Source organism: Sphingomonas sp. PR090111-T3T-6A (genome assembly GCF_000383095.1).
Classification (GTDB): domain Bacteria; phylum Pseudomonadota; class Alphaproteobacteria; order Sphingomonadales; family Sphingomonadaceae; genus Solisphingomonas.
On record NZ_AORL01000019.1, the window covers coordinates 1 to 111,982 of the forward strand.

The 111,982-nt window shown below is 68.5% G+C and carries 102 protein-coding genes and 4 tRNA genes (1 of these 106 cut by a window edge); 47 read left to right on the forward strand and 59 right to left on the reverse strand.

Annotated elements, in window-relative coordinates:
• The 4 genes from ST3T6A_RS20820 to rimP all read right to left on the reverse strand — a co-directional run.
• Positions 1-470 (reverse strand): translation initiation factor IF-2 associated domain-containing protein (locus tag ST3T6A_RS20820; RefSeq protein WP_193378624.1); only part of this gene is annotated, 470 nt, incomplete at its 3' end.
• Positions 471-477: 7 nt separating this feature from the next.
• Positions 478-1,272 carry a DUF448 domain-containing protein gene (locus tag ST3T6A_RS0108860; RefSeq protein WP_019832558.1) on the reverse strand — a complete coding sequence of 265 codons (795 nt, stop codon included), beginning with the start codon at positions 1,270-1,272 and terminating at the stop codon, positions 478-480.
• Positions 1,259-2,884 carry a transcription termination factor NusA gene (gene nusA, locus ST3T6A_RS0108865; RefSeq protein WP_019832559.1) on the reverse strand — a complete coding sequence of 542 codons (1,626 nt, stop codon included), beginning with the start codon at positions 2,882-2,884 and terminating at the stop codon, positions 1,259-1,261. Before nusA ends, ST3T6A_RS0108860 begins: the two co-directional genes overlap by 14 nt.
• A 4-nt stretch (positions 2,885-2,888) precedes the next feature.
• Positions 2,889-3,416 (reverse strand): ribosome maturation protein RimP, encoded by a 528-nt coding sequence (gene rimP, locus ST3T6A_RS0108870; protein ID WP_019832560.1) that lies wholly within the window; start codon positions 3,414-3,416, stop codon positions 2,889-2,891.
• A gap of 182 nt (positions 3,417-3,598) precedes the next feature.
• Between rimP and ST3T6A_RS0108875 the strand changes: the two genes are divergently transcribed.
• On the forward strand, positions 3,599-4,726 hold the full coding sequence (locus ST3T6A_RS0108875; RefSeq protein WP_019832561.1) for a PQQ-dependent sugar dehydrogenase: 1,128 nt from the start codon (positions 3,599-3,601) through the stop codon (positions 4,724-4,726).
• Between the two features lie 43 nt (positions 4,727-4,769).
• On the opposite strand, the gene trmB is transcribed toward ST3T6A_RS0108875, so the two are convergent.
• Complete coding sequence (gene trmB / locus ST3T6A_RS0108880; RefSeq protein WP_019832562.1) at positions 4,770-5,483, reverse strand: tRNA (guanine(46)-N(7))-methyltransferase TrmB; 714 nt, start codon at positions 5,481-5,483, stop codon at positions 4,770-4,772.
• A 400-nt stretch (positions 5,484-5,883) separates the two neighbouring features.
• On the opposite strand from trmB, the gene ST3T6A_RS0108885 reads away from it, so the two are divergent.
• Positions 5,884-6,432: a hypothetical protein gene (locus tag ST3T6A_RS0108885; RefSeq protein ID WP_026359554.1), complete on the forward strand. Its 549-nt coding sequence runs from the start codon at positions 5,884-5,886 to the stop codon at positions 6,430-6,432.
• Between the two features lie 71 nt (positions 6,433-6,503).
• Positions 6,504-7,355, forward strand: coding sequence for a class I mannose-6-phosphate isomerase (locus tag ST3T6A_RS0108890; RefSeq protein ID WP_019832564.1), 852 nt, complete (start codon positions 6,504-6,506; stop codon positions 7,353-7,355).
• A gap of 4 nt (positions 7,356-7,359) precedes the next feature.
• Here ST3T6A_RS0108890 and ST3T6A_RS0108895 read toward each other — a convergent pair whose 3' ends face one another.
• Positions 7,360-8,097 carry a Crp/Fnr family transcriptional regulator gene (locus tag ST3T6A_RS0108895; RefSeq protein WP_019832565.1) on the reverse strand — a complete coding sequence of 246 codons (738 nt, stop codon included), beginning with the start codon at positions 8,095-8,097 and terminating at the stop codon, positions 7,360-7,362.
• 172 nt (positions 8,098-8,269) lie between these two features.
• On the opposite strand from ST3T6A_RS0108895, the gene murA reads away from it, so the two are divergent.
• Positions 8,270-9,553 carry a UDP-N-acetylglucosamine 1-carboxyvinyltransferase gene (gene murA / locus ST3T6A_RS0108900; protein WP_019832566.1) on the forward strand — a complete coding sequence of 428 codons (1,284 nt, stop codon included), beginning with the start codon at positions 8,270-8,272 and terminating at the stop codon, positions 9,551-9,553.
• 209 nt (positions 9,554-9,762) lie between these two features.
• Positions 9,763-10,452: an alternative oxidase gene (locus tag ST3T6A_RS0108905; protein WP_019832567.1), complete on the forward strand. Its 690-nt coding sequence runs from the start codon at positions 9,763-9,765 to the stop codon at positions 10,450-10,452.
• A gap of 60 nt (positions 10,453-10,512) precedes the next feature.
• Here the strand turns inward: ST3T6A_RS0108905 and ST3T6A_RS0108910 are convergent, their stop codons facing one another.
• The 3 genes from ST3T6A_RS0108910 to ST3T6A_RS0108920 form a co-directional block, all read right to left on the reverse strand.
• Positions 10,513-11,727 (reverse strand): DUF445 domain-containing protein, encoded by a 1,215-nt coding sequence (locus ST3T6A_RS0108910; RefSeq protein ID WP_019832568.1) that lies wholly within the window; start codon positions 11,725-11,727, stop codon positions 10,513-10,515.
• 94 nt (positions 11,728-11,821) lie between these two features.
• Entirely contained in the window at positions 11,822-14,911 is a 3,090-nt protein-coding gene (locus ST3T6A_RS0108915; RefSeq protein WP_019832569.1) for an efflux RND transporter permease subunit, read from the reverse strand.
• 30 nt (positions 14,912-14,941) lie between these two features.
• On the reverse strand, positions 14,942-16,108 hold the full coding sequence (locus ST3T6A_RS0108920; protein WP_019832570.1) for an efflux RND transporter periplasmic adaptor subunit: 1,167 nt from the start codon (positions 16,106-16,108) through the stop codon (positions 14,942-14,944).
• Positions 16,109-16,346: 238 nt separating this feature from the next.
• Between ST3T6A_RS0108920 and ST3T6A_RS0108925 the strand changes: the two genes are divergently transcribed.
• Positions 16,347-17,063, forward strand: a complete 717-nt coding sequence (locus ST3T6A_RS0108925; protein WP_019832571.1) for an SIMPL domain-containing protein — start codon at positions 16,347-16,349, stop codon at positions 17,061-17,063.
• A gap of 53 nt (positions 17,064-17,116) precedes the next feature.
• On the opposite strand, the gene ST3T6A_RS0108930 is transcribed toward ST3T6A_RS0108925, so the two are convergent.
• From ST3T6A_RS0108930 to ST3T6A_RS0108940, 3 genes are all read right to left on the reverse strand, one after another.
• Complete coding sequence (locus tag ST3T6A_RS0108930; RefSeq protein ID WP_019832572.1) at positions 17,117-17,371, reverse strand: GlsB/YeaQ/YmgE family stress response membrane protein; 255 nt, start codon at positions 17,369-17,371, stop codon at positions 17,117-17,119.
• Between the two features lie 163 nt (positions 17,372-17,534).
• Positions 17,535-17,834, reverse strand: a complete 300-nt coding sequence (gene sciP / locus ST3T6A_RS0108935) for a CtrA inhibitor SciP (protein WP_019832573.1) — start codon at positions 17,832-17,834, stop codon at positions 17,535-17,537.
• An 82-nt stretch (positions 17,835-17,916) separates the two neighbouring features.
• Entirely contained in the window at positions 17,917-18,216 is a 300-nt protein-coding gene (locus ST3T6A_RS0108940) for a hypothetical protein (RefSeq protein ID WP_019832574.1), read from the reverse strand.
• A gap of 115 nt (positions 18,217-18,331) precedes the next feature.
• Between ST3T6A_RS0108940 and mnmA the strand changes: the two genes are divergently transcribed.
• On the forward strand, positions 18,332-19,444 hold the full coding sequence (gene mnmA, locus ST3T6A_RS0108945) for a tRNA 2-thiouridine(34) synthase MnmA (protein ID WP_037538227.1): 1,113 nt from the start codon (positions 18,332-18,334) through the stop codon (positions 19,442-19,444).
• Positions 19,445-19,461: 17 nt separating this feature from the next.
• On the opposite strand, the gene ST3T6A_RS0108950 is transcribed toward mnmA, so the two are convergent.
• From ST3T6A_RS0108950 to treF, 4 genes are all read right to left on the reverse strand, one after another.
• Positions 19,462-22,602 (reverse strand): efflux RND transporter permease subunit, encoded by a 3,141-nt coding sequence (locus ST3T6A_RS0108950; RefSeq protein WP_019832576.1) that lies wholly within the window; start codon positions 22,600-22,602, stop codon positions 19,462-19,464.
• Complete coding sequence (locus tag ST3T6A_RS0108955) at positions 22,599-23,807, reverse strand: efflux RND transporter periplasmic adaptor subunit (RefSeq protein WP_019832577.1); 1,209 nt, start codon at positions 23,805-23,807, stop codon at positions 22,599-22,601. Before ST3T6A_RS0108955 ends, ST3T6A_RS0108950 begins: the two co-directional genes overlap by 4 nt.
• A gap of 125 nt (positions 23,808-23,932) precedes the next feature.
• Entirely contained in the window at positions 23,933-26,461 is a 2,529-nt protein-coding gene (locus tag ST3T6A_RS0108960) for a TonB-dependent receptor domain-containing protein (RefSeq protein ID WP_019832578.1), read from the reverse strand.
• Positions 26,462-26,547: 86 nt separating this feature from the next.
• Positions 26,548-28,311, reverse strand: coding sequence for an alpha,alpha-trehalase TreF (treF, locus tag ST3T6A_RS19740; RefSeq protein WP_328285236.1), 1,764 nt, complete (start codon positions 28,309-28,311; stop codon positions 26,548-26,550).
• Positions 28,312-28,458: 147 nt separating this feature from the next.
• Between treF and ST3T6A_RS0108970 the strand changes: the two genes are divergently transcribed.
• Complete coding sequence (locus ST3T6A_RS0108970) at positions 28,459-29,028, forward strand: hypothetical protein (protein ID WP_019832579.1); 570 nt, start codon at positions 28,459-28,461, stop codon at positions 29,026-29,028.
• Between the two features lie 6 nt (positions 29,029-29,034).
• Here the strand turns inward: ST3T6A_RS0108970 and ST3T6A_RS0108975 are convergent, their stop codons facing one another.
• The 13 genes from ST3T6A_RS0108975 to ST3T6A_RS0109035 all read right to left on the reverse strand — a co-directional run bounded on the left by ST3T6A_RS0108975 (position 29,035) and on the right by ST3T6A_RS0109035 (position 43,736).
• Complete coding sequence (locus ST3T6A_RS0108975; protein WP_019832580.1) at positions 29,035-29,703, reverse strand: spermidine synthase; 669 nt, start codon at positions 29,701-29,703, stop codon at positions 29,035-29,037.
• A 31-nt stretch (positions 29,704-29,734) separates the two neighbouring features.
• Positions 29,735-31,195, reverse strand: a complete 1,461-nt coding sequence (locus ST3T6A_RS0108980; protein WP_019832581.1) for a mannitol dehydrogenase family protein — start codon at positions 31,193-31,195, stop codon at positions 29,735-29,737.
• Positions 31,192-32,604 (reverse strand): glucuronate isomerase, encoded by a 1,413-nt coding sequence (gene uxaC, locus ST3T6A_RS0108985; RefSeq protein ID WP_019832582.1) that lies wholly within the window; start codon positions 32,602-32,604, stop codon positions 31,192-31,194. The genes ST3T6A_RS0108980 and uxaC overlap by 4 nt, the downstream gene beginning before the upstream one ends.
• A gap of 35 nt (positions 32,605-32,639) precedes the next feature.
• Positions 32,640-33,656 (reverse strand): sugar kinase, encoded by a 1,017-nt coding sequence (locus ST3T6A_RS0108990; protein ID WP_019832583.1) that lies wholly within the window; start codon positions 33,654-33,656, stop codon positions 32,640-32,642.
• Between the two features lie 124 nt (positions 33,657-33,780).
• Positions 33,781-34,911: an FMN-dependent L-lactate dehydrogenase LldD gene (gene lldD / locus ST3T6A_RS0108995; protein WP_019832584.1), complete on the reverse strand. Its 1,131-nt coding sequence runs from the start codon at positions 34,909-34,911 to the stop codon at positions 33,781-33,783.
• 31 nt (positions 34,912-34,942) lie between these two features.
• Positions 34,943-35,779: an amidohydrolase family protein gene (locus ST3T6A_RS0109000; protein WP_019832585.1), complete on the reverse strand. Its 837-nt coding sequence runs from the start codon at positions 35,777-35,779 to the stop codon at positions 34,943-34,945.
• On the reverse strand, positions 35,776-36,585 hold the full coding sequence (locus ST3T6A_RS0109005; protein ID WP_019832586.1) for a hypothetical protein: 810 nt from the start codon (positions 36,583-36,585) through the stop codon (positions 35,776-35,778). The genes ST3T6A_RS0109000 and ST3T6A_RS0109005 overlap by 4 nt, the downstream gene beginning before the upstream one ends.
• Entirely contained in the window at positions 36,575-37,546 is a 972-nt protein-coding gene (locus ST3T6A_RS0109010; RefSeq protein WP_019832587.1) for a 2-hydroxyacid dehydrogenase, read from the reverse strand. The genes ST3T6A_RS0109005 and ST3T6A_RS0109010 overlap by 11 nt, the downstream gene beginning before the upstream one ends.
• A gap of 52 nt (positions 37,547-37,598) precedes the next feature.
• Positions 37,599-38,447, reverse strand: a complete 849-nt coding sequence (locus ST3T6A_RS0109015; protein WP_019832588.1) for an HpcH/HpaI aldolase/citrate lyase family protein — start codon at positions 38,445-38,447, stop codon at positions 37,599-37,601.
• Complete coding sequence (locus ST3T6A_RS0109020) at positions 38,444-38,896, reverse strand: MaoC family dehydratase (RefSeq protein ID WP_019832589.1); 453 nt, start codon at positions 38,894-38,896, stop codon at positions 38,444-38,446. Before ST3T6A_RS0109020 ends, ST3T6A_RS0109015 begins: the two co-directional genes overlap by 4 nt.
• Positions 38,896-40,824, reverse strand: coding sequence for an acetyl/propionyl/methylcrotonyl-CoA carboxylase subunit alpha (locus ST3T6A_RS0109025; RefSeq protein WP_019832590.1), 1,929 nt, complete (start codon positions 40,822-40,824; stop codon positions 38,896-38,898). The genes ST3T6A_RS0109020 and ST3T6A_RS0109025 overlap by 1 nt, the downstream gene beginning before the upstream one ends.
• 4 nt (positions 40,825-40,828) lie before the next feature.
• On the reverse strand, positions 40,829-42,430 hold the full coding sequence (locus tag ST3T6A_RS0109030) for a carboxyl transferase domain-containing protein (RefSeq protein WP_026359557.1): 1,602 nt from the start codon (positions 42,428-42,430) through the stop codon (positions 40,829-40,831).
• Between the two features lie 154 nt (positions 42,431-42,584).
• Entirely contained in the window at positions 42,585-43,736 is a 1,152-nt protein-coding gene (locus ST3T6A_RS0109035) for an acyl-CoA dehydrogenase family protein (protein ID WP_019832592.1), read from the reverse strand.
• 91 nt (positions 43,737-43,827) lie between these two features.
• On the opposite strand from ST3T6A_RS0109035, the gene ST3T6A_RS0109040 reads away from it, so the two are divergent.
• The gene (locus ST3T6A_RS0109040; protein ID WP_019832593.1) at positions 43,828-44,703 is read left to right on the forward strand and encodes a LysR family transcriptional regulator; all 876 of its coding nucleotides are present in this window, start codon (positions 43,828-43,830) and stop codon (positions 44,701-44,703) included.
• A 36-nt stretch (positions 44,704-44,739) separates the two neighbouring features.
• On the opposite strand, the gene ST3T6A_RS22135 is transcribed toward ST3T6A_RS0109040, so the two are convergent.
• From ST3T6A_RS22135 to ypfJ, 3 genes are all read right to left on the reverse strand, one after another.
• Complete coding sequence (locus tag ST3T6A_RS22135) at positions 44,740-45,339, reverse strand: RcnB family protein (RefSeq protein WP_026359558.1); 600 nt, start codon at positions 45,337-45,339, stop codon at positions 44,740-44,742.
• A gap of 158 nt (positions 45,340-45,497) precedes the next feature.
• Positions 45,498-46,487: an aldo/keto reductase gene (locus tag ST3T6A_RS0109050; RefSeq protein ID WP_019832595.1), complete on the reverse strand. Its 990-nt coding sequence runs from the start codon at positions 46,485-46,487 to the stop codon at positions 45,498-45,500.
• A gap of 34 nt (positions 46,488-46,521) precedes the next feature.
• Positions 46,522-47,433: a KPN_02809 family neutral zinc metallopeptidase gene (gene ypfJ, locus ST3T6A_RS0109055; protein ID WP_019832596.1), complete on the reverse strand. Its 912-nt coding sequence runs from the start codon at positions 47,431-47,433 to the stop codon at positions 46,522-46,524.
• A gap of 117 nt (positions 47,434-47,550) precedes the next feature.
• Between ypfJ and ST3T6A_RS0109060 the strand changes: the two genes are divergently transcribed.
• The 3 genes from ST3T6A_RS0109060 to ST3T6A_RS0109070 all read left to right on the forward strand — a co-directional run bounded on the left by ST3T6A_RS0109060 (position 47,551) and on the right by ST3T6A_RS0109070 (position 50,274).
• Positions 47,551-48,693 carry a patatin-like phospholipase family protein gene (locus ST3T6A_RS0109060; RefSeq protein ID WP_019832597.1) on the forward strand — a complete coding sequence of 381 codons (1,143 nt, stop codon included), beginning with the start codon at positions 47,551-47,553 and terminating at the stop codon, positions 48,691-48,693.
• A gap of 31 nt (positions 48,694-48,724) precedes the next feature.
• Positions 48,725-49,507, forward strand: coding sequence for a 3-hydroxybutyrate dehydrogenase (locus tag ST3T6A_RS0109065; RefSeq protein ID WP_019832598.1), 783 nt, complete (start codon positions 48,725-48,727; stop codon positions 49,505-49,507).
• Positions 49,508-49,644: 137 nt separating this feature from the next.
• Positions 49,645-50,274, forward strand: coding sequence for a DUF4893 domain-containing protein (locus ST3T6A_RS0109070; protein ID WP_026359559.1), 630 nt, complete (start codon positions 49,645-49,647; stop codon positions 50,272-50,274).
• A 1-nt stretch (position 50,275) separates the two neighbouring features.
• On the opposite strand, the gene ST3T6A_RS0109075 is transcribed toward ST3T6A_RS0109070, so the two are convergent.
• The gene (locus ST3T6A_RS0109075; RefSeq protein ID WP_019832600.1) at positions 50,276-51,358 is read right to left on the reverse strand and encodes a mannose-1-phosphate guanylyltransferase/mannose-6-phosphate isomerase; all 1,083 of its coding nucleotides are present in this window, start codon (positions 51,356-51,358) and stop codon (positions 50,276-50,278) included.
• 153 nt (positions 51,359-51,511) lie between these two features.
• On the opposite strand from ST3T6A_RS0109075, the gene ST3T6A_RS0109080 reads away from it, so the two are divergent.
• The 4 genes from ST3T6A_RS0109080 to ST3T6A_RS0109095 all read left to right on the forward strand — a co-directional run bounded on the left by ST3T6A_RS0109080 (position 51,512) and on the right by ST3T6A_RS0109095 (position 56,564).
• Positions 51,512-52,900: a TIGR03013 family XrtA/PEP-CTERM system glycosyltransferase gene (locus ST3T6A_RS0109080; RefSeq protein ID WP_019832601.1), complete on the forward strand. Its 1,389-nt coding sequence runs from the start codon at positions 51,512-51,514 to the stop codon at positions 52,898-52,900.
• Positions 52,901-52,903: 3 nt separating this feature from the next.
• Entirely contained in the window at positions 52,904-54,310 is a 1,407-nt protein-coding gene (gene prsK / locus ST3T6A_RS19745; RefSeq protein WP_019832602.1) for an XrtA/PEP-CTERM system histidine kinase PrsK, read from the forward strand.
• Entirely contained in the window at positions 54,307-55,668 is a 1,362-nt protein-coding gene (gene prsR / locus ST3T6A_RS0109090; protein ID WP_019832603.1) for a PEP-CTERM-box response regulator transcription factor, read from the forward strand. The genes prsK and prsR overlap by 4 nt, the downstream gene beginning before the upstream one ends.
• Positions 55,669-55,745: 77 nt before the next feature.
• Positions 55,746-56,564, forward strand: a complete 819-nt coding sequence (locus ST3T6A_RS0109095) for an ATP-binding protein (RefSeq protein WP_019832604.1) — start codon at positions 55,746-55,748, stop codon at positions 56,562-56,564.
• 141 nt (positions 56,565-56,705) lie between these two features.
• On the opposite strand, the gene ST3T6A_RS0109100 is transcribed toward ST3T6A_RS0109095, so the two are convergent.
• Entirely contained in the window at positions 56,706-58,508 is a 1,803-nt protein-coding gene (locus tag ST3T6A_RS0109100) for an IlvD/Edd family dehydratase (protein WP_019832605.1), read from the reverse strand.
• Positions 58,509-58,534: 26 nt separating this feature from the next.
• Positions 58,535-60,097 carry a sodium/sugar symporter gene (locus ST3T6A_RS0109105; protein WP_019832606.1) on the reverse strand — a complete coding sequence of 521 codons (1,563 nt, stop codon included), beginning with the start codon at positions 60,095-60,097 and terminating at the stop codon, positions 58,535-58,537.
• A gap of 105 nt (positions 60,098-60,202) precedes the next feature.
• On the opposite strand from ST3T6A_RS0109105, the gene ST3T6A_RS0109110 reads away from it, so the two are divergent.
• From ST3T6A_RS0109110 to ST3T6A_RS0109120, 3 genes are read left to right on the forward strand one after another with little or no spacing between them, the layout of a single operon-like run.
• Complete coding sequence (locus ST3T6A_RS0109110; protein ID WP_019832607.1) at positions 60,203-61,063, forward strand: SMP-30/gluconolactonase/LRE family protein; 861 nt, start codon at positions 60,203-60,205, stop codon at positions 61,061-61,063.
• The gene (locus ST3T6A_RS0109115; RefSeq protein WP_019832608.1) at positions 61,063-61,965 is read left to right on the forward strand and encodes a 2-dehydro-3-deoxygalactonokinase; all 903 of its coding nucleotides are present in this window, start codon (positions 61,063-61,065) and stop codon (positions 61,963-61,965) included. The genes ST3T6A_RS0109110 and ST3T6A_RS0109115 overlap by 1 nt, the downstream gene beginning before the upstream one ends.
• Positions 61,965-62,594: a 2-dehydro-3-deoxy-6-phosphogalactonate aldolase gene (locus ST3T6A_RS0109120; protein WP_019832609.1), complete on the forward strand. Its 630-nt coding sequence runs from the start codon at positions 61,965-61,967 to the stop codon at positions 62,592-62,594. Before ST3T6A_RS0109115 ends, ST3T6A_RS0109120 begins: the two co-directional genes overlap by 1 nt.
• A gap of 2 nt (positions 62,595-62,596) precedes the next feature.
• On the opposite strand, the gene ST3T6A_RS0109125 is transcribed toward ST3T6A_RS0109120, so the two are convergent.
• Positions 62,597-62,878, reverse strand: a complete 282-nt coding sequence (locus ST3T6A_RS0109125) for an acylphosphatase (protein ID WP_019832610.1) — start codon at positions 62,876-62,878, stop codon at positions 62,597-62,599.
• 400 nt (positions 62,879-63,278) lie between these two features.
• Here ST3T6A_RS0109125 and ST3T6A_RS0109130 point away from each other — a divergent pair, with 400 nt between their 5' ends.
• From ST3T6A_RS0109130 to ST3T6A_RS0109140, 3 genes are all read left to right on the forward strand, one after another.
• Positions 63,279-65,927, forward strand: a complete 2,649-nt coding sequence (locus ST3T6A_RS0109130) for an Rne/Rng family ribonuclease (protein WP_019832611.1) — start codon at positions 63,279-63,281, stop codon at positions 65,925-65,927.
• A gap of 94 nt (positions 65,928-66,021) precedes the next feature.
• Positions 66,022-67,401 (forward strand): M48 family metalloprotease, encoded by a 1,380-nt coding sequence (locus ST3T6A_RS0109135; protein WP_019832612.1) that lies wholly within the window; start codon positions 66,022-66,024, stop codon positions 67,399-67,401.
• Entirely contained in the window at positions 67,398-68,111 is a 714-nt protein-coding gene (locus ST3T6A_RS0109140; RefSeq protein WP_019832613.1) for a DsbA family protein, read from the forward strand. The genes ST3T6A_RS0109135 and ST3T6A_RS0109140 overlap by 4 nt, the downstream gene beginning before the upstream one ends.
• Here ST3T6A_RS0109140 and ST3T6A_RS0109145 read toward each other — a convergent pair.
• From ST3T6A_RS0109145 to ST3T6A_RS0109165, 5 genes are all read right to left on the reverse strand, one after another.
• Entirely contained in the window at positions 68,108-68,668 is a 561-nt protein-coding gene (locus ST3T6A_RS0109145; RefSeq protein ID WP_019832614.1) for a DNA-3-methyladenine glycosylase I, read from the reverse strand. The genes ST3T6A_RS0109140 and ST3T6A_RS0109145 overlap by 4 nt on opposite strands.
• Positions 68,669-68,682: 14 nt before the next feature.
• Positions 68,683-69,630, reverse strand: a complete 948-nt coding sequence (locus ST3T6A_RS0109150; protein WP_019832615.1) for an NAD(P)-dependent oxidoreductase — start codon at positions 69,628-69,630, stop codon at positions 68,683-68,685.
• Between the two features lie 14 nt (positions 69,631-69,644).
• Positions 69,645-69,932, reverse strand: a complete 288-nt coding sequence (locus ST3T6A_RS0109155; protein WP_019832616.1) for a 3TM-type holin — start codon at positions 69,930-69,932, stop codon at positions 69,645-69,647.
• Position 69,933: 1 nt separating this feature from the next.
• A complete protein-coding gene (locus tag ST3T6A_RS0109160) occupies positions 69,934-70,473 on the reverse strand; it encodes a glycoside hydrolase family 108 protein (protein ID WP_019832617.1) in 540 nt (179 codons plus the stop codon).
• 179 nt (positions 70,474-70,652) lie between these two features.
• Positions 70,653-70,729, reverse strand: a tRNA-Pro gene (locus ST3T6A_RS0109165).
• Positions 70,730-70,885: 156 nt separating this feature from the next.
• Here ST3T6A_RS0109165 and yajC point away from each other — a divergent pair.
• The 4 genes from yajC to ST3T6A_RS0109185 are packed head-to-tail and all read left to right on the forward strand — an operon-like array spanning position 70,886 to position 74,210.
• Positions 70,886-71,221 carry a preprotein translocase subunit YajC gene (gene yajC, locus ST3T6A_RS0109170; RefSeq protein WP_019832618.1) on the forward strand — a complete coding sequence of 112 codons (336 nt, stop codon included), beginning with the start codon at positions 70,886-70,888 and terminating at the stop codon, positions 71,219-71,221.
• 18 nt (positions 71,222-71,239) lie between these two features.
• Entirely contained in the window at positions 71,240-72,826 is a 1,587-nt protein-coding gene (gene secD, locus ST3T6A_RS0109175) for a protein translocase subunit SecD (RefSeq protein WP_019832619.1), read from the forward strand.
• A gap of 13 nt (positions 72,827-72,839) precedes the next feature.
• On the forward strand, positions 72,840-73,823 hold the full coding sequence (gene secF / locus ST3T6A_RS0109180; protein ID WP_019832620.1) for a protein translocase subunit SecF: 984 nt from the start codon (positions 72,840-72,842) through the stop codon (positions 73,821-73,823).
• A 3-nt stretch (positions 73,824-73,826) separates the two neighbouring features.
• Entirely contained in the window at positions 73,827-74,210 is a 384-nt protein-coding gene (locus ST3T6A_RS0109185; RefSeq protein ID WP_019832621.1) for an Mth938-like domain-containing protein, read from the forward strand.
• Here the strand turns inward: ST3T6A_RS0109185 and ST3T6A_RS0109190 are convergent.
• Entirely contained in the window at positions 74,207-75,373 is a 1,167-nt protein-coding gene (locus tag ST3T6A_RS0109190) for a glycosyltransferase (RefSeq protein WP_019832622.1), read from the reverse strand. The two genes, ST3T6A_RS0109185 and ST3T6A_RS0109190, sit on opposite strands and share 4 nt — an antisense overlap.
• A 127-nt stretch (positions 75,374-75,500) precedes the next feature.
• Between ST3T6A_RS0109190 and ST3T6A_RS19750 the strand changes: the two genes are divergently transcribed.
• The gene (locus ST3T6A_RS19750; protein WP_019832623.1) at positions 75,501-76,349 is read left to right on the forward strand and encodes an outer membrane protein assembly factor BamD; all 849 of its coding nucleotides are present in this window, start codon (positions 75,501-75,503) and stop codon (positions 76,347-76,349) included.
• A gap of 80 nt (positions 76,350-76,429) precedes the next feature.
• The gene (gene recN / locus ST3T6A_RS0109200; RefSeq protein WP_019832624.1) at positions 76,430-78,088 is read left to right on the forward strand and encodes a DNA repair protein RecN; all 1,659 of its coding nucleotides are present in this window, start codon (positions 76,430-76,432) and stop codon (positions 78,086-78,088) included.
• Positions 78,089-78,130: 42 nt separating this feature from the next.
• Here recN and ST3T6A_RS0109205 read toward each other — a convergent pair whose 3' ends face one another.
• The 3 genes from ST3T6A_RS0109205 to ST3T6A_RS0109215 form a co-directional block, all read right to left on the reverse strand.
• Complete coding sequence (locus ST3T6A_RS0109205; protein ID WP_019832625.1) at positions 78,131-78,808, reverse strand: hypothetical protein; 678 nt, start codon at positions 78,806-78,808, stop codon at positions 78,131-78,133.
• A 181-nt stretch (positions 78,809-78,989) separates the two neighbouring features.
• A tRNA-Arg gene (locus tag ST3T6A_RS0109210) sits at positions 78,990-79,066 on the reverse strand.
• A 76-nt stretch (positions 79,067-79,142) separates the two neighbouring features.
• The gene (locus ST3T6A_RS0109215) at positions 79,143-80,924 is read right to left on the reverse strand and encodes an ABC-F family ATP-binding cassette domain-containing protein (RefSeq protein ID WP_019832626.1); all 1,782 of its coding nucleotides are present in this window, start codon (positions 80,922-80,924) and stop codon (positions 79,143-79,145) included.
• A gap of 147 nt (positions 80,925-81,071) precedes the next feature.
• Here ST3T6A_RS0109215 and ST3T6A_RS0109220 point away from each other — a divergent pair, with 147 nt between their 5' ends.
• The 7 genes from ST3T6A_RS0109220 (at position 81,072) to ST3T6A_RS0109250 (ending at position 87,264) form a co-directional block, all read left to right on the forward strand.
• Positions 81,072-81,368: a hypothetical protein gene (locus tag ST3T6A_RS0109220; RefSeq protein ID WP_026359561.1), complete on the forward strand. Its 297-nt coding sequence runs from the start codon at positions 81,072-81,074 to the stop codon at positions 81,366-81,368.
• Between the two features lie 91 nt (positions 81,369-81,459).
• The gene (locus ST3T6A_RS0109225; RefSeq protein WP_019832628.1) at positions 81,460-82,134 is read left to right on the forward strand and encodes a response regulator transcription factor; all 675 of its coding nucleotides are present in this window, start codon (positions 81,460-81,462) and stop codon (positions 82,132-82,134) included.
• Positions 82,135-82,288: 154 nt separating this feature from the next.
• On the forward strand, positions 82,289-83,596 hold the full coding sequence (locus ST3T6A_RS0109230; protein WP_083937445.1) for a sensor histidine kinase: 1,308 nt from the start codon (positions 82,289-82,291) through the stop codon (positions 83,594-83,596).
• A 136-nt stretch (positions 83,597-83,732) separates the two neighbouring features.
• Positions 83,733-84,713, forward strand: coding sequence for a glutathione S-transferase family protein (locus ST3T6A_RS0109235; RefSeq protein ID WP_019832630.1), 981 nt, complete (start codon positions 83,733-83,735; stop codon positions 84,711-84,713).
• A gap of 101 nt (positions 84,714-84,814) precedes the next feature.
• Positions 84,815-85,486 (forward strand): glutathione S-transferase family protein, encoded by a 672-nt coding sequence (locus ST3T6A_RS0109240; RefSeq protein WP_019832631.1) that lies wholly within the window; start codon positions 84,815-84,817, stop codon positions 85,484-85,486.
• A gap of 64 nt (positions 85,487-85,550) precedes the next feature.
• Positions 85,551-85,964: a VOC family protein gene (locus ST3T6A_RS0109245; RefSeq protein ID WP_019832632.1), complete on the forward strand. Its 414-nt coding sequence runs from the start codon at positions 85,551-85,553 to the stop codon at positions 85,962-85,964.
• Positions 85,965-86,070: 106 nt separating this feature from the next.
• The gene (locus ST3T6A_RS0109250; RefSeq protein ID WP_019832633.1) at positions 86,071-87,264 is read left to right on the forward strand and encodes an MFS transporter; all 1,194 of its coding nucleotides are present in this window, start codon (positions 86,071-86,073) and stop codon (positions 87,262-87,264) included.
• Positions 87,265-87,294: 30 nt separating this feature from the next.
• Here the strand turns inward: ST3T6A_RS0109250 and ST3T6A_RS0109255 are convergent, their stop codons facing one another.
• Positions 87,295-88,044: an SDR family oxidoreductase gene (locus ST3T6A_RS0109255; protein ID WP_019832634.1), complete on the reverse strand. Its 750-nt coding sequence runs from the start codon at positions 88,042-88,044 to the stop codon at positions 87,295-87,297.
• A gap of 132 nt (positions 88,045-88,176) precedes the next feature.
• On the opposite strand from ST3T6A_RS0109255, the gene ST3T6A_RS0109260 reads away from it, so the two are divergent.
• Positions 88,177-89,091 (forward strand): LysR family transcriptional regulator, encoded by a 915-nt coding sequence (locus ST3T6A_RS0109260; RefSeq protein ID WP_019832635.1) that lies wholly within the window; start codon positions 88,177-88,179, stop codon positions 89,089-89,091.
• On the opposite strand, the gene ST3T6A_RS0109265 is transcribed toward ST3T6A_RS0109260, so the two are convergent.
• Positions 89,088-89,534: an Rrf2 family transcriptional regulator gene (locus ST3T6A_RS0109265; protein WP_019832636.1), complete on the reverse strand. Its 447-nt coding sequence runs from the start codon at positions 89,532-89,534 to the stop codon at positions 89,088-89,090. The genes ST3T6A_RS0109260 and ST3T6A_RS0109265 overlap by 4 nt on opposite strands.
• A gap of 108 nt (positions 89,535-89,642) precedes the next feature.
• Here ST3T6A_RS0109265 and ST3T6A_RS22190 point away from each other — a divergent pair, with 108 nt between their 5' ends.
• A complete protein-coding gene (locus tag ST3T6A_RS22190) occupies positions 89,643-90,329 on the forward strand; it encodes a DUF1971 domain-containing protein (RefSeq protein WP_019832637.1) in 687 nt (228 codons plus the stop codon).
• A gap of 166 nt (positions 90,330-90,495) precedes the next feature.
• Positions 90,496-90,969 (forward strand): hypothetical protein, encoded by a 474-nt coding sequence (locus ST3T6A_RS0109275; RefSeq protein WP_019832638.1) that lies wholly within the window; start codon positions 90,496-90,498, stop codon positions 90,967-90,969.
• 76 nt (positions 90,970-91,045) lie between these two features.
• Here the strand turns inward: ST3T6A_RS0109275 and ST3T6A_RS0109280 are convergent, their stop codons facing one another.
• Complete coding sequence (locus ST3T6A_RS0109280) at positions 91,046-91,456, reverse strand: cupin domain-containing protein (protein WP_019832639.1); 411 nt, start codon at positions 91,454-91,456, stop codon at positions 91,046-91,048.
• A 94-nt stretch (positions 91,457-91,550) separates the two neighbouring features.
• Here ST3T6A_RS0109280 and pdxR point away from each other — a divergent pair, with 94 nt between their 5' ends.
• A complete protein-coding gene (pdxR, locus tag ST3T6A_RS0109285; RefSeq protein WP_019832640.1) occupies positions 91,551-92,960 on the forward strand; it encodes a MocR-like pyridoxine biosynthesis transcription factor PdxR in 1,410 nt (469 codons plus the stop codon).
• A 12-nt stretch (positions 92,961-92,972) separates the two neighbouring features.
• Here pdxR and ST3T6A_RS0109290 read toward each other — a convergent pair whose 3' ends face one another.
• The 3 genes from ST3T6A_RS0109290 to ST3T6A_RS0109300 form a co-directional block, all read right to left on the reverse strand.
• On the reverse strand, positions 92,973-93,989 hold the full coding sequence (locus ST3T6A_RS0109290) for a cation diffusion facilitator family transporter (protein ID WP_019832641.1): 1,017 nt from the start codon (positions 93,987-93,989) through the stop codon (positions 92,973-92,975).
• A gap of 5 nt (positions 93,990-93,994) precedes the next feature.
• On the reverse strand, positions 93,995-94,273 hold the full coding sequence (locus ST3T6A_RS0109295; protein WP_019832642.1) for a metal/formaldehyde-sensitive transcriptional repressor: 279 nt from the start codon (positions 94,271-94,273) through the stop codon (positions 93,995-93,997).
• A gap of 193 nt (positions 94,274-94,466) precedes the next feature.
• Positions 94,467-94,557: transfer RNA gene (locus tag ST3T6A_RS0109300), tRNA-Ser, on the reverse strand.
• A 66-nt stretch (positions 94,558-94,623) separates the two neighbouring features.
• Between ST3T6A_RS0109300 and ST3T6A_RS0109305 the strand changes: the two genes are divergently transcribed.
• Positions 94,624-95,508, forward strand: a complete 885-nt coding sequence (locus ST3T6A_RS0109305) for a peptidylprolyl isomerase (RefSeq protein WP_019832643.1) — start codon at positions 94,624-94,626, stop codon at positions 95,506-95,508.
• 3 nt (positions 95,509-95,511) lie between these two features.
• Here the strand turns inward: ST3T6A_RS0109305 and ST3T6A_RS19755 are convergent, their stop codons facing one another.
• Entirely contained in the window at positions 95,512-96,006 is a 495-nt protein-coding gene (locus tag ST3T6A_RS19755) for a hypothetical protein (RefSeq protein WP_019832644.1), read from the reverse strand.
• 99 nt (positions 96,007-96,105) lie between these two features.
• The gene (locus ST3T6A_RS0109315; RefSeq protein ID WP_019832645.1) at positions 96,106-96,867 is read right to left on the reverse strand and encodes a DUF1134 domain-containing protein; all 762 of its coding nucleotides are present in this window, start codon (positions 96,865-96,867) and stop codon (positions 96,106-96,108) included.
• Between the two features lie 170 nt (positions 96,868-97,037).
• Between ST3T6A_RS0109315 and ST3T6A_RS0109320 the strand changes: the two genes are divergently transcribed.
• A tRNA-Ser gene (locus ST3T6A_RS0109320) sits at positions 97,038-97,127 on the forward strand.
• 66 nt (positions 97,128-97,193) lie between these two features.
• Here the strand turns inward: ST3T6A_RS0109320 and ST3T6A_RS21460 are convergent.
• A complete protein-coding gene (locus ST3T6A_RS21460; RefSeq protein ID WP_019832646.1) occupies positions 97,194-97,334 on the reverse strand; it encodes a hypothetical protein in 141 nt (46 codons plus the stop codon).
• 207 nt (positions 97,335-97,541) lie between these two features.
• Between ST3T6A_RS21460 and ST3T6A_RS0109330 the strand changes: the two genes are divergently transcribed.
• Positions 97,542-98,144 (forward strand): TIGR02466 family protein, encoded by a 603-nt coding sequence (locus ST3T6A_RS0109330; RefSeq protein WP_019832647.1) that lies wholly within the window; start codon positions 97,542-97,544, stop codon positions 98,142-98,144.
• Here the strand turns inward: ST3T6A_RS0109330 and ST3T6A_RS0109335 are convergent.
• Positions 98,131-99,339, reverse strand: coding sequence for an acyltransferase family protein (locus ST3T6A_RS0109335; protein WP_019832648.1), 1,209 nt, complete (start codon positions 99,337-99,339; stop codon positions 98,131-98,133). The genes ST3T6A_RS0109330 and ST3T6A_RS0109335 overlap by 14 nt on opposite strands.
• A 73-nt stretch (positions 99,340-99,412) precedes the next feature.
• The gene (locus tag ST3T6A_RS0109340) at positions 99,413-100,525 is read right to left on the reverse strand and encodes a calcium-binding protein (protein WP_019832649.1); all 1,113 of its coding nucleotides are present in this window, start codon (positions 100,523-100,525) and stop codon (positions 99,413-99,415) included.
• A 753-nt stretch (positions 100,526-101,278) separates the two neighbouring features.
• Between ST3T6A_RS0109340 and ST3T6A_RS0109345 the strand changes: the two genes are divergently transcribed.
• Entirely contained in the window at positions 101,279-102,217 is a 939-nt protein-coding gene (locus ST3T6A_RS0109345; protein WP_026359565.1) for a crotonase/enoyl-CoA hydratase family protein, read from the forward strand.
• On the opposite strand, the gene ST3T6A_RS0109350 is transcribed toward ST3T6A_RS0109345, so the two are convergent.
• The 3 genes from ST3T6A_RS0109350 to ST3T6A_RS0109360 form a co-directional block, all read right to left on the reverse strand.
• Positions 102,183-104,147 (reverse strand): putative bifunctional diguanylate cyclase/phosphodiesterase, encoded by a 1,965-nt coding sequence (locus tag ST3T6A_RS0109350; protein WP_019832651.1) that lies wholly within the window; start codon positions 104,145-104,147, stop codon positions 102,183-102,185. The genes ST3T6A_RS0109345 and ST3T6A_RS0109350 overlap by 35 nt on opposite strands.
• An 8-nt stretch (positions 104,148-104,155) precedes the next feature.
• A complete protein-coding gene (locus tag ST3T6A_RS0109355) occupies positions 104,156-104,362 on the reverse strand; it encodes a hypothetical protein (protein ID WP_019832652.1) in 207 nt (68 codons plus the stop codon).
• Between the two features lie 100 nt (positions 104,363-104,462).
• The gene (locus ST3T6A_RS0109360) at positions 104,463-106,946 is read right to left on the reverse strand and encodes a glycoside hydrolase family 31 protein (protein ID WP_019832653.1); all 2,484 of its coding nucleotides are present in this window, start codon (positions 106,944-106,946) and stop codon (positions 104,463-104,465) included.
• Between the two features lie 219 nt (positions 106,947-107,165).
• On the opposite strand from ST3T6A_RS0109360, the gene ST3T6A_RS0109365 reads away from it, so the two are divergent.
• The 4 genes from ST3T6A_RS0109365 to ST3T6A_RS0109380 form a co-directional block, all read left to right on the forward strand.
• Positions 107,166-108,638 (forward strand): glucoamylase family protein, encoded by a 1,473-nt coding sequence (locus tag ST3T6A_RS0109365; RefSeq protein WP_083937429.1) that lies wholly within the window; start codon positions 107,166-107,168, stop codon positions 108,636-108,638.
• Positions 108,635-110,920, forward strand: a complete 2,286-nt coding sequence (locus ST3T6A_RS0109370; protein WP_019832655.1) for a glycoside hydrolase family 3 N-terminal domain-containing protein — start codon at positions 108,635-108,637, stop codon at positions 110,918-110,920. The genes ST3T6A_RS0109365 and ST3T6A_RS0109370 overlap by 4 nt, the downstream gene beginning before the upstream one ends.
• A 94-nt stretch (positions 110,921-111,014) precedes the next feature.
• A complete protein-coding gene (locus ST3T6A_RS21860) occupies positions 111,015-111,464 on the forward strand; it encodes a hypothetical protein (RefSeq protein WP_019832656.1) in 450 nt (149 codons plus the stop codon).
• Positions 111,465-111,630: 166 nt separating this feature from the next.
• Positions 111,631-111,982 carry the 5' end (the start) of an MFS transporter gene (locus tag ST3T6A_RS0109380; protein WP_162140521.1) on the forward strand. 968 nt of this gene lie beyond the right edge of the window, so only the first 352 of its 1,320 coding nucleotides appear in the window; its start codon is at positions 111,631-111,633; its stop codon lies off the right edge, out of view.

Here is a 111,982-nt window from a genome sequence, read left to right on the forward strand (position 1 = left end):
GGCGCCGGCGTGGGGGCCGGGCGCGAGGCCTGCTGCGCGGGCGCAGGGGCGGGCTTGGGAGCGGGCGCCGGAGCCGCGACCGGAGCAGGCTCCGCCTTGGCGACGGGAGCCTCGGGTGCGGGCTCGGGCGCTGCGACGGGGGCCGCCGGAGCCGGCTCAACCGGTGCGGGTTCGGGCACGACCGGAGCGGCGGCGGGCGCAGCAGCGGCCGGAGCCGAGGCAGGGGCCGCCGGAGCCGGAGCGGGCGGGGTCACGGCCGCGGGCGCCTCGACGACGGGCTCGGGGGCCTGCGTCTCGACCTGCGGCTCGCCTTCGCCGGGGCGACCGAGGATGCGGCGGCGCTTCACCTCCACGACCACGGTGTTGGAGCGGCCATGGCTGAAGCTCTGCTTCACCTTGCCCGTCTCCACCGTGCGCTTGAGGCCCAGCGGTGCCCGCATGCCCAGTTTCGGCTTGTCCTGATCGCTCATCGACTACTCAAATCCCCACGTCATCCAGGGCGGCATCGCCGCCATCGTCATCACCATCGGCGGGAAGGCCCGCTTCGTTCAAAGTGGCCGAAGCCGAACGGCCCCGCGAAGAGTCGCGAGGCTCGGCCTCACCGTCCCGTCCGATAAATCCGCGCCAGCGCGCGAGCGCATCGCCGACACGCCGAGCGGCAGCCCGGTCGACGAGCGCGACATGTACCACATTTTCGCGGCCCAGCGCCATTGCCAATATGGTGCGCGAGACCGGAAGGTCCAGACCCCGGAGGCCAGATCCTTCGGCATCGGAGCCCACGCGCAGCGCCTGATCGAGCTTGCGCGAGCCGTCCTCGCTGGCATCGGACGCGTGCATCAGCAGGTGGACGCGGCCCTTGCGCGCGGCCTCCGCGATGCGGTCGCTGCCGATCAGCAACATGCCCGAACGCGACTCCAGCCCGAGCCGGTCGAGGAAGGCGCGCTCGAGCGCCGTCTCGATCATCTCGCCGAGATTGTCGGGCACGGTCAGCGGCTTGCCCTTGAAGGCACGCGCCAGCGCGCCCCGGAGCTTGCCCTTGGCCATCGCGGCCTCGAGCGTCGGCCGGTCGACGCCCAGCCACGCGCCGCGACCCGGCGCCTTGGCGCGCACGTCGGGCAGCACCATCCCGTCGGGCGAGATGGCGAGGCGGATCAGATCGTCGCGTGCGTCATGCTCGCCCGAGAGGATGCATTTCCTCTCGGGCTCATGAGTCTCGCGCGGGGTGCGCGATGCCTTCGGCGTCAGGCCGTCAGGAGTCTCATTGCTCGCCATCCGCAGCCGCGTCCTCCTGCGTCTGCTCGAGATCGGCGAACCAGCCGGCGGCGGTGCGCGCGGCCATGATGATCTCGTTGCCCTGATCCTCGGTCAGGCCATAGTCGGCGAGCACGCCGGCCTTGTCCTCCGAACGCTGCTTGGCGGGCGCGCTGTCGTTGCGGCGGCGCGGCTCCGAGCGCTTCTTCTGGACCAGCTCGTCGGTGGCGAGGTCGGCCAGATCGTCGAGCGTCTTGATGCCCGCCTTGCCCAGCGTCACCAGCATCGGCTCGGTGAGGTAGGGGAGTTCGGCAAGGCCATCCTCGACGCCCAGGCCCTGTCGCTCTTCACGAGCAGCCTGCTCGCGGCGGTCGAGCGCTTCCTGCGCGCGGCTCTGGAGCTCGGCGGCGAGATCCTCGTCGAAGCCCTCGATCGCGGCCAGCTCGGCCGGGTCGACATAGGCGACCTCTTCCAGCGCGCCGAAGCCCTCGGCGACGAGGAGCTGCGCCAGCGTCTCGTCGACGTCCAGCTCGCCCTCGAACATGGCGGAGCGCTCGACGAACTCCTTCTGGCGCTTCTCGGAGGCATCGGCCTCGGTCAGGATGTCGATCGCCTTGCCGGTGAGCTGGCTGGCGAGGCGGACATTCTGGCCGCGGCGGCCGATGGCGAGCGAGAGTTGATCGTCGGGGACGACCACCTCGATGCGCTCATCATCCTCGTCGATGACGACGCGGGCGACATGCGCCGGCTGGAGCGCGTTCACCACGAAGGTGGCGACGTCCGGCGACCACGGAATGATGTCGATCTTCTCGCCCTGCATCTCCTGCACGACGGCCTGCACGCGGCTGCCCTTCATGCCGACGCAGGCGCCGACCGGATCGATCGAGCTGTCGCGGCTGATGACGCCGATCTTGGCGCGCGAGCCCGGATCGCGGGCGGCGGCCATGATGGTGATGACGCCGTCGTAGATTTCGGGGACTTCCTGCGCGAACAGCTTCTTCATGAAGTCCGGGTGCGCGCGGGAGAGGAAGATCTGCGGACCACGCACTTCGCGGCCGACCTTGAGGATCAGCGAGCGGATGCGATCACCCACACGGACCACTTCGCGCGGGATCTGCGCGTCGCGGCGGATGACACCCTCCGCGCGGCCGAGATCGACGACGACATGGCCGAACTCGACACGCTTGACGACGCCGGTGATGATCTCGCCGACGCGATCCTTGAACTCGTTATACTGGCGCTCACGCTCGGCGTCGCGGACCTTCTGGAAGATGATCTGCTTCGACGCCTGCGCCTGGATGCGGCCGAACTCGATCGGGGGCAGCGGGTCGACGATGAAGTCGCCGATCGCGGCGCCCTTCTGGAGCTTCTGGGCGTCGGCGACCGACACCTGCTTGAAGAAGTCGTCAACCGCCTCGACCACCTCGACGACGCGCCACAACCGGAGGTCGCCGGTGCGCGGGTCGATCTTGGCGCGGATGTCGTTCTCGGCGCCGTAGCGCGTCTTGGCGGCGCGCTGGATCGCGTCTTCCATCGCCTCGATGACGATCTCGCGGTCGATCAGCTTTTCGCGCGCGACCGAATCGGCAATGGCGAGCAGTTCGGCCTTGTTGGCGGAAATAGCGGTGGCCACGGGCTTATCCTTCCTTGACGATAGAGTCCGCACCCTCTGTCGAGAGGGGCGCGGTGGCCTTGATGAGCGCGTCGGTCAAGAGCAGCTTGGCCGATGCGATGGCGGAAAAGGGAAATGCGAACGCGTCGCCGCTCTTCGAAAGCGCGACGGTGATCGTGTCGCCTTCGATGCCGACGATGCGGCCATCGAGCTGTTTGCGGCCATTGATCTCCTCGACGAGGCGGACGCGGGCGTCGAAGCCGGCCCAGTCGGCGAAGTCGGATTCGCGGGTCAGCGGGCGGTCGATGCCGGGCGACGACACCTCCAGCCGATAGGCCTCCTCGATCGGATCGGCGGCGTCGAGCACGTCGGAGATTCGGCGGCTCAAGGCCTCGCAATCGGCGATGTCGAGCTGGCGCGTATCGGGGCGCTCGGCCATGATCTGGAGCGTCGGGTCGGACTTGCCGCCGATCATCTTGATGCGGACCAGCGCGAATCCGAGCGCCTTGGCTTCGGGCTCGATCAGGCTGGTGAGGACGGCGATGTCGGTCATGCGATTCCCGGTTGGATGTTCAAGCGCCTTCCAGCCGGCCCCGTCTGGGACCAGCCTCGGCAGAGTTTCCAATGTCGAGAAGGCAGGTTCCATATAATCCGGTTGACGGCGATCGGCAAGCGTGGTGCGGAGCACAAGCTGCCGGCGCCGGGGGGCGGGCGGCCCCGTTCGGAGACTTGTCCATGCGCACAGCCCTTTTCGCCGCCGCCTTGTTCGCCACTGCCGCGATGACGGCGATGCCGGCCGCCGCCGAGATGAATTTCGGCAACGCCAGGCCCAATCCGGTGAAGCCCTTCGTCGAAACCCCGGTCGCGACCTTCAACTTCCCCTGGGCGATCGCCTTCCTGCCCGACGGGCACATGCTCGTCACCGAGAAGCCCGGCAAGATCTTCCTCGTCAGCCAGACCGGCCAGAAGCAGGAAGTGAGTGGCGTGCCGGCGGTGCAATATGAGGGGCAGGGCGGCCTGCTCGACGTCGCGATCTCGCCCCACTACGCGGCCGATCATCAGGTCTATATCAGCTATTCCGAGCCCGGCGAGGGCGGTAGCAGCCTTGCCGTCGCGCGCGCCACGCTGAAGGGCACGGCGCTCGACGGCCTCAAGGTGATCTGGCGCCAGATGCCCAAGGGCGACGGCGGCCAGTTCGGCGGCATCATCACCTTCGATCCGGCCGGCAAGCACATGCTCTTCGCGTCCGGCGAGCGGATGCGCAAGACGCCGGCGCAGGACCCGGACCAGGCGCTCGGCAAGATCATCCGCCTCAACCTCGACGGCTCGGTGCCGACCGACAACCCCATGTACAAGGAAGGCGGCGTCAAGGCGCAGACCTGGACCACCGGCCACCGCAACCCCTACGGCCTCGCCTATGACGCCAAGGGCACGCTCTGGGAGGTCGAGATGGGCCCCAAGGGCGGCGACGAGCTGAACATCATCACGCCGGGCAAGAATTACGGCTGGCCGACCGTGTCGAACGGCATCAACTATGACGGCTCGCCGATCCCTCAGCACGACACCCGCCCCGAGTTCGAGAAGCCGGTGGTCTACTGGACGCCGGTGATCGCGCCCGCCGGCCTCGCCTTCTACGACAAGGGCCTGTTCCCGCAGTGGAAGGGCTCGGCCTTCATCGGCGGGCTGAAGGTGATGTCGCTCGTGCGTGTCGCCTTCGACGGCCCCAACGGCGCCCGCGAGGCCGAGCGCTGGGACATGGGCCACCGCATCCGCGACGTGGCGGTCGGACCCGATGGCGCGATCTGGGTGATCGAGGACGAGGATTCGGGCCGCCTCATCAAGCTGACGCCGAAGAAGAAGTAAGCGGCCGATCGGGGCGCCTCGGGCGGGCCGCCCCGATTACCCGTCACTCCGGGATCGACCGCACCGTCGCCGGCACATCCGTGCGGATGTAGCGGAAATACCAGACCTCATGGCCCTTCTGACGGGCCTTCTGCTCGTAGCGCGTCTCGGGCCAGTCGTCGGGGCGGACGAGGAAGTCGCCCGGCCCCTTCGCCTGCCACGCGAACTGGGGCAGCGAGCCCATCACCATCATCGCCCAGCGGACATAGACCGGATGGTCGGTGCCGAAGCGGAACTCGGCGCCCGGTTTCATCTTGCTGGCGAGCAGGCCGATCGGGCCGGGGTTCATGAAGCGGCGCTTGGCGTGGCGTGCCTTGGGCCAGGGATCGGGATGGAGCAGCCAGGCTCGGTCGAGGCTCTGCTCGGGAAGGCGGTCCATCACCTCCAGCGCGTCGCCCATGTGGATGCGGACGTTGGAGAGACCCCGGTCGCGCACCTGCATCAGCGCGCCGACGACGCCGTCGAGGAAGGGCTCGCAGCCGATGAAGCCCATCTCGGGGCGCATCTCGGCCTGCTGGGCCATATGCTCGCCCTTGCCGAAGCCGATTTCGAGAGCGAGCGGGCGGTCGGCGCCGAAGACGCGCGTGGCATCGAGCGGGCCTTCTTCGGGCACGGACAGTTTGGGCAGGAACTCTTCGACGAGCGCGGCCTGTCCGGCGCGCAACGCGTGGCCCTGCCGGCGGCCATAGAGCCGGCGGATCGTCAAGGGATCGGTCATGGTGCGGCCCCTTAGCGGTTCATGCGCGCCGATGCACCCCTTGGCGCCAGGGCCGTCGGCGCGGCTCGCCCCGCCGCGCGGAGCGTGTCGATGCCGACACAGCAGCCGATCGGATTAGACCAAAGATTCTCGCCCCGGCCCCGGCAAGGCCCTTTTTGCAGGGACGGGCGGGCAATTAGCCCTCGCGAATCTCCGAAAACGCCTGACTCCCAGCGCCTTAGACCGTTACCGATCGGATACAGGGTGCCCCTATTCGGCACTAATCCATGGATGGAGCGCTTTACGGATGTTGCGCCGCAATGGGTCTATGTGTTTCTTTTGTGTCACGGCAGCGATGACGGTTAATCCTCGCGCAACCGGGTGAGGCGTAACCTTTCTGTTGCCACGGTGGGGAAAGGCAATGGGTACGCAGGCAAGACCGGCAGACGGTGCAATGGCTTTGGCGGAGATGAGGGAGTTTGCCTCCTTCCCCGCATCGACGCAGCGATATATCCGCCGCTCGCTCGACGTCGGGCTCGATCGCGAGGACGCGCTCGGCCGCTGGTCGCGCGATGTGGTGGAGGCCGCCAGCATCCGGGCGCAGACCCGCATGTACGGCCGGCTCACCGGGCTGCGGGAGATCATTCCGGACGATAGCGGGCTGGATGCGATCGAACCCTTCATGGCGCCGCTGGTGACCATGTCCGCGTTCGATCTGGGGCAGGACCGGCTGTGCAGCTTCGGCGCATACCGCTTCCTCTACGAGCGGCTGCTGGGCGCGTCGGTGCGGCCGTGGCTGCCGGGGGCGTTCTGCGCGGCGGCGGCGTTGCCGCATCTTCACCCCGATCGGCGGCGGGCGCTGCTCCAGTCGATCAGCGAGGCGGCGGCGACGGCGGTGGGCTGGTCGTCCCGCGAGCCGAGCTTCTTCCCGGAATGGGTGGAAAAGGTCGACACGCATCTTCCCAACTGACGCTTGAGCGGACGGCGGAAACGGATCACTGTCGGAGCGTTCGGTAGACGCCCCCAGACTGGAGACCTCCGATGCCCGCCATCCGCCTCGAAACCAAGCGCGTCGAGAAGCCCTGGGGGCGCCACGATCTGTGGCCGGGCTTCGATGATGTTCCCGAGGGCGGCGATCCGGTCGGCGAGATCTGGTTCCAGGCGCCCAAGGGCGTCGGCGAGGACGATCCCGATCTCCTCATCAAATATCTCTTCACCTCCGAGAAGCTGTCGGTGCAGGTCCACCCGGACGATGCGGATGCGCAGAAGCGCGGCTATGAGCGCGGCAAGAGCGAGGCATGGCAGATCCTCGCCGCCGAGCCGCACGCGACCATCGCCATCGGCACCCGCTGGCCGATGACGCACGACGAGCTGCGCGCCTCCTCGCTCGACGGGTCGATCGAGGACAAGCTCGACTGGAAGGCCGTGAAGGCGGACCAGTTCTGGTATTCGCCGGCGGGCACCGTCCACGCCATCGGGCCGGGGCTGGTGCTGGTCGAGATCCAGCAGAATGTCGATCTCACCTACCGCCTTTACGATTATGGCCGCCCGCGTGAGCTGCATCTCGACGACGGCGTCGCGGTGGCGGACCCGGTGCCCTATGTGGCGCCCTTCCAGCCGCGCGACATCGAGCCGGGCCGCCGCCTGCTCGCCGCCGAGTGCGCCTTCGTGACGGAGCGCTGGACCTCGGCGCGCAGCGGCACGCTCGCTGCGACACATGAACGCCCGGTATGGCTGGTGCCGCTCAAGGGCGAGGGCGTGCTCGACGGCCAGCCGATCGGGCCGGGCGGCGTGTGGCTGGCCGACAGCGCGGTGCCGTTCGAGGTGAAGCCCGGCATCGACCTGCTCGTAGCCTATCCGGGCGGCGCGCCGAACGAGGCGCTGCTCGGCTGAGCCTTCAGGAGAGCGCGGTGGGCAGCCAGCCGGTGTCGATCGTGCCGTAGCGATCGATATGGTTGGCGATGGCGGCGAGCCGCTCCTCGTCGAGGATGCGGACCCGGCCGTTCGAGCGCGAGATCAGGCCGCCTTCCGCGAGCTGCCGGATCATGCGGTTGACGTGGACGGCCGTCAGCCCGGTGGCGTCGCCGATCTCCTCCTGCGTGAGGGGGAGGGGGATGCCCTCCTCGATCGGCTCGCCGCTGGCGCGCAGACGGCGCAGCGCGTCGACCAGCAACGCCGCCACCCGCGCCCGCGCCGATGTCCGCCCGACCGAGGCGAGCCGGTCCGCCAGCATCACCCGCTCGGCCTGCGTCAGCGCGTGGACGAGCATCGCGAGCCGGGGATGCCGCTCGAACAGGCTGCGCAGCGCGCTCTTGTCGATGATGCGCACGGTCGCGTCGGTGGCGGCGGTGATGGTGAAGGGCGCGTGATTCCAGGCGAGGCTGGTCTCGCCCGCCAGCTCGCCGGGGAGGTGCAGCGTCAGGATCTGGCGGTTGCCGTCCGCCAGCAGCATGGAGCTGTAGAGCCAGCCCTTGCGCACCACATACAGCTCGCGCGTGGGGGATTGTTCGGCGCGCAGCACCGTGCCGCGCGGGACCGACCGCTCGACTTCCTCCAGCTCCAGAAGCGCCCGGCGCTCGGACTCGACAAGATGCAGATATCGGCCGAGCCGTTCCGCCAGACAGCTTTTTTCCACCGCTTCTCCGCTGGGCCCCTTTGTAATCGCCCCAAGCTGTAGGCGGAACGCGCTTGGTTCGCGCTAACAACGATCAAGATTTTGAAGGACTTGGAGCGATGCCGATGATGGCGGGGGCCCCGCATGTGCGTCGCGTCTTGCGCGCGCGCGGGGATGCTCTAGGAGCGCTGTCATGGACAGGATCGTCATCCGTGGTGGCCGCACGCTTTCGGGCCGTCTTCCGATCTCGGGCGCCAAGAACGCCGCACTCACGCTGTTGCCCTGCGCGCTGCTGACCGACGAGCCGCTGACGCTCGGCAATCTGCCGCGCCTGGCCGATGTCGACGGCTTCGGGCACCTGCTGAACGGCATGGGCGTGTCGACCGCGATCGCCGGCGGCAGCCCCGACGAGTTCGGGCGCACCATGACGCTCGACGCGACGCGGATCACCTCCACCACCGCGCCCTATGATTTCGTGCGCAAGATGCGCGCCTCGATCCTCGTGCTCGGCCCGCTGATCGCGCGGATGGGCGAGGCGACCGTCTCGCTGCCCGGCGGCTGCGCGATCGGCAACCGCCCGATCGACCTCCACCTCAAGGCGCTGGAGCAGCTCGGCGCCGAGATCGAGATCACCCATGGCTATGTCCGCGCCATCGCGCCAGACGGCGGCCTTCGGGGTGGCTCCATCGTCTTCCCGATCGTTTCGGTGGGCGCCACCGAGAATGCGCTGATGGCCGCCACCCTCGCGCAGGGCGAGACGGTGATCGACAATGCCGCCCGCGAGCCCGAGATCGTCGATCTCTGCCACTGCCTCGTCGCGATGGGCGCGGAGATCGAGGGGATCGGCACCGAACGCCTCATCGTCCACGGCAAGCCGCGCCTCCACGGCACCACCTATCAGGTCATGCCTGACCGCATCGAGGCGGGCAGCTATGCCTGCGCCGCCGCGATCACCGGCGGCGACCTCGAGCTGGTCGGCGCGCGGGCGGCGGACATGGCCGCGATCCTCGCCGATCTGCGCGAGGCGGGGCTGCACGTCGCCGAGACGGCGGACGGCATCCGCGTCGCCGCCAATGGCAAGCTCAGGCCGCTCACCATCTCGACCGCGCCCTATCCGGCCTTCCCGACCGACATGCAGGCGCAGTTCATGGCGATGCTCTCGCTCGCCGACGGCGCCTCGGTGCTGACCGAGACGATCTTCGAGAATCGCTACATGCATGTGCCCGAGCTGGCGCGCATGGGGGCCGACATCCAGGTGACGGGGCGCTCGGCGGTGGTGCGCGGTGTCGACAAGCTGGTCGGCGCCGAGGTGATGGCGACCGATCTGCGCGCCTCGATGAGCCTCGTGCTCGCCGGCCTCGCCGCCGAGGGCGAGACGCGCGTGCACCGCGTCTATCATCTCGATCGCGGCTATGAGCGTCTGGAGGAGAAGCTCTCCGCCGTCGGCGCCGAGATCGAGCGCCAGCCCGACGAATAAGCGCCCGCCCGCTCAGGGCCGGACAGCATCGCGACCGCCGGTGGGGAGGCCCGCCGGCGGTCGTTTTTCTATGGGCTTATGTGCGGCGCACAAAAAAGATGCTTAAAATATGCATCTTATGTTGACCGGCGCCTTGAAAGGAGTATTCCACATACATCATTCGTGACTCAGCCGGCGAGGGGCCGGCCCGGACACAGGGAGTTCGTGTCATGGTTGAAGTCGTCAAGCCGTTCGCCGAGCGCCACCATCAGCCGCAGGATGCGGGCGATGCCTTCGCTTATGGTGTGACCAAGATGCTCCGCTTTTTCGCCGATACGCTGTTCGCCCGCCGCTACGGGCACCGCGCGATCGTGCTGGAGACGGTGGCCGCCGTGCCGGGCATGGTCGGCGCGACCTTGACCCACCTGCGCTGCCTGCGCCGCATGGTGGACGACCATGGCTGGATCCGCACCCTCATGGAGGAAGCGGAGAATGAGCGGATGCACCTGATGACCTTCATCGAGGTGGCCAAGCCCAACCTGTTCGAGCGGATGCTGATCCTCACCGTGCAGTGGCTGTTCTACCTTGGCTTCTTCTGCCTCTATCTGGTGGCGCCGCGCGTGGCGCACCGGCTGGTCGGCTATTTCGAGGAGGAGGCGGTCATCAGTTACACCCACTATCTCGCCGAGATCGACACCGGTCGCCACGCCAATGGCCCGGCGCCCGCCATCGCCCGCCATTACTGGCACCTGCCGGCCGATGCGACGCTGCGCGACGTGGTGCTGGTGATCCGCGAGGACGAGGCGCACCACCGCGACGTCAACCACGGCTTCGCGAGCGAGCTGGCCGGCGAGCCCGTCGATCACGCCGACCACGCCCCTTACCCCGATCATGCGGAAGACATCCGCATGGCCGCCTGAACCCTCTGCCCCCCCAGCAGGACGGGCGCCTTCCCTCGGGAGGGCGCCCGTTTCGCACTGTCAGAACAGCCGGTCGACGATGTGGATGGCGAGGCCGACCAGCCCGCCCACCAGCGTGCCGTTCACCCGGATATATTGGAGGTCGCGGCCGACCGCCTGCTCCAGCCGGTTGGTGACGGTCACGGCGTCCCAGCCGCGCACGGTATCCGACACGAGGCGGACGATCCCGTCGCCATAGGCGGCCGCCACGCCCACCGCCGCGCGCCGCGCGAAGATGTTGATGGTGCGCGCGAGGCGGGGCTCGCTCTGGAGCGTGGCGCCGAGCTGGGCCAGCGCCTCGCCCAGCCGGCCCGCCATCGCCGCGTCGGGATCGCGGGCCCCCTTCAGCAGCGCCAGCCGCGCCTGACCCCAGAGCCCGTCCAGCCACGCGCCCACCGCCGGGCTGTCGATCACCTCGTCCTTGAAGGCGTTGACCCGATGCTGGAGCGCCTCGTCCTCGCGCAGGCGGCGGGCGAGGTCGATCAGCCCGGCCTCGGCCTTGTCGCGCAGGGGATGTTCCGGGTCCGTCGCGACCTCGTCGATCAGGCGGTAGAGGCCGTCGAGGATCTTGTTGGCCAGCGTCTCGTCGAGGCCCGTCCAGCGCAGCACCGACCCGGCGCGCTCGCTGATCATCGCGCGGATGACATCCTCGTTGGCGAGCAGCGCACGGCCCAGCCAGTCGATCGCGCCGTCGAGAATCGGGATGTGCCGGTCCCGGTCGATCGCGGCGTCGAGCGCCTGGCCGAGGATCGGGGCGACGTCGATCGCGCGGAGCTTCTGCGCGGCGGCGGAGCGGACCATACCGCCCAGTCGCTCGGCATCGAGCGCGCCGACGATGTCCGCGATCAGGCGGGAGGCGCCGATCCTGAGCCGGCTCGCCTCCTCGGCCCGCGCGCCGGGGGCGGCGAGGAAGCGCCCGGCCGCGCCCGCCAGGTCGAGCCGGCGCATCCGTCGCGCGACCACCGAGGGGATCAGGAAATTCTGCCGCAGGAAGGAGGCGAGGCTGTCGCCAATCCGGTCCTTGTTGCGCGGGATGATCGCGGTGTGGGGGATCGGCAGGCCGAGCGGGTGGCGGAAGAGGGCGGTGACGGCGAACCAGTCGGCCAGCCCGCCCACCATCGCCGCCTCGGCGAAGGCGCGAACATAGCCCCAGCCGGGATGCGCCGGCTCCATCGCGCGCGCGCCCAGATAGAGCGCCGCCATCGCCAGCAGCAGGCCGCCCGCCACCCTGCGCATGGTGGCGGCGCCGTTATCGGACAGGGAAACGCGGTGTCGGGCCAAGGACGCTACGCTCGTCATGCCCCTTTCAAGGCGCGAGGCGGCAGAAGGTTCATTCCGCCGCCTGGCTTACGCTGATCGGATGCGGGCCGGTGGCCTGGCCATGGCCATGCTGGCCGCCGGTGGTGAACACGCGGCGCGCCCACGGCCCAATCCGGCGCTCGAACCCGTCGGCGAGGCTGAAGGCCGCGGGCACGATCACCAGCGTCAGCATCGTTGAGCAGATCAGGCCGCCGATCACGGTCACCGCCATCGGCTGGTTCCACGAGCCGTCGCCGCTGATCGAGATCGCGGTCGGGATCATGCCGGCCACCATCGCGACGGTGGTCATGATGATCGGCTGGGCGCGTTTGTGCCCGGCTTCCATGATCGCCTCGAACTTGGGCGTGCCGCGGCCCATCTCCTCGATCGCGAAATCGATCAGCAGGATCGAGTTCTTGGCGACGATGCCGAGCAGCATCAGCACGCCGATCAGCACGGGGAGCGAATCCGCCATGCCGGCGATATGCAGCGCGAGCGCACCGCCCAGCGGCGCCAGCAGCAGCGAGCTGAGGTTCACGAACGGCGGCACCACCCGCTTGTAGAGCAGCACCAGCACCGCGAAGACGAGCAGGATGCCGGAGGCGAGCGCGATCACGAAGTTGGTGATCATCTCGGCCTGCCACTTGGCGTCGCCGTAATTGGGCCGCTCGACGCCGTCGGGCAGGTGAGCGACCGCCGGCAGCGCGTAGATCTTCTTCATCGCGTCACCCGCGACCACGCCCGGCGCGAGATCCGCCGAGATCAGCAGGCGGCGCTCCTGGTTGTAGCGGCGGATCTGCGACGGACCCTCGCCGAAGCCGATGTCGGCGACGACGCGCAGCGGCACCGATCCACCCCGCGTGGTCGGCACCGGCAGGTTCTGGATGGTCGAGAGATCGCGGCGGCTGTTCTCGTTGATGACCACGCGGATCGGGATCTGGCGGTCGGAGAGCGAGAATTTGGCCACGTTCTGGTCGATGTCGCCCAGCGTCGCGATGCGGATCGCGGTGGAGAGGGCCTGCGTCGACACGCCCATGTCGGCGGCAAGGTCGAAGCGCGGCTTGATGATGAGTTCGGGCCGCGGCAGATCGCCTTCGACGCGCGGGGCGACGATGTCGGAGATGCCCTTCATCTGGGCCACCACCTTGTTGGCGGCGTCCTCCAGCTTGTCGGGATCGTCGCTGGCGAGCAGCAGCGAGATGTCGCGACCGCCGCCGCCCGACTGCGACTGGAAGTTGATGCGGGCGTCCGCGATCTTGTTGAGCGCCGGCGCGAGGTCGCGCTCGAACTGGATCGAGGTGCGCTTGCGGTCCTTCTTCAACGTGATGAAGATCGTCGCGTTGCCGACGCGGATGCTCTCGAAGGCGGCGGCGACCTCGGGCTGCTGGCGGACCAGCGCCGCGGTCTTGTCGGCGACGGCCGTGGTCTGCTCCAGCGTCGCGCCGGGCACGAGCTGAATCTTCACCTGGCTGAAGTCGAAATTGAGCGGCGGCTGGAACTGGAACGACAGCGTCGCGAAGGAGAAGACGGTCGCCACCAGCGCGGCGGCGCCGCCCGCCATCGTCCACCAGCGATGCTTGAGCGACCAGCGCAGCAGCTTCATGTAGTGCCGCATCATCCAGCTTTCGCCATGCTCCTGCGGGCCATGCGCTTCCAGGAAATAGGCGGCGACCATCGGCGTGACGAGACGCGCGACGGCGAGGCTCATCAGCACCGCGGCGACGACGGTCAGGCCGAAATTCTTGAAGAACTGCCCGGCCACGCCCGGCATCAGGCCGACCGGCAGGAACACCGCGACGATCGACATGGTGGTGGCGACGACGGCGAGGCCGATCTCGTCGGCGGCGTCGATCGCGGCCTGATAGGCCGTCTTGCCCATGCGCATGTGGCGGACGATGTTCTCGATCTCCACGATCGCGTCGTCGACCAGCACGCCCGCCACGAGGCTGAGCGCCAGCAGCGTCATGCCGTTGAGCGTGAAGCCCAGCAGGTCCATCGCCCAGAAGGTCGGGATCGCGGAGAGCGGGATGGCGAGCGCGGAGATCACCGTCGCGCGCCAGTCGCGCAGGAAGAAGAACACCACCACGACCGCCAGCACCGCGCCCTCGATCATCGCGTGGATGGCCGACTTGTACTGCATCTTGGTGTAGTCGACCGAGGCGTAGAGCTGGGTGAAGTGGACCCGGGGATTGTCCTTCTCGATCTGCTTCAGGGCCTTCATCGCCTCGTCGTAGACGGTGACGTCCGAATAGCCCTTGGCCTTCTGAAGGTCGAAGCTCAGCACCTGCCGGTCGTTCATCTTCGCGAGCTTGCGCTGCTCGGCGTAGCTGTCCTTCACGGTGGCGATGTCGGCGAGCTTGATCATGCGGCCGGCCGAGATCTGGATCTGCTTCTGGCTCAGCGCATAGGCGTCCTTGGCGTTGCCGAGCACGCGGACCGACTGCTCGGCGCCCGCGATCTCGGCGCGGCCGCCGGCGGCGTTGAGGTTCGTCGCCAGAAGCTGGGCGTTGACCTGGCTGGCTGTGACGCCCTGGGCCTGCATCTTGGCCGGATCGAGCACGACGCGGATCTCGCGCGTCACGCCGCCCGAGCGCTCGACCTGCGCCATGCCGGAGATCGACAGGAGGCGGCGCGCGATCGTGTTGTCGACGTACCAGCTGAGCTGTTCGAGCGTCATGCCGGTCGATTCCACCGACATGAAGGCGATCGGATCGCCGTCGATGTCGACGCGGCTGACCTGCGGCTCGAGGATGCCGTCCGGCAGGTCCGAGCGGATGCGTGACACCGCCTCGCGCACGTCGTTGACGGCGCGGTCCACCGGCGTGCCGATGGTGAACTGGACGAAGGTGGACGACGAGCCCTCGGTGATCGTCGAATCGATCTCGTCGACGCCCGAGATACCGCGCACGGCGGCCTCGACGCGCTGGGTGACCTGCGTCTCCAGCTCGGTCGGCGCGGCGCCCGGCTGGCTGATGTCGACGTTGACGCCGGGGAAGCTGATGTCCGGCTGGTTGTTCACGTCCATGCGCATGAACGCGATGATGCCGGCCAGCGTCAGCGCCGCGAACAGCACCAGCGACGGCACCGGATTGCGGATCGACCAGGCGGAGATGTTACGCATCGCTCTTGTCCTGTCCTCGAGCGTCAGTCGTCAGTTCGCGCGCTTCAGGTCGGGGATGACCTTCTCGCCGGGGTTGAGGAAGGCGCCGGCCGAATAGACCACCCGCTCGTCCCCGTTGAGCCCGGTGAGGATCGCGATCCCCGTATCCGACACGTCGCCGATCTTCACGTTGCGCCGGGCGACCATATTACGCTGGTCGATCACATAGACATAGTTGCCCTGGGCATCGCTCAGCACGGCCGATTCCGGCAGCACCGGCGCCTGCACGTGCTGCGACGAGAAGGTCGCCGTCGCGAAGCCGCCGGGGCGCAGCTCGGGCGAATAAGCGAGCTGCACGCGCGCCACGCCCTGCCGGGTCGTCGGATCGATGATCGGAGACACCTGCCACACCGTGCCGGTGAAGCTCCGGGGCGCGCCGACCGGCGTCACCGTGACGGGCATCCCGACCTTCACGTCCGCAAGGTCCTGCTCGGCGAGCTTGGCCTGAAGCTCGAGCACGCCGTCCATCGCGACCATGAACAGGGCGGACGAGCCCGAGCTGACGATCTGCCCCGGTTCGACGTTGCGCTGGAGGACGAGGCCCGCCGACGGCGAGCGGATGTCGAGGCGGCCGAGGCGCGCCACCATCTCGCGATACTGCGCCTGCGCGAGCTTCACCCTGGCGTCGGCGGCATCGCGGGTGGCGGTGCGCTGGTCGATGTCGGCCTTGCTGATGAAGCCGCGCGAGACGAGCGCGAGCGCACGGTCGAGCTGGTTCTGGGCGAGCTTGGCGTCGGCTTCGGCGGAGGTGATCTGCGCCTGCATCTGGCTCGTCTGCGCCGCCTGCACGGCGGGATCGACCGTGGCCAGCGTCTGCCCCGCCTTCACCCAGGTGCCGGCGTCGACGAGCACGCGGCTCACCATGCCGCCTTCGCCCGCCACGCCCACCGGCATGGCGCGCTTGGCCTGGAGGTTGCCGGTCGCGGTGGTGGTGGCGGCGACGGAGATGCGGCCGGGCACGATCACCGTGACGGTGGGCACCGAAGGCCCGTTTGCGGCCGGCTTGTTGTGCCCGCGCCCGAAGGCGAGCCCGAGCACGACGATGAGCGCGATGATCCCGCCTGCGATGAGGATCAGGCGGCGCCGGCGGGTCGTCGTAGCGCTATCGGGTGCCGTCTCGTCGACGTCATCGCTCCACCCACCGTGCTCGTAGTTCATGCCCCTCACCCGATATCCTGCCTCGCCCTATGGGGCGTCCCGCTGGTGTATTATATGAATACATCACTTGGTGCAAGCGACGGATAAGGAGAGGGCGTGGGTTTTCGGGCGGGGCTTCATTCTCCCCCGAAAGAGGTGAATGATCGCTGTCGGCGCCGTTCAGCCACGGTTCGGCCATGGATCGACACAGATCGTCGCATGTCCGGGCAGGGTCCGCCCGGTTTTGGGGAGTATCTCTATGAAGGCCATGCTGCTGCCTGCGCTCGCGATTGCCACCACGATGGCGCTGCCCGCCACCGCCCGCGCCGACGAGCCGGCGACGGTGCCGATCGCAGGCACCCGGCTCGACGTGAGCGCCGAGGGCGAGGTGACGCGTGCGCCCGACATGGCGACGATCAGCGCGGGCGTCACCACCCAGTCGTCGAGCGCGGCCTCGGCGATGGCGGACAATGCCAAGCGCATGGCGGCGGCGGTAGCCGCGCTGAAGCGTGCGGGCGTGGCCGACAAGGACATCCGCACATCCTCGCTCAGCCTCCAGCCGCAATATCGCTATGCCGAGGGGCAGGCGCCGGTCATCACCGGCTATCAGGCATCCAACCAGCTCAGCATCGTCTTCCACGACATCCAGCGGGCGGGGCCGATTCTCGATGCGCTGGTCGGGCAGGGCGTGAATCAGATCAACGGGCCGGACTTCGGCATCGAGCATCCGGAGGCGGCGCTGGACGAGGCGCGGACGCAGGCGCTCCAGAAGGCGCGGGCGCGGGCGGACCTCTATGCCAAGGCGGCCGGAATGGGCGTGAAGCGGATTGTCGCGATCAGCGAGGCGGGCGGCTACAGCCCGCCTTCCGCTCCGCGGCCGATGATGATGGCGCGGATGGACAAGGCCTCGACCGAGCTTCAGCCCGGCGAGCAGAAGGTCGGCGTGTCGCTCAGCGTCACCTTCGAGCTTCAGTGATCAACAGGGGAGGCGTGCCGGCGGGCGCGCCTCCCGAACTCCACACGGGATGGTCAGCGGACCGAGCCGCGACGGATCAGATTGACGATCGCGAGCAGGATCACCGCGCCGATGAACGCCTCGATGAGCGCGGTCAGCGAGAAGTCCATATTGTTCATGTCGTGGTTGAAGATGATGCCGCCGATGAAGGCGCCGACGATTCCGACCACGATGTTGAGGATGATGCCCTGCTGGGCGTCGGTCCGCATCAGGATGCTCGCCAGCCAGCCGATGATGCCGCCCAGAATCAGCCAGATGATGATTGCCATTTTATCCTCCTCCGGCGCCGTTCGATGTCGCTTCTCCCGAACGGTGCTGCTGGGAGTTGATACGCATGGCCAACGATTACGTTCCTGACCGGCGGCTATACGCGAACGGCCGCTCACGCGGGTGCGCGAGCGGCCGTCTGCTGAAACGCCGTGGAAGAGGGTGTCAGTATTTCTGCTGGCGTTCGTACACCGAGCGATAATGCTGGATGCGCGTCACGCGCAGGCCCGGCATGCCTGAACGGTCGACGGCACGCTGCCAGCTCGCGAATTCCTCCAGGCTGAGCCGGTAGCGGTCGCAGACCTCGTCGACGGTCAGCAGCCCGCCATTGACGGCGGCCACCACCTCGGCCTTGCGACGCACGACCCAGCGCTGCGTCTCGGGCGGCGGGAGGCTGTCCAGCGTCAGCGGCTCGCCGAGCGGTCCGATAACCTGTGCCGGGCGAATCTTCTGGTTCTCGATCATCTACACCTCGAACTGGGCCATGGGCCGACGACGCTCCCCCGTCGTGTTGGGTGATCCTTACGCACCACCGGTTGAAAGAACGCTAAAATGCCAAGGTAAAGCCCGGCTTCATCAAGCTTGACCGAACCTTTCCGGCCGCCGCGTGCGCCACGCGCGGATGGAAGCTGCCCTGCAACTGGGCTGCCGCCGCCGCATCGCGGCCGGAGAAGATCTCCACCAGTGCGCTGACCGAATCACCGAAATGCGCCTGGCGCTGCTGCGCCATCCTCTCCGCCAGCACGGCGGTGCGCGTCGATGCCTGGGTGACAGCCGCGCCTGCGATCAGCAGCGCATGATCGAGCATAAGCTCGTTCGGCATGGCGGCGATTCGATTGGGGTCCATAGGCAGCACCGCATCGTGGAGGGGGCTCCGAGGCTAGGGCCGAGATGGATAACGATTAGTAAACGCGCAGGCGCTTTTGCCGTGGCGTGGCGAATCGGCTATGGGCGCGGCCATCATGAACGCCGATTTCCAGCTTGGGGCCGATCTCGCCGGCCGTCGCATCGTCGTGGCCATGTCCGGTGGCGTCGACAGCTCCGTGGTGGCCGCGCTCGCGGCGCGCAGCGGGGCCGAGACGATCGGCATCACCCTCCAGCTCTACGACCATGGCGCCGCCGTCGGCCGCGCGGGGAGCTGCTGCGCCGGCCGCGACATCCGCGACGCGCGCGCCGTCGCCGACAAGCTCGGCATCGCGCACTATGTCTTCGACTATGAGAGCGCCTTCCGGGAAAGCGTGATCGATCGCTTCGCCGATGACTATATGGCGGGGCGCACCCCGATCCCCTGCGTGCGCTGCAACCAGGGCGTGAAGTTCACCGACCTGCTGCGCCTCGCGCGCGAGCTGGGGGCGGATTGCCTCGCGACCGGCCACTATGTCCGCCGCGTCGAGGGTTCCGCCGGTGCCGAGCTTCACCGCGCCGCCGATCCGGCGCGCGACCAGAGCTATTTCCTCTTCGCGACCACGCAGGACCAGCTCGACTATCTGCGCTTCCCGCTCGGCGGGATGCCCAAGCCGGCGGTGCGCGCAATCGCGGCCGAGATGAGCCTTGCCGTCGCCGCCAAGCCCGATAGCCAGGACATCTGCTTCGTTCCCGACGGCGATTATGCCGGCGTCGTCCGCAAGATCCGTCCCGAGGCCGAGGCGCCGGGCGCGATCGTCGATCTGGAGGGGCGGGAGCTGGGCCAGCATCGCGGGCTCATCCACTTCACCGTCGGCCAGCGTCGCGGGCTGGAGATCGGGGGCTCGCCCGAGCCGCTCTATGTCGTGAAGCTCGACGCCGCGCAGAACCGCGTGATCGTCGGCCCGCGCCGCGCGCTGGGCGTCACGGCCGCGCGGCTGTCCGAGATCAACTGGCTGGGCGGGGATTTCACCGGCCCCGTCACCGCCAAGGTGCGCTCGATGGCGAAGCCGGTGCCGGCGCGCTTCGATGGCGAGGCGGTGCATTTCGACGCGCCCGAATATGGCGTCGCGCCGGGGCAGGCGGCGGTGCTCTATGCCGGCGACCGGGTGCTCGGCGGCGGCTGGATCGAGGAGACCACCCCGGCCGAGGCGGCGCTGGTCGCCGCCTGACGGCCGGGGGCGGCCGATCAGTCGGCCGCGTGGCTCTTCTTGCCGCCGCGGGTGAAGAGCCAGCGGACGGCGACGAAGAACATCGGCACGAAGAAGATGGCGAGGCTGGTCGCGGTGATCATGCCGCCGACCACCGCCGTGCCGATCGCGACGCGGCTCTGCGCGCCGGCTCCCGTGGCGATGGCGAGCGGGATGACGCCCGCCACGAAGGCCAGCGACGTCATCAGGATCGGGCGCAGGCGCAGGCGCGCCGCCTCCAGAGCAGCCTCCAGCGGCGTCTTGCCGCGTTCCTCGGCGAACTCGGCGAACTCGACGATGAGGATCGCATTCTTCGCCGACAGGCCGATCGTCGTGAGCAGGCCGACCTGGAAATAGATGTCGTTGTCGAGCCCGCGCACCATCACCGCCAGCACCGCGCCGATCACGCCCAGCGGAATCACGAGCAGCACCGAGATCGGGATCGACCAGCTCTCGTAGAGCGCGGCGAGGCAGAGGAAGATGACCAGCACCGACAGCGCATAGAGCGTCGGCGCCTGCCCCGTGGAGAGCCGCTCCTGATAGGAGAGGCCCGACCAGGCCGTGCCGATGCCGGGAATCTGCTCGGCGAGCTTCTGGATCTCGTCCATCGCAGCGCCCGAGCTGTGGCCCGCCGCCGCCTGTCCCTGAATCTCGTAGGAAGCGACGCCGTTGAAGCGCTGCATCGTCGAGGGGGCCTTGGTCCAGCTATAGCTGGAGAAGGCGGAGAAGGGCGCCATCGTGCCGTTGGATGAGCGGACATGCCACGCCGCCAGATCCTCGGGCGTGCCGCGATAGGGGGCGTCGCCCTGGATGTAGACACGCTTCACGCGGCCGCGATCGACGAAGTCGTTGATGTAGGTGCCGCCGAACGCCGCCGAGAGGGTGGAGTTCACATCGCTCTGCGACAGGCCCAGCGCGCCGACCTTGGACTCGTCGACATCGATATGGAGGTGGGGCGTATCCTCAAGGCTGCCGAGGCGCACCGCATCGAGCAGCGGATCGGCATTGGCCTCGGCGATCAGCTTGTCCTTGGCGGCGGCGAACTCCTCATTGGTGAGGCCGCCCTGATTGAGAATCTCCAGCGTGAAGCCGTTGGTCTGGCCGAGGCCGCGGATGGCCGGCGGCAGCACGGTCAGCACGCGGGCGTCACGCATTCCGCCGAGCGCCTTCTGCGCGCGCTGGGTGATGGCGTTGGCGCTGTTCTTGGGGCCCTTGCGCTCGTCCCACGGCTTCAGGATCAGATAGGCTTGGCCGACATTGTCGCCCGAGCCCGAGAAGTTGCGGCCCGAGTTGGCGAACATGTCCTGCACATCATGTTCCTGATGCAGGAAATATTTCTCCACCGCCTGGCTCACCGCCATGGTCCGGTCCTGCGTGGCGCCGGCGGGCAGGAAATATTGCACGATCGCCTGGCCGATATCCTCGGTGGGCAGGAAGCCGGTGGGCAGTCGCACGAACAGGAACAACAGCAAGCCGACCACGCCCACGAAGGCGATCATGAACCAGCGCGTCCGCTCGATCACATAGCCGACACCGGCCTGATATTTCTTCACGCCCCGGTCGAAACGGTCGTTGAACCAAGTGAAGAAGCGCGTCGTGGTGCGGTTGAACGCGTTGTCGCTCTTGTGCTCCTCATGCTTGGGCTTGAGGAGGGCCGCGGTCAGCGCCGGGGTCAGGATCAGCGCCACGATCACCGACAGCACCATCGACGACACGATGGTGATCGAGAACTGGCGATAGATGATGCCCGTCGACCCGCCGAAGAAAGCCATCGGCAGGAACACCGCCGACAGCACCATGGCGATGCCGATCAGCGCGCCCGAAATCTCGCCCATCGACTTCATGGTGGCGTCATGGGCGGAGAGGCGTTCCTCCTCCATGATGCGCTCGACATTCTCGACGACCACGATCGCGTCGTCGACGAGCAGGCCGATCGCCAGCACCATGCCGAACAGGGTGAGCGTGTTGATCGAATAGCCGAACAGCGCCAGCACGCCGAACGTGCCGAGCAGCACCACCGGCACCGCGATCGCCGGGATCAGCGTCGCCCGCCAGCTCTGGAGGAAGACGAACATCACGATGACGACCAGCACGATCGCCTCGAGCAGCGTCTTCTCCACCTCCTCGATGGAGAGCTTGATGAAGTCGGTGCTGTCGCGCGGGTAGGAGACCTTGTAGCCGTCCGGGAAGATGTTGGAGAGCTGCTGCACGCGCGCTTTCACCGCCTCCGCCGTCTTGAGCGCGTCGGCGCCGGGCGCCAGCGACACGGCGAGCGCGGCGGCCGGATGGCCCGAGAAGCGCGAGATCGAGGTGTAGCTTTCCTGCCCCAGCTCCACCCGCGCGACGTCGCCGATGCGGACCACGGAGCCGTCGCTCTCGGTCTTGAGGATGATGGCGCGGAACTGCTCGGGCGTGTTGAGGCGCGATTGCGCGGTGACGGTGGCGTTCAGCTCCTGCCCCTTCACCGAGGGCTGGGCACCGATCAGGCCGGCGCCGACCTGCACGTTCTGCGCCTGGATCGCGGCCGACACATCGGCCGGCTGGAGCTGGTGCGCGTTGAGCTTGTACGGGTCCATCCAGACGCGCATCGCGTATTGGGTGCCGAAGGCGTCGACCTCGCCCACGCCGGCGACGCGGCTCAGCGGGTCCTGGAGCTTGGAGACCATGAAGTCGGCCACGTCGGCCGACGCTGTCATGTTCGAGCTGTCGTAGACCGCCACCAGCATCAGATAGTCGGGCTGGCGCTTCTGGACGTTCAGGCCCTGCTGCTGCACCTGCTGGGGCAGGCGGGGCAGCGCCTGCTGCACCTTGTTCTGCACCTGCACCTGGGCGATGTCCGGGTTGGTGCCGTTGTTGAAGGTGGCGGTGATCTGCACCGAGCCGGTGTCGCTCGACGTCGACTGGAAATAGAGCAGGCCGTCGAGGCCGGTGAGCTGCTGCTCGATCACCTGGGTGACCGAATCCTGGAGCACCTGCGCCGAGGCGCCCGGATAATTGGCGTTGATGCTCACCTGCGGCGGCGAGATGTCGGGATATTGCGCGATCGGCAGGTGCGTCACCGCGCCGATGCCGCACAGCATGATGACGATAGCGATGACCCACGCGAAGATGGGCCGTTCGATGAAATAGCGCGAGATCATCGGGCGGCGCCGGACCGGCCGTTCTTGCCCTTGCCCTGTGCGGGCGCGGCGTCGATCGCTGCCGCCTCGGCCTGGGAGCCGGTGGAGAGGACGGCGTGCACGGCCTGACCGGGACGCGCCTTGCCGCTGCCCTCGATCACCACCCGGTCGCCGGCGGCGATGCCCTGCGTCACGACCCAGCGATTCTGGTGCAGGCCCTCATCGGTGACGGGTTTCTTCACGATCTTGTCGTCGGGGCCGACCACCAGCACCGTCGCGGCGCCGCGCGGATCGTGGACCACCGCGGCTTCGGGCAGCAGGAAGGCATCCTTGCGCATCGCCTGGCTCACCACCGCGCGGACATACATGCCGGGCAGCAGCAGCCCCTGCGGGTTGGGGAAGCGCGCGCGCAGCGTCACGGCGCCGGTGGCGGTGTCGACATTCACTTCGGAAAATTCGAGCTTCCCGGCCTGCGGATAGTCGCTGCCGTCCTCCAGCTTGAGCCGCACCGCCGCTTCGTTCGGCAGCGCGCCGCCGGCGGCGATCGCTTTCCTCAACTGGAGCAGCTCGGTCGAGCTTTGCTGGATGTCGACATAGATCGGATCGAGCGTGGTGATGGTGGCGAGCGCGGTGGTCTGGTTCGCCGTCACCAGCGCGCCGGGCGTCACCGACGAGCGGCTGATCCGGCCCGAGATGGGCGCCAGCACGCTCGTATAGCGCAGGTTGATCCGCGCCGTGTCGAGCGCGGCCTTCTGCTGCTGGATGGCGGCCTCGGCCTGGCCCGCGGCGGCGCGGGCGTCGGCGGCATCCTGCCTCGCGACCGCGTTGATCTTCTCAAGGTCGGAATAGCGCTCGGCCTTCAGGCGGGCCGCCACCGCATTGGCCTGAGCAGAGGCGAGCTGGCCCTGCGCCTGCCCCACGGCGGCGCGGTAGAGCGCGGGATCGATCAGGTAGAGCGGCTGGCCCTCGCGGACGAGGCTGCCCTCGGTGAACAGCCGCTTGAGCACCACGCCGGACACCTGCGGGCGCACGTCCGAGATCAGATAGGCATCGGTGCGGCCGGGAAGCTGGGTGTCGATCGCCACCGCTTGCGGTTTGGCGACGACCACGCCGACGGTGGGCGTGGGCTTGGGCGGCTGCTTCTTGTCGCCTCCGCAGGCCGCCAGCGCGAGCAGCGTCGAGAGCGCGAGAATGCGGGGCGTGCGGGGTGAGATATGGCCGATCATGAGCGGCGCGCATCATATGCGTGTGTTACATGCGAATGTCAGGGGCGAAATGAGGCCCGGCCGCATAAAAGAAAGGGGCGGCCGGCACATGGCCGACCGCCCCCGAGGCGATGCTTCCGATCGGATCAGAAGCCGAAGTTGATCGTCCCCGAGATCGTGCGCGGAGCGCCGATGTACGCGAACGGGATCGAGGTGTTCGACGTGTTGGAGCTGAAGCCGCCAACATAGAGCTTGTCGAACAGGTTGGTGATGCTGAGCTGCACCCAGGTGCGGTCGTTCAGACCGAGGCCCTCGAGCGAGTAGCGCGCATCCAGGTCGACCAGCGTGTAGGCCGGAGCCTTCGCGCCATAGACCTGCACGCCGTTCGCCATGACCGGCAGGTTCTGGTCGTTGACGTAGCGCGGACCGGTGCGCTTGATCTGCGCGCCGATTTCGAGCGGGCCGAAATTGCCCTGCGCGCGGCCGCCGACGGTGTAGGTCGGCGAGTCCGATTCACGCTTGCCGGCGGTCAGGAACTCGCTGGTCGCGCCCGACTGGACGTTGTCGAGGATCTTCGACTTCAGGTACGAACCGAAGCCGTAGAGGGTGACCTGCGGGATCGGCTGGTACGACACCGAGCCGTCGACGCCATACTTATGCACGGTGCCGAGGTTGCGGTAGATCGTGATGTTCTGAATGGGATCGTAGGACGAGGCCAGACGGTTCTGGTAGAAGGTGTACCAGCCCGACAGCTCCGCCTGGATTTTGCTCGACTTGTAGCGGACGCCCGCGTTCAGGTTGTCGGTCGTCTCCGGCTTGGGCTTGGAGATCGGGTTCGACAGCGGATAGGCGAAGGCGTTGTACAGGTTGTCCGTGCCCGGAACCTGAAGGCCCTTGTCGTAGCTTCCGAACAGGCTGAACTTCGGCAGGAAGTTATAGACGAAGCCGGCGCTCGGCAGCACCTTGTTGTAGTTGATCACGCGATGCTGCGGGCCGACATAGGTCGGGTTCGCGGCGAGGAAGGCAGCCTGGTCGGCGGCCGAGGGGATGCAGTCGACGAAGCCGCTGCCGCCCGCTTCGCTGATGCAGTAGTTGGTGAGATCGCGCTTGAAGAACGGCGCGCGGACGCCGGCGTTCACCGTCAGCTTGCTGTCGAAGAAGGTGCCGCGATACTCGCCCGACACCTGGTTCAGGATGGCGTAGGAGAGACGGTTGCGCTTCTCCATCTTGTTGCCGTCCGCGTCGAGGATCGGGTTCTCGATCGGGTAGAGGCTGACCGCATGGCCATCGGCCTTCAGATAGCCGACTTCGCCGGTCTGGCGATGGCGGCCATGGTCGAAGGTGTAGGAGACGCGGATCGTCTGGGTGCTGTTGATGTCATAGCGCAGCGAGGTGAGGATCACCCAGCGGTGCGTCTCGGTGTGGCTCGGCGCGTAGACCTCGACCTGGTCGAGCGTGTCGCCGTCGCCGTTCAGGTCGACGCCGCCGAAATAGGGCTTGCCGCCGATATAGCCGGTCAGGTTCGTCGCCGGGGTGCCAGCCTTCGAGTAGGTGCCCTCGAAGCCGGTGACGGCGCTGCTGCCGCCGTTGGCCTTGACGATCTGGTAGCTCGGATCGACCGTCAGGACGAGGCCGTCGGCCAGCGTGAAGCGCGAGTTCACGCGGATGTTGCCGGTGTGCGACGGGTTGTAGCTGTAATCGAACAGCGAGCCGCAGGGCACGGCCGCCGGAACGTCGGCGTGGCCGGCGATCGCGGGCGCCGCGGTGCAGCGGCCCTGATCGTACTCGCGCTCGTCCTTGGTGATCGGGAAGCGGTTGGTCGCGGCCGAGCCGACGACGCGCGGCGCGTTGTTGGTCGGCGACTGCGTCAGATCCGTGCGGAGCGGGATCGACGAGAAGTTGCCGTTGCGGCCGATATTGTAGTTGCCGGCCACCGAGACGAAGTCGCCATTATCGCCGATCGGCTGATAGATCTTGGCGTTGTACTGATACTTCTCGGTCTGGTTGGCATGGTTGAACGGATTGACGTTCGACGCATGGCTGGCCGAGATGAAGGCGCGGGTGCCGAACGGCGTGAAGGTGCCGGTGTCGACCACGCCGAACATGTGGAGATAGTTATACTCACCGAACGACGCCGCGAGGCGGACGTGGAAGTCCTCGGTGGGGTTGCGGATGGTGTAGTTGACGGTCGAGCCGGTGGCCGACGCGGTCGGGCTGTCGATGTCCGTCGAGCCGAGGCTGACGTTGACCTGATCGATCAGCTCCGAATCGAGCTGCTGCTGCGAGTAGATGGCATAGTTGCCGGTGTCGTTCAGCGGGATGCCGTCGAACGTCTGCGAAATGCGGCTCGAGTCGAAGCCGTGGATGTTCAGCGTACCGCCCGAGTTGCCATACGGGTCGTTGTTCTGGAAGCTGACGCCCGGGATCATGTTGATGATGTCGTCGATCGACTGGCCGGGGCGCTGATTCTTGATGAAGTCAGAATTCAGCACATAGCGCGCCTTGGGCGTATCGGGCAGCGACACGCCTTCGAGCGGCTTGATGCGCGAACCGGTGACGAGGATTTGCGGCTGATCGAAATCCTGCGAGCCCGTCGACTGCGCGAAAGCCGGCGTGATCGCCGCCAGCGCGAGAAGCGACACGGACGCGCGTGCGCTAAGCTTCACGATATTCACTGTGGAATTCCCCTGTTGTGTAGACCCTGACGAAGAGTACTTCGCGCTGCTAGCGGGGCGACTAGCGCTGGCAAATGTCAGATTTGCTACGACGGGCGACTTATGTCGCACTGCATCATTTTGGCGCTAAGGTGTGGCGCAAGGGACACAGTTTTCGGTGGAACTCGTTGGAATTCTTCAATTTCCGCTGGGAATCCCATAATCGGCGGCCAGGGCGCGGGTGACGCCGTTGGTCCATCCGAAGCCGTCCTGGAGCGGATATTCGCCGCCCCGCCCCCCCGGCGATTCTCGACGTCATATTTCTCGACGAGCTTGCCGGACGCCCGATAGCGGCTCGCCACCGTGCCCAGCCAGCGCTCCGCGATGGTCTTCGCCAGCGCCGGCTCGCCGTTGCGGCGCAGCCCCTCGACCGCCACCCACTGGAGCGGAGCCCAGCCGTTCGGGATATCCCATTGCTGGCCGTTGGCGATGGTGGTGGTGCGCAGGCCGCCCGGCGCGAGGAGCTGGCGGCGGACCGTCTGCGCCACCGCTCGCGCCTGATCGGGACGCGCGGCGCCCACGAACAGCGGGAAGAGCGTCGCCGCCGTCACGCGGCTGGTCGGCTTGCCGGTGCGCCATTCGAGATCGGCGAAGCGGCCCTCGCGGCCGGCCCAGAAATCGGTGCGCAGCGCATTGGCGCGGGCATTGGCGCGCGCCGTATATTCGCGCGCGCAGGCCTGATCGACGGCGCGGGCGCAGGCGATCGCGATCATCCTCTCCATGCCGTACATCAGGCTGTTGAGGTCCACCGGCGCGATCTCGGTGGTGCGGATGGTGCGCAGGTCCTGCGGATCGGCGAGCCAGCGCGACGAGAAGTCCCACCCGCTCTCCGCCGCCGAACGCAGGTCGCGATAGAGATGGCCCGGCACGCGGCGCGAGGTGGCGGCGGTGGCGACATCCTCCGCATAGCTCTCCTCGCGCGGGGTGGCGCGCGCGTCCCAGTAGCGGTTGACGAGGTCGCCATTGGGCAGTCGGGCGACGTGGAACCGGGCCTGGCCGGGGGCGAGCCCGTCCTCGCCGCGCATCCAGAAGGCATGTTCGCGACGCAGCGCCATCAGCCGCCGCCGGAAGGTGGCGACATCGCGCGCGGGCGACAGGCCGAGCATCAGATAATAGACCGGCGGCTGCGAGCGGCTGAGATAATAGGTCCGCGTGCCGTTCGGGATATGGCCGTAGCGCTCGATCAACGCGGTGAAGTCGTCGATCATGCCCTCCACCAGATCGGTGCGCTGGTCGCGGACCAGCCCGAGCATGGTGAAGTAGCTGTCCCAGTAATAGATTTCGCGGAAGCGTCCGCCGGGCACGACATAGGGGCTGGTGAGCGCCAGCGCCGAGCTTCCCGGCGGCACCGCGCCGGGCTGGCGGGTGAGCACCGGCCACAGCGCAGCGATGTGCGCGAGCAGCGGCGTGTTGGCGGCCCCCGCCTGGGGAGGCGGCGCCGAAGGGGCGGCGGGCACGGTGAAGTTGGCGAGCACGAAGCGCCGCAGCGCGGCCCCGCCCTTCAGGTGCGCGGCCTTGTAGTCCGTGAGAATCTGGCCGGGATCGCGATTGGGAACGGCGTCCGCGAACGTCTTGCCGTCGGGGAAGATCTTGGCGATCTGCACGTCGCGGAATAGCGGGCCGTAGATGTCGGCCGGGGTCGCGACGACCGGGCCGCTCACCGTCGAGAAGCTCGTGGCGTCCGGCAGGCGGCGCGGCGCGGGAGCAGGGGCGGCGGCGGCCGCGCCGGCAAGCCCGATCAGGGCAAGGCGGGACAGGACGGGCGCCAGACGCGACCAGGAGAGACGACCAGCGGAGATTCGAAACGACATGGAACTGATCCTGCCGTCCCGCGCGCCGCTTGGCGAGTCCCTGCGCGGGATCGGAGTCCCGTCTTTCGCGTTAGACTGATAGCTAGATCGCCTCCTATAGCGGGGGTGTATTAAAGCTAATGTCTTGAGTGGTTTAGAAGAATTGCCATGGGAGAGGCCAGGGACCGGCTGGAGCGACTGCGCGAAACCTTCCTCGCCAGCGCTGAACAATGGATGTTTCCGCCGTCGCGCTGGGAACAGGATGCGGTGCGCGAGATATTGGCCCTGCCGGTGGAACGCGCGATCCGCGGCGTGCCGCGCGGGGCCGCCGTGCTGAACGCGCCCACGCGCGAATGCCACACCAACGCGGCGTTCTACGCGGAGCATGATCCGACCGGGCGCGCCACGATGGTGACCGGCTGGTGGCGTCAGCCCAATGTGCTGGTGCTGCATTCGCTGGTCGAGATCGACGGGCAGCTTTATTGCGTCACGCCTTTCGATGCCGATCCGAGCAGGGACTTCCCCTTCATCCGCGATCCCAAGCTGCGCTGGCGCGAGGACGAGGCCGGAGAGCGTTATTGCGAGCGCGACGGGCACCGGATCGGGCCGGGCCTGCGCCTCGATGCGCCGCAGGTGATGGCCGATACGGCGCTGATCAAGGATCGGCTGGAGTCGGGGATGAATCCCTATGAAGCGGTGAAGGTCGCGATCGGCAGCGGATCGCGCCGTCGTCGCTGAGGCGCGTCAGGCCCGCGCAAACCAGATGACGTGATGCGCCCCGCCGCCCGAAGCGCGGGCACGGACGACCACTTCCTCGACATCGAAGCGGGCACGGCGCAGGCGGTTGGCAAACACGGTGTCGCGCGTCGAGGACCAGATCGCCAGCACCCCGCCGGGGCGTAGCGCGCGCTTGGCGGCGGCGAGGCCGTCGCGGTCGTAGATACGGTCATTGGCGGCGCGGACGAGGCCGTCGGGGCCGTTGTCGATGTCGAGCAGGATCGCGTCATAGGCACCCCGCGCGCCGCCGATCAGCGTTGCCACGTCAGCGATGTGGATATCGGTGCGCGGATCGTCGAGGCATTCGGCGGTGAGGCCCGCCATCGGTCCCTTCGCCCAGTCGATCACGGCGGGCACGAGTTCGGCGACGGTCAGCGTCGCGTCCTTGCCGAGTACGCCCAGCGCCGCGCGGAGCGTGAACCCCATGCCGTACCCGCCGATCAGCAGATGCGGCTTCGGCCGCCCGGCAATCCGCTCGCACGACATGGTGGCGAGCGCTTCCTCGGAGCCGCTGAGCCGGCTGTTCATCAACTCGTTGGCGCCCAGCATGATCGACCACTCCGCGCCGCGCTGGAACAGGCGGAGCGTGTCGCCGCCGGGGATCTGGGCGGTGTCGATCAGGATGCGGGGGACCATAAGGGCGCGATCCCTTATGTCCCCCGCAACGTCAAGCGCGAAGGGCGGCGAGCGCGCCTTCGCGTTCGATACGGTCGAGATGGCCGGTGATGGTCGCGACCAGTTCCGCGTCGGCGGCGAGCGCAGGCGGCACGATCGCCTCGATCGCCATCAGCGCGGCGACCCGTTCGGCGGCGCTGGTGCAGCCTTCGAGCGCTGCGGCGGTGCGGCCCGCGAGCGGATCGTCGACGGTGAAGCCATGGCCCGCATCGTCCACGCCGCCCTGCCAGCGCATCCACGCCGCGACGGCCAGCGCGAGCCGATCGACGCTCTTGCCGGCCTTCCGCCGCGCGAGGATGGGCGCAAGCAGCCGCTGGGGCAGCTTCTGCGAACCGTCCATCGCGATCTGGCGGGTGCGGTGCTGGAGCGCGCTGTTGGCGAAGCGGGCCATCAGCTCTTTGCGATAGGCCGGGATGTCGAGCCCTTCCGGGGGCGAGAGCGTCTCGGCCGATTCATCCCACAGCGCCTCGACGAAGGCGCGACCCTCCGGCCGGGCGACGAACTGGTTGACGAACTCGATCCCGGCGAGCCCGCCCAGATAGGCGATGCCCGAATGCGCGCCGTTGAGCAGGCGGAGCTTGGCCTCCTCCCACGGTGCGACATCGGCGGTGAGCTGCACGCCGAGGCTCGCGAAGTCGGCGCGCGGGCCGCAGAAGCGGTCCTCGATCACCCACTGGGTGAAGGGCTCGGTCTTCACCATCGCGCGATCCTCGACGCCGATCCGCTCGAAGAGGGCGGCGATGTCGGCGTCGGTGGTGGCGGGGACGATGCGATCCACCATGGTCTGCGGGAAGGCGCCCTCGGCCTCGATCCAGGCCGCGAGGCCCGCATCATGCGCCCGCGCCATCGCCAGCACCGCGTTGCGCAGGAGATGGCCATTGTGCGGCAGATTGTCGCAGGAGATGGCGGTGAAGGGAGCGAGCCCCGCCTCGCGCCGCGCCTTCAGGCCCGCGACGAGGAAGCCCGGCACGGTGCGCGGGGCGGACAGGTCGGCGAGATCGGCGGCGATGTCGGGATCGCCCTCGATCAGTCTGCCGGTCGCGGGATCGAGCCTGTAGCCCTTCTCGGTGACGGTGAGGGTGACGATATGGACGTCCGCCGAGGCGAGTGCCTCCACCACGCGCGCCGGCCCCTCGGGCGCGACGAGCACGTCCTGCACCGCGCCGAGGATGCGGATGCGCTGCTCATTCCCGGAGCGCACGACGAGGCTGTAGAGCCCGTCCTGCGGCACGAGCTGATCGCGCACGCCGGCCGAGCGCAGCGACACGCCGAGCACGCCCCAGCGCAGGTCGCCGGCCGACAGCGCGGCGTCGAACACCGCCGCCTGATGCGCGCGATGGAAGGCGCCGATGCCGAGATGGACCACGCCAGTCTTCACGGCCGAGCGGTCGTAGGACGGCTGCTCGACCTCGGCCGGCAGCGCCGCGAGCGTGGCGGTGGCGAGACGACTCACAGCTTGTAGGCCTGCTTCACGAGCCCGTAGGTCAGCGCATAGGCTACCTCGTCGGCCTCGTCCTCGGGCAGGCGATGCTCGGCGACGAGGCGGGCGAGGAAGGCGCAGTCCATCCGCCGCGCGACATCGTGCCGCGCCGGGATCGACAGGAAAGCGCGCGTATCGTCGTTGAAGCCGACGGTGTTGTAGAAGCCGCCCGTCTCGGTGACGCGCTCGCGGAAGCGGCGCATCCCCTCGGGGCTGTCATGGAACCACCAGGGCGGCCCGAGCCGCAGCGACGGATAATGGCCGGCGAGCGGCGCCAGCTCGCGCGAATAGACATCCTCGTCGAGCGTGAAGAGGATCAGCGTCAGGCGCGGATCATTGCCATGCGCGTCGAGCAGCGGCTTCAGGCAGCGCACGAACTCGCCGGCGGTGGGGATGTCCGCGCCCTTGTCCTTCCCGAAGCGGGCGAGGACCGACGGATTGTGGCTGCGCGAGACGCCGGGATGGAGCTGCATCACCATGCCGTCCTCGATCGACATGCGCGCCATCTCGGTCAGCATCTGGCCGCGGAAGAGTTCGGCTTCGGCAGCGCTCACCGGGCCGGCGATCACCTTGGCGTAGAGCGCCTCGATTTCCGCGCGGGGCAGGTCGGCGGTGAAGGCCGAGGGGTGGCCATGGTCGGTCGAGGTGGCGCCCGCCGCACGGAAATGGGCGCGGCGATTCTGGTGGGCGCGCAGATAGCCGGCATAGGTCGAGACATCCTCGCCCGCCATCTCGCCGAAGCGGCGGACATTCTCGATGAAGCGGGGGTCTTGCGGGTCCATCACCGGATCGGGGCGATAGGCGGTGACGACGCGGCCGTTCCAGCCGCTCTCTCGGATCGCCTTGTGGTGATCGAGCGGATCGAGCGGGCTCTCGGTGGTGGCGATCACCTCGATGTTGAAGCGCTCGAACAGCGCGCGTGGGCGGAAGGCGTCGGTCTTCAGCGCGGCGTCGATGGTGTCGTAATACTGGTCCGCCGTCCCGGCCGAGAGCAGCACGTCGAGGCCGAATACCTCGGCGAACACCCAGTCCAGCCACATGCGCGACGGCGTGCCGCGCAGCAGGTGATAATGCTCTGCGAAGAGGCGCCAGATCTTGCGGCCGTCCTGCTCGGTGGGGCTGCCGTCCACGGTCGGCACGCCGAGCGCGTCGAGCGGCACGCCCTGGCTGTAGAGCATCCGGAACACATAATGGTCCGGCGTGATGAGCAGGCGTGCGGGATCGGGGAAGGGCTCGTTCGTGGCGAACCAGGCCGGATCGGTGTGGCCGTGCGGGCTGACGATCGGCAGATCCTTCACCGTCGCATAGAGACGGCGGGCGATGGCGCGGGTGGTCGGGTCGGCGGGGAAGAGCCGGTCGGGATGCAGTTCAAGCTTGCTCACGCGGATGTCTCCGGTGTCGGGAGGAGGGAGAGGGATTAGCGCCGGACGTCGAGGCCGCCGTCCCAGAAGGCGTCGATATCGGCGGTGCCGAACAGGCTCGCGTCACCGGGCAGGCTGTGCTTGAGCGCCGCGAGCGCAAGGCCGGCGCGCGCCGCCTCGGCCGGGTCGCCGGTCGCGATCAGGCCGTGCAGCACGCCCGAGGCGAAGGCGTCGCCGCCGCCGATCCGGTCGACGATGCCGGTGACCGCGACTTCATCGGTCTGGTGCGCGCCGTCGCGCAGATCGATGCGGGCGGCGAGGCGGTGATGGTCGGCATCGACCACATGGCGCGCGGTCGAGGCGATCAGCTTGAGCGAGGGGAAGGCCTCGAACGCCGCTTCGGCCGCGTGGCGGCGGCGATCCGGCCCGTCGCCGTCGAACGGACGATCGAGCAGCAAAGCGACGTCGCGATGGTTGCCGAACAGGATGTCCGCCATGCCGACCAGCTCGGACAGGATCGCGCGCGGATCGCTGTCCCACATCTGCCAGAGCGAGGGGCGGTAATTGCCGTCGAACGACACCGCCACGCCCACCGCGCGCGCGGCGCGGGCGGCGGCGATCGCCATGTCGGCCGAGCGCTGGCCGAGCGCCGGGGTGATGCCCGAGAGGTGGAGCAGGCTCGCGCCGTCGAGCAGCGTCGGCCAGTCGAACAGCGAGGCGTCGGCCTCGGCGAAGCTGCTGCCCGCGCGATCATAGACGATCGAGGAGGCGCGCAGCGATGCGCCCGGTGTCAGGAAATAGAGCCCGAGACGACCCGGCGTCCGCACGATGCCGCTCGCATCCACGCCATGGCGGCGGACATGGTCGACCGCGCCCTGCCCGACGGCATGGCTCGGCACGGCGCTGACCATCGCGGTGCGGTGGCCGAGTCGCGAGAGGCCGATCGCGACATTGGCCTCCGCTCCGCCGAAATTGGCGTCGAGCGAGCCGCCCTGGAAGAGCAGCTCGCGGCCCGGAGGGGAGAGGCGCAGCAGCAGCTCGCCGAAGCAGACGATGCGTCCGGCGCCGATCATGCGCGCGACTCCCGGACAGGCTGGCGATCGATCTGTCTGGCCACTTTCCCTCTCACTGTCCTTACCATTATGTTGCCTTCGCTAGGCGCAGGGCTGTGGGATTGCAAGCGCTGGCACGCCCCCGTCAGGCGAGGATCGAGCGGTCGATCTCGGCGATGGTGCGCACGCCGGTAAGCGCCATGGCGACGCGCATCTCGCGCTGGAAGAGATCGAGCATCTGCGCGACGCCGGCCTCTCCGCGTGCGGCGAGCGCGAACAGCCAGGCGCGGCCGAGCAGCACGCCCTCCGCGCCCAGCGCCAGCATCCGCACCACGTCGAGGCCCGAGCGGATGCCCGAATCCGCCAGCACGGTGAGCTGGCCGCGCACCGCATCCGCGATTCCCGGCAGCGCGCGGGCAGAGGAGAGCACGCCGTCGAGCTGCCGCCCGCCATGGTTGGAGACGACGATGCCGTTCGCGCCGATGCCGGCGGCGGCTCTGGCGTCCTCGGGATCGAGAATGCCCTTGATGATGAGCGGCCCCTTCCACTCGGAACGAATCCAGTCGAGATCGTCCCACGAGATCGACGGATCGAAATTGGCGCCGAGCCAGCCGATATAATCGTTGAGCCCGCTATCCTTGCCGAGCACCGGCTCCAGATTGCCGAGCAGATGCGGGCGGCCGCGCAGCCCCACGTCCCACGCCCAGCCTGGCTTGCCGATCGCCTGCATCATCCGCCGCATCGGCCCGCGCGGGCCGGACATGCCCGAATGCGCATCGCGATAGCGCGCGCCCGGCACCGGCATGTCGACGGTGAAGACCAGAGCCTCGGCGCCGCGCGCGCGGGCGGTGGCGAGCAGGTCGCGCATGAAGGCGCGGTCGCGGATCACATAGAGCTGGAACCAGGTCGGCCCCGGCGTGGCGGTCGTCACCTCGGTCAGTGAGCAGAGCGAGACGGTCGACAGCGTGAAGGGGATGCCCACCGCATGCGCCGCGCGCGCCGCCTGCACCTCGCCGCGACGCGCATACATGCCGCTGATGCCGACCGGGCCGAGTGCGATGGGGAGCGGCCGGTGCTGGCCGAACAGCTCGGTCGAGAGGTCGATGTCGGCGACGTTCTTCAGCACGCGCTGGCGCAGCGCGATGCCGGCGAGGTCCGACACGTTCCGCCGCAGCGTCTCCTCGGCATAGGCGGCGCCGTCGGCATAGTCGAACAGGAAGCGCGGCAGGCGTCGGCGGGCGGCGTCGCGGAAGTCGAGCGGGGAGGAGATAATCATCGGGTCCGGTCTACCAGTGCTGGATGGGGCGTCAGAGTCCGTAGAAACGGGCGGCGGCGTCGTGGAACAGGTGGCGGCGGGCGGCCTCGTCGGTGGGGGCGGCGAGCCGCTCCGCATCGGTGAGCCAGTCCTTGTAGCTATCGCCGGCAAGCAGCAGCACCGGCCAGTCGCTGCCCCACATCAGCCGCTCGCCGAAGCAGGCGACGAGATGCGCGACATAGGGCGCGAGCGCGTCGGCGGTCTGGCTGGGCGCCTGCTCGGTGCGCAGGCCGGACAGCTTGGCATGGACATGGGGGAAGGCGGCCAGCGCCGCGATCTCCTCGCGCCACGGATCGAGATCGCCCGTCGCGGCAAAGGGCTTGGCGCCATGATCGATGACGAGGGGCAGTTCCGGCCAGTGCGTGGCGAAGCGGGCCAGTGCGGGCAGATGGCGCGGCTGAACGAGGGCGTCGAAACGCAGGCCGTGCGCAATCATCGCCTCGATGGCGGGGGCGAGTTCGGGGCGGAGAATCCACGCGCTGTCCTCGATCGCCTGGAGCATCGGGCGCAAACCCTTGAGCTTCGGATGGCGGGCGAGTGCCGCGATGCGCTCGGGCGCGTCGGGGCTTGCGAGATCGACCCAGCCGACCACCGCGCGGACCAGCGGATCGCCCCCGGCCAGCGCCAGCATCCAGCCGGTGTCGCGATCATCCGGCTGCGACTGGACGAGCACCGTGCCCGCCAATTCCACGCCGTCGGCCGCCGCGCGCAGATCGGCAAGGCCGAAGTCGCGATGGAGATCGGGCAGATCGGGGCCGGGCCAGCTCTGGCCGGGGCCGCCGATGGTCCAGGCATGCTGATGGGAATCGAGGATTGCTATCGGTGTCATGAGCCATCATCAGACAATAAGGAGCGATCGGCCGCAAGCCTTGCCACGCGATCGGCGCGGCCGGGCATTTCGGTCAGGATATGGCGCGTCAGCCGCTCATAATGCTGGATGAAGCGCGCGACCTTGGCGTCGCTCATCAGGCCGGGCGCATCGGGAGCGGTGCGGCCTCGCAGCGCGCGCTCCTGCTCGATCCGCCAGCCCTGCACCACCTCGAAGCCCGGTGCCGCCAGCAGCATCAGCCGGTCGATCCGCGCGAACAGCCGCTGATAGTCGCCCGCCAGCGCGGCATTGACGGCGCGCCGCCAGATGCCGTCCGCATCCTCCTCGCGTTCGAGGGCGTTGATGGGAGCGGCCAGCGCCTCCTCCGCCTCGGGCCGGGCGCCGACGCACCAGCCTTCGAAGATCAGCAGCCGGGTGCCGGCCGGGGCATGGCCCCACTGGTCCGCCGGAGCGCGGTCGTCGCAGGCCTTGTCGAAGCGGGGGAGCGCCGCGGCTTCGCCCCGATCGAGCGCGGCGAAGGTGGCGAGGCCGAGCGGCACGTCATGCGTGCCCGGCACGCCGCGCGTGGCGAAGAGCGGGTGGACGGTGCGGGCGAGCGCGGCGCGCTCGGCCTTCGTCCGATAGAGATCGTCGAGCGAGAGGATGGCCGTCCGCTCGAACCGTTCCGCCAACCCGGCGGCGAGCGTCGATTTGCCGCTGCCCTGCGCACCGCACAGGCCGAGGACCAGGGGACGGTCCGCTGGCGCCTCGCGGAGCAGCGGGGCGAGCCATGCCTCCGTCGCATCGAGCAGCGCCTCACGCGACACGGTTGGGTGGCTCCCGTCCGTCGAAAAAGGCTTCGAGATTGGAGGCGGCCTGCATCCCCATGGCCGAGCGCGTCTCGATCGTCGCGCTGCCGAGATGGGGAAGCAGCACCGCCCGCTCGCATGCGAGGAGCGCTGGGTGGACGGCGGGCTCCTGCTCATAGACATCGAGCCCCGCCGCGCCGAGCCGGCCCTGCGTCAGCGCCTCGGCCAGCGCCGCCTCGTCCACCACCGGCCCGCGCGCGGTGTTGATGAGGATGGCGTGGGGTTTCATCCGCGCGAGCAGGGGCGCGTCGATCAGGTGCCGCGTTGCCGCCCCGCCCGGCACATGGAGCGAGAGGATGTCGGCCTCGGCCGCGAGCGCCTCCAGCGATTCCGCCGGGCTGGCGTCGCAGGCCGCTTCGATCGTCTCGGAAGCGCGGTTGCGGCTGACATAGCGGATGCGCATCCCGAAGGCGCGGGCGCGCTTGGCCGTCGCCTGCGCGATGCGACCGAAGCCGACGAGGCCGAGCGTCTTGCCCGTCACGCCCTGTCCGATCAGGTGCGTGGGCCGCCAGCCGGTCCAGCGCCCGTCGCGAAGCTCGCGCTCGCCTTCGCCGGCGCGGCGCGCGGCCATCAGCATCAGCAGGATGGCGAGATCGGCGGTGGTGTCGGTCAGCGCGTCGGGCGTGTTGGTGACGGCGATCCCGGCCTTCCGGGCGGCGGCGAGATCGATATGCTCGAAGCCCGCCCCGAAATTGGCGAGGATGCGCACCGTCGCGCCGGGGAGGGAGAGAAGCGCCGCGTCGATACGGTCGGTGATGGTCGGGAGGATCGCGTCGTAGCGCGTCATCGCGTCCGCCAGCGCCTCGCGGGAGAGCGGCGCGTCGTCGGCGTTGCCGTCGGTCTCGAACCGCGTCGACAGATGCGCCTCGACCGCGTGCGGCAGCCGCCGTGTCACCAGCAGGCGCGGGCGCCGGTCCATCCACTTCTCCTCTTCCGATATCGCCCGATGTATGGAGAGGAGAGGGCGTTCGTCAAACCTCTCCGGCGCGGGCGAGGAGGCTTTTCGCCTGCTTCAGATGCGGGGCGTCGATCATCCTGCCGTCGAGCTGGAGCGCGCCCGCGGTCGGGTTGGCGGCGAAGGCCTCCACCACCGCGCGGGCATGGGTTACGGCTTCGGCCGAGGGCGTGAAGGCCTCGTTGATCACCGCCACCTGCGCGGGGTGGATCGCCATCATGCCGGAGAAGCCGTCGCGCGCGGCGCGGGCGGCGTAGGCGGCGAGGCCGTCGAGATCGCGGAACGCCGGATAGACCGTCTCGATCGGCGCGACCCCGGCGGCGGCGGCGCCGAACAACATCAGCGCGCGGGCCATCTCGTAAGGGGGCGTGTAGCGGCCGTCCGCCTCGCGGCTGGTCGCGGCGCCGATCGCGGCGGGGAGGTCCTCCGCGCCCCAGGTGAGGCCACAGAGCCTGTCCGCGACGGCTCGGTAATGACCAAGCTGGAAGATCGCGGCGGGCGTCTCGGTCGCGATGGGGAGGATGGGGGCGGCGAGCCCGCGCGCTTCCATTTTGTGGAACAGGGCCTGCACGGAGGCGGCACCCTCGGCCTTGGGGAAGACGATGCCGTCGGGCCGTGCCTTGGCGATGGCGTCGAGGTCCGCGTCGGTGTCGCTGCCGTCGAGCGGGTTCACGCGGACGAACAGCCTGGTCGTGCGCTCGGTGCGGGTGAGGAAATCGGCGATGGCTTTGCGCGCCTCGGGACGGGCGGCGGGTGTCACCGCGTCCTCCAGATCGAGGATCAGCGCATCGGCGCCGGAGGCGAGCGCCTTCTCCATCCTATCCGGCCGGTCGCCCGGCACGAACAGCAGCGAGCGGAGCCTCATGCCGGCTTCCGCAGTAGCAGCGCCGAGCGCTGGCAGCGGCAGACCACCTCATTCCGCTGGTTGATCAATTCGTGCGTGAAGGTGACGATCCCGGCGTTGGGACGCGACTTGCTCTCCTTGAGCGCCGCCACCTCGCTCGTCGCGCGCAGCGTGTCGCCGATGAAGACGGGCTTGGGCATCACCACCGCGTCATAGCCGAGGTTGGCCACCAGCGTGCCGAGCGTCGTCTCGCCCACCGTCAGCCCCACCATCAGCGCGAAGGAGAAGGTGCCGTTGACGAGGATCTGGCCGAACTCGCTCGCCTTCGCCGCCTCGGCGTCGAGGTGGAGCGGCTGCGGATTGTGCGTCATCGTCGAGAAGAGGAGATTGTCCGTCTCGGTGACGGTGCGGCGGATCGGATGCTCGATCCGGTCGCCCAACTGCCATTCGTCGAAATAGCGTCCGGGCATCAGGCTTCCTCCGTCTCGATGCGGGCGAGCAGCGTGCCTTCGCTGACCTGCGCGCCGGCGGCCGGACCGAGGTCGGCGACGATGCCGTCGAAGGGGGCGACCAGCGCCTGCTCCATCTTCATCGCCTCGATGACGACGATGCGCTGGCCCTTGGCGACCTTCTCGCCCTTGGCCACCTCCACCGATACGACGCGCCCCGGCATCGGCGCGGTGAGCGCGCCGTCCGAGATGCCCGCCGTGTCGCCATGATAGCGCGGGACGCTCGCGAGGAAGGAGAGGCCGTCGTCGTTGACGACCACGCCATCGTCGACCGGCTCGCCGATCACGGGGGCCTTCTCCCAGTCGCGGGGGAGTTCGGCTTCGTATGGCTTGCCGTCGATCTCGACGCGGATGCGGCGGTCCGGGGCGGCATTGGCGCGGAAGCCCATCAGCGAGCGCCAGACGCTGCCGGCCGCGGGAACTGACAGCATGGAGTCTGCCCCCCACAGTGTCGTCGGCTCGCCATGCACCTCCTGCACGGCGACCGCGGCGGCGGCTTGCAGGACCATGTCCTCGGTCGGCTCGGCGGGGGGGAGCAGGCTGTCGCCGTGGCGCTCGATGAAGCCGGTGTCGATGCGGGCGGCGCGGAAGTCCGCATGGTCGAGCGCGCGCCACAGGAAGGGGGCGTTGGTCTTGACCGGCCAGATGTCGGTGGCGGCGCAGGCCTCGGCCAGCGTCTCGACGGCCTCCTCGCGGGTGGCTTCGTGGGCGATCACCTTGGCGATCATCGGGTCGTAGAAGGGCGTGACCTGCCCGCCTTCCTCGACGCCGCTGTCGACTCGCACGTCACGCCACTCGCGATAGATGGTGAGCGGCCCGATGCTCGGGAGGAAGCCCTTGGCCGGGTCTTCGGCATAAATGCGGGCTTCCATCGCCCAGCCGTCGATTTCCAGCTCGTCCTGCTTCCTCGGCAGCGGCTCCCCGCTCGCGACGCGGAGCTGCCACTCGACCAGATCCTGCCCGGTGATCGACTCCGTCACCGGATGCTCGACCTGAAGGCGGGTGTTCATCTCCATGAACCAGATGCGGTCGGCGCGCAGGCCTTCGGATGCGTCGGCGATGAACTCGATGGTGCCCGCGCCGACATAGTCGACCGCCTTGGCCGCCTTCACCGCAGCACCGCAGACCGCCTCGCGGGTGGCCTCGTCCATGCCGGGGGCGGGGGCCTCCTCGATCACCTTCTGGTGGCGGCGCTGGAGCGAGCAGTCGCGCTCGAACAGGTGGACGACGTTGCCGTGGCTGTCGCCGAAGACCTGCACTTCGATGTGGCGGGGCGAGAGGATGTATTTCTCGATCAGCACCCGGTCGTCGCCGAAGCTCGACGCCGCCTCGCGCTGGCAGGAGGCGAGGGCGTCGAGGAAATCGGCGGAGGCATCGACCTTGCGCATCCCCTTGCCGCCGCCGCCGGCGACCGCCTTGATGAGCACCGGATAGCCGATCTTGTCGGCCTCGCTCTTCAGATGCTCGGGCCGCTGGTCCTCGCCGAGATAGCCGGGCGTGGTGGGGACGCCGGCTTCCTGCATGAGCTTCTTGGCCGCGTCCTTGAGGCCCATGGCGCGGATGCTGGAGGGCTTCGGCCCGACCCAGACGATCCCCGCCGCGCTCACGGCCTCGGCGAAGTCGGCATTCTCGGAGAGGAAGCCGTAGCCGGGGTGGATCGCTTCTGCGCCGGTTTCCTTGGCGGCAGCGATGATGCGGTCGCTGACCAGATAGCTTTCGCGCGCAGGTGCCGGGCCGATGGCGACCGCATCGTCCGCCATTCGGACATGGAGGGCGTTCCGGTCGGCATCCGAATAGACGGCGACGGTGCGGATGCCGAGCATCCGCGCGGTGCGGATGATCCGGCAGGCGATCTCGCCGCGATTGGCGATGAGGAGGCTCTGGATCATCGCATCACATCCTGAACACGCCGAACGCGGGGCGCTCGGGGATGGGGGCGTTGAGGCACGCGGCGAGGCTCAGGCCCAGCACGTCGCGGGTCTGGATGGGATCGACGATGCCGTCGTCCCACAGGTTCGCGGTGGCGTTCCAGGGGCTGCCTTCGTCCTCGTACTTCTGGCGGATCGGGGCCTTGAAGGCCTCGGCCTCCTCGGGCGTCCATCTGTCAGCGTCGCGGTGGACGGTGGCGAGGACGGAGGCCGCCTGCTCGCCGCCCATCACCGAGATGCGGCTGTTGGGCCACGAGAACAGGAAACGCGGCGAGTAGGCGCGCCCCGCCATGCCGTAATTGCCCGCGCCGAAGCTGCCGCCGATCAGCATGGTGATCTTGGGGACGGAGGCGGTCGCGACCGCCGTCACCAGCTTGGCGCCATGCTTGGCGATGCCCTCGGCCTCGTATTTGCCGCCGACCATGAAGCCCGAGATGTTCTGGAGGAACAGCAGCGGGATACGGCGCTGGCAGGCCAGCTCGATGAAATGCGCGCCCTTGAGCGCCGCTTCCGAGAACAGCACGCCATTGTTGGCGAGGATCGCCACCGGCATCCCCCAGATATGCGCGAAGCCGCACACCAAGGTTGTGCCGTAGAGCGCCTTGAACTCGTGGAACTCCGATCCGTCGACGATGCGCGCGATCACCTCGTGGACGTCATAGGGCGCCCGGACGTCGCGGGGGATGAGGCCATAGAGTTCGGCCGGATCATGCTTCGGCGGGCGCGGGTCTTTCAGCGCGATGTCGGGCGTGCGGTCCGCCGGGAGCGTCGCGACGATGTCGCGCACGATGGTGAGCGCATGTTCGTCATTCTCGGCGAGATGATCGACCACGCCGGACTTGCGCGCATGGAGATCGCCGCCGCCCAGATCCTCGGCCGAGATCACCTCGCCCGTCGCCGCCTTCACCAGCGGAGGCCCGGCGAGGAAGATCGTGCCCTGATTGCGGACGATCACCGTCTCGTCGGACATCGCCGGCACGTAGGCGCCCCCGGCGGTGCAGCTTCCCATCACGCAGGCGATCTGGGGGATGCCCTCCGCCGACATCTGCGCCTGATTGAAGAAGATGCGGCCGAAATGCTCCTTGTCGGGGAAGACCTCGGCCTGATGCGGCAGGTTCGCCCCGCCCGAATCGACCAGATAGATGCAGGGGAGGCGGTTCTCCCGCGCGATCTCCTGCGCGCGCAGATGCTTCTTGACGGTGAGCGGGTAATAGGTGCCGCCCTTCACCGTCGCGTCGTTGCAGACGATCATGCACATACGGCCCGACACGCGGCCGATGCCCGCGATCATGCCGGCACCCGGCACCTCGCCCTTGTAGAGCCCGTGCGCGGCAAGCTGGCCGATCTCGAGGAAGGGCGCGCCCGGATCGAGCAGATGGCCGACGCGATCGCGCGGCAGCAGCTTCCCGCGCGCGACATGCTTGCTGCGCGACGCCTCCGAGCCACCGAGTGCCGCGGTCGCCACATCGGCGCGGAGCTGGTCGGCGAGCGCGCGGTTGTGCGCATCGCGGCGGCGGAAATCCTCCGACGACGGATCGGCGAGCGTACCGAGAACGGGGCCCATCAGAAATCCTCCCCTGCAAGGGGAGGGGGACCGCCGAAGGCGGTGGAGGGGTGGAGGCGCGTGGGGCAGGCGCTGCGCGTGCTGCGAGGGGAGTATCCCTCCACCAGCCTGCGGCTGGTCCCCCTCCCCTTGCAGGGGAGGATTGTCGAGGGCCCGCTCATGCGCCGATCAGCTCGCGGCCGATCAGCATCCGGCGGATTTCGTTGGTGCCGGCACCGATGTCGAGCAGCTTGGCGTCGCGGGCGAAGCGTTCGACCGGCCAGTCCTTGGTGTAGCCCGCGCCGCCCAGCGCCTGGATCGCCTCGTTGGCGACCTTCACGGCATTCTCGGAGGCGAGCAGGATCGCGCCCGCCGCGTCATAGCGGGTGGTCTGGCCGGCATCGCAGGCCCGCGCCACGGCATAGACATAGGCGCGCGAGCTGTTCAGCGCGACGACCATGTCGGCCACCTTGCCCTGCATGAGCTGGAAGGTGCCGATCGCCTTGCCGAACTGCTTGCGCTCGCGGACATAGGGGAGGACCACGTCGAGGCACGCCTGCATGATGCCGAGCTGGATGCCCGAGAGCACCACGCGCTCGTAATCGAGGCCGGACATCAGCACCTTCACGCCGCCATTCACTGGCCCCATGACATTCTCGTCCGGCACGAAGCAGTCGTTGAACACCAGCTCGGCGGTGGGCGAGCCGCGCATCCCCATCTTCTCGATCTTCTGGCCGATGGAGAAACCGGCGAAGCCCTTCTCGATCAGGAAGGCGGTGATGCCCTTGGAGCCCGCGTCCGGCGCCGTCTTGGCATAGACGACCAGCGTCTCGGCATAGGGCGCGTTGGTGATCCAGAACTTGGTGCCGTTGAGCTTCCAGCCGCCGTCCACCTTGTCGGCGCGCAGCTTCATGCTCACCACGTCGGAGCCGGCGCCGGCCTCCGACATCGCGAGGCTGCCGACATGCTCGCCCGAGATCAGGCCGGGCAGATATTTGGCCTTCTGCTCAGGCGTCCCCCAGCGGCGGATCTGGTTGACGCAGAGGTTCGAGTGCGCGCCGTAGGACAGGCCGACCGACGCCGACGCGCGGGCCACCTCCTCGCAGGCGATGACATGCTCCAGATAGCCGAGCCCGAGCCCGCCATACTCCTCTTCCACGGTGATGCCGTGCAGGCCGAGCGCGCCCATTTCCGGCCACAGCTCGGCGGGGAAGCGGTCCTCGGCGTCGATGGCGGCGGCGATCGGGGCGATGCGATCGGTGGAGAAGCGCCGGGTGGTGTCGCGGATCATGTCCGCCGTCTCGCCGAGCGCGAAGTCGAACTGCTGCATCAGACTCTCCGGTAATTTTGCGGCGTTTGATAGCGCAGCCGAAGCCTTGAGGAAAATTGAAAGCCGTTCGGGAACATCATAGATAGCGTCTATGATAGACCGCTATCTGCTGCGCTATTTCCTGAGCGTCATAGATCAGGGCAATTTCTCCAAGGCGGCGGCTGCCTGCAACGTGTCGCAGCCGACGCTCTCGGTCGGCATCGCCAAGCTGGAGCGCGAGATGGGCCGCGCGCTCTTCCACCGCACCAACAAGCGCGTCGAGCTGACCGAGGCCGGCGCGCGTTTCGCGGTCCACGCCCGCCGCATCGAGGCCGAGTTCGCCATCGCCGAGCGCGAGGTGCAGGACACGGCCGAGCAGGCGACCGTGCGCCTCGGGTTGCTCCCCACCCTGCCGGGGGCGTGGATCGAGGCGTTTCTCACCCGGCTCGACCCGGCGGAGGAGCGGGTGGAGCTGATCGAGGGGCGCGAGCGCGATCTCCTCGAGCGGTTGGCGCGCGGGCGGATCGACGTGGCGCTGAGCCTGATCCGGCGCGACCAGAGCCGCTTCGCGAGCGAGCCGCTGTTCCGCGAGGGCTATGCACTGGCGCTGCCGGCGGGGCATCGGCTGGCCTCCCGCGCGACGATCGCGGCCGAGGAACTGGCCGAGGAGACGATGATCGTCCGCCGCCAGTGCGAGGCGCTGGCCGATACCAGCCGCCATTTCACCGCGCGCGGCGTCCGCCCCTTCTTCGCGGCGCGGACAACCGGCGACGAGCGGGCGCTGGCGCTGGTCCGCGCGGGGCTGGGCGTCACGGTGATGCCCGAGGGTTTCCAGGCGCCGGGCGTGGCGCGGCCGAGGCTCGCGGATTTCACGCAGGAGCGTGAGATCGGGCTGATCTATGCTCCGCACGCCGATCCGGCACGGCTGCGCGGCGGGGCGGTGCTCGGGGCGCTGACGGCGGCGCTGGAGGCGGCGCGGACGGGCTGAGCGGGGCGCGACATCGGCCGCGCCCCGCCCGTGCTTTCAGTAGAAGGCGCCGTAGATCACGTCGCGGATGCGGCCGCTGCGCGCGTCGACCAGCAGCAGGTCCGGCCCGTAGCGGACCCAGCGACAGCCCGGCGGCGGCGGACCGACGCCGAGCGCCGCATAGTTGTCGTAATAATAGGTCGAGGACAGGAAGAGGCTCGGCAGCAGCAGCCCGATCGTCCAGCGGCGATAGCTGTAGCCGCGCGGATAGCGGAAGGCCGGGCCGTGGATCGGCTTGAAGTGGGGCGGACGGCCGACGCCGGGGCGATGCTGCGGCGGGCGCTGGCCCATACCGGGATGCTGCCCCACAGGCGGACGGCCCGGACGGGAAGGCTGGTTTCCGGGGCCGGGGTTGGGCGGCCGGACATTGCCGCCGGGACGACCCGGACCACCGGGGCGACCGGGGCTGACAGAGCCACCGGGCCGACCGGGGGTGCCGGGATGTTGGCCCGGACCACCGGGACGTCCGGCGCCGGGGCGATTGGGAGTGGGCCGTTCGGGCCGCGCGCCGGGGGCGGGGCGGGTCTGCGGCTGTTGCGCCAGGGCGATATCGGGCCACAGCAGCAAGGCGGCGGTTGCGAGGAGACGCATCTTCATCGGCAATCCCTCCATCAATGTCCGCTGCGGTTAGAGCCCTTTTCGCGGCGGGAGGGAAGCCATGTCGTCGAGGCTGGACAAAAGGCGGAGGGGCGATGGGCTTCCAGCGGCCGCCGTCCCTCCATTCGCGCGATGCCCGAACCGGCGCGGTTCGCGTGTCAGGGCCTGATCTCGAAGCCCACCACCGCATGCGGAACATAAGGCTCTTCCAGCCGGGCGATCTCCTCGTCGCTCAGTTCGAGGTCGAGCGCGGCCAGCGCGTCGTCGAGATGCCCCGGCTTCGACGCGCCGACGATCGGCGCGGACACCTCCGGTTTGGAGAGCACCCACGCCAGCGCCACCTGCGCGCGCGGCACGCCGCGTTCCTTCGCGATCTCGGCGACGCGCTCGACCACCTTGCGGTCCGCCCCGGCGGTCTCGGCGTAGAGCGAGCGGCCGAAACCGTCGGTCTCGGAACGGGCGGTCTCCTCGTCCCAGTCGCGGGTGAGGCGGCCGCGGGCGAGCGGGCTCCACGGGATCACGCCGATCCCTTCCGCCTCGCACAAGGGCAGCATCTCGCGCTCCTCCTCGCGATAGAGGAGGTTGAGATAATTCTGCATGGTGACGAAGCGCGTCCAGCCATTCTGCTCGGCGACATGGAGCAGGGTGGCGAACTGCCACGCCGCCATCGACGAGGCGCCGATATAGCGCGCCTTGCCCGCCTTCACGATGTCGTGAAGCGCCTCCAGCGTCTCCTCGATCGGCACGTCCGGATCGAAGCGGTGGATCTGGTAGAGATCGACATAATCGGTGCCGAGCCGCTTCAGCGAGGTGTCGATTTCGGTCATGATCGCCTTGCGCGAGAGGCCGGCGCCATTGGGGCCGGGGTGCATCCGGCCATGCACCTTGGTGGCGATCACCACCTCCTCGCGGGGGATGAACTCTTTAAGGGCGCGGCCGACGATCTCCTCGGAGGTTCCGTCCGAATAGACATTGGCGGTGTCGAAGAAATTGATCCCCGCCTCCACCGCCTGCCGGATGATCGGGCGGCTCTTCTCCTCGTCGAGCGTCCAGGGATGGTTGCCGCGTGTCGGCACGCCGAAGGTCATGCAGCCGAGGCAGAGGTGGGAGACGTCCAGGCCGGTGTTGCCGAGCTTGAGATAATCCATGTCGATCCTCCGGGAGGGGGCTTGCGGGAGGCGATCAGGCGTCCGCGCCCGCCGCGAAGGTGTCGCACTGGGCGGGATCGCCCGAATCGATGCCCTTCTTCAGCCACTCCATCCGCTGCGCCGAGGTGCCGTGGGTGAAGCTGTCGGGCATGACGCGGCCCTGCGCCTCCTGCTGGAGCGTGTCGTCGCCGATCGAGTGGGCGGCCTTCATGCCTTCCTCGACATCGCCCGGATCGAGCCGGTCGCGATTGTTGGCGGCCCAGACGCCGGCGAAGCAATCCGCCTGAAGCTCGACCCGGACCTGAAGCGCATTGGCCTGCTTGGCGCTGACCGCGTGCTGCTGCTCGCTCACCTTGGGGAGGATGCCGAGCAGGTCCTGCACATGATGGCCGACCTCGTGCGCGACGACATAGGCCTGCGCGAAGTCGCCCGGCGCGCCGAAGCGGCTCTTCAGCTCGTCATAGAAGCTGGTGTCGAGATACACTTTCTGGTCGTTGGGGCAGTAGAACGGCCCCATCGCCGATTGTGCGGCGCCGCAACCGGACAGGCCGTTGCGGCTGTAGAAGATGAGCCCGGCCGGCGTGTACTGCTTGCCCTGCTGCTGGAAGAGCTTGGCCCAGGTGTCCTCGGTGGAGGCCAGCACCTGGCAGGAGAATTTGCTCGCCGCGTCCACGGCGCAGGCATGCGCCGCGCCCTCTTTGTTGATGGCGGGGGCGTCGCCGCGGGGCAGCGCATGGTCCCCGCCCATCAGGGCCAGCGGATTGCCGCCGAAGATCAGCGCGCCGATGATGAGGACGACGATCCCGCCGATCCCGAAGCGGTTGAAGACGAAGCCGAGCAGCAGCGGGAACATCCCTCCGCCGCCAAAGCCACCACCGCCGCCGCCATAATTCTGGCCGCGCTCGTCGCCGACATTGTCGCTGGTCCGGTAGTCGTCGAGCCGCATGGCGGCTTCCTCCCCGAAATTCGTCGCCGCGAACAATGCACGGCCAGGCCCCTGGGTTGCCAAACTGTCATGAACCCATGCTTGATGCGTTGCAACAACAGGCGCAGGATGACCGCCATGTCCGATGCCGATCCCCGCCGGCGCAAGACCAATGCGCCGATGCCGTTGCCCGATCAGGTGGCCCTCGTCCTTCAGGGCGGAGGGGCGCTGGGTTCCTTTCAGGCCGGCGTCTACGAGGCGCTGGAGGAGGTCGACATCGAGGTCGACTGGGTGGCCGGCATCTCGATCGGGGCGGTCAACGCCGCGCTGATCGCGGGCAACCCGCCCGAGCGGCGAGTCGAGCGGCTGCGCCAGTTCTGGGACAAGGTGACGTCCAGGCTGCCGAGCTTCCCCATCCCCTGGGCCTCCGACGAGATGCGCGAGGTGCTGCACGAATGGTCCGCCGCGATGGTGGCGACGGGCGGCGTGCCGGGCTTCTTCGCGCCGCGTCCGCTGCCGCCGATCATGGCCGCGCCGGGAAGCTGCGAGGCGCTTTCCTATTACGACACCACCCCGCTGGTCGCGACGCTCAACGAGCTGGTCGACTGGGATCTGCTCAACAATGGCCCGGTGCGGCTGTCGGTGGGTGCGGTCGAGATCGAGAGCGGCAATTTCTTCTTCTTCGACACGAAGAAATGCCGGATCGACCATCGCCACATCATGGCCTCGGGCGCGCTTCCGCCGGGGCTCCCGCCGGTCGAGATCGACGGCAAATGGTGGTGGGACGGCGGCGTCGTCTCCAACACGCCGCTCAGCCATGTGCTCGACAACCAGACGACCGACCTGCTGATCTTCCAGGTTGACCTGTTCTCGTCGCAGGGCGTGAAGCCCAGGACGATGATGGACGTCATGGCGCGCGCCAAGGAGATCCAATATTCCAGCCGCACGCGCACCATCTCGGACGAGCGGATGAAGGCGCGGAAACGTCGCGAGGTCGCCTCGCGCGTGCTCGCCAAGCTGCCGCCCGAGCTGAAGGACGATCCCGACGTCAAGGCGCTCACCGCCATCGCGCACGAGAATGCGGTGAGCCTCGTCCAGCTCATCTACCGCGCCAATGCGTGGGAAGGCGGCTCGCGCGACTATGAGTTCTCGGAGCGCACCAAGGCCGAGCATTGGCAGGCCGGCCGCGATGCGGTCGAGCAGACGATCAGCAAATCCGGCCTGATCGCCACCAATATCCTCGACGGCAAGACCGCCGCCTTCGATCTCACGCCGCGCTGACGGCATCACCCAAGGCAAGGAGAACGTCCCCATGTTCCTCAAGGGCAAGACCGCGCTCGTCACCGGTTCCACCTCGGGCATCGGCCTCGCTTATGCGAAGGCGCTGGCGGCCGAGGGCGCGCAGGTGATGATCAACGGTTTCGGCGATGCCGCCGCGATCGAGACCGAGCGCGCCGCGCTGGAGGCGACGTCGGGCAAGGCGCTCTATTCGGACGCCGACATGACCAAGCCGGACGCGATCCACGCGATGGTCCAGCGCTGCCATGACGAGCTGGGCGGCCCGGACATCGTGATCGCCAATGCCGGCGTCCAGCATGTCGAGCCGATCGACACCTTCCCGATCGCCAAGTGGGATCAGATCATCGCGATCAACCTCTCCTCGGCCTTCCACCTGATGCAGGCGGCGATCCCGCTGATGAAGGCGAACAAGTGGGGCCGCATCATCTCGACGGCCTCGGCCCACTCGAAGGTCGCCTCGCCGTTCAAGTCGGCTTACGTCACCGCGAAGCACGGCATCGATGGCCTCACCAAGACGGCGGCGCTGGAGACGGCGACCTTCGGCATCACGGTGAACTGCATCTCGCCGGGCTATGTCTGGACGCCGCTGGTCGAGAACCAGATTCCCGACACGATGAAGGCCCGCAACCTGACGCGCGAGCAGGTCATCAACGACGTGCTGCTCGACGGCCAGCCGACCAAGCAGTTCGTCACCGCCGAGCAGGTGGCCGCGCTGGCGGTGTTCCTCTGCCGCGACGAGGCGGCGCAGATCACCGGCTCCAATTACTCGATCGACGGCGGCTGGACGGCCGAGTGAGCTGAGGCGGGGGCGGCGACGCCCCCGTTTCCCGCATGACGAGATGGTCATGGGGGTGGCGATTGTCGGCGGCGGGCAGGGCAGGCTATGGTCGGTCCCAGTTTGTCGAAAGGTCGTCCATGCCCGTCCGTGCCGTCGTGTCTTCCATCGCCCTGATGATGCTGGCGGGGCTGTCGGGATGCGCGACCAAGGGGGCCTGCCCGCCGGCCACCGCCGCGGGCCAGCCCCCCCTGCCGGACTGGCACGACGCGATCAGCGATCCGGATCACGTCCGGCTGCGGGCGTGGCGCAAGGCGTTCGTCGATTCGCTGGCGGAGGCGCGCAGCCATGGCCATGGCGCGGAGATCGACGCCGAGGGGCGGCTGCTCGATCCCGATGCGGCGCTGGATGGCGCGACGCTGCCGGTGGGCTTCTATCGCTGCCGGGTGATCAAGCTCGGCGCCAAGCAGGAAGGCCATCGCGCGTTCGTCGCCTATCCGGCGCACCGCTGCCAGGTCCGCCCGTCGGACAGGCTGCTGCGGCTGATCGAGCTGAACGGGCTCCAGCGGCCGTCCGGGCGGATCTATCCGGACAGCGCCTCGCGCTCGATCTTCCTCGGCACGATGATCCTCGGCGATGAATCGAAACCGATCGCCTATGGCCGCGACGTGGATCGCGACATGGTCGGCGCGATCGAGCGGGTGGGCGAGCATCAGTGGCGGATGCTGCTGCCCTCTCCGGCGTGGGAATCGAAGATGGACGTGATGGAGCTGGTGCCCGAATCCTGACCTAGCAGGGCCGGTCGAGAGTGATGTGCCCGGCGCGTTTGAGCTGGTCGACGGCGCGCTTGACCTGCTGGCTGTCGCCGCGCGGCATGACGAGCACGGCGTCGCGGGTGGCGATGACGATGACGTCCTTGACGCCGATGGCGGCGACCAGCGGGCCTTCGGAGCGGATCAGGCAGTTGGAGGTGTCGATGGCGAGCACCTCGCCATGGTGGGCGTTGCCGTCATGGTCCTTGACCGCCAGCTCGTGGAGCGCATCCCAGCTTCCGACATCGGACCAGCCCATCTCGACCGGCACGACCGCGACGCGATCGGCCTTCTCCATCACCGCATAGTCGATCGAATCCGACGGCGAGCGCCCGAACGCCAGCGGATCGGGATGGAGCCGGCCGCCCTCGCGCCGCCCCGAGGCCACCGCCTCGCGCGCCGCCGCCGCGATCCCCGGCGCATGGAGATCGAGCGCTGCCATGTAGCTCTGCGCCGTGAACAGGAAGATGCCGCCGTTCCACGAATAGCAGCCTTGCGCCAGATAGCCCTCGGCGGTGGCGAGGTCGGGCTTCTCGACGAAGCGGGCGACGCGCTGGACGCCGGGCGCGATCTCCTCGCCGCGGCAGATATAGCCATAGCCCGTCTCGGGCGAGGTCGGCGTGATGCCGAAGGTGGCGAGCCAGCCGGCCTCCACCAGCGGCACCGCCTTCTCGATCGCGGCGTGGAAGGCGGAAACGTCGCCGATGACATGATCGCTCGGCATCACCAGCAGCATCTGGTCGGGCTCGGCGGCGGCCGCCGCCAGCGCGATGGCAGGCGCGGTGTTGCGCGCGGCGGGCTCGAGGATCAGCGTGCCGGGCTCGATCCCCGCTTCATGGAGCTGCGCCTCGATCGCATCGGCGTGGGCGGCGTTCGCCACCACCATCGGTGCCGCGAACCGCTCGACCCCCATCGTCCGCCGCGCCGTCATCTGGAGCATCGTCTCCACATGCGTCAGCGACAGGAGCTGCTTCGGACGCTCCGTCCGGGACAGCGGCCACAGCCGCGTGCCGGAGCCCCCCGAAAGAATGACAGGGGTGATCCGCCGTCGCTCGGTCATGCACATGCCTCGATTCGGTGACTGGGCCTGCCGGACAGCCGCCCTTATGCGCTCAATCCTCCAGCCCAGCGATGGTTTCAGGATTTATTTGTCAATTTGAGCGACACCCCCTCCCATGACGGGTAAGCCGGCCCGGCAGATGGGGAAGCGGGCGTGATCAGACTGTTCAAGCATTATGTTCCCCATGCCGTGCTGCTGCTGGGCATGGTGGACGTCGTGCTGCTGTTCTGCGCGGCCGAGGCGAGCTGGGTGCTGCGCGCCTGGCAGATCGGCATGGCCGTTACCCCGGTCACCCACCGCCTCGGGCCGCTGCTCACGTTCGCGGTGGCGGTGGAGACGGCGCTGATCGCGGTCGGCGTCTATGGGTTGGATGCGCTCCACTCGGTGCGGTTCGCGGCGGTGCGGCTGATCGTCGGCGTGGCGGTCGGCATGATCATCGTGTCGGTGCTGTCCTTCCTGTTTCCGGGGCTGACGCTGTGGCGCTCCAACGCGCTCTATGCCGCGCTGATCGCGCCCACGGCGCTGACGGTGGCGCGGCTGATGCTGGGGCGGCTGCTGGGCTCCGAGACGTTCAAGAGGCGTCTGCTGGTGCTGGGCGCGGGGCCGCGCGCGGCGCGGATCAAGGCGTTGGGCGACCGGCCGGGCGCGGGCTTCATCGTCTGCGGCTTCATCGGCATGAACGACGGGCCGGACGCGGTGCGCGGCGCGATCAATCGGGATGCGATCGAGAGCCTCGCCGACCATGTCGTCAACCTCAAGGCGAGCGAGGTGGTGCTGGCGCTTCAGGAGCGGCGTAACGCGCTGCCGCTCAAGGACCTGCTGCGGCTCAAGACGACGGGCGTGCATGTGAGCGAGCTGTCCACCTTCCTCGAGCGCGAGACCGGCCGCGTCGACCTCGCCACCGCGAGCCATAGCTGGCTGATCTTCTCGGACGGCTTCGCCTCCGGCCGTTTCCTGTCGAGCATCGCCAAGCGGCAGTTCGACATCCTCGTCAGCCTCGTCATGCTGATCGTCTCGGCGCCGCTAATCCTGCTGACCGCGATCGCCATCCGGCTGGAGAGCAAGGGCCCGGCCTTCTACCGGCAGAAGCGCGTCGGCCTGTTCGGGGAAGAGTTCGACGTCATCAAGCTGCGCTCGATGCGGCAGGACGCGGAGGTCGCGGGGCAGGCCGTCTGGGCGCAGGAGAACGACCCGCGCGTCACCCGCGTCGGCCGCTTCATCCGCATGGTCCGCATCGACGAGCTGCCGCAGCTCTGGGTGGTGCTGAAGGGCAAGATGAGCTTCGTCGGCCCGCGCCCCGAGCGGCTCCAGTTCGTCACCAGCCTCGCCGAGCAGCTCCCCTTCTATGACGAGCGGCACATGGTGAAGCCCGGCATCACCGGCTGGGCGCAGATCAACTATCCCTATGGCGCCAGCCTGGAGGATGCGCACAACAAGCTCGAATATGATCTCTATTACGCCAAGAACTACACGCCCTTCCTCGATCTGCTGATCCTGTTGCAGACGGTGCGCGTGCTGATCTGGCCGTCAGGAGCGCGCTGAGCGATGCGGCCGGGTGCGCTCCACCTCTCGCGCACCGTGATCCTGCGCGCGCTGGCGATCGCCGCCTCGCTCGCCTATCTCGCGGTCACGCTGGTGCTGCTGGACGCGGTGGAGCCGCTGGGCACCGTCTACGCGTGGCTGGCGCGCGTGATGGTGGTGTTCGGGGCGAGCTTCGCGGCGATGATGATCCTGCCGCCGGGCCGGGTGCGGAGCTGGCTCAAGCTGCGGCTGGCCCAGCATCTCTTCCGCCACCGCTATGATTATCGCGCCGAGTGGCTGCGCTTCACCCGCACGCTGGGCGATGGCGCGGACGAGGCGCTGGAGCCGCGGATCGAGCGCGCTCTCGCCGACATCACCGACGCCCCGCAGGCGCGGCTGCTCGTGATGACGCCGTCGGGCCGTCTCGACGCGGCCGAGGCGGCGTCGTGGCCGGAGGGGGCTGCTGCGGGTTGCGGCATCGATTTCGCGCGGGCGGTGGAGCGCGATCCGCGCGTGCTCGACGTCGACGCGCTGCGCGCCGCGCCCGAGGAGGAGCGGGGCTCCGTTCCGGCGTGGGTGCTGGGCGATCCCTCGATCTGGGCGGGCGTGCCGCTGGTCCATGGCGATCGGCTGACCGGGTTCATCCTGCTCGCGCGGCCGCCGGTCGACCGCCGGCTCGACTGGGAGGATTATGACCTGCTCTCGGTCGCGGGGCGGCAGGTGGCGAGCCATCTCGCCGAGGCACAGGGGCAGGAAGCCCTGGCCGAAGCGCGGCGCTTCCACGAGTTCAACCGCCGCTTCGCCTTCATCGTCCACGACATCAAGAATCTGGCGAGCCAGCTCGGCCTCGTCGCCCGCAATGCCGAGCGGCACGCCGACAACCCCGCCTTCCGCGCCGATATGGTGACGACGCTCCAAGATTCGGTGCAGCGCCTCAACGACCTGCTCGCCCGCCTCTCGCCGCAGGGAACGCAGCGCCCCGACCCGCCGCGCGTGGCGTGCCCGCGCGCCGTGCTGGAGGCGATCGCCGCGCGCCGGCGGGCCCAGCATCCGATCGCGCTGTCCGGCCGCTCGGATATTCAGGCGCTGTTCGATCCGGCGCGTCTGGAGCTGGCGATCGGCCATCTCGTGCAGAACGCCATCGAGGCGAGCCCGCCCGACGAGCCCGTCTGGCTCTCGATCGATCGGCGGGGCTTCGAAGTGGAGGTGACGGTGCTCGATCGCGGCCGGGGGATGAGCGCGGACTTCATCCGCCACAGCCTGTTCAAGCCGTTCACCTCCACCAAGGTGGGCGGCTTCGGCATCGGCGCGTTCGAGGCGCGCTCGCTGGTTGCCGGCATGGGCGGGCGGCTGGAGGTGGAGAGCCGCGAGGGCGAAGGGAGCCGCTTCACCATCCTGCTGCCCTTCGCCGAGGAGCCTGTGTCGGCATGAGCGGAGAGGCGCTTCCCAAGCTGCTGGTGGTCGAGGACGACCCGGGCCTCGCCCGGCAGCTCCGCTGGGCCTATGACGGCTATGAGGTGGTGATCGCCGCCGACCGCGCCGCCGCCATCGACGCGCTGCGCGCCGAGGAGCCGGCGGTGGTGACGCTCGATCTCGGCCTGCCGCCCGATCCCGACGGCACCTCCGAGGGCTTCGCCACGCTCGCCGAGATGCTGGCGATCAAGCCCGACGCCAAGATCATCGTCGCCTCCGGCCATGAGGCCCGCGAGAGTGCGCGCGAGGCGATCGCGCGGGGGGCGTGGGACTTCTACGCCAAGCCAGTCGACATCGACACGCTCGGCCTGATCGTGGCGCGGGCCTTCCATGTCCATGCGCTGGAGCGGGAGAATGCGCGGCTAGCGGCGCTGGCCGGCGACACGGTGCTGGGCACGATCGTCACCGCCGCGCCCGAGATGCTCAAGGTCGCCCGCACCGTCGAGCGCGTGGCGCAGACCGACGTGTCGCTGCTCGTGCTGGGCGCGAGCGGGACGGGCAAGGAACTGGTCGCACGCGGCCTTCATGCCGCGAGCCGGCGCGCCAAGGGGCCGTTCGTCGCGATCAATTGCGCGGCCATCCCCGAGACGCTGCTGGAGGCCGAGCTGTTCGGCCATGAGAAAGGCGCGTTCACCGGCGCGATCCGCACCGTCGAGGGGAAGATCGAGCAGGCGTCGGGCGGCACGCTCTTCCTCGACGAGATCGGCGATGTGCCGCTTTCGCTTCAGGTGAAGCTGCTGCGCTTCCTCCAGGAGCGCGTGATCGAGCGGGTCGGCGGGCGCAAGGCGATCCCGGTGGATGTCCGCATCGTCTGCGCGACGCACCGCGATCTGGAGGCGATGGTGGCGTCGGGCGGCTTCCGCGAGGATCTCTGGTATCGCCTCGCCGAGATGGTGGTGCGGCTGCCGTCGCTCGCCGAGCGGGCGGGGGACGCGGTGCTGCTCGCGCGGCATTTCCTGAGGCGGCACGCGCCGGCGATCAATCCGCAATTGAAGGGCCTCTCCCCCGACGCCGCCGATGCGATCGCGAGCTGGGGCTGGCCCGGCAATGTCCGGGAGCTGGAGAACCGGGTGAAGCGCGCCGCGATCATGGCGGAGGGCAAGCTCGTCACCGCCGCCGATCTCGACCTGCCCGCCTGTCCCGGCGAGGAGCCGCTGCCGATCAACCTGCGCGCAGTCCGCGAAGCTGCCGACCGGCGCGCGATCGTCGAGGCGCTGGCGCGGACCGACGGCAATATCTCCGCCACCGCCCGGCTGCTCGGGATCAGTCGGCCGACGCTCTACGATCTGCTCAAGGCTTATGATCTTCAGTCTTGAGCATTCATAATTTCTGTTTTCATGGCGATTGTGATGTTTTGTTGCGCTGGCGGGATAATCGCCTAGAGGGTTCGGCCATGACCGATCCCGCGACCCTCATCCGCATCGCCGCCGCGCTGGAGCGCATGGCGCCCCCGCCGCCGCCCGCCGCCGATCCGGCCTCGCACCCGGCCTATGTGTGGCGCGAGGGCGTGCTGGTGGCGACGCGGGCTTTCCGTCCGCTGGCGCTCGATCTGCTGACGGGCGTCGAGGCGCAGAAGGCCGCGATCCTCCAGAATGCGACGCGGCTGGCGGAGCGTCTCCCCGCGCATGACGTGCTGCTGTGGGGTGCGCGCGGCACGGGCAAGTCGTCGCTGGTGAAGAGTGTCGTCGGCGCGCTTCAGGCAGAGGGTAAGGACATCGCGCTGGTCGAGGTTGCGCCCGATGCGCTCCATACCTTGCCGCATCTGTTCGATCTCATAGCCGATCTGCCGCGTGCCTTCGCGCTGTTCGTCGACGATCTCGGTTTCGAGGAGGGCTCGGCCGGCCCGCGCACGCTGCGCTCGCTGCTGGAAGGCGGGGCCGAGGCGCGGCCGGACAACGCTCGCCTCCACGTCACCGCCAACCGCCGTCACATCGTGTCGCGCGAGTTTGGCGAGGAGGATCGGGCGGTGAACGCCCGCGACGTGATGGACGACCGGCTCGCGCTGGCGGATCGGTTCGGGCTCTCGATCGGTTTCCATAATGTCGACCAGCCGACCTATCTGGCGATGGTCGAGGCCTACGCGAAGAAGCTCGGCCTACCTTTCGACGGGGCCGACGCGGTGAGCTGGGCGACGGGACGCGGCGCGCGCTCGGGCCGCGTGGCGTGGCATTATGTGGTCGAGTTGGCGGGGCGCGAGGGGAGGCGAGTGTAGCCGCCTCGCTGGGCTCCTGGTCAGCATCACCCCCCCTTCGTCACCCCGGACTTGATCCGGGGTCCAGCTCTCTTGGGGCGAGAAGGAAGAAGCGGGATCCCGGATCAAGTCCGGGATGACGAGGAAGGGATGACGGAAGGCTCAATGGCTGTCGCGGGGCAGGCCCTTGGTTTCGTCGATGCGCTGGAAGGCTTCCATGCCTTCGAGGATCGCGCCGGTGCCAAGCTGGCCGACCAGCCCGCGCTGGATCGCCTGCCACGGCGTCTGGCTCTCGGGGTATTGGTAGCCGCCCGAAGCTTCCAGCGCAGCGCGGCGGGCCGCGATCTCCGCCTCGTCGACCAGCAGGTCCACCCGGCCCCGGCCGACATCGAAGCGGATGCGGTCGCCGTTCCTCAGGATCGCGATGTTGCCGCCCGCAGCGGCCTCAGGCGAGGCATTGAGGATCGAGGGCGATCCCGACGTGCCCGACTGGCGCCCGTCGCCGATGCAGGGCAGCGCCGTGATGCCGCGCTCGATCAGGTGCGCCGGCGGGCGCATGTTCACGACCTCCGCCGCGCCCGGATAGCCGACCGGCCCGGTGCCGCGCATCACGAGCACGGTGTTCTCGTCGATGCCTTCCGCCGGATCGTCGATGCGGTGGTGATAGTCCTCCGGCCCGTCGAACACCGCGACCTTGCCTTCGAACGCCTCGGGGTCGTCGGGGTTGGAGAGATAGCGTGCGCGGAAATCGTCCGAGATCACGCTGGTCTTCATGATGGCGCTGTCGAAGATGTTGCCGGTCATCACGCGGAAGCCGGCCTTCGGCTTCAACGCCGTCTCGAAGGTACGGATCACGTCGGGCGAGACGATCTCGGCGTCGCGGCAATTGTCGCCCATGGTGCGGCCGTTGGCAGTCATGGCGTCCTCGCGGATCAGGCCATGGCGCATCAGCTCGGCCACCACCGCGGGCACGCCGCCGGCATGATAATAATCCTCGCCGAGATACTGGCCCGCCGGCATCAGGTTCACCAGCAGCGGGATATCGTGGCCGATCTCCTGCCAGTCCTGGAGCGACAGTTCGACGCCCATGTGGCGGGCGATCGCGGCGAGGTGGATCGGCGCGTTGGTCGAGCCGCCGATGGCAGAGTTCACCGCGATGGCGTTGAGGAAGGCATCGCGCGTCATGATCTTCGAGGGGCGCAGATCCTCGTTCACCATCTCCACGATGCGCTTGCCGGTGAGATAGGCGACCTGCGCGCGCTGGCGATAAGGTGCCGGGATCGCCGCCGAGCCGGGAAGCTGCATCCCCAGCGCCTCGGCGAGGCTGTTCATTGTCGTCGCCGTGCCCATCGTCGAGCAATAGCCGACCGAGGTCGCCGAGGAGGCGACCAGATCGATGAAGCCGGCATTGTCGATCTCTCCTGCGGCGAGCATCTCGCGCGCCTTCCAGATGATCGTGCCCGAGCCGGTGCGCTCGCCCTTGTGGAAGCCGTTGAGCATCGGCCCGACCGAGAGCGCGATGGCGGGGATGTCCACGGTGGCTGCGCCCATCAGCATGGCGGGCGTCGTCTTGTCGCAGCCGATGGTCAGCACCACGCCGTCGAGCGGATAGCCGTACAGCGTCTCGACCAGCCCCAGATAAGCGAGGTTGCGGTCGAGCCCCGGCGTCGGGCGCTTGCCCGTCTCCTGGATCGGATGGACCGGGAACTCGATCGCGATGCCGCCGGCCTCGCGGATGCCCTCGCGCACCCGCTTGGCCAGCTCGACATGATGCCGGTTGCACGGCGACAGGTCGGACCCCGTCTGCGCGATCCCGATGATCGGCTTGCCCGACTGAAGCTCCTCGCGGGTCAGGCCATAGTTCAGATAGCGCTCCAGATAGAGCGCCGTCATGTCGGGATCACCCGGCCGGTCGAACCACTCGCGCGAGCGGAGACGACGGGGGCTATGGTCGGTCGTGGACATCAGGCGTCAGGGTTCCTTGGGGAGGCTCACCACCAGGTGGCGTAGAGGGCGATCAGGATCAGGATCACGGCGGTGGCGCCGATGTTGAAGCCGGTGCGGGTGGCGTAGTGGACGTCGCCCGTCGTGATGGTGTCGGTGTCGCGGCGCGCCGGGGTCACCAGCGAGACGATCACGGCCAGCGCCAGCGAGATCAGGAACACCACGCCCATCCGGTCCATGAAGGGCAGCGAGATCCAGGTGAGCTTGAACAGCCAGGACAGCACCACCGAGGCGATCGCGGCGGTGACGGCGCCGGCTTCGTTGGCGCGCTTCCAGAACAGGCCGAGCAGGAAGATCACGGTGATGCCCGGCGTGAAGAAGCCGGTGAATTCCTGGATGAACTGGAACGCCTGCTCCGACGCGCCGACCAGCGGGCGAGCGGTGAGGATGGCGATGACGATCGCGACGACGGCGGCGATGCGGCCGACCATGACGAGATGGCGCTCATCACGCTTGGGGCCGAACTTGCTGTAGAGGTCGAGCGTGAAGATGGTGGCGATCGAATTGATCTTCGACGCGGTGGACGCGATGATCGCCGCGATCAGCGCCGCGAAGACGAGGCCGAGCAGGCCGGTCGGCAGCAGGCGCATCATCGTCGGATAGGCTTCGTCGGGCTTAGCGAGGCCCGGCGCCAGCATCACGGCGGCGATGCCCGGCAGAACGATGATGAGCGGCATCAGCAGCTTCAGGAAGCTCGCGAACAGCACGCCCTTCTGCGCCTCGGCGATGTTCTTCGCCGCCAGCGCGCGCTGGATGATGTACTGGTTGAAGCCCCAATAGCTGAGGTTCGCGATCCAGAGCCCGCCGATCAGAACCGAGAGGCCCGGCAGGTCGGTGTAATGCGGGTCGCCCTTCTTCAGGATCATGTGGAAGTGATCGGGAATGGTGGTGACGAGCTTGTTCCAGCCGGCGAACACGTCGCCCGCGCCGATCTTGCCGAGCGTCAGCCAGGCGATGATGAGGCCGCCCATGACGAGCAGCGTCACCTGCACGATGTCGGTGAGCGCCACCGCCTTCAGGCCGCCGCGGATCTGGTAGAGCAGCGCGAAGGTGCCGAGGCCGATCAGCGCGATCGTCTGGTCGACGCCCGCCACCTTGGTGACGGCGATCGAGCCCAGCCAGATGATCGAGGTCAGGTTCACGAACACGTAGAGGACGAGCCAGAAGATCGCCATCAGCGTGCGGATGCCGCTGCCGTACCGCTTCTCGAGGAACTGCGGCATCGTGTAGATCTCGTTGCGCAGGAAGATCGGCAGGAAGAACTTGCCGACGATCAGCAGCGTCAGCGCCGCCATCCACTCATAGGAGGCGATGGCAAGCCCGATGGCATAGCCCGAGCCCGACATGCCGACGATCTGCTCGGCCGAGATGTTGGCCGCGATCAGCGACGCGCCGATCGCCCACCAGGGGAGATTCTTCGACGCGAGGAAATAGTCGGTGGTGTTCTTCGGGCCTGCGCCCGCCTTGTCACGGCTCACCCATTGGGCGAGACCGAAGATCGCGATCGCGTAGGCGATGATGACGGCGATATCGATGGTGGCGAGCGGCACGGATTTTCCTCTCTGCGGCCCGATCCGGTGTCCCGGTCGGCGCTTGCGGCTTGTATCGCCCATTTATATGATTATTGGACGATGTAAATCGGGATGAGGGAAGGGATGGCTGTGGAGTGCATCTGGCCGCTCGGCGCGACGCTGGGCGAAGGACCGTTGTGGGATGCGCGCTCGGGTGCGCTCTGGTTCGTCGACATCAAGCAGGGGCGGGTGCACCGCCATGATCCGGCGTCGGGCGCGCAGGAGACGTTCGAGGTCGGCGGCTCGCCCTGCTTCATCCTGCCGGCCGACGACGGCGGCTTCGTGCTGGGCAACAGCCATGTCCTCCAGCATTTCGACGGCCGCCGGGTCACCCGCGAGCTGGGGCGCGTCGACATGCCCGCCAACAACCGCTTCAACGATGCCTCGGTGGACCCGAAGGGTCGACTCTGGTTCGGCTCGATGGACAATGGCGAGACCGAGCTGACCGGCGCCGTCCATGTCTACGACAGGGGCGCGATCCACGTCGCGGGCGGCGAGTGCTGCATCACCAACGGCCCGGCGATCAGCAGCGACGGCCGCTGGTTCTACCATGTCGACACGCTCGGCGGTCTCCTCTGGCGCTTCGACATCTCGGGCGATCCGCTGCTGCGCGATGGCGAGGTCTTCGCCCGCATCGACCCGAAGAACGGTTTTCCCGACGGCGTCAGCATCGATTCCGAGGATCATGTCTGGCTGGGGCTCTGGAATGGCTGGTCGGCGCGCCGCTATGCGCCGGACGGCACGCTGGTGCAGGTGGTGGAGCTGCCCGTGGCCAACGTCACCAAGGTCGCCTTCGGGGGTGCGGACCTCAGGACCGCTTTCGCCACCACCGCGCGGATCGGCATCGACGAGGCGGGGCTGGAGAAGCAGCCGCTGGCCGGCGGGCTCTTCTCCTTCCCGGTCGATGTGCCGGGGGCGCCCGCGCACGAGGTGAAGCTCGGCTGATGGCGATTCTCGGCGATTGGGGCACGACGCGGCTCCGCCTGTTCCGCATCGAGGGCGGCGAGGTCGTGGACCGGCTCGCCGGCCCCGGCATCGGCCAGCTCACTGCCTCGCCGGCGGAGACCCTTGCCGCGACCGTCGGCCCGTGGCGGGCGGAGGCGGAGGCGTCGGGGGTGCTGCTGTGCGGCATGGCGGGCTCGCGCAACGGCGTCCTCGAGGTGCCTTACGCGGCTTGCCCGTCGGATGTCGCCGGCTGGGCGCGTTCGACCGCCTCGGTGGATGTCGGGGCGATCCGGGTGACGGTCGCGCCGGGTCTGAGCGGCGCCAACTTCGCCGGCCATGCCGACGTGATGCGCGGCGAGGAGACGCAGATATTCGGCGCCGCGCGCGTCGATCCGTCGCTCGCCACGGGGCGGCATCTGCTCGTGCTTCCGGGCACGCACAGCAAATGGGCGGAGCTGGTCGACGGGCGGGTGGAGCGTTTCCACACCTTCTTCACCGGCGAGCTGTTCGCCTTGTTGCGCGACCATTCGACGCTCACCCGCGCCGGCACCGACATGGACGGCCGGGATGAGGGCTTCGCGGACGGGCTGGCGCGCGCCGGCACCGGTCTCGTCGCCAGCCTGTTCGAGGCGCGCGCCGCGCAGCTCACCGAGGGCAGGAGCCTCGGCTGGGCGCTGGGGCTGCTCTCGGGGCTGCTGATCGGCGGCGAGATCGCGGAAGGGCTGGCGCTGATCGGCGGCGCACCCGAGCGGCTGGTGCTGGTCGGCGATCCCGGCCTGGGCGGCATCTACGCCAAGGCGGCCGCGGCGCGGGGTGTCGAGGTGACGTTGCTGGATGGCGATGCCTGCGCGCTCGCCGGTCTGGCGGTATTGGGCGAGCAGTTCGCCGCATTGGAGGCATGATGACCATCGACGATATTCTCGCGGCCGGCGCTCCCCCCGTCGTCGCGATCCTGCGCGGCGTGAAGCCCGACGAGGTGGTGGCGATCGGCGAGGCGCTGGTCGACGCCGGCATCCGCCTGATCGAGGTGCCGCTCAATTCCCCCGAGCCGCTGGAGGGCATCCGCCGTCTGGTCGAGGCGGTGGGCGATCGCGCGCTGTGTGGCGCGGGCACCGTGCTGGAGCCCGAATCCGTCGATGCGGTGAAGGCGGTGGGCGGGGTTCTGATCGTCACCCCCAACACCAACGCGGCGGTGATCTCGCGCGCGGTGTCGCTCGGCATGGAGCCGATGCCCGGCTTCGCGACGCCGACCGAGGCGTTCATCGCGGCGGCGGCGGGCGCGCGCCGGCTCAAGCTGTTCCCGGCGGTCGGCTATGGCACCGGCTATCTGAAGGCGATCCGCGAGGTGCTGCCCAAGGGCGTGCAGACCTGGGCGGTGGGCGGCACGGGCGCCGGCAATATTGACGAGTGGCTGGAGGCTGGCTGCGAAGGCCTCGGCGTCGGCGGCGGCATCTACAAGGCGGGCGACAGCGCCGGGGTGGTGGGCGAGCGCGCCCGCGCCATCGTCGCGGCGTGGAAGGCGATCGCCTGAGTTCAGCCAGTGGGGCGGCGCTCGAAGCCTTGAACCGGCTCGGGCGCTGCCTCACTTATGGCGATGCCGTCGACCCGCGCCGAGGACGGACCGCCCCGGCAGCGGGCGATGAAGGCCTCCACGGCCTCCGCCTCGCCCATGGCCAGCGCCTCGACGCTGCCGTCCGGCCGGTTGCGCACCCAGCCCGATATGCCGAGCAGGGTGGCCGTCCTCACCGCCCAGTCGCGATAGCAGACGCCCTGCACGCGGCCATGGATCGCGAGGTGGCGGGTGATGACCGGCATGGGGCGTTCGTCTCCTGATCCGCGCGGGCGGGCCGCTTGCCGTGCGCCCAAGCAGATGCTAGCACTCCGGACGGGTGTCGCGCGAGCGGCCGGCTTCGATGAGGTCGATCGCCCCGTGCCCCCAGCCCGGCGCCGTTCCGGCGGCCGGCACCTTAGGTTGACGTCACAATGTCGCATATCCTTTTCCGCACAGACCGCACCCCGACGGGTGCAGGCGTGCGGATGGGGCGCCCGGCCGAAATGGCCCGGCACGCGAAGACGGCGGCCTCTTCTGCACCTGTTTTCATCTCCATGGCCCCCAGGCGCGCCGCGCCGGCCGGGCCATGTTTCCTTTCGCTTTCCAGCATATCGGCGCACCCGCTGCCCCAACGCGGCGGCCGGCGCGCCCGGAGAATCATACATGACGATGCGCATGCTCATCGACGCGCGCCACCCCGAAGAGACGCGGGTCGCGGTCGCCAAGGGTAACAGAATCGAAGAGTTCGATTTCGAATCCGCCGAACGCAAGCAGCTCAAGGGCAATATCTATCTTGCCAAGGTGACGCGCGTGGAGCCGTCGCTCCAGGCGGCGTTCGTGGAGTTCGGCGGCAATCGCCACGGCTTCCTCGCCTTCTCGGAAATCCACCCCGACTATTACCAGATCCCCAAGGAGGATCGTGATGCCCTCCTCGCCGAAGAGGCCGAGGAAGCGCTGGCGCTGTCGGGCGATCATGACGACGACGATTACGACGATCATGAGGACCACGCCCACGACATCGACGAGGCCTCGATCGAGCGTCTCGACACCGATGGCGGCCCCGAGGCGCTCGACGCCGCCGAGGATCATGCCCATGACGACGGCGACGAGGCGAAGCCCGTTCCGGCGCGCTCGGCCGGTCGTGGCGGCGATGGCGATCATGTCGAGGCGCTGCGCCGCAGCCGCCAGAATCTGCGCCGCCGCTACAAGATCCAGGACGTCATCCGCCGCCGTCAGGTGCTGCTCGTCCAGGTCGTGAAGGAAGAGCGTGGCAACAAGGGCGCGGCGCTCACCACCTATCTGTCGCTGGCCGGCCGTTACTGCGTGCTGATGCCCAACACCTCGCACGGTGGCGGCATCTCGCGGAAGATCTCGAACGTCGCCGACCGCAAGCGCCTGAAGTCGATCATGGCGGAGATGAAGCTTCCCAAGACGATGGGCTGCATCGTCCGCACCGCGGGCCTGTCGCGCACCAAGGTCGAGATCAAGCGCGACTTCGACTATCTCGCGCGTCTGTGGGACGGCATCCGCGAGAACACGCTGTCCTCGTCGGCGCCGGCGCTGATCTACGAGGATTCGAACCTCGTGAAGCGCGCCATCCGCGACATCTACACCCGCGAGATCGACGAGGTGATCGTCGAGGGCGAGGACGGCTATCGCGCGGCCCGCGAATATATGAAGCTGCTTATGCCGAGCCACGCGAAGAAGATCCGGCCCTATGTGGACCCGGTTCCGCTCTTCCAGCGCTTCGGCGTCGAGGATCAGCTCACCGCGATGTACCAGCCGGTCGTGCAGCTCAAGTCGGGCGGTTATCTGGTCATCAACCCGACCGAGGCGCTCGTCTCGATCGACATCAACTCGGGCCGCTCGACGCGCGAGCACAATATCGAGCAGACCGCGACCGCGACCAACCTCGAGGCCGCGCACGAGATCGCCCGCCAGCTCCGCCTGCGCGACATGGCCGGCCTCGTCGTCATCGACTTCATCGACATGGAGAACGGATCGAACATCCGTAAGGTCGAGAAGGCGATGAAGGAGGCGCTCAAGAACGACCGCGCCCGCATCCAGGTCGGCCGCATCTCGTCCTTCGGCCTGATGGAGATGAGCCGCCAGCGCCTGCGCACCGGCGTGCTGGAGGCCTCCACCCGCATCTGCCCGCATTGCGAGGGCACCGGCTTCGTCCGCACCGCTTCGTCGGCCGGTTTGTCTGCCCTTCGTCTGCTCGAAGAGGCGGCCGCGCGTGGCCGTGGCACGCAGCTCACGCTGCGCGCCAGCCGCGAGGCGACGATCTACGTGCTCAACCGCAAGCGCGCCGAGATCATGGAGATCGAGGAGCGCTACGGCGTCGAGATCGACGTGATGCCCGATCATCATGACGAGGGCGCGCGCATGACGGTGGACATCTCCGGCCCGCCGCCGGCGCAGATGCCGAAGCTGGCGCCGCTACCCGAGCCCGAACCCGACGACTTCATCGACGAGATCGAGGAAGACGAGGACGAGATCGAGGTGGAGGCCGAGGAGGCCGCCGAGGAGCGTGGCGAGCGCGCCGAGGGCGAAGGCCGCGAGGGTGGCCGCCGCCGCCGTCGCCGCCGCCGCCGTGGCGGTCGTCGCGAGGAGAATGGCGCGGAGCCGCAGGGCACCGAGGCCGAGCATGACGAGGCCGAGGAAGGCGAGGAAGCCGCTGCCGAGGACGAGGCCGTCGAGACGGTCGAGGCCGAGGCCAACGGCGAGCATCCGCGCGAGGGCGGCCGTCGCCGTCGTCGCGGCCGTCGCGGCGGTCGCCGTCGCGAGGGTGGCGAGGCGCTCATCATCGACGCCGGCGATGTCGGCCCGGCCGCGACCGACGTGGCGGAGGTGACTCCCGAGGTGCTGGCGCAGGCCGAGCCCGTCGAGGCGACGCCGGTGAGCGCGCCGGAGCCGGAAGCCTCGGCCGAGGCCAAGCCGAAGAGCCGCCGCCGTCCGCGCGCCCGCGCGGCGGAGGAGGCCCCGGTGGCTGCCGAACCGGCCGCCGCGCCCGAGCCGGTGGCGGAGCCCGCCGCCGAGGAAGCGCCCGCGCCGAAGAAGCGCCGCGCCCCGCGCAAGAAGGCCGAGCCGGCCGAGGCCGCGGCCGAGCCGGTCGTCGCCGAGGAAGCGCCTGCGCCGAAGCCGCGCCGCACCCGCAAGAAGGCGGTACCCGCCGCCGAGGCCCCGGTGGCCGAGGAGGCCGCGCCGGCCGAGCCCGCCAATGACGAGGCCACTCAGGCCGAGCCGGCGGGCGAGGGCGAGGGCGAGGCTCCGCGTCGCGGCTGGTGGCAGCGCACCTTCGGCAACTGAGCCGGGCGGCATGAGCGGCCATGCCTTCTCCCTGTCGCGCGCCCGGTGGACCCGCTTTCAGCGCGGGTTCAGCGGCCGCGCACGAGGAGGGGGCATGGCCGCCGCCTTCTCCCGTCTCGCGCGATTCTGGACGCTGCTGCTGCTCGCCTTCACGGTGGGCGCGCAGCCGGTGCTGGCGCAGGCCGCCCCGCAGATCCTGCGCGACACCGAGACGGAGACCTTCCTCAAGGATATCTCCGAACCGCTGGCCAAATCGGCGGGCCTCGCGCCGGGCGCGCTCCAGATCGTCCTGATCCAGGACCCCGAGATCAACGCCTTCGTGGCGGGCGGGCAGATCATCTACATCCAGTCCGGCCTGATCGAGGCCGCCGACAACGCCAACGAGATCGAGGGCGTGATCGCCCACGAACTCGGCCATATCGAGGGCGGCCATATCGTCCGCAACGGCGAGGGCGCGCGGCCGGCCGGCCGCATCGCGCTCCTGTCGCTGCTGCTCGGCGTGGCGGCGGTGGCGGCGGGCGCGCCGGATGCCGGCATGGCGGTGCTCGGCGCGGGCACGACGGTCGCGCAGAGCAATTATCTCGCCTTCAGCCGTGGGCAGGAGGGCAGCGCCGACGCCTCGGCGGTGCGGCATCTCAACGAGGCGCATCTTTCCGGCAAGGGCATGATTAGCTTCTTCGGCAAGCTCCGGCAGGAGGAATATCGCCTGTCGCCGAGCTATGCCGACATCGACCCCTACGCCCAGACCCATCCGATGACCGCCGACCGCCAGCAGGCACTGGAGGCGGACCTCCGCAAGTCGCCCTGGTGGAACGCGCCGATCGATCCGGCCAAGCAGGCGCGCTTCCTGCGCATCAAGGCGAAGCTCGCCGGCTATGTGCAGGACCCGGACGTGACGCTCCGCAAGTTCCCGGAAAGCGACCAGTCGGTCCCCGCCCACTATGCCCGCGCTTATGCGTGGCACCGCGCGGCCTATCCCGATCGCGCCGACTTCGAGGCGGATGCGCTGCTGCGCACCGCGCCGCTCGATCCCTATTTCAACGAGCTGAAGGGCCAGATCCTGCTGGAGAACGGCCACCCGAAGGAAGCGCTCGCGCCGCTTCGGATCGCGGTCGCCCAGTCGGGGAGCGCGCCGCTCATCTCGGCTCTGCTCGGCCACGCGCTGCTCGCCACCGACGATCCCAAATATTTCGCCGAGGCGGAGAAAGTGCTCAAGCTCTCCGTCGACCGGGATCGCGAGGACCCGCTCGCCTGGTATGCGCTCGGCACCGTCTATGCGCGCCGCGGCGACGAGCCCCATGCCGCGCTCGCGACGGCCGAGCGCTATGCGATGGACGGCAACGACACACTCGCCCGCGCCAATGCGGAGACCGCGCTGCGCGGCATTCCGCAGGGCACGCCCGACTATCTGCGCGCCGAGGACATCGCGGTGACCGCGCGCAACAATCTGGACAGCAGGACCCGACACAAATGAACTGGAAGAATATCGCCGGCGGCGGCGCGGCGGCGGCCGTGGGCGCGATCGCGGCGGTGGCGGCGATGCACGGGCTCGACCTGCGCAAGGCGCCCGATCAGGGCGCGTATGTGCGCACCTATCTGCTCGAGCATCCCGAGGTGATCCCCGAGGCGATGGAGCGTCTGCAGGACAAGCAGACCGCCACCCTGATCGCCGCGCACCGCGGCGCGATCGAGACGCCTTTCCCCGGCGCGGTGGCGGGCAACCCCAAGGGCGACGTCACGCTGGTCGAATATTTCGACTATGCCTGCGGCTATTGCCGGGCGAGCGTGGCGGATGTGGACAGGCTGATCGCGGCCGATCCGAACATCCGCGTCGTCTACAAGGAATTGCCGATCCTCTCCGCCTACAGTGACCGCGCGGCGCGGATGAGCCTCGTCGCCGCGCAGGCGGGCAAGTTCGCGGCCTATCACCATGCGCTCTACGGCGAGGGCGCGCTCGACGACGCCAAGATCGACCGCGCGGCGGGCAGCGTCGGCCTCGATGCGAAGGCGGCCGACAGCCCCGCCATCGCCCGCGAGATCGAGGGCAATCTGGATCTCGCCCGCAGCCTCCGCCTGTCCGGCACGCCCACCTTCGTGGTCGGCGACACGATGCTCAACGGCGCGGTCGGCTATGACGGGCTGAAGGAAGCGGTCGCCAAGACGCGGGCGGCGCGCAAGGCCTAGACGGCTTCGCGCCGGAAGCAGTGGGCGGCATGGTCGTTGACGATGCCGGTCGCCTGCATCCACGCGTAGACGATCGTCGGCCCGACGAACTTGAAGCCGCGCGCCTTGAGCGCCTTGGAGACCGTCTCGGAAAGCGCGGTCTTCGCGGGCACCACATGACCGTCGCCCACGAGCGGCTTGCCGTCGGTGAAGGACCAGCAGAAGGCGGAGAAATCCTCGCCCCTGTCGCGCATGGCGAGGAAGGCGCGCGCGCCGCCGATGGTCGCCTCGATCTTGGCGCGCGAGCGGATGATGCCGGCGTCGCCGAGCAGGCGGGCGATGTCCGCCTCGCCGAAGCGCGCCACGGCCTCGGGATCGAAACCCGCGAAGCCCGCGCGGAACGCCTCGCGCTTGCGCAGCACGGTGATCCACGCGAGCCCGGCCTGAAATCCGTCGAGCATCAGCTTCTCCCACAGCGCGCGCGAATCGCGCTCGGGCACGCCCCATTCGGTGTCGTGATAGGCGCGCATCTGCGGATCGTTTCCGGCCCAGGCGCAGCGATGATGGTCGTGGGTCATGGGGTCTCCCGATGTCAGGCGGCAGGCGTCTTGAGCGGCTCGCCCGCGAAGAAGGCGGCGAGGTTGGCGAACAGCATCCCCACCATGCGCTGCACGGCGTCCTGCGTGGAGCCGGCGGTGTGGGGCGTGAAGACGGTGCGGGGCACGTCGGCCCAGCGCGCCGCGGGTGTCGGCTCGGTCTCGAACACGTCGAGCGCCGCGCCGCCGAGGCGGCCGTCCTTCAGCGCCGCGATCAGTGCGTCCTCGTCGACGAGGCTCCCGCGCGCGATGTTGACCAGCAGACCCTCCGGCCCCAGCGCCTCGATCGCCTCGGCCGAGATCAGCCCCGCATTGCCCGCATGGGCTCGCGCCGCGACGACGAGGATGTCGCTTTCATGGGCGAGCGCGACGAGGCTGTCGGCACGCGGCCATTCCGCCTCGGGCTTGGGGTTCGGCCCCCACCAGCCGATCCGCATCCGCATCGCCTCCGCCCGCCGCGCGACCGCGACGCCGATGTCGCCCAACCCTACGATGCCGAGCTTCGCGCCGGCGAGCGAGCGGGTGAAGGCGCGCTGATGCGGGTCCCACGTCCCGGCGCGCACCATCCGGTCCCCGGCGACGATCTGGCGGCGGTGGCCGAGGATCAGCCCGATCGCATGATCGGCGACATCCTCGTCATTGGCGCCGGGCGCGTGGGTGACGGCAAGGCCGCGCGCCTTCGCCCACTCCACGTCGATGCCGTCATAGCCGACCGTGAAGCAGGCGATCAGGCCGAGGTTCGGCATTTGCTCGACCAGCGCCGTATCGAGCGGCGTCTCCCCGATCACCACCAGCGCGCGCGCCTCGGCGATGCGGGCATGGCTGCTCTCCTCCCAGAGCGGGAGCACCTCATAGTGCGCCGCCAGCAGCGGCAGCACACGGGCGAGCACGGGGGCGGCGACGAGGATGACGGGTTTGTCGGCCGAAATTGACGAAGTTGACACGTATGACGCCTCTCTCATTTCTCCGCGCCGACCGCCTTCCCCCATGTCCGCGCCACGGTGTAGCCGAGATAGCCGGTTCCGAAGAGGGCATAGAGCGGTTCGGGGATGGCGGCGAGATAGGCCGAGATGGCGCGGGTCATGAGGGCGGCGATGTCCGGCCGGGCGGCGGCGATCCCCGCCATCGGGAAGGCGCCGAGCAGCAGCGCGTACATCACGTAGAGGAAGGCGGGCCGCGCGCGGCTGGTGAAGCGGTCGGCGGACGGCTCCTCGGCGAGCGGCGGGGCGGGGGGCGTGCTGGCCATCTCAGCCAACCCGGTTGACGAGCCAGCCATAGAGGAAGGCCTCGTCGGCGGGCCGCGTCTCGGCGAGCGCGATGTAGCGTGCGCCCTGGAGCGCATCGAGCGCCTTCACCAGCACCGTCCCGGCCGCCGGACCGCGCGTGCGGAGAAAGGCTTTCAGCGCGCCGAGCGTGGCGGTGTCGACCGCGCCCGAGGCGGGGATGTCGGCATAATCCGCGCCGCTGCGGTTGAGCGCGTTCAGCGCCCTGCGGAGAAAGCCGGCCGCCGTGCCCGTGCCCATGTTGACGCCGGTATCGAACAGCTCGGCTGCGACGTCGGGCGCGAGGTCGGCGACCCGGTCGAGTCCGGGCTTCGTCCAGTAATCGGCGCGATAGATGGCGGCGGCGGTGTCGGGGGGGAGCTTCGCCATGTCGCCCCTGTAGCCATGTGCGCGGGCGACGGCCTCACTGATCCCGAAGCGAGTCGGCCCGCCCTTGTCGGCGGCGCGTGCGCTGTAGCCGCCCTCGCGCTGGATCAGCTCGTCGATGAGATCGCTGGCGTCCATGAACCTGCTCCTCGAAGATGGAGCTGATTCATATAACCAGATAGGTTCGTGTAGGAAAATGGATTTTGCCGGAACGCACCCGATGCCCGCCAAGTAGCCGATTTCGCGGGGCGAATCGCCGACGGGGGCGATCGCGAGTCGGCGATCACGAAGGGAGACTGGGGTCCGTTCAGGGAAGATGGTCGGGGCGACAGGATTCGAACCTGCGACCCTTAGACCCCCAGTCTAATGCGCTACCAGGCTGCGCCACGCCCCGACCTAGGCGGCGGCCATTAGGCGACCGCCGCGCGCTTGGCAAGCGGGCAAAACAGGCGCGCCTTGCATGGGGCGGCAGCGGCATGGTAGGCGCCCGCCCTCCACATGGGCTGCTTTTCGTATCCGAACGAGCGCCCCAGCCAGGCCGAACCGCACGATGTTCTCGTCCCCAGCTTATGCCCAGACTGTAGGCTCCGCGCCCGGCGCGTCCGGTTTTGCGGCCTATTCCGGTTTCATTCCCATCGTCCTGATGGTGGTGATCTTCTATTTCCTGCTCATCCGCCCGCAGCAGGCGCGCGCCAAGCAGCACAAGGCGATGATCGACGGTGCCAAGAAGGGCGACGTGGTCGTCACCGGCGGCGGCCTGGTCGGCCGCATCACCAAGGTCGAGGGTGACGAGGTGGAGGTCGAACTCGCGCCCAACGTCCGCGTCCGCGCGATCAAGTCCACGCTCACCGAGGTGCGCGGGACGACCAAGCCAGCGAACGATTGAGGGGGGGCTGAGGGGGCCATGCTCGATTTCCCGCGCTGGAAGATTGCTTCGATCATCGGGGTGCTGCTGATCGGCATCCTGTTCGCCGTGCCGAGCTTCATTCCCGAGACGACGGCGAATAAGCTGGGTCTCGGCTTCGCGCCGCGCATCAATTACGGCCTCGATCTGGCCGGCGGGAGCCACATCCTGCTCGAGGCGGACACGGCCGACGTCGCCAAGACGCGCCTCGCCGCGATGCAGGACACGATCCGCGGCGAGATGCGGCGGATGAGCCCGCAGGTCGAGATCGGCGACATCTCGACCGCGAACGGCTCGCTGAGTTTCTTCGTGCGCGATCCCGCGCAGGTCGACGCGGCGGTGGAGAAGGTCCGCACGCTGACGTCGCCGGTCGGCTCGACCGGCCAGCGCGATTGGGATGTGCGCGTCGTCGATTCGACCCGCATCGTCATGACGCCGACCAAGGGCGGCATCGACCAGTTCGTGAAGCAGGCAATGTCCGGCGCGACCGACATCGTCCGCAAGCGTATCGACGCGCTCGGCACCAAGGAGCCGACGATCGCGCAGCAGGGCGCCGACCGCATCCTCGTCGAGGTGCCGGGCGAGGGCGACCCCGCCGCGCTGAAGGCGCTGATCGGCAAGACCGCCAAGCTCGAATTCAAGCTCGTCGACACGCAGGCCGATCCCGCCAAGGTGGCGGCCGGTCAGGCGCCGGTCGGCGACCAGATCCTGCGCTACGAGAATGGCGCGCCGGTCGCCGTCTTCCGTCAGGCGATCATCACCGGCGCGGACCTCAAGACCGCCAAGCAGGATTACGACCAGAACAACGAGGCCATCGTCTCGATCGGCTTCAACAGCCGCGGCGCGCGCTCCTTCGCGGAGACGACGCAGCAGAATGTCGGCAAGCCCTTCGCGATCATCCTTGATAACGTGGTGCTCTCGGCGCCGCGCATCGACGAGCCGATCCTCGGCGGCAGCGCGTCGATCCATGGCGGCTTCACCGTCCAGTCGGCGCAGGCGCTGGCGATCTCGCTCCAGTCGGGCGCGCTGCCGGTGACGCTGAAGACCGTGGAAGAGCGCACCGTCGGCCCCGGCCTCGGCCAGGACTCGATCCACGCGGGCATCGTCGCCTCGGCGATCGCGGTGGCCGCCGTGGTGATCTTCATGCTCGTCACCTACGGCCGCTTCGGCGTCTATGCGAACCTCGCCGTCATCATCAACGTGTTCGTGATCCTCGGCGCCATGGCGCTGCTGAACGCGACGCTGACGCTGCCGGGCATCGCAGGCTTCGTGTTGACGATCGGCACGGCGGTGGACGCCAACGTGCTGATCAACGAGCGCATCCGCGAGGAGCGGCGGCGCGGGCGCAGTGTCGTGCAGGCGGTCGAGCTGGGCTATACCGAGGCCAGCCGCACCATCTTCGAGGCGAACGTGACGCACGCCATCTCGGGGCTCATCATGCTCATCCTGGGCTCCGGCCCGGTGAAGGGCTTTGCCGTGGTGCTGCTGCTCGGCATCGCGACGTCGGTGTTCACGGCCGTGCTGTTCACGCGCATGATGGTCGCGATCTGGCTCCGCCGCGCGCGCCCGCAAGCCATCCATATCTGAGGCGACCCGAACCATGCGCCTGCTCAAGATCGTTCCCGACAACACCAATATCGGCTTCGTGAAGCTGCGCGGCTGGGCCTTCGGGCTCACCCTGCTGCTCACCATCGCGGCCGGCGTGCTGGTCGGGGTGCGCGGCCTCAACTTCGGCGTCGACTTCGTCGGCGGCCTGATGATCGAGGCGAAGTTCGCCGGTGACGCCCCGCTCGACGCGGTGCGCCACAAGGTGGACGGCCTCGGCGTCGGCACCGCCCAGCTCCAGCAGTTCGGCGCGAAGAACACCGTGTCGATCCGCCTGCCGCTGCCGCACTCCACCGACGAGGGCGCCAACAACGCGCTGGTCAACAAGGTCGAGGCGGCGCTCAAGGCCGACTATCCGAGCGTGACCTTCAACCAGGTCGAGACCGTCTCGGGCAAGGTGTCGGGCGAGCTGATCCGCAACGGCGTGCTGGCGGTGTTCCTCGCCGTGTTCGGCATCGCCCTGTTCGGCATCTTCCGCTTCGAATGGCAGTTCGGCGTGGCGACCTTCGTGTCGATCTTCCACGACGTGCTGATGACGCTGGGCTTCTTCGCGCTGACCCGGCTGGAGTTCGACCTCAACATCGTCGCGGCGGTGCTGACGATCATCGGCTACTCGATCAACGACAAGATCGTGATCGACGACCGCATCCGCGAGAATATGCGCAAATATCGCCAGATGCCGCTCGGCGAGCTGATCGACCTCTCGGTCAACGAGACGCTGCCGCGTACCGTGATGACCTCGCTCACGATCATCCTGGCGCTGACCTCGCTGCTGCTGTTCGGCGGCGAAGTGCTGCGCGGCTTCACGGCGGCGATGATCCTGGGCGTCGTGGTCGGCACCTATTCGTCGATCTACGTCTCGTCCTCCCTGCTGATCTCGCTCGGCCTCGACAAGTCCCGCTTCCGCCAGATGGCGGCGGCGACCGACAAGAAGAAGGCCAGCCGCGACCGCGCCGAGCGGATCGCGCCGAAGCCGTAAGACATGGCGAAATTCTCCCCCGATCCCGTCGCCGCAGGGCCCGCCATCCGCGGCTTCTCCGGCGGCGGCTTCCGGATCGACGAGCAGGTCTTCGCCGACGGCGCGCTGCTCACCCCGGAGACGGCGGTGGAGTGGCAGGCGCCCGCGATCGAGGCGCTCGACCTCGACGCCATCGCGCCGCTGCTGGCCCATGAGCCGACGGCCGAATTTCTGCTGCTCGGCACCGGGGCGGCGCTGCGCCGTCCGTCGCCGGCCTTCGTCGCCGCGCTGGAGGCGAAGGGCATCGGGCTCGAAGTGATGGACAGCCGCGCCGCCGCCCATGCCTGGGGCGTGCTGCGCGCCGAGGGCCGCGAGATCGTCGCCGCGCTGATGCGGCTGGATCGCTAGCGCCCCGTCAGCCCCGCGAGATGATCGCGCAGCGCCAGCGCGTTCGCATCCCATGTGAAGCGCTCGGCCGCCGCGCGCACCGCCGCCGGGTCCGGCGGAAAGGCGATCAGTTCCGCCACGGCCGCCGCGATCGCGGCCGGATCGCGCGCCACGATTCGCCCGGCGGCGGGCCGGTCCACCAGCTCCCGCGCGCCGCCCACGTCGCTGATGACCACCGGCGTGCCGCAGGCGAGCGATTCGACCCAGGCATTGGCGAGCCCCTCCGACGCGGAGACCAGCACGCCGACATCGGCCGCCGCGGCGAGGGCGGGCAGCGTCTCATGCGGGCGCGGGCCGAGCAGCTTCACCCGCTCGTTCAGCCCTCGCGCGGCCACCAGCGCCTCCAGCGCGGCGCGCTCGGGGCCTTGCCCCACGATCATCAGCGTGCCGCGCGGAAGCCGCGCCAGCGCCTCGATGACGAGCGCATGGCCCTTGCGCGGGATCAGCGCCCCCACCGACAGCAACAGTGGCCCCGAGACGCCCAGAGCAGCCTTGGCGGCCTCCCGGTCCGCCGCGGGGCGGAAGCGGGCGAGGTCGACGCCGGTATAATGGATGCGGATGCGCTCGCCCGGCAGGCCCAGCGCCACCATGTCGTTGCGCAGCGCCGCGCTCACCGCGAGCATCCCCGCGGCGTCGCGCCCGGCATCCGCGACCTGCCCGCGCGTCCAGCGCTGGCGGCCCCAATGGTGGATATCGGCCCCGCGCGCCTTGATCGAGACGGGCACGCCCAGCGCCTCGCCCAGCCGGGTCGCGGCCGGGCCGTCGGGGAAGAAGAACTCCGCGTCGATCACGTCGAAGGGGAAGCGCCGGCGCATCTCGGTCAGGAACGGGGTGAGCGCGCGCACCATCGCACCCGGATTGAAGCCGCCCAGCCCCGGCACCGCGGTGAAGCGCGGGCGGTGGAGGGGAAGGCCTTTCCACATCTCGCCCATCGGCAGCGTCGCGAGCGCGCTCCAGCGCGGATGGCGGGCGAGGGGGCCCGGCGGCAGGCCCACTGGTGCCACCACTTCCACCTCCACGCCGGGCAGGCCTGCGAGGCCCAGCGTCTGCCGCTCGACGAACACGCCGAAGGTCGGCCGTGTCTCGTCGGGGAACAGGGTGGAGAGGGTCAGCACGCGCAACATGGCTCGCCTTGTGCCATCAAACTGTTAAGAGCGCATTCAGGCCGGAAGCGAAACTGTCCCGGCATCGCCAGCGGGCCATCATCCGGGCCGCTTCCCTCATCCGGATCGAGCCGCTAAGAGCATCGTCATGCTGCGTTCCGCCTCCCGCCCGCTCCTCCTCGCCGCGCTCGCCGCGATCGCCTTTGCGCCCCTCGCCAGCTGTGCCGGCGGCGGCAAGAAGAAGGCGGATACGCGCTTCATCGCCCGCGACGTCGATACGCTCTACACGCTGGCCCGCGACCGCCTGGACCGGCGCCAGTACAAGATCGCCGCCCAGCTCTTCGACGAGGTGGAGCGCCAGCATCCTTATTCGATCTGGGCGCGCCGCGCCGAGCTGATGAGCGCCTACAGCTATTATCTGGCGCGCGACTACAACGCCTCGATCTCGTCCGCCCAGCGCTTCCTGTCGATCCACCCCGGCAACCGCGACGCGCCTTACGCCTATTATCTGATCGCCATCGACTATTATGAGCAGATCAACGACGTCACCCGCGACCAGAAGATCACCCAGCAGGCGCTCGACGCCTTGGGCGAGCTGATCCGCCGCTATCCGGATTCGCGCTACGCAGCCGATGCGCGTCTCAAGACCGACCTCGTCAACGATCACCTCGCCGGCAAGGAGATGGAGATCGGCCGTTTCTATGAGCGGCGTGGCCAGTGGCTGGCGGCGATCATCCGTTTCCGCGTCGTGATCGACAAATATCAGACCACCACCCACGTTCCCGAGGCGCTGGAGCGCCTGACCGAATCCTATCTGGCGCTGGGCGTGCCGGTGGAGGCGGAGAAGGCCGCCGCGGTGCTGGGCAACAACTATCCCGGCTCCAAATGGTATCAGCGCGCCTACACGCTCATCACCAAGAAGGCCCCCGAGACGGTGGGCCGCCACGGCAAGCATGAGCCCAAGGCGAAGCATCGCAAGGACAAGAAGGGCCAGTGAGGCACGGCGGGCGAGCGCCTGCCGATGCTTTTTGTTCATGGCCTGTTCTCATCTGCGCGATGATCGCGTAGAGAAGGGCCATGCTGATCCGTCTCGCCATCCGCGACGTCGTGCTGATCGAGGCGCTGGACCTCGATTTCACAGCGGGTCTGGGCGCGCTCACCGGCGAGACGGGGGCGGGCAAGTCGATCCTGCTCGATGCGCTGGGGTTGGTGCTCGGCCAGCGGGCGGATAGCGGGCTGGTGCGCCATGGCGCGTCGCAGGCGGTCGTCACCGCCAGCTTCGATGCGGGTGACGATGCGGTCGTCGCCGCACTCCTCGCCGAGAACGGACTGACGGGCGAGCCCGGCGAACCACTGATCGTGCGGCGCATCGTCAAGGCAGACGGTGGCAGCCGCGCCAGCATCAACGACCAGCCCGCCTCCGCCGCGTTGCTGCGCGAACTGGGCGGCCGGCTGGTCGAGATCCACGGACAGCATGACGATCGCGGCCTGCTGAACGCGCGCGGGCATCGCGCGCTGCTGGACGCCTTCGGCCGCTTCGACACCGGGCCGCTTGGCCAGGCCCACGCCCGCTGGCGCGCCGCCGAGGCCGAGCTGGCGCAGGCGCGAGCCGATCTCGAAGGCGCCGAGCGGGATCGCGAATGGCTCGACCATGCGGTCCGCGAGCTGACCACGCTGGCGCCCGAGCCGGGCGAGGAGGAGGCGCTCGCCGGGGAGCGCGCCGCCATGCAGAAGGGCGCGCGGCTGGCCGAGGATATGGCCGGTGTCTCGCAGCATCTCGATGGCTCGGAGGGCGCGCTGGCGGCGCTGCGGCAGGCGGCGCGGCGGCTCGACCGAGTGGCGCACGAGCATGAGGCGCTGGCCTCCGCGCTGGCCGCGCTCGACCGTGCCGTGATCGAGGCGGCCGAGGCCGAGGAGGCGCTGGAGGCGGCGGCGCAGGCGCTCGCCTTCGATCCCGAGCGGCTCGACCGGATCGAGACGCGGCTGTTCGATCTGCGCGGGGTTGCCCGCAAGCATCGCGTCCAGCCCGACGAACTGCCCGCGCTGGTCGAGGAACTGTCCGAAAGGCTCGCCCGCATCGAGGCAGGGGGCGAGGGCCTCGCGACGTTGGAGAAGGCCGTGAAGGCCGCTCGCGCGGCCTATGAGGAGGAAGCGGGCGCGCTGTCCGCCGCGCGGCATGAGGCGGCGGGTCGGCTCGATCGGGCGGTGGCGGAGGAGCTGGCGCCGCTCAAGCTCGACGCCGCGCGCTTCCGCACCGCGATCGAGCGGCTGCCCGAGGGCCAGTGGAGCGCCGAAGGGCGTGATCGGGTGGAATTCCTGATCTCGACCAATCCGGGCGCGCCCTTCGCGCCGCTGGCCAAGATCGCGTCCGGCGGCGAGCTGTCGCGCTTCATCCTGGCGCTCAAGGTGTCGCTGGCCGAGGCGGCAGGCGCGCGGACGATGATCTTCGACGAGATCGACCGGGGCGTCGGCGGCGCGGTGGCCTCCGCGATCGGAGACCGGCTGGCGCGGCTGTCGGCGAAGGCGCAGTTGCTGGTGGTGACGCACAGCCCGCAGGTGGCGGCGCGCGCCGACAGGCAGCTCCTCATCGCCAAGAGCCATGACGGCACCGTCACGCGCACCGGTGTCCGCCTCCTCGACGCGACCGAGCGGCGCGAGGAGATCGCGCGGATGCTGTCCGGCGCCGAAGTCACCGACGAAGCGCGCGCGCAGGCGGGGCGGCTGCTGGTGGCCTGAGGGAGGCGGGGGGAGTTCCCCCGGACCCGGAATACCGCGCCCTCAGCCGTGATGATCGGGTGTGTCGTCTTCATGGGAGTGGCCGGTGCCCAATCCGCCCCCCATCCCCATGCCGGCGCCCAATCCCATGCCACCGCCGCCGCCTTTGCCGGCGCCACCCCCGCCGCTTTCGCCCTTGCCGCGGCCGGACCCGAGCTGGCGCGAAGGGCCCTGGACGGGAATGGCGAGGCCGGCCGGAATCGGATCGAGATCGAGCGCATGGCGAATGAAGTCGCGCAGCGAGACGACCAGTGGCTGCGTCGGCACCTGTCGGCCGGCGACGAGTTCGCGGGCGGCGTGCTCCGCCAGGCGCACATGCTCCTCCGTGCCGAGCAGCAGGATATCGGCCAGCGCCGCCTCGACCGTATCCCGGATGCGCCGGCCGCGCTCGGACTGCTCCGAAAGGTCGACGGTCCCCGTGGCGCCGCCGGGGGCTTCGCGCAGGTCGCGCAGATGGCGGGGATCGACCATCAGGTTGCCGGTGAAGGAGCCGCCCAGCGTCTTGTAGGCAGCGATGAGCGTGCGGAGCCTCTCATTGATCTGCCGGTTCATGCGCTCGCGGCGTTGCTGGATGGTGACCATCATCACCAGCCGGATGCCGACCCCGAGCAGGGTCACCAGCACCAATCCGAGCAGGGTGGCGAGCAGGCTCTGCCATGAGGTGAAATCGATATTGCGCAACGGCTTCTCCGCGGGCTGCCGATCCTCCCCAAGGAGAACGCCGTGCGGCCGCACCGGTGCCTCCCTTGGGGAGCGGACGATATCGATCGGCTTGGGCGGGCGCAGCGTTTATTTGCGCGGGAGCGGCCGTGGCGCATCCGTTCGCGTCACGCCGAGGGGCCGTTCAAGTCATGGGAGAAATTGGTGCGCCCGGAACGATTCGAACGTCCGACCCTCAGATTCGTAGTCTGATGCTCTATCCAGCTGAGCTACGGGCGCGCATTGGAGGCGGGCTGTTAGATCGGCTGGGGGCGGACTGCAACCCTTTTGTCACCGTCCGCCCCAAAATTCTCGCTCAGCCCAGATTTTCCGCCATTTCGGCCAGCTCCAGCCAGCGCATCTCGGCGGCGTCCTTCTTCTCGCGCGCGGTCTCGATCGCCTTCATCAGCGCGTCGAATCGCTTGGGGTCCCTGGCGAAGAGATCGGGGTCGGCCAGCGCCGCCTCGTCGCGCGCGATCGCGGCCTCCAGCTTCTCGATCTCGCCCGGTAACAGGTCGAAGTCGCGCTGGTCCTTGTAGCTGAGCTTGGATTTCTTCGGCGGCGGGGCGGCGGCGGGCGTCTCGGCCTTGGAGGCGGCCTTCTTTGGCTCCGCCTTGGGCGCGCGCTGGCGCACCCAATCCTCATAGCCGCCGGCCACCACATCAACCTTGCCCGAGCCGTCGAGGCCGAGTGTGATCGTCACGGTGCGGTCAAGGAAGTCGCGGTCGTGGCTGACGATCAGGACGGTGCCGTCATAGTCCGAGATCACCTCCTGCAGCAGGTCCAGCGTCTCCATGTCGAGATCGTTGGTCGGCTCGTCGAGCACCAGCAGGTTGGACGCACGGGCAAACTCGCGCGCCAGCAGCAGGCGCGAGCGCTCGCCGCCGGACAGCGAACCGATCTTCGCCTCGGCGATCGAGGGATCGAACAGGAACTCCTTCAGATAGCCCTGCACATGCTTCTTGATGCCGAGCACGTCGATCCAGTCGCCGCCGTCGGCGAGCACGTCGCGGACGCGCTTCTCGGGCGCCATCAGCTTGCGCTGCTGATCGATGACGACGCCGTTGAGCGTCTTGGCCTGCACGATGCTGCCCTCGTCAGGCTGGATTTCGCCGGTGAGCAGCTTGAGCAGTGTCGACTTGCCCGCGCCATTGGCGCCGACGATGCCGATGCGGTCGCCGCGCTGCACGCGGAGCGTGAAGTCCTTGATGATGGTGCGCTCGCCGAAGCGCTTGGTCACGCCCTTGGCGTCGATCACCGTCTTCGAGCGCGCGTCGTCGGTCGCGGTGGCGAGCGCGGCGGTGCCCTGCGGACCGACCATCGCCTTCCGCGCGGCACGCATCTCCATCAGCTTGGCGAGGCGGCCCTGGTTGCGGCGGCGGCGCGCCGTCACGCCGCGCTGGAGCCAATGCTCTTCGAGCTTTAGTTTCGCGTCGAGGCGCTGGGCGTTGCGCTCCTCCTCGGCATAGACCTGCTCGGTCCAGGCTTCGAAGCCGCCATAGCCGATCTCGGCGCGGCGCACGCCGCCGCGGTCCAGCCAGAGCGTCTGGCGGGTGAGGCGGGTGAGGAAGGCGCGGTCGTGGCTGATGACGACGAAGGCGCCGGTGAAGCGCGCCAGCCACTCCTCCAGCCACTCGATCGCGGCGAGGTCGAGATGGTTGGTCGGCTCGTCGAGCAGGATGACGTCGGGCTCCTGCGCCAGCGCGCGGCAGATCGCGGCGCGGCGGCGCTCGCCGCCGGACGCGGTGTCGGCCGGGCGATCGAGATCGATGCCGAGCTGGTCGGCGATCGCCTCCACCTCGTGCGGCAGCGGCGCGTCGGGGGCGGAGAGGGCGTAGTCGCGCAAGGTCGCGAAGCCCGCCATCGCCGGCTCCTGCTCCAGCAGGATGACGCGCGTGCCGGGCACGATGGTGCGGCGGCCCTCGTCCGAATCGATCTTGCCGGCGAGCAGCTTGAGCAAGGTCGTCTTGCCGGCGCCGTTGCGGCCGATCAGCGCGAGGCGGTCGCGCTGGCCGATGTGGATGTCGAGATGCCGGAAAAGCCAGCCGGAGCCCTGGACGACGCCAAGGTCTTCATAGGAAAGAACGGGTGCAGCCATGATGGCGCTGAGCTAGGGCATGACGCGCCGAAATGGTAGCCATGCGATGCGCCATGGCCACAGCCCGTCGAGAATGGCGCCCGCCACAATATGGGCTCTGCATTCACGGCTTGTTCAAGCCTTGATGGCTATGCGAGCCCCATGCGGATGAGACGGTATCTGTTGTGTGTGCCTTTGCTCGTCGTCGGCCTGTCGGCCGCCGATGCCGGCCCGCGCCGTCCGCCCGACCAGTATCGGGCGCGCGAGGCGATGCGCGAGGGCGCCCGCCCCCTGCGCGATATCCAGCAGCAATGGCAGCATGGGATGCGCGGCTACGACTATCTCGGATCGGACTATGATGCTGGCTCGGGCAATTACCGGCTGAAGTTCATGCGCGACGGCTCGGTGAGCTGGGTCGACGTGGACGGCCGCACCGGCCGCGAGGTCGGACGTTCGCCCCGCTGAGGGCTTTCTGGCGACGCAACCCACTCGTTGCTTGCCCGTTCATCTTCGCCGCGTCAGATAGGCGGCAGAGAACAGGGAAAGGCCCAGGCACATGCGCATTCTCGTCGTCGAGGACGAACCCACGCTCGGGCGGCAGCTCCGGGCCACGCTGGAGGGTGCGGGTTATGCCGTCGATCTCGCGACCGACGGCGAGGACGGGCACTATCTCGGCTCCACCGAAAGCTATGACGCGATCATCCTCGATCTGGGCCTGCCCGAGATCGACGGGCTGACCGTGCTCGACCGCTGGCGCAAGGAAGGGCGCGACATGCCTGTCCTCGTACTGACCGCGCGGGATAGCTGGTCGGACAAGGTGGCGGGCCTCGATGCCGGCGCCGACGACTATCTCGCCAAGCCGTTCCAGACCGAGGAGCTGATCGCCCGCCTGCGCGCGCTGATCCGCCGTGCCTCGGGCAATGCCTCGTCGGAGCTGGTGGCGGGCGACGTCCGCCTCGACACGCGCTCGGGCAAGGTGACGAAGGCGGGCGAGCCGGTGAAGCTCACCGCGCAGGAATACAAGCTGCTCAGCTACCTCATGCACCACAAGGGCAAGGTGGTGAGCCGCACCGAGCTGATCGAGCATATCTACGATCAGGACTTCGATCGCGACTCCAACACCATCGAGGTGTTCGTGACGCGCATCCGCAAGAAGCTCGGCACCGACATCATCACCACCATCCGGGGGCTGGGCTACAGCCTTGAAGAGTCCGACCCCGCCAACGCCTGAGGCCGGCCCGGACGCGGCGCCCGCCGGCGAGGTCCGCCGGCGCGAGCGCTGGTGGATCGGCCCGCTCAACATGCTGCGCATCCTCGCCTTCCTGCGCCCGCACGGGCGGGAGTGGCGGGGCAGCGCGCGGATCACGGGGTCGCTCACCCGCCGCATGATCGGCATGGCGGCGCTGTGGATCATGCTGCTGCTGGCCGGCGGCGACGTGGCGCTGGACCGGGTGCTGACCGGCGCGATCACGCGGAATTTCGACGATTCGCTCCAATATGTGCTGAACTCGATGATCCTCCAGTCGGAGATCGGGCCGGACGGGGAGGTGCGGTTCAGCCGCCCGCTCGCCGATCAGCGATTCCTGGAGCCTTATTCGGGCCTCTACTGGCAGGTGTCCGGCCGGGGGCACGACGCCTTCCCGTCGCGCTCGCTGTGGGACCAGACGCTCGCCGTCGACCTGGCCCACGCCTATCCCGACGTCCACGCCTATGACAGCCAGCAGTTCCGCGACGAGCCGCTGCGCGTGGTCGAGCGGGACGTGAAGCTGCCGGGATCGTCGGTGACATGGCGTTTCCAGGTCGCGCAGAGCCGCGACGTGCTCGACGGGCAGATCAAGGTGCTGCGCCGGACGATGATCCGCAGCTTCGCCATCCTCGGGCTCGGCCTTATCCTGCTGTCGGCGCTCCAGATCGTCTATGGCCTGTGGCCGTTGCGCCGGGTGCGGCTCGCGATCGCGGCGGTGCGGTCGGGCCGCGCGGCGCGGGTCGACGTGGCGCTGCCGCTCGAGATCCGCCCGATGGTGGAGGAGCTGAACGACCTGCTCGCGCACAACGAGAAGCAGGCCGAGGAGGCGCGCACCCACGCCGGCAATCTCGCCCACGCGCTGAAGACCCCGTTGACCGTCGTGATGAACGCCGTGACAGCTGGCGCGCCAGACTTGCCCCAGACGGTGATGCGCGAGGCGCGGACGATGCGCCGGCAGGTGGACCACCACCTCGCCCGCGCGCGCGCCGTCGGCCGGCGCGGTTCCGCGCAGAGCCGCGCGGACGTCTGGACCTCGCTCACCGCCGTCAGCCATGCGGTCGACCGGCTCTTCCCCGAGGTGGTGATCGACCTCGACGGCACGCGCGGCCTCGCGGTCAGGGTGGAGCGGCAGGATCTCGACGAGCTGCTCGGCAACCTCATCGAGAATGCCGCCAAATATGGCGGCGGCCGCGTGTTCGTGACCGTGCAGCAGCAGGACGAGCGGGTCGAGATCCTGGTCGAGGATGACGGGCGCGGCATCCCCGAGGCGGAGCGCGAGAAGATCTTCGAGCGCGGCGCCCGGCTCGACACCGGCAAGCCCGGCACCGGCCTCGGCCTCGCCATCGTGCGCGACGTGGCGGAAATCTACGGCGGCAGCGTGGCGCTGGAAGAGAGTGAGGATCTGGGCGGGCTGCTCGTCCGGCTCAGCCTGCCGCTCAGCGCCTGACGGGCGATCATTCAGGAAAACGGAATGCGGTGGTCAGTTCCTGACCATCGATATGGCCAAACATGCTGAGTAGAAGCGCCCCATTCCCCGCACCCCGACAAGGGCGAGGCGGCTACCCCCTTGCGGAGTGACGGACATGGGCATGCTTGTCGACGGCCAATGGCACGACGTCTGGTACGACACCCAAGCGACCGGCGGGCGCTTCGTCCGCAAGGATGCGGCCTTCCGAAACTGGGTCACCCCCGACGGCAGCGCCGGACCGAGCGGCGAGGGCGGCTTCAAGGCCGAAGCGGGCCGCTATCACCTCTATGTCTCGCTCGCCTGCCCATGGGCGCATCGCACGCTCCTCCTGCGCGCTTTCAAGGGGCTGGAGGAGATGATCTCCGTCTCGGTGGTGAACTGGCTGATGGGCGAGAAGGGCTGGACCTTCGCCGACGCCCCCGGCGTGGTGGCCGATCCGATCCACGACGCGCGCTTCCTGCACGAGGTCTATACCGCCGCCGATCCCTCCTACAGCGGCCGCTCGACGGTGCCGATCCTGTGGGACAGGCAGCGCGGCACGATCGTCAACAACGAATCCTCTGAGATCATCCGGATGCTGAACTCGGCGTTCGACGGCATCGGCGCGAAACCCGGCGATTTCTACCCCGAAGCGCTGCGCGCCGAGATCGATCAGGTGAACGCGCGCGTCTACGACACGCTCAACAACGGCGTCTACAAGGCCGGCTTCGCCACCACGCAGGCGGCCTATGAGGAGGCGCTCTCCCCGCTGTTCGACACGCTCGACTGGCTGGAGGAGCGGCTCGCGCAGCGCCGCTGGCTGGTAGGCTCGCAGATGACCGAGGCGGATATCCGCCTGTTCACGACGCTGATCCGCTTCGACGCCGTCTATGTCGGCCACTTCAAGACCAACCTGCGCCGGATCGCGGATTATCCGCATCTCTCGGCCTATCTGCGCGACGTCTACCAGACGCCGGGCGTCGCCCCGACCGTCAACTTCGAGCATATCAAGAAGCATTATTACCAGAGCCACCGGACCATCAATCCGCACGGCGTCGTGCCGGCCGGGCCGGTGCTCGATCTGGACAGCCCGCCCAACCGCGAAGCGCTGGGCTGATTTCCTCCCATCCCGCGAACCCTCTTCGGAGGGCTCGCACGATCCCCCGGTCACGCATTCCGCGTGCCCGAACCCCTGCCTGCACCCTCAGGAGACCCACGATGCTGAAGTTCTATTTCCACCCGTCGCCCAACCCGATGAAGACCGCGCTGCTGCTCGAGGAGCTGGGCCTCGCTTATGAGACCATCAAGGTCGACACCTTCAAGGGCGAGCAGCACGAAGACTGGTTCCACGCGATCAACCCGAACAACAAGGTGCCCGTGATCGTCGACGGCGACACCACCGTGTTCGATTCGAACGGCATCCTGCTCTATCTCGCCGAGAAGCACGGCCGTTTCCTGCCGACCGACGAGAAGGCGCGCGGGGCGGCGATCTCGTGGCTGTTCTTCGTCGCGACCGGGCTGTCGCCCTTCTCGGGCCAGGCGGTGCACTTTCTCCACCATGCGCCGGAGACGCTGCCCTACGCGCAGAACCGCTATCTGAAGGAAGTCGAGCGCCACTATCGTGTCCTCGACGAGCGCCTCGCCACCCACCGCTATCTGGCCGGCGACGAATACAGCATCGCCGATATCGCGTTGTGGGGCTGGGGCAATGCCGCCGGCTACATCCTCGGCGAGAAGGGGCTCACCGACACTCCGAACGTGAAGCGTCTCCACGACGAGATCTCGGCGCGCCCGGCCGCCGCGCGCGCTCATGCGATCAAGGAAGCGCTGACGCTGAAGACCGAGTTCGACGAGGAAACCCGTCGCGCGCTCTTCCCGCAGAACGCGTAAATTCTTCCGGGTCGCGGATCGGGTACGCCCGGCTCGCGGCCCCTTCCTTTGGAGGGATGCCCCGATGCAGCTCCGCTTCAACAATGTCGCACTGGCGGTTTCCGATCTGGAGCGCGCGATCGCCTGGTATGGTGAGGTGCTCGGCTTCACCGTCGCAGAGCGCGGCCGCTTTGACGCAGTGGGCGCCGGCTATGCGATGGTCGATGGCGCGGGCATCCGCATCGAGCTGGTCCACCGCGAGCGTGGCGCGTTCACGCCCGTCGATCGCACCGCCCCGCCGCATCATCTCGATGTGCTGGGCTGGAAGGCGCTGGTTCTCGAAGCCGACGATCTGCCCGCCGCCACGGCCAGCTTCGCCGACAAGGGGGCGGAGATAATGTGGGCCGACATGCAGATATCCGCCGATCGGCGCGGCACCATGCTGCGCGATCCGGACGGCAATCTGATCCACATCTTCGGGCCGCGAGGCGTCATCTGACGCGCCCTTCGAAGGGACGGCTTTCCCTGTTCCAAGGATAAATGCTGCGACGCGGCGTAAAATGTGCGATACCGCTGTCAATCCACATCGCACCCGGAGTTTCGCCATGTCCGCACCGCAGGGAGCGCACGCGCATCCCGGCCTCGTCATGTTCGCGCTGGCGATGGGCGGGTTTGCGATCGGGACCACCGAGTTCGCCTCGATGAGCCTGCTCCCCTATTTCGCGCGAGGCCTGCGCATTGACGAGCCGACCGCCGGCCATGTCATCAGCGCCTATGCGCTGGGCGTGGTGGTCGGCGCGCCGCTGATCGCGGTGATCGGGGCGAAGCTCGCGCGACGGACGCAGCTCATCGCGCTGATGGCGATGTTCGCGCTGGGCAACGGCCTTTCCGCGATGGCGCCGAGCTATGGCTGGCTGCTGCTGTTCCGGTTCATCGCGGGGCTGCCGCACGGCGCCTATTTCGGCATCGCCGCGCTGGTCGCGACGGGTCTCGTGCCGCCCAACCGGCGCGCGATGGCGGTCGGCCGGATCATGCTGGGCCTGACTGTCGCCACCGTGATCGGCGTGCCGGCGGCGAGCTGGATCGGGCAGGCGGTGGGCTGGCGCTCGGGCTTCGCGATCGTCGCCGGGCTGGCGCTGACCACCGTGGCGCTCGTCACCCTCTATGCCCCGCGCGACGCGGCGCACCCTGACGCGAGCCCGCTGCGCGAGCTGAGCGCGCTCGGCAAGGTGCAGGTGTGGCTGACGCTGCTGATCGGCGCGGTCGGCTTCGGCGGGCTGTTCGCGGTCTACACCTATCTCGCGACCACGCTGGTCGAGGTGACGCATGTGTCGCCGGGCTTCGTGCCGGTGGTGCTGATGGTGTTCGGCCTCGGCATGACCATCGGCAACATCGTCGTGCCGTGGTTCGCGGACAAGGCGCTGATGCCGACCGCCGGCGGTCTGCTGCTCTTCTCGGCGCTGATGCTGATCCTGTTCCCGCTGGCGGCGCCGCATCTGTGGTGGATGATGGCGGACGTGTTCCTGATCGGCATCGGCGGCGCGCTCGGCACGGCGCTCCAGACGCGGCTGATGGATGTCGCCGAACATGCGCAGGCGCTGGCCGCCGCGCTCAACCATTCGGCGTTCAACACCGCCAATGCGCTGGGGCCGTTCCTCGGCGGTCTGGCGATTGATGCGGGGCTGGGCTGGACGTCGACCGGCCCGGTCGGCTGCGGACTGGCGCTGGGCGGCTTCGCGATCTGGGCGGTGGCGGTGTGGGACGCCAGACGCCGAGAAGGGCGACCGGCCATCGCCTGACCGGCCGCCCTTCTCGGAGGGTTTCGATGTTCAGAGCGTGGCCATGCCGCCATCGAGGATGATCTCGGTGCCGAGCGCGAAGCCGCCCTCGTCGGAGGCGAGGAAGACCACCGCGTCCGCAATCTCCTTCGAGTGGCCGTAGCGGCCGAGCGGGATCTGCGCCTTGATCGCATCGCCGATCGCCGCATTCTCCTCCGGCGTCGAGCCCAGACGGTCATGCAGCGGGGTGCGGACCGGGCCGGGGCTCACCGCGTTCACGCGGATGTCGCGGCCGACCAGCTCGCCCGACAGCGTGCGCGCCATCGACAGGAAGGCGGCCTTGGTGGCGGCGTAGATGCTCGAACCGGGCATCCCGAGATGCGCGTTGATCGAGGTGTTGAGCACGATCGAGGCTGGATTGGCCAGCACCGGCAGCAGTGCCTGCACGAGGAAATACGGCCCCTTCACATTGATCGCGAAGCTGCGGTCGAAAGCGGCCTCGGTCCACTGCTCGACGGGGCCGAAATCGGCGATGCCGGCGTTCAGGAAGGCGATGTCGAGCGTGCCGAAGCGCGCCTTCACCGCATCCGCCACCCCCTTCTGCGCGGCGACGTCGCCGGCGTCCGCCTTGAGGACGAGGGCGTCGGGGCCGAGCACGCGCTGCGCTTCGGCGATATTGTCCGGATTGGTGCCGGTGACGATGACGCGGGCGCCTTCCTCGATGAAGCGGCGGGCGGTTTCGAGGCCGATGCCGCTGGTGCCGCCGGTGATGAGCGCGGTCTTGTTGGAGAGACGTGCCATGATGACTTCCTTTCCATTCGCTTGGCTGCCCCGATCGCAGCCTCGGGAGAAGAGGTAGGCATTCTGCATGACTGGATAAATGGGCCGAAACTGATTACACCATTCAGCTAAACGGAATAATCGGGGAAAACGATGGATCGCCTGCGTGCCTTCGAGGTGTTCGCCACGGTGGTGGCCAGAGGCAGCTTCACGCGCGCCGCCGACGCCCTCGATACATCGCCCGCCAATGTGACGCGCTATGTGTCGGAGCTGGAGGCGCATCTCGGCACCCGGCTGCTCAACCGCACCTCGCGCCGCCTGTCGCTGACCGAGAGCGGCGAGGCGTTGTACGAGCGCGCGAAGTCGATCCTGGAGGATGTCGCCGAGGCCGAGACGATCGCATCGGCGTCCGCGCTGCACCCGAAGGGGCGGCTGCGCATCAATGTGCCGGTGAGCTTCGGCACGAATCATCTCGCGCCGCTCTGGCCGAAATTCATGGCGCGCCATCCCGATATCGAGCTGGATATCGACCTTTCCGACCGCGTCGTCGATCTGGTGGAGGAGGGCTATGACCTCGCGGTGCGCATCTCGCGCAGCGGGTCGCTGGCCAATGTCGGGCGCAAGCTGGCGGATTCGCGCAACCTGCTCTGCGCCTCGCCCGCCTTCCTCGCCCGCGCCGGCACGCCGCAGACGCTGGAGGAGCTGCCCCGCTACAGCTTCCTCGCCTACAGCCTGTGGACGGGCGGGGACACGCTCCCCTTCATCGATGCGCAGGGCAAGACGCACATGGTCCGCATGAACCCGATCATGCACGCCAACAATGGCGGCACGCTGCGCGCGGCGGCGCTGGCGGGGCTCGGCATCGTCAACCAGCCGACCTTCCTCGTCGGGGAGGACATCCGCGCCGGGCGGCTGGTCGAGCTACTGCCCGATTATCGCCTGCCGGACATCGACATCCTCGCCGTCTATCCCAGCCGGCGGCACCTGAGCCTCAAGGTGCGCGCGATGGTGGATTTCCTCGTCGAGCGCTTCCGCGGCACGCCATCCTGGGATTGCGCCTCGGCCTAGGGCTGCTTGTCGTCCTCGAAGGAGAAGAGGCGGCGCAGGTCCAGCCGGTGGTCGAGCAGATCGACCAGCGAATAATTGTCGAGCACGGTGAGGAAGGCGCGGGTCGCCTCGGCCAGCACGCGGGGCAGGCCGCAGGCGGACTGGATCATGCAGGTCGAGCAATCCACCAGGTCGAAGCCAGCCTCGGTATGGCGGACCAGCTCGCCCAGATTGATGTCCTTGGCCGGCCGGCCCAGCCGGATGCCGCCGCCGCGCCCGCGCACCGTCTCCACGAAGCCGGCGCGGCCGAGATCCTGCACCACCTTCATCAGGTGATTCTGCGAGATGTCGTAGACACGCGCGATCTCCGCGATCGACGAGAGGCCGCCGCCATTGCCATCGTCCCGCGAGCCCAGGTGGATCAGCACCCGCATCGCGTAATCGGTGTAGCGCGTCAGTTTCATGGCGCTTCCCTAGCCGGAATCGGGCTGCCGAAAAATAACATGTATTTCTATTGCATGTTTCTCTGCCCCAGAATACATGCATCTCAGATGAATGATTAGAGGTGAGTCGTGGAACGGACCCCCATCATCGACGAGGCCGCGCTGCCGGCGCTCATGGATCGCTTCTACGGCCGCGTGCGCGAGGACGCGGAACTAGGGCCTGTGTTCAACAGCATCGTGGAGGATTGGCCGGATCATCTGGAGCGGCTCGCCGCCTTCTGGTCGTCGGTGATGCTGACCACGGGGCGCTACAAGGGCAATCCGATGATGAAGCATCTGATCCACGCCGATCGCCTCAAGCCGGAGCTGTTCCAGCGCTGGCTGGCGATCTGGGAACGGACCACCGCCGAGATGCTGCCTCCCGAGGCCGCCGCCGCCATGCAGGCGAAGGCGCAGCGGATCTCGGAGAATCTCCAGCAGGCGATCCGGCTGCGCGGCACGGCGCAGCCGCCGGTCGCGGCGGAACCGGCCACACCGGTGTCCAAGCCCTACGGATCGTCGCCCATATTCGATGCCGAGACGCTGCCGGCGGCGCTGCGCCGGGCGCACACCACCAAGCCCGGCGTCTGGGGCGTGATCCGCGTGCTGGAAGGCGCCGTCTGCTACCATATCGAGGATGGCTCCGTGCCGCCCGCATTGCTCACGCCCGCCACCCCCGGCCTGATCCGGCCCGGCCAGCTGCACCATGTCGAGCCGGTCGGCGCGATGCGGATGCAGGTGGAGTTCTACGATCACAGGCCGCCGCTCGCCGCCTGACGATGGCGCGGGGCAGGGCACCCGTCCGCTCCCGCCGTCTACGCCTTGCATCGCCCGGAGGGGCTCTCCCCCTCTCCCCAAACCTCCGGGCGGTGCATCCCGTTACGTTGCGTCCTTCCCTCGCACCTCTCCGCCGTCCTTCGCGGCGGCGCACAGGAGACCGGTCATGGACACTCTCGCTTACGCCTTCGATCGGGACCACGAGCTTTACGGGGTCCATGATGTCCAGCTCGGCCTGCCGCTCTGCCCCACCCCAATTCCGGTCGTCGGCCGGGCGCCGGTGATGGGGGAGGCGGCGGCGCCCGATGTGCCGGCGGCGCTCGGCTGGATGATCCTGGCGGCCTATGGCGCGATCATGGGCGCGTTCCTGACGCTCTACACCGGCAATCTGCGCGCCGCGATGATGGTGGCGATCAGCGGGGCCTACATGGCCGTGTTCTTCGCGGTGCCGATCTTCTTCCTGAAGCAGGAGCCGGCGCGGGCAGGGCGGCCGAGCCTCGCCCGGTTCCTTGATCGGGGGCTGAACACCTGGACCGGGCATATCCATGGCCGGGAGGCGGCGATCCAGATCCTCTCCATCCCCGTGGTCATCGCCTGTGCGGTCACCATCTTCGGAATCATCGCGGCGATCGAACTCTGAGTTCCTCTCCCTGCTCAGCGTTCGCGCGATGGCGCGCCCAGGCCGCTCCCCCCTTCCGGCCTGGGCGCTTTCTTCATCAATGGGCGTCGGGGGTGGTCAGCACCTTGTCGTCGCTGTCGACGACAAACACCGCGAGCAGCTTCGCGGGCTTGGTCTTGCTGGCATTCTCGCTGATCTTGTGGTGCGCGCCGGGCGTCTCGTACCAGCTCTCGCCGGCATGATAGACGCGGGCCGGCTCGTCGTTCACCTGGCTGCGGATTCCGCCTTCCAGCACATAGGCATAGATGAAGGCCGAGGAGGCATGGTGATGCGCGGGCGACGTGCCTCCCGGCGCATAGCTGACGACCACGGCCTTCAGGGACTTGCCGGGAATGTTCGGGATCGCGTGCGCGAACTGCGGCGTTACCGTGGTGTTCTGGGGCGCGGGCGCGGCGAGCGCGGGCGTCGCCAGCAGGGCGGCAGCGGCGAGAAGGAAACGGTGGGCCATCGGGATTTCTCCTAGGTTGGGGGTTTCATGGTTCGCGCACGGGCAGTCTCTGAAAAAGAACCAAGAACGGCATCATTTCTTGTACCATCGCGACATGAACGCCCCGCTCGACCTCTCGCTCGACCTCCGATCGCGGAGGACGCTCGCTCTCCAGATCCATGACGCCATCGGCCAGGCCGTGCGGGAGGGGAGGCTGGAACCGGGCGCGCGGCTGCCGTCCTGGCGCGATCTCGCCGCGCAGCTCGGCGTGGCGCGCGGCACGGTCCGTGCGGCCTATGAGCGGCTGATGGACGAGCAGTTCCTCGTGTCGGCGGGGGCGGCGGGCACGTTCGTCGCGGATCGTCCGCCGGTCGAGGCGCGGCCCGCCGACAGGGCGATCCGGCCGCCGCTGCCGGGCCTGTTCTACGATCATGGCGTGGAGCCCTTGCCCTTCCAGATGGGCGTGCCGGCGCAAGATGCCTTTCCGTTCAAGCTGTGGTCGCGGCTATTGGCGGCGGCGGCGCGGACGGCGGCGGCGCAGCCGGTGAGCTATCCCGATCCGCGCGGCCTGCCTGCACTCCGGCAGGAGATCGCGGCCACTCTGGGCTATGCGCGAGGCATCGCCTGCCTGCCAGCGCAGGTGATCGTCACGGCCGGCTTCGCGGGCGGGCTGGGCCTGACGCTGGGCGCGCTGGGGATGCGGGGACGGCGTGCCTGGGTGGAGAGTCCGGGCTTTCCGCTGACCCGCCTCGCGCTGGAGACCGGCGGCGTCGAGACGGTGCCGGTGCCGGTCGACGCCAGAGGGCTCGACGTCGCGGCGGGGAGGGTGCTCGCCCCGGACGCGGCGCTGGCGGTGGTGACGCCGGGCCAGCAGGCGCCCCTTGGCGTGACGATGACGCTCGAACGGCGGCTGGCGCTGCTCGACTGGGCCGGGCGCACCGGCGGATGGGTGATCGAGGATGATTATCTGAGCGAGCTGCAACTGCGGGGCCGGGCGGCACCGGCGCTCGCCTCGCTCGATCGCGCGGGGCGGGTGATCCACATCGGCAGCTTCAGCAAGACGATCAGCCCGGCGCTGCGTCTGGGTTTCATCGTGGTCCCGGCGGAGCTGGCGGAGCGTTTCGGCGATTATGCCGCCTGCCTCGCGCCCGCGCCGGGGCTGGAGGCGCAGCGCGCCGTCGCGAGCTTCCTCGCGGAAGGCCATTATCTGCGCCATCTGCGGCGGATGAAACGCCTCTATGTCGCCCGTGCCGACGCGCTCAGCGAGGCGCTGCGCCCGCATCAGGGTGAGGGGGTGGTGGTGCATCCGATGGGCGGACTGGCGGTGCGCGTCGATCTGCCCGAAGGCATGGACGACGGCGATGTGGCGCGGCGCGCGCTGGCTTTTGGCCTGGCGCCGGTGCCGCTCTCGGGCTGGTATGGCGAGAGCGCGCGGCGGCCGGGGCTGCTGCTCGGCGTCACCAACGTCGCACTTGCGCGGATCGCGCTCGATTGCGACCGGCTGTTCGGGCTGATCCGCCGCTGACGCGTTGCCGCGTCAGGCGCTTCCCCGGCAGGCCGGATCGAGCGCGCAGGGCGTGTCGTGCTCCGTCTCGATCTGGATCGTCGCATGGTCGATGCCGAACCGCGCCTTGAGCGATGCGGCCACCTCCACCGTGAAGGCGTCGCCCGGATAGCCCGACGGCATCAGCATATGGACGGTGAGCGCCGTCTCGGTGGTGCTGATCGGCCAGATGTGGAGATCGTGGATCGCCGTCACCCTGTCGATGCTGCGCAGGAAGACGCCGATCTCCTCGGGGTTGAAGCCGGGCGGCGCGGCGTGGAGGCTGAGGTTCACCGAATCCCGAAGCAGCCCCCAGGTGCCGATGGCGGTCACGACGACGAGGATCAGGCTGGTGACCGGATCGATCCAGCTCCAGCCGGTCGCGACGACGAGCAGCCCCGCCAACACCACGCCCGCCGAGATGACCGCATCCGCCGCCATGTGAAGGAAGGCGCCGCGGATGTTCAGGTCATGATCCCGTCCGCGCATGAACATCAGCGCGGTGGCGGTGTTGATGACGATGCCGATGCCGGCGACGATCATCATCGTGCCTCCCGAGACGGGGGCGGGCTCCAGCAGGCGGCGGATCGCCTCCACCGCGATGACGCCCAGCGTCACCAGCAGCAGCAGCGCATTGAGCAGCGCCGCCAGGATCGACGAGCTGCGCAAGCCGTAGGTGTAGCGCCCGCCCGGCCCGCGCCTGGCGAGCACGGTCGCGCCCCATGCGATCAGCAGGCCGAGCACGTCGCCGAGATTGTGGCCGGCGTCGGCCAGCAACGCCATCGAGCCGCTGATCAGGCCATAGGCCGCCTCGACGGCGACGAAGGCGAAATTGAGCGCCGTCCCGATCGCGAAGGCGCGGCCGAAGCTGGCCGGCGCATGGCTGTGGCCGAGGCCATGATGATGATGGTGATCATGGCCGTGCCCGTGCCCGTGGTGGTCATGGTCATGTGCATCATGGTCGTGATGGTGCTGATGCCCGGCATGGGCGTCGTGCTGGTGGCGGTTCATGGCGCTCAGGTCAGATAAGCATGGACGATCGCGACCAGCTCTTCGCCGGCCTGCGTGCGGGGATCGTCGGGGGAGGCGGCGGCGTCCATCATATGCTCGCGGATATGATCCTCGATCACCTCGCCGATGAAGCCGTCGAGCGCACCGCGGCAGGCGGTCGCCTGCTGGAGCACGCGCGCGCACTCTGCATCGGCCTGAACCGCGCGTTCGATGGCCTCCAGTTGCCCCCGCAACCGCTTCAGCCGATTGAGCAGCTTCTGCTTTTCCTTGGCGACGTGACTCATGCCATATCCGATCGATGATACTATACCCCTATAGGGTATCTATGAGCGGCTGTCCAACGGCTGAATGAAGGGACGCCCCGGCGCACGCCTTCATAGCTCGATGAGAGGACGGGTGGCGCTATGGGACCGAGAGCTGGAGCGAGGACACGGCGTACGTGCCGGCGTGCTTTCGAAATTGTCGGTCGATAAATGCTGGCGGAGCGGGAGGGATTCGAACCCTCGAGGAGCTTTGGACCCCTACACACTTTCCAGGCGTGCGCCTTCGACCACTCGGCCACCGCTCCGTGCCGGGCGCTGCTAACGACATCGGGACGCTTCCGCAAGCTCTCGCGCTATGGCAGGCTACCGGAATGCGTCGATCCGTCCTGTCGCCCGCTTTCCTGGCCCTTCTGCTCACGGCAGCGTCGCCGCCTCCCGCAGCCCTGTCGCCGGGCGAGATCGTAGCCGCGGCGCCCGCCGGTGCGTGGCGCGCGGTCGCGCCCGACAATCTGCTGGTGATGGATCTCGCCAATGGTGCGCGGGTTGCGATCGAGCTGGCGCCTGATTTCGCGCCCGTCCATGTCGCCAACATCCGGGCGCTCGCCCGCGCAGGGTGGTTCGATGGCAGCGCGGTGGTGCGCGTGCAGGACAATTATGTGGTCCAATGGGCCGGAGCCGACGAGAAGAAGCCGCTCCCGGCCGGCGTCGTCGCGCATCCGCCGGCGGAATATGAGCGGCCGCTGGCCGGGCTGGCGATGCGGCCTCTGGGTTCGCCCGATCCCTATGCGGCGCAGGTCGGCCATGTGGGCGGCTGGCCGGTCGCGAGCGACGGCCGGACGGCGTGGCTGACCCATTGCTACGGGATGGTCGGCGTGGGCCGCGACATGCCGCCCGACACGGGGACCGGTGCCGAACTCTATACGGTGATCGGGCAGGCGCCGCGTCATCTCGATCGCAACATCGCGCTGGTCGGCCGGATCGTGGAGGGGATCGAAGCGCTGACGGCGCTCCCGCGCGGTACCGGCGATCTCGGCTTCTACACCGATGCGCGACAGAGGCTGACGATTCGCCGCGTGCGAATGGCAACCGACATGCCTGCCGCCGAGCGGCCGCGCTTCGAGGTGATGCGCGAGGACGCGCCGGCCTTTGCCGCCTATCTCGATGCGCGCGCCAACCGGCACGACGCTTTCTTCGTGCGCCCGGCGGGCGGCGTCGACCTCTGCAATGCGCCGGTGCCCGTCCGGCCGCAGCGCTAGGCGCTAGCGCGGCCGTTCGTTGCGCGAGGGGGCGGGGGCAGGAGCCGCCCTATGCGCAGCCCCGCCGGACGGGCCGTGCCAGCCATGGCCGCCGCCGCCGGGGCCTCCGCCATGCCAGCCGCTTCCGCCGGGGCGCCCGTTCCAGCCATGCGGGCCGTGGCCCGTCCATCCGGAGTTGCCATGGCCGCCGGCCCAGCCGTGCCCGCCATTCCAGCCATGGCCGGGGCCGTTCCAGTGGCGGCGATGGCCTCCGCGGTCATACACATAGAAGCCGGTGCCGGGATAATAGAAGCCGTCATACCAGCCATAGGCCGGCCATCCGCCATAAGCGGCATAGTCATCATAGCCGCCATAGACGTCGCCATAATAGCCGCCGCCATAGGCTCCGTAGCCGCCATAGCCGTCATCGACGCACCCGCTCAGCGCCAGCGCGCCGGCCAGCGCCAGCAGCGGAAGGGTTTTGCGAAGCCGCCCCCGGTCGATCCTTTCCCATGCCATCTTCTCTCTCCATCGCGGAGGGCTGCCATCAGAAGCCATGATATCTCATGGCCTTGAACCGGTGCTGAATCCGCCGGGCCGATGAGGGAGAGAGGGCGGTCAGAAGGGCAGCAGCTTCGACTGCGGTGTGAACTTCATGTAGCCGACATTGGCGCCCAGCCGCCAGCCGACCCCCAGCCGGATCGGGATCAGCACGATGTCGCCGCGGCGCAGATAGCTCGCGGTGAAGCCGCCGATGAAATAGGCAGTGCCCTCCGCCGCCGGGAAGCGATGATAGGCGTCCTGGCTGTCGTAGAGATTGTAGACGAGGATGAATTCCTTCGACGCGTTGCCGCCGATGTCGAAGCCCAGCGACGGCCCCGTCCAGTAGATCGGGCGATCGCCCTCGACCTTGTGATGCAGCACGCCCGAGCCGTAGCGCAGGCCGATGGCGAAGGCGCCGCTCGCCTCGCGGCCGGCGATATAGGCCGTGGGGCGGCCCTGATCCTTCAGGATCTTCTCGATGATCTTGGCGAGGCCCTCGGTGCCGCGGCCGAACACGCCCTCGGCGGCGTCGAGCACGTCGCTTTCCTGATAGGTCTGCGAATCCGAGGCGCGCGAGGCGTTGGTGGCCGGCGGAGTGGCACGCTCCTCGGTCCCCTCGGACGCGGGAGGCGGCGGGGCGCCACGGTCTTCGGCGGGGGGCGGCGGCGTATAGGCCGGGCCGCTGGTTTCGGGCTGGCCGTTGCCGAGCGCGTCGGCATGGGCCTGGGCGGAGGACGGATCGACCGTGCGAATCTGCGCTGCGACGGGCTGGGCCAGCAATCCGCCGAGAGCCGCGATGCCGGCGGCGGCCCCGAGCCGACGGGCGATGATCGTCATGAAACCTGTGCTCCCCAACTTCTCAAGGCTCTGGTTAACCGCGAAGCGCCTTAGCACGCAATGAATGGCAAGCGTGACGGAAGCGGCATGACTCAATGGCTGCACATTTCACCGCGCAGAGGCAGTTGTGCAGTCCGAAAACCGTCGCTATAGCCCCCCGAAGCCGGCCCGGAGACGTGGGTGAGTGGCTGAAACCAACGCTTTGCTAAAGCGTCATACGGGAAACCGTATCGAGGGTTCGAATCCCTCCGTCTCCGCCACTCCGATGATCCTTCCAGATTCGTGATGACACGGGATGACTCTGCATTTCTGCGGGCTTCGTCCGCCTAGCGCGCGGTCGGCGCGGTGCGGTGGAGGCGATCGAGGCGGACCAGCGCCGCCAGAATCTCGACCGGCAGAGCCTGACCGACAGGCTGGGCCACCTTCGGCCCGAGCGGGGCTTTTCGTGTCGGCAGCGGCTGGCTCAAGGTTAAACTCCCGTTAGCCCTATCAATAACGGCTGGCGGCCCGGAGAGTTTAGCGTTCGACCAAAGTTAAATTCCCACAGGCCTTTTCGCCGGGCTCGCAAGGGGCATTTCCGGTGCGGGCGGCCGTCATGTTGCGGCGGCTCCCTGAGTCCTGTAGGTCGCGCGGCCATCCCGACAGGGACGATCCGAACATCAGGGCTTGGCGGGATGACGACCCGGACACTTTTCGCGACACGTTTCTATCAGGGCGAGCTGGGCGACGCCGATCTGCTCGCCGAGCTGGAGGACGCCGCGCTGTCGCTCGCCCGCGAGGATCGCGCCGGCCGGGCCTGGAGCAAGCAGCAGGGCTATCCCGGCTACACCTCCTATGCCTCGCTGAACGATCTACCGGTCCGCAATCCGGTGTTCGACGACTTGCGGCGCGTGCTCGACAAGCATGTGCGCCGCTTCGTCGACGAGGCCTATCTCGATCTGGGCGGGCGTCGCCTGAAGCTGGACAGCCTGTGGGTCAACGTCCTCAAGGGATCGGGCGGGCATTCGGGCCATATCCATCCGCACAGCGTCGTGTCGGGCACCATCTATGTCCGCGTGCCGGAGGGCGCGCAGGGGCTGAAGCTGGAAGACCCGCGCCTGCCGATGATGATGGCGGCGCCGCTCCGCCGCCGGGACGCGCCGGAAGACGCGCAGACCTTCGTCTATGCGACGCCTGCCGAGGGCAGCATCTTCCTGTGGGAGAGCTGGCTGCGGCACGAGGTGCCGGCCGGGCAGGCGAAATCCGAACGGATCAGCATCAGCTTCAACTATCGCTGAGTTCCGGGGCTGCCATGCGGGCGCGGGAGCGCCGGATATGCCTGGCGGGCCGAACGAGGGCGTTGGCGGCGCGCGTGGTGAGGCGGTCGGCGGCGGTGGCCGCGGCGTGGATCAGGCCCGAGAAGGAGAAATGGTCGGCCTCGCCTGTCTTCCCCCGTGCCAGCGCGCGATCATAGGCGAAGATCACCGCGATCACGACCGCGAGCAGCAGCAAGGCGGACGGCGCGGCGCCGAGCTTCGCCGTGATGATCTTCGGCCAGAAGGTGATGATGACATTGCCGAAGCCGAAGCCGAACAGCGAGCGGCGGCCGAGCACGAGCAGGGCATCCGGCACCCGGCGCCCCCGGGTCGCCGCGACGGCGACGAGGATCAGCACCAGCGCGAACCCGCCCATGATGAAGGTGTAGGCCGGGTGATTGAGGTTGCGCAGGCGCATCGAGGAGAGGCTCGTCAGATCGATCGGCCCGTAGCGCGTCTGCGTCAGCGACCAGAGGCCCACCGCCGCGAAGAGCAGCAGCAGCGGCCACAGCCTTCCGCGAGGGGAGGTGCCCGTCAGCCAGCGCCCCAGCAGGAAGCCCGCGAAGACCAGCACCAGGCTGTGGAGGATGGACGGCCCGGCGATCTGGGGAACGCTGCCCGTGCCGATCGTCAGGTCGATGATCCGGCTGAGGATCGGCTGGCCCATCACCGACGGCGGCGTCGGCAGGCTCTTGAGCTGCGGGAAAGCCAGATGCACGCAGACGGCGGCGGCGAGGCACAGCGACACCGGCACCCGCCGCAGCAGCAGGATGACCAGCGGCATCGCCATGAACATGATCGTGTAATATTGCAGGATGCCGGCATAGGGCGTGCTGCCGAGCATCAGCGCGCAGAGGAAGGTGTATCGCGCGCTGTAGGGCACGGCGATCCACAGCGCGAGGACGTTGGCGAGGAACAGCAGATAGCACTGGATGCCGCGCGCCCAGCTTCGCCGCGTCAGCACCTTCAGGCCATCGCGTTCGGCGCGGGGCAGGTGGACCAGCGCGATCATCGCGCCGAAGAGCAGGATGAAGATCGGCGTCGAGGTGCGGATCACGATGCCGACCAGCGGGGAGGGCATCGGCGTGCCCACCTGAACCATCGCGTGGGCCGTCAGGGCGAGCAGCATGGCCCAGGATCGGGCGACATCGAGGCCATAGATGCGCTTCGCCGCCATTGCTCCGCCGGTCCCCTTGATCGCAACCGGGGTAGCCCCGCGCTCGTGGACGAGGGACTACCCGCAGATACGCTTACGCTAACACGAAATCGGCGGCCGAGAAGTTGGACGCACTCAGCGTATGGTGCGGATCACTCACCTCGACGCTGAATTTGACACCGGTTGACGTGGTCACGTCGATGCTCACGTCGCCGTTCGTCATGTCATGGGCATAGACCGTCCCGGCCGCGCCGCCGACCTTGTAGGCAGTAACGCCCAGCTTCTCCAAAACGATCCGGTCCACCCCGTCCTCGTAATCTTGGATGACATCGCCCCCATCGAGCGCGCCGGCGCCCTTGAACACGAACCAGTCCGCGCCGGCTCCGCCCCAGAGCTGGTCGTGCCCGGCCTCGCCGAAGATATGGTCGTTGCCGGCATCGCCGTGGATCTGGTCGTTGCCGTTGCCGCCCAGCATCGTGTCGTCGCCGTCGCCGCCGTACAGGACGTCGTTGCCGTCCTCGCCGTTCATCGAGTCCGCATCCTTGCCGCCGTCGAGATAATCGTCGCCGGCGCCCGCCTGGAGATTGTCCTTCCCGTCACCGCCGTAGAGCTGGTCCTTGCCGCCCTCGGAAGACAGGATGTCGTCGCCCGTGCCGCCGTCGAGATAGTTATTGCCGTCGCCGCCATCGACGCGGTCGTTGCCGGTGCCGCCGTAGACATGGTCGTCGCCGGACTGGCCTTTCAGCTTGTCGTTGCCGTCTTCGCCGTAAATCCAGTCATTGCCGGGGCCGCCGGCCACCGCCTCGGTGGTGACGAGGCCGGTCGCGGGGTTGACCTCGTTGAGGAAGCCATCGTCGCCGGGGCCGGCGTGGATGATGTCGTCGCCATAACCGCCGTCGATATAGTCGCGGCCGTCGCCGGCGTAGATGGTGTCGTTGCCGCCGTCGCCGAGAATCTGGTCATGGCCCTTGCCGGCCTCGATCAGATCGTCGCCGTCGCCGCCCGAGAAGATGTTGTTGCCGGACAGGTCGATCAGATGATCGTTGCCGGGCCCGCCGTCGAGCTTGTCGAGGCCGTCGCCGCCATCGATATAATCGGCTCCGTCACCGCCCTTGAGATAGTCGTTCCCTGCGAGTCCCAGAATTTTGTCGGCCAGTGTCGTGCCGAATATCGTATCCGCTCCGGAAGTTCCGTTGTAATTACTCATCTCGCCACTCTCAATAATGAACCCTTGTAGCTTTGCTGCAATATTCAATCCTATTTGGTAAATTGGAGAGAGATTGCTGGAAAGCTGCGTTTTGCTTGCAGAAGATTTTCGGGTCGAACAGGGCGTTGAGCCGATGCGAGCGTTGGTCGCGCCCGGTAGTTGGGGACGCGGCCTGGCGTAGAACGGCGGTATGGGAGAGTGGGGGGAGCCTTCGGACGATGGGAAGGCCTAGGGGTGCAATGACATCCAAGTCAGATGCGTGACGATCCGTCAGCCGGCCCAATGGATTTCATGGAAATTCCGATAAAGCTCACGACGGATTTACTATTTCTGCAAGGAGTTATGAGTCCAGATTCACGATCGTTCGCCGGAAGGGGGCGAGATTTGGCGCGCCGCGCCCGGAATGCATCCGGTGCTATAGGCCGATAATTATTTGCAACGAGCAGTCATATTGCGGTGAAAGCCGCGTGCTGCGTCGCACAAATCCATTGGCCTTGGCGGATGGCGCCAGGGGCAGAATCGCTCCGATCTGGGGCACCTTGTCCGATTTCGGCGCGGACAGCGTCGCGGGATCGACATAATATCGAGGCAGCAGGGAGCGGGGCGGGTCGCAGGCGGCAAAAAATGCCGGGCCGGCTCAGGGCGTCTCAGACTGATACGGCGGCGCAACAAACCGCCTTGTCGGTGAACATCGATGGCGCGACTAATAATTTTGCTATAGTTAATATGTTGTTGGCGTTTGTGGGGCTCGATATGGAAAACCAGCACAGTCAGCTCTTGGGCGAAGACAAGCATCTGCTTGACGCCGTCGACCTCTCTCATTCGAGTGATGTTGACCGGCCTCGTCCAAGATATCGCTTCGATCTTTCCGAGATCGAGGTGCGTTGGGACCCATCGACGCAGGCGTTGTGGAGTTTCATGACGCCGACTCTTCGACCGGCCTTCAATCCGCTGTTGTTGCGCGATCTTCAGGCGTGGCAGAACGAAATCGGGCGCAGCTTTGCTTCCGGTGATCCGCAGCTCAAATATGTTATTCTGGGCTCGCGGGTGCCTGGAGTGTTCAATCTCGGCGGCGACCTTTCGGTTGTCGCCGACATGATCGACGCGGGCGATCTCGATGGCCTCGTCCGCTATGCCTATCTCTGCGTCGAAATCCTTTATCGCAACATGACGGCGCAGGGTTTGCCGGTGATCACCATCGCCCTCATCCAGGGCGAGACGGTGGGCGGCGGGTTCGAGACGGCGCTTTCCTTCGATGTGCTGGTGGCGGAGCGTCAGGCGCGCTTCTCGCTGCCGGAAAATGCCTTCGGCCTGTTTCCGGGCGTGGGCGCGCATTCGATCCTGACGCGTCGCCTCGGCGCGGCGAAGGCCGAGCAGATCATGCTGAGCGGCAAGACCTTCACGGCCGAGGAATTGTATGATCTCGGCCTCGTCCATGTGCTGGCCGAGCCGGGCGAGGGCGAGGCCGCGGTGCAGGACTATATGGCGCGCAACGGCAAGCGGCAGGGCGGCCATCTCGGCATCTACCGCGCCTCGCGCGAGGTGAACCCGATCACGATGGAAGAGCTTCAGCGCGTCGCCCGGATCTGGGCGGAGACGGCGCTCGGCATCGGCGCGCAGCATGTGAAGGTGATGCGCCGGCTGGCCGGCATTCAGGCTAGGCGTTCGATCGAACTACCCGCAGGGGCGTGATCCTGGGAGAAACCGCGTCGGCGCTGTTCGGCGTGCCGGCGAGATAGCCGGCAATGTGCTCGCGCGGCATGGGACGGGCGAAGAGATAGCCCTGACCGGCCGCGCAGCCCTGGCTGACGACATAGTCCTCCTGCTCGGGCGTCTCGATCCCCTCGGCGATCACCGAGAGGTCGAGCGATTTGGCGAGGCTGCAAATCGCCTGCACGACGGCGCGCGTCTCGCTCTGGCGATCGGGGCTGCTGATGAAGGAGCGGTCGATCTTGATACGATCGAACTTGTAGCGGCACAGATAGCTCAGCGACGAATAGCCCGTGCCGAAATCGTCGAGCGACACGCGAATGCCGAGCTTCTGGAAGCCGTCGAGCAGGCCGGCGGCGTTGGGATTGTCCTCGACGATCGCGGACTCGGTGATCTCCAGCTCCAGCCGGCGCGGCGACAGGCCGGAGGCCATCAGCGCCTCCACCACCATCGTCGGCAGGTCGCGGCCCTTGAGCAGGCCGGCCGAGATGTTGACCGCCACCGAGATGCTGTCCGGCCAGCGCTGGGCCTCGGCGCAGGCGACGCGCAGCACCCAGGCGGTAAGCGAGTCGATCAGGCCGATGCTCTCCGCGATCGGCACGAAGGTGCTCGGCGGGATGTTGCCGTGAATCGGGTGGTGCCAGCGCAGCAGCGCCTCGAAGCTCTCGACCCGCTTGGTGGCGAGATTGACGATCGGCTGGAAATGGAGGTCCAATTCCTCCTGCGCGATGGCGCGCTTGAGGTCATGCTCCAGATGCTGCCGGTCGACGAGGCGGCGCTCCATCTCCGGATCGAACAGGATGACGCGGTTGCGGCCCTTCGCCTTCGCCTCGTAGAGCGCGACGTCGGCGTGGCGCAGCAGGTCGTCCGACGAGATGCCCGGCGACGAGATGGCGATGCCGATCGAGACGGTGAGGTCCATCAGGCCCTGGCCCGAGCCGACGGGCTTGGCGATCACCTCGCGCACCATCTCGGCGAGCTTCAGCGCGTGCTCGACATTCTCGACCGGCACCACGACGATGAACTCGTCGCCGCCGAAGCGCGCGACGCTCGCCATCGGGGTCGCGAATTTCGAGAGGCGCGAGGCGACATGGTGGAGCAGGTCGTCGCCCGCCGCATGGCCCATCGTGTCGTTGATCTGCTTGAAGCGGTCTAGATCCAGCCACAGCACGGCGATCGCCTGCTCGCGGTGCTGGAGGAGCCGCTCCAGCGTCAGACGCAGCGTGCCGCGATTGTCGATGCCGGTCAACGGATCGGTCTTGGAGAGCTTCTCGTAGACCGTCGCGAGCTGGAGTTTCTCCTGCCGGTCGATGAACGCCTCCAGCACCGTCTTGTAGGTGAGGAGCGTGATGTCGGTCACGACGATGATGAAGAGCAGGTTGGCGACCGCCAGCAGCATCCCCGCTGGTCCGCGATCGGTGGCGAACAGGCCGATGCTGATCGGCAGCGCGCTCGACAGGAGCTGGCCGATGGCGATAAAGGGCCGGCCCGTGTTGCGGCCCGCGGCGCCTGCGGCATAGCCGGTCGCCAGCGTCGCCATCAGCGCGTGGAGCCTGAGGTCAGGACTGATGAGCAGGATTTCGAGCGTCAGCAGGCCGAGCAGGGCGGCATAGCTGACCGCGCCGATATCGTACAGAATCTCCCACTTCTTCGCGCCGGCGCTGAGATTGCCGGGGCGGAAGATGCCGAAGCTCGCCACGCGCAGCGCGCCGCACAGCGTCAGCAGCAGGCCGGTCACCTCGACGAGCGTGGTGCGGCAATAATAGGAGGTGACGGCTGCTACCGCGCCGCCGAGCAGGGCGCCGATGCCGAGGGAGGCGCGGGAGGCGTAGAGTGCCTCGATCAGCGCGACTCGCACCGCATGATTCAGCTCCTTGTCCTTGGGGCGGACCTTGAAGACATTCAGGAGCACGGCCGCGCCTAGTCCGTCTGCCCGCCGGCGAGGCGGGACACCTGGAGCAGATGGCCGTCGCGCGCGAATTCCGGGATGCGGGCATAGAGGCCGATGCAGCGGGCCAGCGCCGGCGACACGTCGAACAGGCAAACCCCGTCGTCGCCGAATGGCAACGCATAGACGGAGCGGACCGATTCGCTGGATTCGAAGGGCTGACCAAGTTCCGGCTGCATGCCGTTTCTATGGCCGCCGGTCTCTTACCAAAGACTTAAGTTTCCAATCCGTAAACGCCCTGAAATCCGCGCTTTTGGGCGTCAGCCGGTCCCTTCGGCGTTAATGGTCGGACGGTGTGCGGACGAGCCGGAGGAGGGAGGTGTCCCGCCGGTCCGGAATCCGCACGGTCAGCGTCGCGGCCGTGGCATCCGCGGTGGCGGGGACGGGCTTGTCGTCGAGCATCGCGGTCGGCGCGGGGCCGCTCCAGCCGTGGATCACCACGTCGATATCGCGCCACCACGGCTTGTAGCTGCCGTCGCGCTTGTCGAAACGGAGTTCGAGACCGGTCGGCGTGACCGAGCAGCGGATCGTCTGGCGGAGATAGGCGCCGCGCTGATAGTCGAGGCTATGTCCGTCGTCGGCGTAGAGGGCGCCTGCGCAGCCGTCGCCGGGATAGACGGCCAGTTCCAGCGCGCCGACGGGCGTTTCCATCGTCGACTGGACCAGCGGCTGGCGCGGCAGGATCGTGCCGGCGCGGACATAGACGGGCAACTGGTCGAGCGCGGGCTTCTCCTGCACCACCTGCCGCGTGCCGCGCATCCGGGGCGTGGCGGGCTTGCCGGTCCAATAGTCGAACCAGCCGCCCTTGGGCAGGCAGACGTCATACCAGCCGGGCGATTCCGGCTGTGGCGGCGGCGCGACCAGCAGCTTGCCGCCGACGGTGAAGACCATGTCGCTCGGGCAATCGGTGTCGAGCGCGTCGGGATAGTCCATGAAGACGGGGCGCATCATCGGCAGGCCGGTGCGCGCCGTCTCGTCCGCCACGGCGTAGAAATAGGGGAGCAGCCGGTAGCGCTCCTCGATGTAGCGGCGGCGGATGGCCTCATGGACGGGGCCGTGGACCCAGGGCTCCTGATAGGCGGTGTCCTTGGCGCTGTGATCGCGGAAGATCGGCTGGAAGGCGCCCAGCTCGATCCAGCGGGTGAGGAGATCGGGCGGCGGCGTGCCGAGGAAGCCGCCGACATCCGCGCCCGACCAGGCGAAGCCGCTCATCCCGAGATTGAGCAGCATCGGCACCGTCATGCGCAGATGGTTCCAGGTCGAGCTGTTGTCGCCCGTCCAGGTCGCGGCATAGCGCTGCCCGCCCGCGAAGCTCGCGCGGGTGAGGACGAAGGGGCGCTCGTCGGGGCGGAGCTTCAGCAGGCCGTCATGGGTGGCGCGGCTGTTCTCCATGCCGAAGATGTTGTGGATCTCGGCATGGGTCGCGGTGCGCGTCTGGAAGCCGGGCTCCTCGATGCGGTGGAGGTTGCTGAGCGGCATGGTCTTGTCCGGATAGGTGAAGACCGCCGGCTCGTTCATGTCGTTCCAGAAGCCGGCGATGCCGTCCGCCACGAAGTCCTTGTAGAGCCCGCCCCACCAGTCGCGCGTGGCGGCGCGGGTGAAATCCGGGAACACCGCCGGGCCGGGCCAGACCGGGCCGACATAGAGGACGCCATCCGCCTTCTTGACGAAATGATCGCCGACGAAGCCGGTGTCGTAAGGGGCGTAGCCCTGGTTCGGGGCGAAAGCGATGTGGAGGTCGGTGATCGCGACGGTGCGGATGCCTTCCTTCTTCAGGTCGCCGACCAGCCCGGCCATGTCCGGGAAGGTCTTGGTGTTGACCGTGAAGGGGCGGTTGCGATCCTGATAGTCGATGTCGAGCCAGAGCACGTCGAGCGGGATATGATCCTGTCGGAAATGCTGGGCGATGCCGCGCACCTCGTCCGCCGACATGTAGCTCCAGCGCGACTGCTGGAAGCCCAGCGACCACAGAGGCGGCAATGGCGAGGGGCCGGTGAGCTTGGCATAGCGCTGCACCACGTCCTTCACGGTCGGGCCGGCCAGCACATAATAGTCGATCGGGCCGCCGTCGGCGCCGAAGCGCAGCGTGTCGCTCTGCCCCTTCCCGAAATCGAAGAAGCCGCGCCAGCTATTGTCGAGATACAGGCCAGCGGCGGTGCCGTCCGGGCCGACCGGGATGACGAAGGGGATGGATTTGTAGAGCGGGTCGGTCGTCTCCTGGAAGGGGGAGTCGGTGTTCCAGGTGACGAAGCTCCCGCCGCGGCGGTCGAGCGGGCCGGTCTTGTCGCCGAGGCCGAAATAATGCCAGTTGGCCGGCATCGCCTTGGCGAGCTGGAAGCCCGCGCCGCCGCCGGTCGCGGTGCGCTTGGCCGGCGCGTCGATGTCCTTCAGCAGCACATGGCCGGCGGTATCGGCCACCGTCAGCCCGCCCGTCGCGGGATCGACCGTGACGACCAGCCCTGCGCCGGCAAAGCCCCAGGTCAGGGGCGTCACCGGCGCGGTCGCCTGCCGCGCCTCGGGCAGCACCGCCCAGGAGGCGTCCTCGCCGAGCTGGCCCTCCAGCCCGATGCGGACCCGGATCGCGCCGGCCGCCAGCGCCGTCACCCGCGTCAGCCGCCGGCCGGACCACACGTCCATGCCGTCTGGCCGCATCACCACGCGGGACCGGGTGGGGAGAACCGAACTCTGAAGGTTCGTCGGCCGCACCGCCGACAAGGCGGGGAACGCGAGCAGGGCCGAAAGCAGAAGGGCCTGTCGGATCATCAAAGCTGTTTCCCTTGCCAGCCCGTCCCCCGGCGGACGGGCGGAAAAGCGCGGCGTCCTATGCGCCGAATGGCTCGACGGTGGAACCAATTTGTTTCACGTCCGATCTTCCCTCGCGGCACTGGCGCGCGCGTCGTAGGAGGGTCCTGTGTTCACGGAGGCGTTGATGTGGACGAGCGATCCGTATCCGGTGCAACCCGGCAGGGCGTCCCCGCGCGGATGAGCATCGGGGCGGCAGGAATAGGGCGGCGGGCCCTGATCGGCGGACTGGCCGGTCTGGCGGCTGGCTGTTCGTCGGTGAAGTTCCGCTCGCCGATCAGCCTGCGCTCGCCGATCGTGGAGACCTCGGCTTCCTCGGGGATGCCGCCGCTCGCCAGCACGCCCGAGATCGAGGCCTTTCTCGACGACGTGCAGCTACGCACCTTCGCCTATTTCTGGTGGACCACCGAACCCAAGCGCGGCCTCGCCCCCGATCGCTTCCCGACCACCTCCTTCGCCAGCATCGCGGCGATGGGCTTCGCGCTGACGGCCTTCGTGATCGGGGTGGAGCGCGGCTATGTCCCCCGCCAGCAGGCGGCGACGCGCACGCTCGCCATGCTGCGCTTCCTCGCGACGGCGGAGCAGGGCGCCAAGCCCAGGGACGTGATCGGCTATCAGGGCTTCTTCTATCATTTCCTCAGCCTCAAGACCGGTACGCGCTTCCAGCAGACCGAGCTTTCCACCGTCGACACGGCGCTGCTGATGGCGGGCGTGCTGCTTGCCCAGACCTATTACGACCGGCCCGAGGAGGCCGAAATCCGGACCCTCGCTGAGAAGCTCTACAGCCAGGTCGACTGGCGCTGGGCAATGACGCGCGCGCCGGTCGTGGCGCTTGGCTGGACGCCCGAGCATGATTTCATCCCCTATGACTGGGTGGCCTACAACGAGGCTATGCTGGTCTATGTGCTGGCGCTCGGCGCGCCGATCTACGGCCTGCCGCGCGAGAGCTGGGATGCGTGGAGCGTTCGCCTCGCCACCTTCTGGACCGACTCGGGCAGCCTCTCGATGCTGCGCTTCCCGCCATTGTTCGGCCATCAGTACAGCCATGTCTGGATCGATTTCCGCAAGATCCAGGACGATTTCATGCGGAGCAAGGGCAGCGATTATTTCGAGAACAGCCGCCGCGCGACCATCGCCCAGCGCAACTATGCGCTCGCCAATCCGCTCGGCTGGCGGGGCTATGACGCGAATCTCTGGGGGCTGACCGCCTGCGACGGGCCGGGCGACGTCTCGATCGACGTCTTCGGCGAGCAGCGGACCTTCCACTCCTATCTGGCGCGGGGCGTGGGCGCGGTGGACGACGGCACGCTGGCGCCGACCGCGCCGGGCGGCTCCGTCCCCTTCGCGCCCGAGATCTGCATTCCCTCGCTAATGGCCATGCGCGATCGCTACGGCGACCATCTTTATGGCACTTACGGTTTCTACGACGCCTTCAATCCGACGTTCCAGGCAGTCGGCAAGGCCCAGAACGGCCGGGTCATCCCCGGTCAGGGCTGGTTCGATACCGACTGGTTGGGCATAGACCAGGGGCCGATTTTGGCGATGATCGAGAATTACCGAACAGGTCTGATCTGGAGCATCATGCGGCGCAATCCTTACATCCGCGCGGGCCTCACCAAGGCCGGCTTCACCGGCGGCTGGCTTTCCGCATGAGAGGGCGGAGCGGCATCGGGCGGCGCGCCGTGCTGGCGGGCGCAGGCACGCTGGTGATGGCGGCGCGGCCCGCCTTCGGTTTCGCGCTTGGCCCGTCGACCAAGGCGACGCCGGAGTTCATCGAGGCGCTGATCAAGCGCATGACGGTGAAGGAGAAAGCAGGCCAGCTCAGCATCATGGCGTCGGCGATCGGGGGCGGGGCGGCCACCCGGCTCAACCCGCCGAGCAGCCGGGCCAATGTCTCCCAGCAGCTCGCCGACGCCAAGGCGGGGCGGCTGACCGGCATCTTCAATGGTGCGGGATCGGACTGGCACCGCCGGCTCCAGCAGGCCGCGATGCGGAGCCGGCTGCGCATCCCCATGCTGTTCGCGGCCGACGTGATCCACGGCTTCCGCACCGTCTTCCCGGTGCCGCTGGGCGAGGCGGCGAGCTTCGATCCCGAGCTCGCCCGCCGCACGGCGCGCGCCGCCGCCGTCGAGGCCTCGGCGGCGGGCATCGACCTCACCTTCGCGCCGATGGTCGACATCGCCCGCGACGCTCGCTGGGGCCGCGGCGTGGAGGCGAGCGGGGAGGACGTGCTGGTCGGCTGCCGCTTCGCCGCGGCGCGGGTCGCCGGCTTCCAGGGCAGATCGATCTCTGCGGACGATGCGGTGGCCGCCTGCGCCAAGCATTTCGCCGCCTATGGCGCCGGCGAGGCGGGGCTCGACTATAACAGCGTCGACGTGTCCGAGCGCACGCTCCGGCAAGTCTATTTCCCGCCCTTCCAGGCTGCCTTCGATGCGGGTGCTGCCGTCACCATGGCGGCGTTCAACGAAATCTCGGGCATCCCCGCCACGGCCAATCATTGGCTGCTCAGCGACGTGCTGCGCGGGGAATGGAATTTCCGCGGCCTCGTCGTCTCCGACTACACCGCCGACGAGGAACTGATCGCCGCCGGCTATGCCCGCAACGGGCGCGAGGCGGCGCGGCTCGCCTTCCTCGCCGGCGTCGACATGAGCATGGAGAGCGGGCTTTACTTCCAGCATCTGCCGGCGCTGGTTGCGTCGGGGGCGGTGCCGATGGAGCGGCTCGACGAGGCGGTGCGGCGCGTGCTGGCGCTCAAGGCGGCTCTGGGGCTGTTCGACGATCCCTTCCGCCGCCTCGTCCCCGGACGCGAGCGGGCGCGCGTGCTGACGCCGGACGCACGGAAGCTGTCGCGCGAGGCGGGTGCGCGCTCGGTCGTGCTGCTGCGCAACGAGGACGATCTGCTGCCGCTGCGCTCGGACGGCGGGCAGAAGATCGCGCTGATCGGGCCGTTCGCGCAGGGGGCGCATGACCTGATCGGCCCGTGGAACGTCTATGGCGACGATGCGCAGGCGGTCGACCTCGCCACCGGGCTCGGCGCCGCGATGCGCGATCCCACGCTGCTCAAGGTGGCGCGCGGCTCGGGCGTCGAGACGGCCATCCCCGGCGGCATCGCGGAGGCGGTGGCGGTGGCGCAGATGGCGGACATCGTGCTGCTCGCGCTCGGCGAGAGCGAGGAGATGTCCGGCGAGGCGCAGTCGCGCACCGAGGTGGTGTTGCCCGCCCCGCAGCAGGCGCTGGCGGATGCCGTGGCGGCCACCGGCAAGCCGGTGATCGTGCTCCTCAAGAACGGCCGCGCGCTCGCGCTGGAAGGCTCGGTGCTGACGGCGCAGGCGATCCTCGTCACCTGGTTCCTCGGCAGCGAGACGGGCAATGCGCTGGCCGACGTGCTGTTCGGCAGGGTCGCGCCGTCGGGGCGCCTGCCGGTCAGCTTCCCGCGCGAATCCGGGCAGGAGCCCTATCATTACGACCACAAGCCCACCGGCCGCCCCGCGCCGGCTGGCCCCCGGCAACCCTATAAGGCGCAATATCGCAGCTCGCCCAACGAGGCGCGCTTCCCCTTCGGGCATGGCCTCACCTACGGGCGGATCGTCTATACCGGGCTCGATATGGGGAAGAGCCGGCTGTCGGCCGACACGCCGCTCACCGTCACGGCCCGCATCGCCAATCGCGGCACATGGCCGGCGGACGAGGTGGTGCAGCTCTATGTCCGCGACCGGTCGGCCAGCATCACCCAACCGGTCCGCCGCCTGATCGACTTCCGCCGCGTCGCCGTCGCGGTGGGGGAGAGCGAGGAGGTGCGCTTCACCATCCGGCGCGAGGATCTGCTGTTCGTCGGGCCGGACCTCAAGCCCACCGTCGAACCGGGCTGGTTCGACATCTGGGTGGCGCCTTCGGCTGCGGACGGGCTGGAGGGCAGCTTCGAACTCGTCGAGTGAAAGCCGCAGCACCTCTGTAAATTCCGTCCGCCGCTTCCCATATAGGCACGGTGCTCGTCGCGTGCGGGGTCTTCTCCGGCCATAGGAGCTTGATGTGAAGAAGCGGAATTTCCTGGTCGCGGCGGTCGGCGGATTGGCGCTTCTCGCGGCCTCACCGGCTTTGGCCCAGCGGGGCGGCGGCTCGCATGGCGGCGGCGGTTTCCATGGCGGCGGCGGCTTCCGCGGCGGTGGCGGCTGGCATGGCGGTGGCGGGAACTGGCGCGGTGGCGGCGGCTGGCATGGCGGCGGTTGGCGCGGCGGTGGCTGGCGAGGCGGCTATCGTGGTGGCTGGGGCGGCTGGTATCCGGCCTATGGCTATGGCTGGTACGACCCGTGGTTCTGGGGCGGGAGCGGGCTGGCGCTGGGCTATGCGCTGGGGGCCGGCGCCTATGACGACGGCTACGATTATCCCGACGCCGGCTATGGCGCTTATGGCGACGGCTATGCCTGCCAGCCGGTCTGGGACCCGGCGCTCAACCATTATGTCCCGGCCTGCAACAACTGAGGCAGGCTAGTCCGCTGGTTCTCCTCCCCTCCCTGTGATGGGGGAGAGCGCATCGCGCCCGGCCGGGGCGGCCGATGCGCTGGGGCCGCGTGACGCGCACATTGTCAATTTCTTTGGCATCAAGGGCGATGTCGCAGTGCGAATCGCGCTGCCAAGGGGATCGTCCATGTCCGCACCTGAGCTGAGCCTGCTCACCAAGCGCCGTTTCCTGCCTCTGTTCGTGACCCAGTTTCTCGGTGCGTTCAACGACAATCTCTATCGGTCGGCGATGCTGTTCCTGGTGTCGTTCACGCTCTACCGGGGCGAGGCGGATCGGGCGGCGATGGTGGCGGTGATCGCGGGCGGGGTGTTCATCCTGCCCTATTTCCTCTTCTCCTCGGTATCGGGGCAACTTGCCGACCGGATCGACAAGGGACGGATCGCCCGCGCGGTGAAGATCGCCGAGGTCGGGATCATGGGGATCGGCTGGTGGGGCTTGCACAGCGGATCGATGCCGCTGCTGATGACCGTGCTGTTCG

What these genes read in the sequence shown, in the direction of transcription:
- ST3T6A_RS0108860 (WP_019832558.1), bottom strand. Translation starts at nt 1,272, where the DNA reads ATGGCGAGCAATGAGACTCCTGACGGCCTGACGCCGAAGGCATCGCGC.
- rimP (WP_019832560.1), bottom strand. Translation starts at nt 3,416, where the DNA reads ATGACCGACATCGCCGTCCTCACCAGCCTGATCGAGCCCGAAGCCAAG.
- ST3T6A_RS0108875 (WP_019832561.1), top strand. Translation starts at nt 3,599, where the DNA reads ATGCGCACAGCCCTTTTCGCCGCCGCCTTGTTCGCCACTGCCGCGATG.
- trmB (WP_019832562.1), bottom strand. Translation starts at nt 5,483, where the DNA reads ATGACCGATCCCTTGACGATCCGCCGGCTCTATGGCCGCCGGCAGGGC.
- ST3T6A_RS0108885 (WP_026359554.1), top strand. Translation starts at nt 5,884, where the DNA reads ATGGGTACGCAGGCAAGACCGGCAGACGGTGCAATGGCTTTGGCGGAG.
- ST3T6A_RS0108890 (WP_019832564.1), top strand. Translation starts at nt 6,504, where the DNA reads ATGCCCGCCATCCGCCTCGAAACCAAGCGCGTCGAGAAGCCCTGGGGG.
- murA (WP_019832566.1), top strand. Translation starts at nt 8,270, where the DNA reads ATGGACAGGATCGTCATCCGTGGTGGCCGCACGCTTTCGGGCCGTCTT.
- ST3T6A_RS0108905 (WP_019832567.1), top strand. Translation starts at nt 9,763, where the DNA reads ATGGTTGAAGTCGTCAAGCCGTTCGCCGAGCGCCACCATCAGCCGCAG.
- ST3T6A_RS0108910 (WP_019832568.1), bottom strand. Translation starts at nt 11,727, where the DNA reads ATGCGCAGGGTGGCGGGCGGCCTGCTGCTGGCGATGGCGGCGCTCTAT.
- ST3T6A_RS0108915 (WP_019832569.1), bottom strand. Translation starts at nt 14,911, where the DNA reads ATGCGTAACATCTCCGCCTGGTCGATCCGCAATCCGGTGCCGTCGCTG.
- ST3T6A_RS0108920 (WP_019832570.1), bottom strand. Translation starts at nt 16,108, where the DNA reads ATGAACTACGAGCACGGTGGGTGGAGCGATGACGTCGACGAGACGGCA.
- ST3T6A_RS0108925 (WP_019832571.1), top strand. Translation starts at nt 16,347, where the DNA reads ATGAAGGCCATGCTGCTGCCTGCGCTCGCGATTGCCACCACGATGGCG.
- ST3T6A_RS0108930 (WP_019832572.1), bottom strand. Translation starts at nt 17,371, where the DNA reads ATGGCAATCATCATCTGGCTGATTCTGGGCGGCATCATCGGCTGGCTG.
- sciP (WP_019832573.1), bottom strand. Translation starts at nt 17,834, where the DNA reads ATGATCGAGAACCAGAAGATTCGCCCGGCACAGGTTATCGGACCGCTC.
- ST3T6A_RS0108940 (WP_019832574.1), bottom strand. Translation starts at nt 18,216, where the DNA reads ATGGACCCCAATCGAATCGCCGCCATGCCGAACGAGCTTATGCTCGAT.
- mnmA (WP_037538227.1), top strand. Translation starts at nt 18,332, where the DNA reads ATGAACGCCGATTTCCAGCTTGGGGCCGATCTCGCCGGCCGTCGCATC.
- ST3T6A_RS0108950 (WP_019832576.1), bottom strand. Translation starts at nt 22,602, where the DNA reads ATGATCTCGCGCTATTTCATCGAACGGCCCATCTTCGCGTGGGTCATC.
- ST3T6A_RS0108955 (WP_019832577.1), bottom strand. Translation starts at nt 23,807, where the DNA reads ATGATCGGCCATATCTCACCCCGCACGCCCCGCATTCTCGCGCTCTCG.
- treF (WP_328285236.1), bottom strand. Translation starts at nt 28,311, where the DNA reads ATGTCGTTTCGAATCTCCGCTGGTCGTCTCTCCTGGTCGCGTCTGGCG.
- ST3T6A_RS0108970 (WP_019832579.1), top strand. Translation starts at nt 28,459, where the DNA reads ATGGGAGAGGCCAGGGACCGGCTGGAGCGACTGCGCGAAACCTTCCTC.
- ST3T6A_RS0108975 (WP_019832580.1), bottom strand. Translation starts at nt 29,703, where the DNA reads ATGGTCCCCCGCATCCTGATCGACACCGCCCAGATCCCCGGCGGCGAC.
- ST3T6A_RS0108990 (WP_019832583.1), bottom strand. Translation starts at nt 33,656, where the DNA reads ATGATCGGCGCCGGACGCATCGTCTGCTTCGGCGAGCTGCTGCTGCGC.
- lldD (WP_019832584.1), bottom strand. Translation starts at nt 34,911, where the DNA reads ATGATTATCTCCTCCCCGCTCGACTTCCGCGACGCCGCCCGCCGACGC.
- ST3T6A_RS0109000 (WP_019832585.1), bottom strand. Translation starts at nt 35,779, where the DNA reads ATGACACCGATAGCAATCCTCGATTCCCATCAGCATGCCTGGACCATC.
- ST3T6A_RS0109010 (WP_019832587.1), bottom strand. Translation starts at nt 37,546, where the DNA reads ATGGACCGGCGCCCGCGCCTGCTGGTGACACGGCGGCTGCCGCACGCG.
- ST3T6A_RS0109015 (WP_019832588.1), bottom strand. Translation starts at nt 38,447, where the DNA reads ATGAGGCTCCGCTCGCTGCTGTTCGTGCCGGGCGACCGGCCGGATAGG.
- ST3T6A_RS0109020 (WP_019832589.1), bottom strand. Translation starts at nt 38,896, where the DNA reads ATGCCCGGACGCTATTTCGACGAATGGCAGTTGGGCGACCGGATCGAG.
- ST3T6A_RS0109025 (WP_019832590.1), bottom strand. Translation starts at nt 40,824, where the DNA reads ATGATCCAGAGCCTCCTCATCGCCAATCGCGGCGAGATCGCCTGCCGG.
- ST3T6A_RS0109035 (WP_019832592.1), bottom strand. Translation starts at nt 43,736, where the DNA reads ATGCAGCAGTTCGACTTCGCGCTCGGCGAGACGGCGGACATGATCCGC.
- ST3T6A_RS0109040 (WP_019832593.1), top strand. Translation starts at nt 43,828, where the DNA reads ATGATAGACCGCTATCTGCTGCGCTATTTCCTGAGCGTCATAGATCAG.
- ST3T6A_RS22135 (WP_026359558.1), bottom strand. Translation starts at nt 45,339, where the DNA reads ATGAAGATGCGTCTCCTCGCAACCGCCGCCTTGCTGCTGTGGCCCGAT.
- ST3T6A_RS0109050 (WP_019832595.1), bottom strand. Translation starts at nt 46,487, where the DNA reads ATGGATTATCTCAAGCTCGGCAACACCGGCCTGGACGTCTCCCACCTC.
- ypfJ (WP_019832596.1), bottom strand. Translation starts at nt 47,433, where the DNA reads ATGCGGCTCGACGACTACCGGACCAGCGACAATGTCGGCGACGAGCGC.
- ST3T6A_RS0109060 (WP_019832597.1), top strand. Translation starts at nt 47,551, where the DNA reads ATGTCCGATGCCGATCCCCGCCGGCGCAAGACCAATGCGCCGATGCCG.
- ST3T6A_RS0109065 (WP_019832598.1), top strand. Translation starts at nt 48,725, where the DNA reads ATGTTCCTCAAGGGCAAGACCGCGCTCGTCACCGGTTCCACCTCGGGC.
- ST3T6A_RS0109075 (WP_019832600.1), bottom strand. Translation starts at nt 51,358, where the DNA reads ATGACCGAGCGACGGCGGATCACCCCTGTCATTCTTTCGGGGGGCTCC.
- prsK (WP_019832602.1), top strand. Translation starts at nt 52,904, where the DNA reads ATGCGGCCGGGTGCGCTCCACCTCTCGCGCACCGTGATCCTGCGCGCG.
- prsR (WP_019832603.1), top strand. Translation starts at nt 54,307, where the DNA reads ATGAGCGGAGAGGCGCTTCCCAAGCTGCTGGTGGTCGAGGACGACCCG.
- ST3T6A_RS0109095 (WP_019832604.1), top strand. Translation starts at nt 55,746, where the DNA reads ATGACCGATCCCGCGACCCTCATCCGCATCGCCGCCGCGCTGGAGCGC.
- ST3T6A_RS0109100 (WP_019832605.1), bottom strand. Translation starts at nt 58,508, where the DNA reads ATGTCCACGACCGACCATAGCCCCCGTCGTCTCCGCTCGCGCGAGTGG.
- ST3T6A_RS0109110 (WP_019832607.1), top strand. Translation starts at nt 60,203, where the DNA reads ATGGCTGTGGAGTGCATCTGGCCGCTCGGCGCGACGCTGGGCGAAGGA.
- ST3T6A_RS0109115 (WP_019832608.1), top strand. Translation starts at nt 61,063, where the DNA reads ATGGCGATTCTCGGCGATTGGGGCACGACGCGGCTCCGCCTGTTCCGC.
- ST3T6A_RS0109120 (WP_019832609.1), top strand. Translation starts at nt 61,965, where the DNA reads ATGACCATCGACGATATTCTCGCGGCCGGCGCTCCCCCCGTCGTCGCG.
- ST3T6A_RS0109125 (WP_019832610.1), bottom strand. Translation starts at nt 62,878, where the DNA reads ATGCCGGTCATCACCCGCCACCTCGCGATCCATGGCCGCGTGCAGGGC.
- ST3T6A_RS0109130 (WP_019832611.1), top strand. Translation starts at nt 63,279, where the DNA reads ATGACGATGCGCATGCTCATCGACGCGCGCCACCCCGAAGAGACGCGG.
- ST3T6A_RS0109135 (WP_019832612.1), top strand. Translation starts at nt 66,022, where the DNA reads ATGGCCGCCGCCTTCTCCCGTCTCGCGCGATTCTGGACGCTGCTGCTG.
- ST3T6A_RS0109140 (WP_019832613.1), top strand. Translation starts at nt 67,398, where the DNA reads ATGAACTGGAAGAATATCGCCGGCGGCGGCGCGGCGGCGGCCGTGGGC.
- ST3T6A_RS0109145 (WP_019832614.1), bottom strand. Translation starts at nt 68,668, where the DNA reads ATGACCCACGACCATCATCGCTGCGCCTGGGCCGGAAACGATCCGCAG.
- ST3T6A_RS0109155 (WP_019832616.1), bottom strand. Translation starts at nt 69,932, where the DNA reads ATGGCCAGCACGCCCCCCGCCCCGCCGCTCGCCGAGGAGCCGTCCGCC.
- ST3T6A_RS0109160 (WP_019832617.1), bottom strand. Translation starts at nt 70,473, where the DNA reads ATGGACGCCAGCGATCTCATCGACGAGCTGATCCAGCGCGAGGGCGGC.
- yajC (WP_019832618.1), top strand. Translation starts at nt 70,886, where the DNA reads ATGTTCTCGTCCCCAGCTTATGCCCAGACTGTAGGCTCCGCGCCCGGC.
- secD (WP_019832619.1), top strand. Translation starts at nt 71,240, where the DNA reads ATGCTCGATTTCCCGCGCTGGAAGATTGCTTCGATCATCGGGGTGCTG.
- secF (WP_019832620.1), top strand. Translation starts at nt 72,840, where the DNA reads ATGCGCCTGCTCAAGATCGTTCCCGACAACACCAATATCGGCTTCGTG.
- ST3T6A_RS0109185 (WP_019832621.1), top strand. Translation starts at nt 73,827, where the DNA reads ATGGCGAAATTCTCCCCCGATCCCGTCGCCGCAGGGCCCGCCATCCGC.
- ST3T6A_RS0109190 (WP_019832622.1), bottom strand. Translation starts at nt 75,373, where the DNA reads ATGTTGCGCGTGCTGACCCTCTCCACCCTGTTCCCCGACGAGACACGG.
- ST3T6A_RS19750 (WP_019832623.1), top strand. Translation starts at nt 75,501, where the DNA reads ATGCTGCGTTCCGCCTCCCGCCCGCTCCTCCTCGCCGCGCTCGCCGCG.
- recN (WP_019832624.1), top strand. Translation starts at nt 76,430, where the DNA reads ATGCTGATCCGTCTCGCCATCCGCGACGTCGTGCTGATCGAGGCGCTG.
- ST3T6A_RS0109215 (WP_019832626.1), bottom strand. Translation starts at nt 80,924, where the DNA reads ATGGCTGCACCCGTTCTTTCCTATGAAGACCTTGGCGTCGTCCAGGGC.
- ST3T6A_RS0109220 (WP_026359561.1), top strand. Translation starts at nt 81,072, where the DNA reads ATGAGACGGTATCTGTTGTGTGTGCCTTTGCTCGTCGTCGGCCTGTCG.
- ST3T6A_RS0109225 (WP_019832628.1), top strand. Translation starts at nt 81,460, where the DNA reads ATGCGCATTCTCGTCGTCGAGGACGAACCCACGCTCGGGCGGCAGCTC.
- ST3T6A_RS0109230 (WP_083937445.1), top strand. Translation starts at nt 82,289, where the DNA reads ATGATCGGCATGGCGGCGCTGTGGATCATGCTGCTGCTGGCCGGCGGC.
- ST3T6A_RS0109235 (WP_019832630.1), top strand. Translation starts at nt 83,733, where the DNA reads ATGGGCATGCTTGTCGACGGCCAATGGCACGACGTCTGGTACGACACC.
- ST3T6A_RS0109240 (WP_019832631.1), top strand. Translation starts at nt 84,815, where the DNA reads ATGCTGAAGTTCTATTTCCACCCGTCGCCCAACCCGATGAAGACCGCG.
- ST3T6A_RS0109245 (WP_019832632.1), top strand. Translation starts at nt 85,551, where the DNA reads ATGCAGCTCCGCTTCAACAATGTCGCACTGGCGGTTTCCGATCTGGAG.
- ST3T6A_RS0109250 (WP_019832633.1), top strand. Translation starts at nt 86,071, where the DNA reads ATGTCCGCACCGCAGGGAGCGCACGCGCATCCCGGCCTCGTCATGTTC.
- ST3T6A_RS0109255 (WP_019832634.1), bottom strand. Translation starts at nt 88,044, where the DNA reads ATGGCACGTCTCTCCAACAAGACCGCGCTCATCACCGGCGGCACCAGC.
- ST3T6A_RS0109260 (WP_019832635.1), top strand. Translation starts at nt 88,177, where the DNA reads ATGGATCGCCTGCGTGCCTTCGAGGTGTTCGCCACGGTGGTGGCCAGA.
- ST3T6A_RS0109265 (WP_019832636.1), bottom strand. Translation starts at nt 89,534, where the DNA reads ATGAAACTGACGCGCTACACCGATTACGCGATGCGGGTGCTGATCCAC.
- ST3T6A_RS0109275 (WP_019832638.1), top strand. Translation starts at nt 90,496, where the DNA reads ATGGACACTCTCGCTTACGCCTTCGATCGGGACCACGAGCTTTACGGG.
- ST3T6A_RS0109280 (WP_019832639.1), bottom strand. Translation starts at nt 91,456, where the DNA reads ATGGCCCACCGTTTCCTTCTCGCCGCTGCCGCCCTGCTGGCGACGCCC.
- pdxR (WP_019832640.1), top strand. Translation starts at nt 91,551, where the DNA reads ATGAACGCCCCGCTCGACCTCTCGCTCGACCTCCGATCGCGGAGGACG.
- ST3T6A_RS0109290 (WP_019832641.1), bottom strand. Translation starts at nt 93,989, where the DNA reads ATGAACCGCCACCAGCACGACGCCCATGCCGGGCATCAGCACCATCAC.
- ST3T6A_RS0109295 (WP_019832642.1), bottom strand. Translation starts at nt 94,273, where the DNA reads ATGAGTCACGTCGCCAAGGAAAAGCAGAAGCTGCTCAATCGGCTGAAG.
- ST3T6A_RS0109305 (WP_019832643.1), top strand. Translation starts at nt 94,624, where the DNA reads ATGCGTCGATCCGTCCTGTCGCCCGCTTTCCTGGCCCTTCTGCTCACG.
- ST3T6A_RS19755 (WP_019832644.1), bottom strand. Translation starts at nt 96,006, where the DNA reads ATGGCATGGGAAAGGATCGACCGGGGGCGGCTTCGCAAAACCCTTCCG.
- ST3T6A_RS0109315 (WP_019832645.1), bottom strand. Translation starts at nt 96,867, where the DNA reads ATGACGATCATCGCCCGTCGGCTCGGGGCCGCCGCCGGCATCGCGGCT.
- ST3T6A_RS0109330 (WP_019832647.1), top strand. Translation starts at nt 97,542, where the DNA reads ATGACGACCCGGACACTTTTCGCGACACGTTTCTATCAGGGCGAGCTG.
- ST3T6A_RS0109335 (WP_019832648.1), bottom strand. Translation starts at nt 99,339, where the DNA reads ATGGCGGCGAAGCGCATCTATGGCCTCGATGTCGCCCGATCCTGGGCC.
- ST3T6A_RS0109340 (WP_019832649.1), bottom strand. Translation starts at nt 100,525, where the DNA reads ATGAGTAATTACAACGGAACTTCCGGAGCGGATACGATATTCGGCACG.
- ST3T6A_RS0109345 (WP_026359565.1), top strand. Translation starts at nt 101,279, where the DNA reads ATGGAAAACCAGCACAGTCAGCTCTTGGGCGAAGACAAGCATCTGCTT.
- ST3T6A_RS0109355 (WP_019832652.1), bottom strand. Translation starts at nt 104,362, where the DNA reads ATGCAGCCGGAACTTGGTCAGCCCTTCGAATCCAGCGAATCGGTCCGC.
- ST3T6A_RS0109360 (WP_019832653.1), bottom strand. Translation starts at nt 106,946, where the DNA reads ATGATCCGACAGGCCCTTCTGCTTTCGGCCCTGCTCGCGTTCCCCGCC.
- ST3T6A_RS0109365 (WP_083937429.1), top strand. Translation starts at nt 107,166, where the DNA reads ATGAGCATCGGGGCGGCAGGAATAGGGCGGCGGGCCCTGATCGGCGGA.
- ST3T6A_RS0109370 (WP_019832655.1), top strand. Translation starts at nt 108,635, where the DNA reads ATGAGAGGGCGGAGCGGCATCGGGCGGCGCGCCGTGCTGGCGGGCGCA.